This is a genomic window from Cupriavidus sp. DF5525, assembly GCF_040149425.2.
In the GTDB taxonomy this organism is placed as follows: domain Bacteria; phylum Pseudomonadota; class Gammaproteobacteria; order Burkholderiales; family Burkholderiaceae; genus Cupriavidus; species Cupriavidus pickettii_A.
On the sequence record NZ_CP168267.1, the window covers coordinates 797,499 to 912,333 of the forward strand.

The window sequence follows — 114,835 nt, forward strand, 5'->3', positions numbered from 1 at the left end:
GATCCCGGGCCGCAAGGCGCCGGTGCTGCTGCAGAAAGCGACCGTGCAGCAGATGAAGCCGGGCTCGGTGGTGGTCGACCTGGCCGCCGCGCAGGGCGGCAACTGCCCGCTGACGGTGGCCGACGAAGTGGTCGAGCGCCACGGCGTCATCCTCATCGGCCATACCAACCTGGCCAGCATGGTGGCGGCCGACGCCTCGGCGCTCTATGCCCGCAACGTGCTGGATTTCCTCAAGCTGGTCATCGACAAGGAAGGTCGGTTCACGCTCAACCTCGAAGACGACATTGTCGCCGCCTGCCTGGTGGCGGGACGCAAGGAAGCGGCGCTGGCCGGCTGATTCAAGGAGAAATCAATGGAAATGGTTAGCAACACGGTGATCAACCTGATCATCTTTGTCCTGGCGATCTACGTGGGCTACCACGTGGTCTGGACTGTCACGCCCGCGCTGCATACGCCGCTGATGGCGGTGACCAATGCGATCTCGGCCATCATCATCGTCGGCGCGATGCTGGCCGCCGGCCTGACCGAAGGCAATGTCGGCCGGGCCATGGGCACGCTGGCGGTGGCGCTGGCGGCGGTCAATGTGTTCGGCGGCTTCCTGGTCACGCAGCGCATGCTGGAGATGTTCCGCAAGAAGGCACCCAAGGCACAGCCGCGGGGCAGCGCGCAGGTGGGCGGAGAGCTGGCGGAGGTGGCGCGATGAACGGCCTGTTGATGAATCTGGTGACCCTGTCCTACCTGGGCGCGTCGGTGTGCTTTATCCAGGCGTTGAAGGGGCTGTCGCACCCGACCACGGCACGGCGCGGCAATGCCTTCGGCATGGCCGGCATGCTGGTGGCCGCGCTGACCACGGTGGCGCTGATCCTGAAGCTGAAGAACGAGTTGCTGTCTGGCGCGGGTGCGGGCGAGGCCAGCAATAACGGCAGCGGCCTGGCATTGATCCTGGCGGCGCTGGTGGTCGGCGGCGGCATCGGCGCCTATGTGGCCAGGAAGGTGCAGATGACCAGGATGCCCGAGCTGGTCGCGGCGATGCACTCGCTGATCGGTCTTGCGGCGGTGTTCATCGCCGTGGCCGCGGTGGCCGAGCCGGCCGCGTTCGGCATCGCGCCGGCGGGCTCGCACCTGATCCCGCTGGGCAACCGCATCGAGCTCTTCATCGGCTGCTTTGTCGGCGCCATCACCTTCTCGGGCTCGGTGATCGCCTTCGGCAAGCTGGCCGGACGCTACAAGTTCCGCCTGTTCCAGGGCGCGCCGGTGGTGTTTGCCGGCCAGCACTGGCTGAACCTGCTGCTGGCGGTGGCGATGGTCGGCTTCGGCATCATCTTCTTCATGTCGCAGGCGTGGCTGCCGTTCCTGATCATGCTGGCGATCGCCTTCGTGCTGGGCGTGACCATCATCATCCCGATCGGCGGCGCCGACATGCCGGTGGTGGTGTCGATGCTGAACTCGTACTCGGGCTGGGCGGCGGCGGGCATCGGCTTCTCGCTGAACAACCCGATGCTGATCATCGCCGGCTCGCTGGTGGGATCGTCCGGTGCCATCCTCTCGTACATCATGTGCAAGGCGATGAACCGCTCGTTCTTCAACGTGCTGCTGGGCGGCTTCGGCGGCGCCACTGGCGCGACGGCGGCGGTGGACCAGGGCCAGCGCAACGTGAAGTCCGGCTCGGCCGACGACGCCGCGTTCCTGATGGGCAATGCCGAGACGGTCATCATCGTGCCCGGCTACGGCCTGGCCGTGGCGCGCGCCCAACACGCGCTGAAGGAACTGACCGAGAAGCTGGCCGAGAAGGGCGTGACCGTGAAATACGCGATCCATCCGGTGGCGGGCCGCATGCCGGGCCACATGAACGTGCTGCTGGCCGAGGCCGAGGTGCCGTACGACCAGGTCTTCGAGATGGAAGACATCAACAGCGAGTTCGGCCAGGCCGACGTCGTGCTGGTGCTGGGCGCCAACGACGTGGTCAACCCGGCGGCCAAGACCGATCCCAAGTCGCCGATCGCGGGCATGCCGATCCTGGAGGCGTACAAGGCCAAAACCATCATCGTCAACAAGCGCTCGATGGCCGCCGGCTATGCGGGGCTCGACAACGAGCTGTTCTACATAGACAAGACCATGATGGTGTTCGGCGACGCCAAGAAGGTGGTCGAGGATATGTTCAAGGCGCTTGCGTAGTACCCTGACCGCTCTTGCGCTCGACGTATGCACACTGCAGAAAACCGGACGCCGGCCTTGCGCCGGCACACCGAGACGCCCTTTCACGGCGCCCCAATCACTAGCCCACGATGACGCCAGCCAAAAATTCTTCAACGTCCATGGAAGTCGACGCCTTCTTCGACCCCGATACCGGGACCCTGAGCTACATTTTGCTCGATAGCTCGACCCGGCAATGCGCCCTTATCGACAGCGTGCTCGACTACGACCCGAAGTCCGGCCGCACGCGCACCACCAGCGCTGACCGGCTGGTAGCGCGCGTGCAGGAACTGGACGCCACCGTGCAATGGATTCTGGAAACGCACGTCCATGCCGACCATCTCTCGGCCGCGCCATATCTTAAGCGGCGACTCGGCGGACAGACCGCCATCGGGAACCAAATCACCACAGTACAGAAGGTCTTCGGCAAGCTGTTCAATGCCGGGCCGGAATTCTCGCGCGAGGGGCGCCAGTTCGATCGGCTGCTGACCGATGGCGATACCTTTGCCATCGGTAGCCTGCAGGCGCGGGCGATGCACACGCCCGGCCACACACCGGCCTGCATGACCTATGTGATCAGCGACAGCGACGGCCACGAGATGGCAGCCTTCGTCGGCGACACGCTATTCATGCCCGACTATGGTACCGCCCGCTGCGACTTTCCAGGCGGCGATGCAGGCACTCTTTACCGTTCCATCGGCAAGTTGCTGAGCCTCCCGCCGGAGACTTGCCTTTACATGTGCCACGACTACAAGCCTGGCGGCCGGGAACTACGCTACGTGACCACGGTAGCGGACGAGCGCGCGAACAACATCCATGTGCGCGATGGCATCCCGGAGGAGGAATTTGTCGCGATGCGCGAGGCGCGGGATGCCACGTTACCGATGCCCGCGCTGATCCTCCCCTCAGTGCAGGTCAACATGCGCGCCGGCGAATTGCCAACGCCAGAATCCAACGGCGTGCGCTACTTAAAAATTCCGCTCGACGCGCCTTGATGGTAGGAATGCCTTCGCTAGCGCCGTAGAAACTGGAAAAAAGATACGGACTAACTTCGCCCTCACCGCTGACCTTTGGGCCAACCGAGGAAGGGACATCCGGGCTTTGATAAGGCAACGTTATCGTGCCTTATCGACGTGTCATGGCAGAGCTAACGCTTCACGTTCATCCCGGCCTCGCGCGCTGCTGCTGCTGAGCAGTGCTTGCCAAAGATGGCGGAAGCGCAACGGCGATAGCCGGCCAGTTTGATATAGCGCGGGAAGACCTGATCTTAGCTCTGATCTTAGCTCCCGCTCTTGCGCGCTCTCAATGCTTACTGCAAAAGATCTGCGAGCGGCAATCAAGTGCCGCCTGGATCCCCGGCAGGGGCAAGTGCTGCGCTGGCGGGTCACATCTAAGCCATTGTTAGCAAGCTGGGCGCTGCACGGCACTTGCTCATAAGATCGTGCCCGGCCGGTTCAGCCCGGACGCCTTTTCTGCCATAGCAAACCGTCGCGCCCGCACCGCCGTCCGGCGTCTGCCTGTGCGGGCGGATGCCTGGGCAGTTCCCCTTCATCTTCGTCAACTTACCTGCAGACCGATGCCTGGGAAATCCTTGCTTGCGAATTCCTCCATTCAACCGCGCGCGGCGCGCCCTGCTTACATCTATCCGGCGCTCCACCTGATCGCCGCCTGCGCCGCTGTAGTGCTGTCCGGCTGCGGTGGCGACGGCGACGGAGGTGATAGTGCCACCAAGGCAGTCGCCTCAGGTAGCAACTCCGCGACTCAGCCATACACCAGCAGACGAGGCGGCTCCGGGAGCCCGACGACGCCGACAACGCCCGCCACTGGGGGGGCGTGCTACACCGTCAGCGGCAGCGTACCGGCACCGGCCAACACCACGGTGGTCAGCCTGCTGCCCGCCCGCGGCGCCGGCGTTAGCAACTACACCGTGCTCGGCGAGCCGCGCAGTGCAGGCCTTTGCTATGTCAATTTCCGGCGCGAACAGATCGGACTGCCGCCGTTGGTGGCACGCGATGCGCTCGGCACGGCGGCGCAGAACCACACCAGTTATATGCTGGCCAACAACATGCTGACCCACTCCGAACAGTCGGGCAAGCCTGGCTATACCGGTGCCACGCCAGACGCGCGTATCCAGGCGCTCTACCCGACCAAGGCCACCGCTGAAGTGGTGGCCGGCGCCAATAGGTGGACCTCAGTCGCCAATGCGCAACTGTCGCTTTCGCCCAAGGATGCCCTGGTGGTGGATCTGCTCAATGCTCCCTTCCACCGCGCTGCGCTGCTGGGCAGCTACCAGTCAGCTGGCAGCGGCTATGCCGAGAGCGTCGGCCCCAACGGCAGCGGCACCGCCGCGAGGTACTTCCAGACTATCGACCTGGCCGACGCGAGCAAGCCTGGTACCGACAACCAGATGGTGGCCTATCCCTTCGATGGCCAGACCGACGTGCCGCCGAGCTGGGTCAACAATGAAAGCCCCAACCCGGCTCCCGGTTACGAGGGCAAGACGGTAGGCTATCCAGTCTTGCTGCAAGCCATCAATACCAGCCTGCAGTTCGCCACCGACACCTTCACACTTGCCGACGCCCAGGGCCGCAACGTCTCCTGCCTCAAGGTCGATAGCCGTTCCACCGGAATGTCTAGCTACGCACGCGGGCTGGCCATCTGTACGCCGCAGACGCCGCTGGCCAGCAAGCAGCGCTACTCTGTGACCGTAGCCGGCAAGCTGGGAACCCAGCCGGTCAACCTGAGCTGGTCCTTCACAACCCGCTAAGCCATCAAGCCAGACGGGCGACCGCCGGGATCGCGAGGGCGTCACCGGAGCATCGCAGGCCTGGCGCAAAATCAGGGCCCTTCAGGAGGGTCCGCTTTGAGATCTCTGGCGGCGAAGACGGTGCGATCGCTGGGACGCTGTTCATCATGATCGTCGATGGCTCCCCCCGGCGTCAGAATAGTTGTCGTGTTACCTGATTTCGATTGACCCAGTCTGGGGGCGGTAGAGTCAGAGTGAATGAGAGCCTATTCAGCAGAGAGAAAGGAAGCGCTGTTGCGCCGCATGATGCCCCCCGAGAACGCGTTGGTGTCGGCGCTGGCAAGGGAGACTGGAATCACTGAGCAGACGCTGTATGCTTGGCGTCGACAGATGAAAGCGCAAGGAGTCCCGGTGCCGGGAGATGGAAAGAACCCCGAGGCCTGGTCCTCGGAAGACAAGTTTGCGGTGGTGCTGGAAACCGCGCCGCTCAATGAAGCGGAATTGGCCGAGTATTGCCGCCGCAAGGGTCTTTATGCGGAGCAGATCGCTGCCTGGCGAGAGGCCTGTCGATCGGCCAATGCCAACGCCGGTGAGCAGGCGCGAGAGCAACGGCTTCAGTCGAAAGGTGACAAGAAGCGCATCCAGCAGCTTGAGAAGGAATTACAGCGAAAGGAGAAGGCGCTGGCGGAAGCGGCCGCACTGCTCATCCTGAGAAAAAAAGCCCAGGCGATTTGGGGAAAAAAAGAGGACGACTGATCAGCGTCCCAGATCGCCGGTTGTGTATATCGTTGATTCGAGAGGCAGAACACTCTGGCTGCCGACTGACGCAGGCTTGCGACGAGTTGGGTCTGAGCCTGCGCACCTTCCAGCGCTGGGTTCGGGATGGCGACGAGGTGGTCGCAGATGCTCGCACCACCACTGAGCGGCCAGCGCCAGCCAACAAGCTAAGCGAGCCGGAACGCCAGCAGATTCTTGAGGTGGCCAACAGCGTGGAGTTTGCCAGTTTGCCGCCCAGCCAGATCGTACCGACGCTGGCGGACCGCGGCCAGTACGTGGCCTCGGAGTCGAGCTTTTATCGTGTCTTGCGTAGCGCGTCGCAGCAGCATCACCGCGGTCGTGCGCGCAAGCCCTCGGCCCGGGTGGTGACCAGCCATTGCGCCACCGGACCCAATCAGGTGTGGAGCTGGGACATTACCTGGAGTACGCCCAGCCAGCGTAGCCCGCCCGTTTGGGGGTGAAGCTGCTTGAGCATGTTTGGAATGCAGGACCCGGTGGAAGTGACATTGCAGTACCGGGGTATGCCCTTCCTCTGCTGCGAGGGGAAGTGAGCCGAAGCGGCGGTGACCTGCTGACACTGGCAGGGTGACGTAGTCCGTGGGAAACGGGGCTTGCGGCGAAGCGGTTACGCCAAGATGAGTCTCTAGGCTGAGCATGGGACGGTTGAGGAACACGAACCTGTTGAAACGCATCTGAGGGTTGAAATGTCACCCCTGCCCACACCGCTTTATGGGCAGGACGCGGGCTGTTTCCGGGCACATCCATGGTCCGGGGGCACGAGTACTGACTGGACAAGTATGCTGGTCAGCATGGAACCACGGGGAGCGCGCAGCTAGATCGTGGTGCCCGCGACGACTTGCGGCAAGCAAGGATAAAGACTGCGACAGGCAACCTCGCTCATGCGGTGAGTCCAGCATGTGAACTGGGGAAGGTTTGCACAGATGCCAAGGGAGTGTGCCCCCGATGATGTGCAAACTGGCGGAGCCTCCGTAGTAGTCCGAGGTCGGGAAAGCCGGCCACATGGCGAAGGGAGGCAGTTGAAGTGGTTTGTTTGGTTGACTAGCTGACCCTAGTGAGGTGAAGACCTTTGATAATCAGTGAAATGCAAAGCAAACTGGCGACATGGTCGACGGAGAACAAAGAACGCAAGTTCGATCGACTCCTGAGGCTGATTGCCAATCGGGATTGGCTGAGCGAAGCGGCTCGCATTACACTGGCCTCCAGTGGAGCCGGCACGCCGGGCGTGGACGGGGTCAACAAGTGCATGATGGAAGCGAATCTCCAGCATGAACTGGCGACGATACGCGACGAGTTGCTGACGGGTTCATATAGTCCGTTGCCTGCGCGACGCGTGTACATACCGAAAGCGAACGGCAAGCTCAGGCCGCTCGGCATACCGACGGTGATCTCATAATGCACCTCTCACAGTTGAGTGTGGGAATGTTGCCCCCGAAGATGCCCTGAAGTGCGCACCCAGTCCCGCAGTTGCTGTTCCTTGACGGGATCCAGCGTGATCCACCATGGGCCCCGCCCGTCGAGCTTACGAGCGTGGACCACCTGGCGCTCAATCCAGTAATACACGACGTGTGGACTGATGCCTAGTCGGTGAGCGAGTTGCTGGACCGTGAGTTCGTCGGGCCGCATGAAGTTGGTCGCCGCAATCCCGTACCGGTAGCGGATCCATTTGACCATGGAGAGCGTGAACGATTTGCCAGTTGGGCTGCGCAGGCCTTCCTGATTAAGGTGCGCAACGATTTGTGGCTCGGACAAATGTTGCGACAGTTTGCGCACGTGCTCGACGGTTGCAGTGGGATAGCGCACCGCGTCGGCGACCGGCTTGGGCAAAGTCACGGTGGTGTCGGTACAGGTGCCTCCCTGCCAACGCACGTGTAGGACCACCTGTCTGGTTGCGGGCAGTTTCTCGACCGTAATGTCCCGGATGAGCAGTCGCAGCATGCGCTTGCGATCCTTCGCCGGGGTCGCCGGAGCACGCCAGAGGCGCGGCAGATTGTGCGCCAGTGCGAGGATCTGGGCCTTCTGTTCGGGTGTGGCAACGCGCGCCTTCTGGCTCTGGAACTGGGCGGCTTCCGTCTTGATCGCTTCGAGGCGAAGCATCGCGTCATTCCAGCGCCGCTCGAGGGTGCCCGTGACCAGACGGTTGGCGGGATCGCATTCCTGATAGCGACGCTCGGCAAGAGCGACTTCATACTCGGCGCGTTCGATGCGCATATGCCACTGACGCATGATGGCGTGATCCCGCTGCTCGAGTTCGTTCAGGGCGGTCACGGCGAGTTCGAATTCGGCTGGCCGCAGGGCCGCGAGCATTGCTTCGCCGATCGCGTTGTCGAGCAGGTCGCTGCGCACGCTCATGCAATCTCTGGTCGCTAAACCCTGGCGGCGCTGCGCATTGCACAAGTACATTGGGTAGATGCCACCGTTACCCTGGTAGCGCACGGTCAGCGCCCGACCGCAGCAGCCACATAGCAGCAGCCCCTGAAGCAGCGCCAATCCTTCACGCGCCGCACCGCTGAGCACGGTACCTTCGCCGTTGGTTCGGTTGCGCGCCAGGCGTGCCTGGTTGCGCTCGAATTGCTCCGGGGTGATATACCCTTCGTGATGGTCGGGCAGATGGACACGCCAGTCCGCCTTGGGTACCGGCTGCACGCGCTTTTGGACCTCTCCCTGTGGCGTGATGCGTTGCCGGTACTGGTACCGTCCAAAGACATAAATGCCCGCATACGAAGGATTCTTGATCAGGCCGATCACGCGCTCATGGCTCAGGCGCCCCCAGATGAGCCGGCCCGCCCAAGCGCCGCCATAGGCGCGCTTGGGAAAGCGCAAGCCACCTTCGGCAAAGCGCTTGACGACCGCGTATGCGCTGCCGGTCTCTCGAAAGAGATGAAACACCAACTGCACGGCGCCGCGTACCTCGTCATCGGGGTCCAGGACGATGCGGCCGTCGTCGTCATAGCACAAGCCGACTGGCAGTGGAAAGCGCAACTCACCCTTCTGCGCCTTGTTGAGCTTGCCGCCTTGGAGGCGCCCGCGCAAAAAGTGCAATTCGGCCTGTGCCATCGTGCCTTTGAGGCCCAGCAGCAGGCCGTCGTTGAAGTCGCCCGGGTCGTAGCACCCATCGGCGTCGACGACCAAGGTACCGGTGAGCGCGCACAACTCGAGCAGGCGATGCCAGTCCAGATTCGAGCGCGCCAGGCGCGAGACCTCCAGCGCAAACACGGCGCCCACGTGCCCCATCGAGACATCCGCCACCAGCGTCTTGAAATCCTCGCGGCCCGTCATCTGCGCGCCTGACTGACCGAGGTCCCGATCCAGGATCCGGATCGACGTTTGTGGCCAGCCCAATGCCAGCGCCTTGTCGCGCAACGCATACTGGCGCTCCGTGCTCTCCTGATGGTGTCGCACTTGGGCCAGCGTCGATTGGCGGATATAGATGTACGCCGGCTTGCTCTGATGTTGGGGGGTGATCTTGGTGTTCATCGACGGCCTCCTCGGTCAACTCCAGCGCGGGCTCTGCGGTGAGCCAGGCTTCGAGCATGTTGGCGATGAGTACGCCGGCCGATTGCAGGTCGATGGAGTCGGTGAGCGACAGCGGCGACTGGCTCACCGACGCCCCTTATAGCGCCTCGCGGCGGCGTAATAGTTCGCGATTGATCTCGCAGATCTCCTCGATGATCTCGCGGACACGGTGATAGCTCGCCAGGCGTTCGGTGACGTCGGCGAAATCGGCTTGTGGCACGTAGTCCATTTGTGGTCGGCGCCCGGGAAAACTCACCGACAAGTAGTACTTGGGGCCATGACCTGGGCCATCGGCGCACTTGCAGCCAGGCTTGCCACAGCGCTTGTAGCGTTCGATGAGCGAGCCCCGCAAGAGCGTGTCCAACGCCGGCATTTGCTTGAGCAATTGCGCGCGACGCCTGCGTAATGTTGACGACGGAATATCTTCCATTGGCGGACCACGTTAAAAACTGGTCTGATAGTAGGGCAATGAAATGCATTGATCAAGCTCCTTTGGTTGATGACTTCTTGGAGGACGAAGCGGCAAGCTGATCCCATCGCCTACTCATGAAGGGGATTCGCAAGCGAATCGCCGATCAGCGCTTTCTTGACCTGCTCTGGAAGTTCATCAAAGCGGGCTGTGTTGATCGCGAACTGTTTCGTGCAGCAAGCGAAGGCGTTCCTCAGGGTGGTGTCATCTCGCCCCTCTTATCCAACATCATGTTGCACGAATTCGATGCGTGGATGGAGCGGAACTACCTGAGCAAGAAAGTGCGGAAGGATCGGTGGGCGTGGAACTTCGCAATTCTTAAACAGCGGCCTATTGCTGTTCGAGAAGATCGGCAGTGGAAACCAGCGGTATCCTATTGTCGGTACGCGGATGACTTTGTGATCGTGGTCAAGGGGACGCGTGAACATGCTGAGACAGTACGTGAAGCATGCCGTGGGTTCCTCGAAGGCGAGCTGAAGCTAACGCTGAATATGGAGAAGACCCATATCACGCATGTGAACGACGGCTTTGTCTTCCTCGGTCACCGGATCATTCGCAAGCGTGGGCCACGCGGCCGCATGCGGCCTGTGACGACCATACCGTGGGAGAAGTATCGAGGCTTTGCCGGGAGGCTTTGCCGGGAGGCTCGTCAAGCAACTTTCGGGCAACTACGGCATGAACCGGATGGACCTGATGGAAAGCCTGAATCGGCAGATCGCTGGCTGGGCTGCCTTCTATCAATACACCGACTACACGGCTACCATGTTCACTAAGCTAGACCGAACAGTCTTCTGGAAACTCGGACACTGGCTCGCGCGCAAGTATCGGCGTGGGTTCAGGTCGCTGATGCGCGACTATATCCGAGCGCCGGAGCCGGGACAGGCTACAACATGGGTGTTACAAGGCCAGAACAGTCGAGGGTGGTATGGGGTGGTGGCGCTTCGGCGCCTGGTTACCAGCCGCAAAGGTCGTTTTACCTGGCGTACCCCGACGGAAAATCCGTACATCCTGCGCGATGAGACACGCCGTACCATCGAGTCGCGCTACCCCGTTGTCGCCTTTGCTATGAGCAACACTTGAACGGAGAGCCGGATGCGCTGAGAGGTGCAAGTCCGGTTCGGGGAGGAGAGACAGGGAAATAGTCCGACTACGCCCTGTCTCTTACTCCACTGCCAGCGGAAATCAAGGGCCAGTATTACTACTGGTACATGATGCTGGACGTGTTCAGCCGCAAGATCGTCGGTCATGAAGTGCATCGGGCGGAATCGGCGGAGTTGGCGGCGTTGCTCATGCGGCGAGCCAGTTTGGCCGAAGGTCTGGCTGGACGTCCTCTGGTTCTGCACTCGGATAACGGCAGTCCAATGAAGGGCGCGACGATGCTGGCCACCCTGGAAAACCTGGGGGTGGTCGCTTCGTTCAGCCGGCCGCGCGTGAGCAATGACAACCCCTACGCGGAGTCGCTGTTCCGGACCTGCAAATATCGGCCAGACTACCCGCGCCAGGCGTTCGACAGCGTGGACGAGGCACGCGCATGGACGCAGCGATTCGTGCGTTGGTACAACCACGAGCACAAGCATAGTGGACTGAAATTCGTGACACCGGTGCAGCGCCACGGTGGCGTAGCCGCCGCGGTCCTGGCGCACCGTGAAGCGGTCTATGCTGAGGCTAAGGCCAGAACGCCCGAGCGTTGGTCCGGGCCGACGCGGAACTGGAGATTGGACGACGAAGTCTGGCTCAATCCGGAGCGGATTGAGCCAGCAGAACTAAAGCAGGTTGCGTGAGGTGACGCGACAACTACGTTGACAACCGCCGGCTCCGAGACAGCTATCTCCAAAGCGGGGCCGGAATTCAAGTCCATGGGCAGGAACTCATTCACGTTGGCCCGACAGGTGCCGGCCAAGTGCCAAGTGGCCAAGTGGCCTAGCCGGGTTGCTAGTATACTGCGTCAATTAAATGGCACCGGGCGAATTCGCCGAGTTGGGTCGTTGTACTTCCACTTGATGGGTGCCGGATTCTCGTTGTGCTGACGGATTTAGCGCATCAGCTTCCGGTCTAGGTCCTTCACGGAAGTAAAGATACCGCGACTGATTACGTCACGCTGGATACGGGAGAACCAATTCTCCACCTGGTTCAGCCACGACGAATATGTGGGCGTGAAGTGCATGTGCACGTGCCGATGGGCCCGCAGGAATTCCTGGACGCGCGACGTCTTGTGGCTGCTCACGTTGTCACAGATCACGTGGATTTCCTGACCATCTGGCTGATGGGCCACGATATCGGTCAGAAACACCACGAACTGCTCGCTGGTGTGGCGCGCCGCGGTCTTGCCTAGCACTTCTCCGGTGGCCGTGTTCAACGCGGCAAACAGGCTCAAGGTGCCGTTGCGCTTGTACTCGAATCTATGGCTTTCGGCACGCCCGGGCGACAGCGGCAACATGCGGTCTTTGCGGTCCAATGCCTGGATCGCGGTCTTCTCATCCACGCAGAACACCACCGCATGCGCCGGCGGGTTCAGGTACAAGCCAATGACGTCGGCAGCCTTGGTCTCGAAGTCCGGATCGTTGGAGATCATGTGCTGTGCCAGTCGATGGGGACGCAGACCATGTTTGCGCCAGCGAGTAATGCCAAGGGGCGGCAAAAGACATCCCGGTTGCGCCGCGCATGGATGACCACCCTGGATTGCTCTCCGGACCTCCACTAAGCCGGGTTCGGATGACGGGATCTAGGCCATCTCGTTCATCGACGATCGGAAGCCGACTGACTCAAACGGGTCGGTCTCGGTCGTCGTCCACCGCGGAGCGAGAGCCATCGTAGGATGGCTGTGGCGAATGCCGGAGTACGCCGCGGTGCTGGCGCGCTATGCCCACGGGCAGGAGAAGCTGGCCGGCTGCAAGCGGCTGGCGATGTACGCGCGGCGGTTGTGCGGCATCACAGCCGGCACGCTACTGCTGGACCTGACCGCCCGACACTACCTCCGAAGCAGCAGCGCCAGGACCTGACCAACATAGCCGCCATCGCTGCGACACTGGAAGCTGCGTGCGATCGAACGGCATGGTGGCGCCCAGATCCTCGAGCGAGCCTTCACCGGCTTCACCGCCCTACCGTCGCCCGGCGCAGCGCGCACGTGGCGCGAGGTGATCGGCGTGCCGACTGGCGAACGCGACCTGGATGCCGTCCGGGCGGCGTTCCGGCGGCGCGCTCAGGCGGCGCATCCCGACCGCGGGGGCTCACACGATGATATGGCTGCCCTCACCGTGGCGATGCGGCAAGCGGAGCAGGAGCTGTCTTGACCGGGTTCATCATCAAACCAAAGTGTCCGACCGGCACGGGTTGGATCATGCTACCTGCCACGTTCGGCAGCTTCGCCGAGCGACACATCGACTACCCGTTTCGCGCGAGAAAGCGAGCGACCTACCACAGCTTCGACGGTGCCCGCTTCCTTTCCCGTCCAAGACGAGACGGGCAGATGCCCTTCTGCCGCACAAGCAATCTGGACGCTCAGCGAGCAATTCCCGCCCTTTTCAGTTACCGCAATTTGAATCGCATGGCCGCGATACTGGTACGTACTGACTTCGCTCATGGTGGCGCCCTCTCCGTTGCAAGGATCGTAGCATGAAGCACATGACAACCCAGACCCTCGACGGCGAGGCCGGCTGCGTCCACTCCGACTGCGAGCAATACCGCTATCGCCTCTGGCGCTACTGGGATGCCAGCCGGCCGACGCTGGGCTTCATCATGCTCAACCCATCGACGGCCGACCACCAAGTCAACGACCCGACGATCACGCGGTGCCTGCAGGGGTGGCTTTGATTTTGATCTCGCCAAACATGTGTTCGTGCGACCTGCAAGTCGCGTGAGTTTCTGTTTCACTGGAGCATTTATGACCTGATGAAACCGGTTGTTCCATCAACCGTTCCCTACCCAGACACGCGGAGCCGGTAACAGCTCGGCGTGAAGCTCTGGGGACAACGTAGCCGCCGGATACCCGGTACGCCCAGCCGCAAGGTGAAGCGGAATCTGCCAGCACGAGGGCGGAGAGGAGCAAGGGACGAGTGGGTACGACCAACATATGTGAACTTCGGTTAAACGTCGTGAGTTTGAACAAGCCAAACGTGCTGATAGGCTTGAACCAAAATGGTATGCGGTGAGGAATGGTCTCTGAATACTGGGCCATCATGGACAGCACACCGCCGGCGAAGACGAAGGGTCCGCCCCACTCGGAGACTCATGTGGAACAGGGCAAGCCCATAGCGCCGCCGGCGACGGCAGGCGAACCGCAAGGAACGCTGTTGGCACTGTGGGTAAAGGAATGCGGAAAAAGCGAACGCCCGGCTGTAATGGACGGGATACGGGACTAACCGCTTGTCGCCGCCGGCCTGGTGCTCGTCCGCATCGTGATGCCTGGACGCAACCGGCCACTGAGCATGACCGGTTCCCAGGACAGCGGCTTGCACGCATCGCCGGCGTCGTGCGGCCTCACTCAGCTGACGTTCACCCCTTTGCACACAGGGGACCTACGATGGACCAGTGCAATGTTCATCGCCATGGGAGCAAGCACGCGGCGCGGCGAACCACTCCGTTTTACCCACTGCGAACTACGGCGCAGCCTTCTGCGACGCCTGTTCGTCGGAAGGCTGGCTGGCACTGGCGACAGCGTCGGCGGATGCCTTAAGGCTACTCTCAGCAGCTTGCGTCATTTGCTTCGCGGCATTCCGCATACCTTCGAACAGCAAGTCGGTCGCCCTGATTGCGGCTTGCAATACAGCGTCTGCAGTTCCGGAGTCCCATGGCTCGGCAGCGCTTTTGACCAAGTTAGTCATCTCGTGCTTGTTCGCCTCGTATTGAGCTTCGGCCACCTTGTCGAGCGCTGCCTGTGTATCGGCCGCGATTTTGTACAGATGGCGCTGATACGATAGCGCCTTGTCAGACATCGGACGAAGCAAGTCGGTTTCAACTGCAATCAACTCCTGTGTGTCCTTAACTGACAGCGCTTTTTGTGCCCCCTCCTGTGTTTCGACGAGCGCCGTCTTCACAGTCTGCATATTCAGATCGAGCAATTTCTCGAATCCCTCGAAGGCGTTGTTGGCCAGCCCCACTAAGGCGTCAAGGTTCGCCGTCTGCACATCAGCGATTTGCTTGGAGGACGATTGATTCATTTGCAACTCCTTACTTGTCGAGCGCCCAACTCTGCCATTGACGGCACATCCGAGGAGGGCCTGGTGAACCGACTGGTGCGGCATGACCGGTGGCGGAACTTCCCAATGTGCTCGGGGTTGAACATGCGGCCCCACCGTGCGTGGGGCCCCGCCATCGCACTAGGAGCCTGACAAACAGGTTCTCCTGCGGTCGGAAGACTATGAGATAAATCTAAGCTCGGACTGTGACAGAAAGGCGACGGCAGGCCTGTTCTTGCGCTACGTGACGGTTGACTTCTAAGCCTCACCCCTTTCAAGGTGACGAAAATTGGGGCACCCTCCGTGTTCTCGAACAGAAACCGGAGTCAATGGCGTGGTACTGGACGCAGTGGTGGAACGCTTTATCGAACACAGCCCGATCAGCGTGATGGCGCGCCTGGGGTTGCAACGTGCCCTTGATCCGGCCTGGATCGACGAGTTGTTCGAGCAAGAGCGTGAAACGCAGTACACGCGGGAGTTATTGTTCTCGACGACGGTGGAAATGATGTCGCTGGTCGCCGTGGGGCTGCGCCCGTCGGTGCATGCGGCAGCCAAGGCCAGTCCGGCGCTGCCGGTTTCCATCACCGCGCTGTACGACAAGCTCAGCCGGACCGAGCCGGGGCTGGTTCGTGCCCTGGTGCAAGGCAGTGCGCAGCGATTGGGGCCGGTCGTGCAACCGATGTTGCGCAAGCAGCCGCCATCGGTGAATGGCTATCGCCTGCGCATCGTGGATGGCAGCCATTTGCCGGCGAGCGAAAAGCGCCTGAAACCATTGCGGGGGTTTCGGGGTGCGGCCTTGCCAGGGCAGTCATTGGTGGTCTATGACCCGGACACGGCGATGATCGTCGATCTGGTGCCCTGTGAAGATGCGCATGCCCAGGAGCGGGCCATCATGGAAACCCTGCTCGCATCGGCCCAGCCGGCCGAACTGTGGATCGCCGATCGCAACTTCAGCACCCGGGCGATTCTTGCCGGGTGGCAGCGTCGCGGCAGCGCCTTCATCGTGCGGGAGCACGGCCGCAATCCGAGCCCCAGCGAGCTGGAGCCGTTACGCGAAATGGGCCGGGTCGAAACCGGCATCGTGTACGAGCAAGCGGTCAGCATCCCAGATGAATCGAACGCGCCGCTGGTGCTGCGGCGCATCGAGCTGCATCTGGATGGCGCCACCGAGGATGGTGACACCGTCATCCGCCTGCTGACCAATGTCCCGGCCGCCCATCTGACGGCCGAGGCAGTCGCCCGGCTATACCGGCGACGCTGGAGCATAGGTGTGTCCAGATAAGGACACGTTATCCAGTCGGTGTAAGTCCGACCGAGGCAAAAGACTCAAGCCTCGTAGCTTGGGAGGCGTTATGGCGCGAAAGCAAGATGACGGAGCCCTCCGACAGTATGCTCAGAAAGGAGTGTATGCAACGCACCAGGTTGCAACGTGCAGTGAACGCAGATGTAGCCTCGTCACACGAAAACCCGGTGGCTGAGACGGTCTATAACGCGCGAAAGCAGCAAGAGTTGTCCGAAACGAGTCCGATGCGGCAGCTCTCACCGGCGGGGTATCAGCGGCGACATGGTGTGAAGGATAGCGTGGAAACTGGAGAAGCCCTCGGCACCCGGCGGAGAAAGCCCGTCGAGGAGATGCTCGTTATAACCGCGAGTGGGAAATGCGGGCATAGGTGCCAGGGTGACGGATCGGGTCGTAGTACTGACGATGGGCGTGCAGCAAAACGCGCCCGGAGGGAAGGGCCCGGACCGGTGAGTACTCCGTCCAACAATGTGAGGCAGGGATGAAATGACAAAGGCATCCGGCAGTCTGCAGGAACTGAGAAGGCGGATCTATCGCAAGGCGAAGTCTGACAAGACCCATCGCTTCTGGGGGCTCTTCGTGCATATTGCGAAGAGTGAAACCCTAGACGAGGCCTACCGTATCGCCAAGAGGAACGGCGGTGCACCGGGAATCGATGGTCTGAGCTTTAATGACATCGAGGCATCGGGACGCATTGTATTCCTTGCGGAGATTCAGGCAGACCTCAAAACAGGCAGGTATGAACCCAAGCCGAACCGCAGGGTTGAGATCCCGAAGAGCAACGGCAAGGTCCGCGTTCTCCAGGTTCCTTGCATCCGCGACCGCGTGGTGCAGGGGGCGCTGAAACTGATCCTCGAAGCGGTATTCGAGGCGGACTTCTGCCCGAACTCCTACGGGTTTCGACCGAAGCGGTCCCCACACCGCGCGCTGGCGGAAGTCAGACGCAGTGTGCTGCGGCGCATGTCGACGGTGGTTGATGTGGATCTGTCGCGCTACTTTGACACAATTCAACATTCAACTCTGTTGGGCAAGATCGCGAAGCGCATTCAGGATCCCCAGGTCATGCACTTGGTCAAGCAGGTTATCAAAGCAGCGGGCAAAGTTGGGGTACCGCAAGGTGGCCCATTCAGCCCACTCGCCGCGAACATCTACTTGAATGAGATTGACTGGATGTTCGACGAGATTCGACGCAAGACGGCACAGGGCCCTTACGAGGCAGTGAACTATCACCGGTTTGCTGACGACATTGTCATCACCGTCAGTGGCCACCACACCAAACGCGGCTGGGCTGAACGTGCCCTACAGCGTCTGCGGGAACAACTCGTGCCGCTAGGCGTCGAGTTGAACACGGAGAAAACCATTGTGGTGGATACATTGAAGGAGGACGCCTTTGGGTTCCTGGGGTTCGACCTGCGTCGCGTGCGCAAACGAGCGGGGAACGGGTACTTCGTCCGGATGACCCCCAAGAAGAAGGCTCGCCAAGCCATCAAGGCGAGGATCCGCGACATCATCCGGCATGGAGGCTCGACCCCAGCCGTGAAGCTGATCGCGAAACTCAATGCTGCGGTGGCGGGATGGGTCAACTACTTTCGGGTCGGCAACGCCAGTCGCGCCTTCAGTGAGGTACGCGACTATCTGGAAATGAAGGTCCGAACTCTGCTAACGCGGCGCAAGCGACGCAAGAAGAGGAGCGTCGGGTGGCGACGGTGGAGTAACGAGTACCTCTACGGAGTCCTGGGCTTGTACTGGGACTGGAAAACGCGCCCGCTGTCTGGCGCGGAGGAGTTCGCGTGAAAGCGGCCGCCATACCGACAGGACACATAACCCTTGCGATGAATCTCACTGGGTGAGCTGCTTGAGGGAAAACCTCACGATCAGTTCTTATGGGGAGGGGCTGGAAACGGGCCGGGTTCGCCGAGCACCGCGCCAGTCCTTTACCCGCCAGAATCTGTTTCAGCGGCTGGAATCGGTGCTCAACAGTGAGATTCGTTCGTTGAGCCAACCGCGCGCGGCGCTGCTGGCCTTCGGCGTGGCGGCGCTCGCGTATAACGTACTGAGCGTGATTGCGACTGCGGTGAGAATCCGGCATGAGCTGGATACCAGCGACATCGAGCTCTCACCGTATTACCTCGCCAGCGAAATCCGGGCAACTTATGCCGGCATGATGATCGCGGTGCCGCCCGAGGTGTGGCAGGCCTATGACCTCCTCACCCCAGCTCAGCTCGGTCGCGAGTTGATCAAGATGGCGACGCACGTTGATCCCCGCGCGATGCGCAAACATACGCGGGGACCGAAAGCGCCGAAGAAGAAAGGCTATGTGGCCGGATGCGTAGCACGGCGGCATGTTTCTACCGCCCGTGTCATCAAGGCTGGACGTGTCGTCTAATCACCTTGAAAGGGGTGCTTCTAAGCCTGCCTCATCTGGAGACCAGATGGCTTCCTCTGCCGGTCGCGAATTCACGGTGCCCCCAAGAGGCCTATGCGAGTCGGTACTTGAGAGTAAGCACTAACCGAAAAGGCCCGCCACTATCCCGCTTTACTCACAAAGCTCCCACATTTGCTCCCGAAGTTGAGTAGAGTGGTTATTCGTCCCGAGCGGCAGTGCACGGTTCAGGAGCCGTCCTCGAAGCAGTGCTAGCGCAGACGTGACGTCGACAACATGCACACGAATAGCCACCAGTGCCGTCACCCGCGCAAGAAGAGAGTGGAAAGGGGGAGCGATGAGAACAGAGGACCAAGACCACGTAGTTGCGAGGATTGCGATGGAGACTGGCTTCCCTCTTGAGGTCGTTCGGGAATTCTACCTCGCAGCATTCCGAGACCTCAGCGCAGATGCCCGTGTTCATGCCTATCTGCCGCTATTCGCCGCAAAGCGGGCAATCGCTCAGCTGCGCAGTGCAGATTCTGAGTCCGGAACTCAAACTCGCTCGCTCGACCCGGATGCTGAGCGGGATGCCCCTCAGGCGGCATTATCGACCGAAGCCCAAGACTTGCGCATACACGCCTCTTGGACACGACAACCTACGGCTATCGCGAGCCCAATCATCGGGTAGCTGCCGGGAACAGGAATTTTTGGTCTCTGCCCCCTGAGTGAGGGTGCCTTCGCCTGCCATCTACTACGAGCCTCTATGAGCCGGGAGGCTCGACGATTATGTCGACCACCAGATGACCCTTCGATGACAGCCACGCCTTGTACCAACGACCAGGCTAGCGTCCCTCTGGATGGCGCCGAGCACACGCTGGTAGTCCTGCTCTAGTGCCCTGCCCTCCCGAGTCCGAGTTGGCAGTGCCCGGCATCCACGGGTTGAATCCGCAGGCCATTGTCAGGCTCTCCTATCCGGGCGCGGATTAAAGCTCAATTCCCGCGCCATGGCTTCATAAAGCTCCCGCGCTTTGGTGGTGTTTGCCGGCGGCAACACCACCTGGATGTCCAGCAGCAGATCGCCCGGTGGATTAGCGGGAATGCCCTTGCCGCGCACACGTAGCTCGCTGCCGCTCTGGGCGCCAGGGGGAATGCGCACCTTCAGTTCGCCCCCAGGTAAATCGACGGGCACCACCGCCCCCAGCGCCGCCTCCCATGGCGCCACCTGCAGGGTGAGGTGTAGATTTCGCCCCTTCACTTTCAGTTGGTCGTGCGGTGTAGTGGTCTAATTTCCTCGGACAGGTCGATAGGAGGACAATCCGGAATCGACGAGGAAAGAGCTAGATGACAAGAAGGCGCCGACAATTTGACGCCAGCTTCAAGCTGGAAGTGGTACGGATGGTACGAGACCAGGGATTATCGGTCAGCGAAGTCTGCCGGTCGATGGAACTTGGTGAGACGGCCGTTCGCCGCTGGGTGGCGCAATACGACGCCGAGCGCGCCGGCGGCCCGGGCGAGGGCAAACCGCTGACGGCCGAACAGCAGCGCATTCGGCAGCTCGAAGCGGAGAACCGACAACTGCGCGAGGACAATGCGCTGTTAAAAAAAGCGTCGGCCTTCTTTGCACGAGAACTGAAGTGAGTTATCGCGTGGTAACTCACTTGCAACAGGAGGCCGTATCGGTCAGTAATGCCTGCCGGGTTTTGCAGGTGAGCCGCTCTGGCTACTATGCGCACCGGCGTGCCAAGCCGAGCGCAAAGAGCCTGCAGGAACAGACCCACGTCAAGGCAGCGTTTGCTGCCAGTGGTGCGAACTACGGCAGCCGGCGCGTGATGCATGCGCTGAGGGCACAAGGACTACGTATTGGCCGCTATCGGGTCCGCACGCTGATGCGCGAAACGGGATTGCGCGCGAGATGGAAGCGCAAGTTCGTCTCGACGACCGACAGCAGGCATACGCTACCTGTGGCAGAGAACGTGCTCGACCGGCAGTTTGACGTGGCCGAGCCCAATCGCGCGTGGGTTTCGGACATCACGTATATCCGCACGGCGCAGGGCTGGTTGTATCTGGCGGTCGTGCTGGACCTGTACTCGCGTCGTGTGGTTGGCTGGTCGATGGCTCCCACCATGCCGGCCGGACTGGTCATGTCGGCACTGACCATGGCGTTGCAGCAGCGCCGGCCAGAGCCGGGACTGGTCCTGCATTCCGACCGGGGCAGCCAGTACGCGAGCGATGAATACCAGGCGTTGCTCAAGCAGCACACGTGGTTTGCAGCATGAGCCGCAAGGGAAATTGCTGGGACAATTCGGTGATGGAACGGTTCTTCCTGAACCTCAAGATGGAACGCGTGTGGCAGCGGCAGTACGCCAACCACGATGAGGCACGGCGCGACATCAACCAGTACATCATCGCTTTCTACAATCCGGTGCGCTTGCACTCCACTTTGGGCTATCTGTCGCCCGCCGCCTACGAGACGGAAACGACAGTGAAAGAACCTATCTGCCTGTCCGAAATAACTTGACCACTACATCCTGCCCCCATCAGCTCCAACATGCGAAGTTCGGCCGTTGCAGCCGTTCCCAAGCTAGGAGGATGGTCCGAAGAAGGGTCGAGGATATCAGGCATTATCCGTTTGTTAGAAATGCGACACGACCGTCCTCCCGCACATACAAGTCTGAGAACGACAGCACAACGTTCAGTTCATCCCTGCACCAATGAAATCCGTCGGGATCACGAGTGGCTTGGTTGATTAACATAATTAAATGATTACCGACCCGAAAGCGATTCTGTGCACTCGCCAGTGCCTTGAATAAACGCTTCCATTTGGTCATGGTATGGCACGGATCAGGAAGTCCGATTTCCTGAAGGAGCCTCCCTATTTGCGGTCCTGTAAGGCCGCGTTCTGCATCTCCGAGGACACGGCATGCCGCTTCGAGGTGCTGCACATTGAAGGGGACGAGGTGCGTCACGAAAATATCTCCTTGCAGTGCTATCAGCCAATCCTGGCTTCCCGCCGCAGATTTGGCCTTCCCGAAGACACCCTGGAGGATAGCTCCGCGTAATCGTGTTGAGGCGACGACTGCCGGTCAGTACGAGCAGGACGGCGCGGCCTCACCAGTTCGGGCCTGCAGGCGGCCTGGTGACCTACATAGTCTCCGCAGCAGCCATGGCGAACTATCGAACCTCGGCCACGCCCAGTCGGCGGACCCCACCGGTGGCCATTATTTTCCAGCGTACCTTCACCCGGAGAGTCCTTTGGTGACTAGTAGGCGAGCTTATCGAGCTCGCGATGCAACGGTCTTGTGATGACTCTGACTATCGGTGTGTCGACACACCTCACCGCCGATTTCCATTCATGCTCTCGCCTTCCATCGCGGCACGCCATTCCTCGTGCGCCTCGATTGGCTCCAATTCCTGGTTGACGAACGAGGTAGCGCGTTCTGCGGCAGAGGAGGCATTGAAGGGGAAGTCACCCTGGCTGTCTTCCAGTACTTGCTCCGCCGGACCGACAACGTCAGCATACGCGCTAAATCTCTGACAAAGGAAATATTTTTCTTGAAACACCGGTAACGACGAATTCCGAAAAAACTCAAGCTTTTCCTCGCAAATAATCCAACCACATAAAAGAAGGCTGTGCGAGGCCCGCCAAGTCGCCACCAGAGGTGCAAATACAGAACCCATGTTGAGGATAAAGAGCGCATACTTGGGTTGGCAATACCTACCCATGTGCACGCTTCGGTGCGCCCGGCGCATCTCAGCGCAGGATGTGGCAGCGCTATGTCAGGCCGCGTTGGTCGCCTTGGAATGCACTCCTTCGCGGATTCTGCTGATATTACTTGCCCGATATGGAGGGCTACGACGTCGCACGTTCTCTGCGAAGCAGCCCTGGAACGGCAGAGAGACTCTGAACGAGGTGCTGATTGCTGACATCGATGGATTTACGGGAAGCGCAGTAGTTCACCTCATCTGCAATAGCCTGAAGCAGCCAATGAAGCGGCGATCTTGAGCGTACGCCACCCCAACTTCGTCGGGGCTGAATCTGGCGCGTCACCTGGAACGCTTCCCGCTGGGAACCTCCCGATCGCCGGCCGGCTTATGCGGTCCGATGGCGGTCCGATGCTTCCTCGCCCAACGCCCGAACCGCTCGTCCCCGACGGCCCCTTCCCGGCCGGCCATGAGCGGCCCTTCCACTTGACTACTACGCGCACGTTTGAAGGTTGGCTCCACGCTGACAACGGACGGTTGACTTTCCACGTTGCAAGAACTGACGTCGACGATATAGTCACACAGTCTCTTTTCCTTCTACGAGAGGACCGCGTGCCCATGTTCAGTCGCCCGACGCGGCAGTGTGGACTTACGGGGGGCAAGTGCCGCTACCTCTGCGAGGAAATAAACAGGCATAGTTCCTTCGATGAGCGTAGCGATCTGGAGTGTTTCGCAAGACCTGGGATACCAGCTTGGAGCCGGTGTTCGCCTTTCAGTACCCCTGCCCCGCTTCGAATATTGTTTCCACAAGACTACGACCTGCTGTTTAGCGACGATCCTTGGGGCGAACGAGAAGGTGCAAGCGTCCAAAGCCAGAGAGGCATTGCATGTGCGTCAATGCCACAATCAAGGGCCTTATAGCGCGGACCAAAGTGAAGTGGCGAGCTAGGGTGGTCATACTTACGTCATTTTTTCAACCGCTGTTCCGGGAACAGCCTTTACAAAAGTTCCCGGATAGCCATCTAGTTACGCACCGTCGGTGTACCCGTCGCGGTTGGTGATTCGCGCCCCATCGGAAAATACATTTCGCCTGTCCGTGACCGCAGCGCCATCGGTGTAGACGTCAAACTTTGTAGCTTTCCCTCCATCGGTATAGGGGTCACGTGGCCCCACCGGTCCGGCATACGCCCCCGCGGCGCCAAGTGCGGTACCCAAGACAGCGGACAGTTGTAGTGGTCAAGTTATTTCGGACAGGCAGATAGGTTCTTTCACTGTCGTTTCCGTCTCGTAGGCGGCGGGCGACAGATAGCCCAAAGTGGAGTGCAAGCGCACCGGATTGTAGAAAGCGATGATGTACTGGTTGATGTCGCGCCGTGCCTCATCGTGGTTGGCGTACTGCCGCTGCCACACGCGTTCCATCTTGAGGTTCAGGAAGAACCGTTCCATCACCGAATTGTCCCAGCAATTTCCCTTGCGGCTCATGCTGCAAACCACGTGATGCTGCTTGAGCAACGCCTGGTATTCATCGCTCGCGTACTGGCTGCCCCGGTCGGAATGCAGGACCAGTCCCGGCTCTGGCCGGCGCTGCTGCAACGCCATGGTCAGTGCCGACATGACCAGTCCGGCCGGCATGGTGGGAGCCATCGACCAGCCAACCACACGACGCGAGTACAGGTCCAGCACGACCGCCAGATACAACCAGCCCTGCGCCGTGCGGATATACGTGATGTCCGAAACCCACGCGCGATTGGGCTCGGCCACGTCAAACTGCCGGTCGAGCACGTTCTCTGCCACAGGTAGCGTATGCCTGCTGTCGGTCGTCGAGACGAACTTGCGCTTCCATCTCGCGCGCAATCCCGTTTCGCGCATCAGCGTGCGGACCCGATAGCGGCCAATACGTAGTCCTTGTGCCCTCAGCGCATGCATCACGCGCCGGCTGCCATAGTTCGCACCACTGGCAGCAAACGCTGCCTTGACGTGGGTCTGTTCCTGCAGGCTCTTTGCGCTCGGCTTGGCACGCCGGTGCGCATAGTAGCCAGAGCGGCTCACCTGCAAAACCCGGCAGGCATTACTGACCGATACGGCCTCCTGTTGCAAGTGAGTTACCACGCGATAACTCACTTCAGTTCTCGTGCAAAGAAGGCCGACGCTTTTTTTAACAGCGCATTGTCCTCGCGCAGTTGTCGGTTCTCCGCTTCGAGCTGCCGAATGCGCTGCTGTTCGGCCGTCAGCGGTTTGCCCTCGCCCGGGCCGCCGGCGCGCTCGGCGTCGTATTGCGCCACCCAGCGGCGAACGGCCGTCTCACCAAGTTCCATCGACCGGCAGACTTCGCTGACCGATAATCCCTGGTCTCGTACCATCCGTACCACTTCCAGCTTGAAGCTGGCGTCAAATTGTCGGCGCCTTCTTGTCATCTAGCTCTTTCCTCGTCGATTCCGGATTGTCCTCCTATCGACCTGTCCGAGGAAATTAGACCACTACAAGTACGAGTTTCTTAAGCATGATTCCACCTCCTATTAGGTGGTTACATTTTTTCCCCCAGCAAGTTCAAGTTCCAGTATAGGTGCGCTTTGACGAATTTTTTGCATTGCACAAATTTATACTTGGCACGCCCCGCCCGTTTGCGAACGATGAGCGGCCCGGCACGGACAGCCAGGCGAATTTCTTCCGCTATGCACCACGGGGTCTGAAATGCTGGAAAGAAAACGTTCTTACAAGGGATTCCACGTTGGAGACCGCGCTAAAGCGGGGGCAGACTAAGCAACAAGGCGGTGGCCCTTCTCCCGGGCGATGGAGGGATACCATCGTTCAACGTGAGATCGGAACTGGTCATTGAGCACGGCAGTCCGGATTTGTAGAAGTTCGTGCGGGTGCCGCGGCCGCCCATGTCGGCAATGGCCTCGGGCATGGCCGCCCGGCCGCCGCCAAGGAAGGCCAGACCGGACAAGTCGCGCGTATCGATGCCGGAGAAGAAAACCATCGCCTTGCCGCTTAGTCAGCCCCCGGTTTGGCGCGGTCTCACAGGGACTTCCCGACGATCACTTCAAACCAGCCATTCTGGCGGCGCCGGTGGCCCGCTAGCCGAAGGTAGCCGCCGTCAATGCCGACCGCGCGGATCGGACTGGGCTCCGGGATCTCGGACGAACCGACGCTCGCGGCCACCTCCGCCTGCTGCCGGGCGTCGGTGGCCTGTTCCGCTTCCAGCCGGCGACCGAGCGTGGTGACCTGGCGCCGGATTGAGCTGGCTGCCAGCACATGATCGAGCGGCAATACCTCTTGCAGGACGTTGACGGTCAGACCATACGACATCAACGCTGCAAACTTGACCTCGAGATACTGGAGTTCGGGACTGACCCGCTCAGGCAAGCAGTTGGCGACCGGACTGAAGGTGGGGGCGTTGCCCTGGCATTGCCGACAGGGATACAGCCTGGGACTGTCAATCGACAGTCGCCCGAACGCGCTCCGGAAGACCAAGTGATGGTGGCCCTTGCAAGCCAGCTGCGCCCCGCACGTGGGACAAACGCTGGTCCGGGCAACTGCCTCGGCCCAGGATCGGAAGCCATGCGCGCATTTTAGGTGCCTCATTGGCCTCTCAGCAGTAGTCCCATCGTTTGCCCCCGATTTGGCGCGCTCTCTACGCGCGAGGATGGATTGCCGGAGGGACGCCTATTCAGCGATGCGTTCATCACTGCGGCCAGTGGCGCGAAGTACCTGTCTAGAGACTTGTCAGCGGGAGCGTCCACTGGCCATTCCGATTCTTCCGCAATGACTGCAAGCCTACCTTCGTAGACCTTCATGCCGCTCTTGCCCTACCCATACACATACGCATGTGTATGCGTATGGAGTGAGCTAACTTAGGTCAAGGCCGGTTATCGGCCAGAGTATTAGGGTTTACGCGCAACGTAGCCGACCCCACCTCCAGGTATCGTCACATTGACCGCCTCTTCTCGGGCGCGCGTTTGACGCTCAGCTCGTAAGGGCCGCCTTTGTGCGTCATGATGGAGGCACGTCTGGGGCATCAGACCGCGATACATGCGACGGTCCATCGCAGCGCCCTTGTCATTCGCCCACTGTAATTCGATGTAGCCTTCCAGGGCCGCGACTGTCTTCGGGTGGCTCAAATAGATGCAGCGCTGGCGGCACCCGTTGTGATGGCGCCCAGCAGGCTCACTTCTTCGCGGATTTGGCCTGAGGGTTGAAGCACGTCAGCCACCTTTTTCCGTTATCTAGTGCGCGAGCACCGCGCCGAGATTGAGTTCATCGGCAACTTTCTTCAATCGCTTGTCGCGCGTCCAGATGGTGATGCCTGGTTGTAGGCGCGCGGACGCCAACAGTGACGTGTCGACATATCCTATTCCACGATTGAACAAACCTTCGCGCTCGATCAAATAAAACGTCTCCTCCGGCGTTGCAACTGGCGCGCGCGGCAGATCGAGCAACGCGCCAAGCACGACGTCACGGTCACGCAGACTACCGAGCGAAATCTCGCCTATCACATATGGATGAGCCAGCACGCACTCCTCGGCAAGCAGGCTAATCAGCATAGGATCAGAAGCGTTGATGTGGTCAATCCAGACCGACGTGTCGACAAGAATCATTCGATGTCCTGCCGGCGACGCGGCGCCCCCTTGATGCCCGGTTGGCTACCGCCAAGATTCGCGAGTCGTTTCGCGGCTTCACGCTGGATCAAGGCCTTTAGCGCTTCGCGCACGAGTGCCGTTTTCTCCTCCAGGCCCGTATAGGCTTGAGCCTTGGCGATCAAGTCGTCATCAAGCGCAATAGTCGTACGCATGGGAATCTCCGTAAGTATGCACTAATGATAGCATCGTTTGATGATAAAAATAGTGCATTGCGAAGTCTCGTAATGAGCGCTTTTTGCCGCGACATTCCGATGCAGTTGCACGCGAGAACGGCGAAAACCGCCCGCGAACACAGACGAGATATCGCATCCTCGGAAAAATCCAAAGGCGGTCAGCAGAAATTCCGGCTTATAGAAGACGACCGCCCCAAGCTAATCCGCGGTCGAAGCTATCCGATCCGGAAAAACTCCACGCTCTGCCCCGCATTGACCGCCCGCCGCAGCCAATCGGGCATCTCGCCCTGCCCGTCCCAGCGCATTCCCTGGGCGTTGCGGTAGCAGACCGCGGCCGGCGGCGGGGGCTGCGGCGGCGGTTCAAAGCACCCCGCCGCCTCCAGTTCCTCCATGGTCAGCCCATAGGAGACCGCGCCAAACCGGGGGCTGACTAAGCGGCAAGGCGGTGGTCTTCTTCTCCGGCGATGGAGGGATACCAGCGTTCAACGTAAGAACGTAGCTGGTTATTGAGCACCGCGGTCCGGATTTGCAGTAGGTTGTGCGCGTACCGAGGCCGCCAAGCCATCTGCTGCCGTTTGACGAACCGCTTGCTGACCACCTGGTTGACGGCTGACTCGACAAAACCTGAGGCAATGGGCTCGCCATGCCGATAGCGGTCACCGTAGTTCACGATGAAGTACCGGTTGTTGTCCAAGTAGACAATGAACTCCTCGAGCTTGCCAAGGAGTTTGGCCTCCTCGGGGCTGGCCTCAGCGTCCAGATCCCAGCCCAGGCTTTCCAGTCGGCGCAACGCCGGATAGGGGCAGCCGTGCCACAGGTGCCACTTGGAGCTATGCAGCGCCTTGATCAATTCCGCGTTGCTGGGGCCGCCGTGGGCCGGCCGGCCCTTGATCATCTGTTCGAGGTTCTGTACCCGCATGGCGATGTGGAACCAATCGAGAACGTACTCACCGCGGTCACCAAAGCCGAGTTGGGCAAACCGTACGGTATCCCCGCCGTCCGACAGGAAGGTGACCGGCTGACTTGGTTGCACACCTTCTCGTAGCAGGAAGTTCCACATACGATCGGCCGGTCGACGCTCCAGCTTGTGCACGTAGGCAAAACTATGCCCGCCATCCTGATCCCGCAGGGACTTTCCGACGATCACTTCAAACCAGCCATCCTGGCGGCGCCGGTGGCCGGCCCAGCGAAGGTAGCCGCCGTCAATGCCGACCGCGCGGACCGGACTGGGCTCCGGGACCTCGGACGAACCGACGCTCGCGGCCACCTCCGTCTGCTGCCGGGCGTCAGTGGCCTGCTCCGCTTCCAGCCGGCGACCGAGCGTGGTGACCTGGCGCCGGATCGAGCTGGCTGCCAGTACATGATCGAGCGGCAATAATTCCTGCAGGACGTTGACGGTCAGACCATACGACATCAACGCTGCAAACTTCACCTCGAGATACTGCAGTTCTGGACTGACCCGCTCAGGCAAGCAGTTAGCGACCGGACTGAAGCTAGGTGCGTCGCCCTGGCACTGCCGGCAGGGGTACAGCCTCGGACTGTCAATCGACAGCCGTCCGAACGCGCTACGGAAAACCAAGTGATGGTGGCCCTTGCAAGCCAGCTGCGCCCCGCACGTGGGACAAACGCTGGTCCGGGCAACTGCCTCGGCAACCTGTGCCGTGACCATCGTGCGCTGCAGCCGGCCCAGCAATGATTTCGCCTCCTCCAGATGCAGCCCCAGCGAGCCCACATCAAGGCCATCTCTCTCGAACTGGGCTATCTCGGTGACGGTGGCTGGCACGCCTCCATCGTCCTGCACTACGAGTTGTAAGCTGACACGCATGGCCGCCCTCCTCCCTTGGAAGCTGCGGCGACCAGTCTACCCCTCGAGCTCTCGCAACCGATCATTGACGATCCGACGATCAAAGCGACGATCCAACCAAATCAGCCACCTATCGACCTCGTCGCGCAGGTCTTCCAGCACGATTGGCCCTTCGCGCAGCGACTCGATCCAATCGAGGAATTCATACTCACTGTGTTCGTCCCTGGCCTCCAGATACCTCTCGATTCCGCCAATGTCCTCGGACGGGCATGGCCCGCAACCCGGCACGCAACGGGGCAACTGGCCAGGCCGTTGCCGCAGCATACGCCGCTCCATGCGTATCTCGTGGCGCCACCACGCGTTGAAGTCATACACATAGACGAAGCCTTCGTGTTCTCGGAGATGAAACGCGGTCAGCGGCAGTTCGCTGGCGACTGTGCAGAACTGCAAGACGCCCTCATGAGCTTCGCCGTAACGCCTGCCACGAATACTGAACGTGTGCAGATGTTCGTCGGCCCAGCCCATGACGACCTGGATGACATGGTGCAATCGCCCGAGCGTCAAGTGCTCGGGAACGAGGACGCGTCGCCAAACCGGCGGGCTCAGGCCGCGCAGAGCAATTCGAAGTTGAAGGACGGAGATCGCCGGCCCAGGATCGGAAGCCATGCGCGCATTGTAGGTGCCTCATTGGCCTCTCAGTAGCGGTCCGGCCGTCAGCCCCCGTTTTGGCGCGCTCTCCTACACGGGCTGGTGTCAGCAGCTGCGCGTCGTGCATCTCCATACATTCGGTCGATAAGGCCTGCGTCTGAGTCTGTGGCAAAAAATTCGACATGACACACCAGCCATTGACGGCGAGCGCACTTGTCGCGATGTCGAATTCGCTGGATCGGGAATTCGTCGAGCCATCGATTGCCTGGTCCGGAGCGGCGTCGCCGATCAGGCAATCAACCAGCCGTTCGATTTCCGCTTCAGTCAGGGGGTGTTCCAGAAACGCATTCCTTCTTATTTGCTCTTCCGCTCGCGGCGAGATCGAGTACTCGCTCGAGTCTGCTACAAGCTGGTCAAAACCATCAAGCGTTGTTGGGGTCGCGTCGAACGCGGGCATTGACACGCCCCGGACCCAGGAGGAAGAGCCGGGTCGAGATAGTCGATCTGTCGGGACAACGGCGCAGTCTACACGAGTGGGACAAACCGACCGTTGATCCTCGGCTCGAGCGATGGCCTGGGCCGACGCCTATTACGTGACAACGGCCATTGGGGCAACGTCGGACCTAACGGCGGCATCGGGTCGCAAGCGGAAGTCGGCGTTGCCGGATCTCGGCCAAAGCGGCCAGTCAGCTTCCCCGAAAACAGCCGACCGCGGGTGTCCGGTTTCAGATTTCACGAAGGGGCCTCCGACACCCGCGAATCGAAACTGGATGGCGTATAGCACCTTGAGCAACGCCATCTACAGGCGGCGGCACTGCCGTTCCCCAAGGGCGGCCTCTTCTATGGTGCGCGCCAAGGCGCCTGACGGACCCCTTTGGCCGCCTTGCGCAATGAATCGAGAGGTCGCGTCGACGACTGTTTCGTCGCTGTTTTCATCGAATACGTCAAAGACTGGTGCAACGACCGACTCTACAAGGGCAAATTGCTGCTTTTCAAATCTGCCTGGGTCGATGCGGCCTTCGGCATCGAAACTGAGAATGGAAAACGTTATTCGAACGACGCCCACCGGGTCTCTGGCCACGCATTCAACGACCACGTCGGCCATTCGTAATCGTTGTCCCGCAAAAACGGGCACACAGTGACTTGCCGGATCTCGCAGCATCCGGTCGAACTTGGTGCTCGACAGCCGCCAGAGGGTATCGTCCCGAGCAATGAGAAACCTTCGGCAGGAAAAGCCCATGGCTGTGCCGCCCGTGCATCAACTATGAAGCTCACCACGCTCGGTGAGCTTCCATAATGGGCCTTGCCAGTGGAAGCTTCTCCCCAGCACCCCACTCCGCGAGCATGACCAGAAGATTGTGTCCTCGTGGTCGATGGCCGGCCCCACTGCGCCTTTCTTGCACGTGAAGTGCGTCGCAGCCATCACGCGGGTGTCGTCGAAGTCAGTGGCGTGGCCGATCACGTCGCATGAGACTCCGCCACGGGCTTGCCCGAGCCCCGCTGAGGACCAAGGGCGGCGCCTCTCATCCAGAAGGTGTCCTGCATTGGTGATGTACATGCTGAATTGGATTCAAAGAATGACGTAGGCCTGTCCGTATCTCGTCGCGCGTTCCACTTCTACTGTCGGAATCAGACATGGAAGGCCTCGGCGAGACGCAAGGGCTGGCTTTGACGCCTCACTTGATGATCTCGCCGCTCCATCGATCACGGTTGGCCCAGAACGAACACCGCGGGCATTTTTCGCCTTCCGGATAGTCAACGCCTTCCTCATGCGGGCACCCGATGATGCGATCGACGGCCACCACCGATTTGGCACCATGCTGGTCAATGAATCGAATGATTGCTTCGGTAACTGCTGGATCCGTTCTCACATCAGTGGTTTCGCAGAACCACCGCTCAAGGGGGTCGGCGTCATCACCTTCGTGCGCGATGATGCCAACGGAGACTTTCGTCGCTCTCGTGTCGTCGGGCCCGTAGAAGGCAACCGTTGCCACCGGGTAGCCGCGGAAGCCCTTGTTGCGTTTTTTCGCGAACTTGTCTCGGTACCACTGAGCCTTGAATGTCATGACCACTCCTCGCATGCACTGCTAGTGACGTAAGCGGCGCCACCCCTTAATGAAGCTTACCTACTTTTCGCGCTCTTGACCGGAGCCAGTTCCGGCATTTGCCACGCCACAGCGAAGCTGCTCGCCGCCAAAGGGGCCAAGGGCAGCGCCATATCGATAAGAGCGGTTATCGATATAGGGCACGAAATATGAGCCTGCGCCACATGGTTTCCATCCACCACTCATCGGCTAGAATGCGCACAGCCTTCGCTTTCCACCGCTTTTGCGCGCAAATCCCCCACATGGCCAGGAACAACCACCAGTCTGTCAGCATCGCGCCCGACCACAACCGACCCATCCTGTCGAAAGGGCAGAAAACGTTCAACTCGCTGATCAAGCAGATCGAGAAGCGGCGCATGCGCCTGCGTGCTTGGGAAACCGTCACGCCCTCCTTCCAGCAGCGGTACGTCAACGACCTCCTGCCCCTTGAACAAACCTTGACCGATCTGCAGATCCGGATGGTGCATCGCCTTGACCGGGCCTACGAGCAAAAGGAACTGACCAAAGCAGAACGTCGCAAGCTCGCTGCAGTGATCACTGATTTGGCGGGCCCGCTGGCAGGTGAAGACGACGGCTTGAAAGCCATTTACAACAAGTACAGCGCGACCGACTACGACAGTGAAACCGCTGCTGAAATCGACGGCATGAAATCCATGCTTGAGGCCGTGCTTGGTGTCGAATTGGGCGACGACCTGGACATAAGCTCACCAGAGGAGTTGCTCCAGCACGCCCAGGCACACATCCAGCAAAGGCAAGCGGAAGAGGCCACAGAAGCCGTCGCGCGGGAAGCGCGTCGCGCCAAGCGGAAAAAATCGCCCAGACAGCTTGCGGCAGAGGCGCGCGCCCAGGAAGAGCAGGCTCAGATTAGCCTCTCCATCCGCGAGGTCTATCGCAAGCTGGCCAGCGCCCTGCATCCTGATCGCGAGGCCGATCCGCAGGAGCGCGACCGGAAGACCAAACTGATGCAGCGCGTCAATGAGGCCTACAACAAGAACAACCTGCTGCAGTTGTTGGAGCTACAACTGGAGTTGGAACACATCGACCAGCATTCGATCAACCACATCAGTGAAGATCGGCTGAAACACTACAACAAGATCCTGAAGGAGCAAATTTGCGAACTGGATCAGGAGATCCTGCATGTCGAAACCGCGTTTCGGTATAGCTATGGAATCGAGCCTTTCGAGGCTCTATCGCCCGACACCGTCCTGCGCAACCTTGCCGCTGATATCAAAGATCTCCGGCTCAACATTCGAGCCCTTGAGCATGACCTTGCGGCGTTCGAAGACATTAAGAATCTGAAGGGCTGGCTCAAGACCTTCAAGCGTAAGCGCCTCACGAAGACCGTTCTTGCCCCTGTCCCATAGATCACGAGATGCTGTCTGCTTTGAGGATGTTCCGTTACCCAGTAACGCACAGCGAGGTCGTTACTGGGTAACGGTCGCAAAGGAGAAGCGAGATGGCACAAACGACGGCACAGCGGCAAGCCGCCTACCGAGCAAGGCGCGTGACGACAGGCAACGATGGTAACGGAGAGCGTCGGTTGAGCATGTGGGTGACCACGGAGGCGGACTTTGCCCTTGCTCGCCTGGCGCGCCGTTACTCGGTAACGAAGCGAGAGATGCTGGAGCGGTTGATCGTGCGGGCTGACGACGCGATTGTCCGCAGACTCGATCCGGACTCGCCTGATTGGGACACGTACTTCTTCGCTCGCCGGGCGCCCAGCCACGTTACCGGGTAACGGAGTGTTTTGTGCAGGCGAGTGGGGGCGCTTCCACGCCGTGAGCCGTGAAGCGGGGTCATTCAGACGGCAGCAGTTGGTCAGGCGCCTGGCGGCGCGGTGGGCAGGTTCCGCAGGTGTGCGTGGGCACGCCAGGGCAGCAATTCTTCAACGCGGTTGATCGGGTGATCGGCAATGCCGGTCAGCACATGGCACAGGTAGGCGCGCGGGTCGATGCCATTGAGCTTGCACGAGGCGACCAGCGAATACATGGCCGCCGCCCGTTCGCCGCCGCTGTCGGAACCGGCAAACAAGAAGTTCTTGCGGCCCAGGGCGACACAGCGCAGCGCGTTCTCGGCGATGTTGTTGTCAATCTCGGCGGTCCCGTCGTCGCAGTACAACGTCAGCGCATCCCACTGGTTGAGCGTGTATTGGATCGCCTTGGCCGTCTCGGATTTTGCCGACAACGTCTGCAGTTTCGCCCTGAGCCAGGCGCCGTAGCGCTCAAGCAGAGGGCGGGCTTTCTCCTGGCGCACCCGCAGCCGCTCAGCCGGCGGTTTGCCGCGGATGCCGGCCTCGATGGCGTAAAGCTCACCGATACAACGCAGTGCCTCGGCAGTCGTTTCGGACGGCGTGCGCACGTGAATGTCGTAGAACTTGCGTCGCGCATGCGCATGGCATGCCGCTTCGCGAACCGAGCCGTCTGCAAACAACTCGTTGAAGCCGGCGTATGCGTCCGCCTGCAGAATGCCGCCAAATCCGCTCAGATGGCGCTGAGGATGCTCCCCCCTGCGGTTGGGCGAATATGCGAACCATACCGCAGGCGGTTCTGCCGAGCCTGCCCGGGTATCGTCGCGCACATAGACCCACAGCCGGCCAGTTCGCGTCTTCTTGTTGCCAGGCGCAAGCACGGGAATCGGCGTGTCGTCGGCGTGCAGCTTGGTACCGGCTATCACGTAGCGGCGCAAGGCCTGCACCAGCGGATCGAGCAATGCCTCGCACATGCCGACCCATCGGCCCATGCTGGCCGGGTCCAGCGTGACGTTCTCGCGTGCGGCGATGGCCGACTGTCGGTACAGCGGTTGATGGTCGGCATATTTGGCCACGAGGATGTCGGCGAGCAAGCTCGGGTGGGCAATGCCGCGCTCGATCGGCAAGCTCGGTGCCGCCGGCTGCGCGATGTGCCGGCAGCAGGCGCAGATCTTCTTGCGCCGGACGGTGCGAATGACCTTGAACGCCGCCGCGATACGGCCAAGCTGTTCGGACACGTCCTCGCCCAGCGGTTGCATCTGGCCGCCGCACTCGGGGCAACTCGCCTCGGGCTCAAGCACCTGTTCCTCGTGCGGCAGGTGGTCCGGCAGGGCTTCGCGCGAAGCGCGCTGATGGCTGGGCGCCTTGCTCTCGCCGCTTGCCGGCGCTTCGCGAACCTCTGCCGCACCGCGGCTGCCAGTCAGGTCCTCCAGCCGGGTCTCCAGGCGTGCAATCTCCCGGTCCAGTTGCTCAGATCTGCGACCGAACTGCATGCGCTTGAGCTTCTCGATCTGCGCCTTGAGTTGTTCGATTTCCAGATCGCGCTCGACCAGATCCTGCCGCATTCGCGACAGCGACGCCTGGGCCTCGAGCAACATGGCTTTGAGGGCATCGATGTCGTCAGGAAGGTCGTTGGCATCCGGCATGCCGCGCAGTTTACGCAGGTGCCGCGCCGTTTACAACAGCGTTTACAACATCGACAGCGGCTCGGCCGTGCGGCGCGGTTGCCGCCAGTCGATCCCCTCGAGCAGCATCGACAGTTGCGCGTGTGTCAGGTGGATCTTGCCGCTGTCGGCCTGAGGCCAGACGAAACGGCCGCGCTCGAGCCGCTTGGCGAGCAGCCAAAGTCCGTCACTGGTGGCCCAGAGAATCTTGACCAGGTCCCCTCGGCGGCCCCGGAAGATAAACACGTGGCCACCCAGCGGGTTTTCCTGCAGCGCGGTCTGCACCTTCGCGGCCAGGCCATGGAAGCCGCAGCGCATGTCGGTCGCTCCCGCTGCCATCCAGATGCGCGTGCCCGCCGGCAAGCCAATCATCGGGACAGCTCGCGAATCAGCAGGCGCAGCATATCCGGCGCCACCTCGCCGCGAATCCGCAAGCGCGCACGGTCGAATTCAATCTCGCAGACATTCTCGGACGGCTGTGCTGCACTGAGCGGCGCCGCCGGCGTATGCGCGGCCGCCTCGGCGACGATGCTCACCGGCAACAGTGCCGGCACCGTTGTCTCCTGTTTCGTCGCTACGCCCTCAGCCGACGTCGGCAACCCGTAAGCTCCGTCCAGATAATGCCGCCGCCACTTGAACAGCAGGTTCGCGTTGATATCGTTGCTGCGCGCGACCAGCGCCACCGACGCGCCTGGCTCAAATGATTGTTCGACCAGCCGCCGTTTGAACTCGGCCGGGAAGTTCGGCCGCTTGTACACGCCGCCAGCACGGCGCCCACTCAACGTCTTGTCCACTTTGGTGTCCGCAATAATTTGGTGGGCACCAAATTACCCAAGACCTCAATCAGTGCGCCAGAACGGTCTTCGTGAGGCGCTTACCTTCAAGCTCGCACCGCCTGCGTCCGCTTTCGATGAGATGATGCCTTTCTAGCGCCGGCGCTGCCACTGCTCGAGCTCTCGCTGTTGGCGGCAACGATTGCTTCGCAGGCCTGGCTTCGCGCTCACCGCGCCCGTTCCCGCGCATCACGAACGGCTGATTTTCTATCAAAATCAGTTGGTTAGCGGAGATGTGGCGGATTTTTCACGAATTGCGACCAACCCTCACTAGCCGACCCGGAAAAATTCCACACTCTGCCCCGCATTGACCGCCCGCCGCAGCCAATCGGGCATCTCGCCCTGCCCGTCCCAGCTCATTCCCTGGGCGTTGCGGTAGCAGACCGGCGGCGGAGGGGGCGGGGGTGGCGGCGGATCAAAGCACCCCGCCGCCTCCAGTTCTTCCATGGTCAGTCCGTAGTCGGCCATCTGCGCCTGGATCCAGCGGATCGCGTCCGCCCGCTCATTTTCACTTGCCTTCGTTGCCATCAATCGGGTTGAGGGAGGGCGTCGGCGCACCCTGATCTTTGCCCTGATCTTTGCCCTGCTCTTCGCTCTGTGCTTGCTTCTCGGTCGGCGCCGGGCCCCCGGCCTTGCGCCGCCGCCCACCACCACCCTCCCGCTCGGGCGGCGCCACCCGCAATTCTGCCAGCAGCTGGCGCGCCAGCGCCGCTTCGGCTTCGGCGCGCTCGGCCCGGCGCTGCGCCGCGGCCAGCTCCGCCTGCGCCGTGTCCAGGTCGCTGGCCGACCTGCGCTGCGCCTCTCCGGCGACCGCGAGCCGATCAGTGAGCGCCGCGGCCTGGGCTTCGAGCCGGGCGCGGGCTTCGGCCTGGGCCACGGCCACATCCCGGGACTCGCTGCGCGCCGCCGCCAGTTCCGATCGCAACTCTTCGGCGGCGCGCTCGCTCTTCTGGCACGCGGTGCGCTCCGCGTCCAGTTCGCGCAACGCGCGTCGCTCGCTGGCCTCGGCGCGCTCTTGTGCGATGGCCACCTGCTCGCGGGCGCGCTCCAGCTCCGTCGAGAATTGGGTACGCAGCTCCGGCAGTTGCCGGCCGGCGGCGTCCAGCTCGGCCCGCCCCGCCTCGAGCCGCGCCTGCGTCGCGGCGTGGGTCTGACGCTCGGCGGCCAAGTCTGCCTAGCTTTCCTCTAATACTTTCCCTGCCTCGGCGAGTTGGGCCGAGAGCGCCGCCACCTCGTCCCTCGCTGCCGCGGTCTCGGCCTGCGCGGCGTCGCGCTCGGCGTCGGCGGCACTGGCCGCGTGACGGGCCTCAGCGCGCAGCGTGGCCAGCTCGCTGGTGGCCGCTTCGTTGGCGGCCTGCCAGATCGTCCGCCGCACCGCCTCGGCGGCCACCTGCTTGAGCGCTTCCGGCAGGTCCGGATGCTCGATGGTGACGCGCGTGCGTCCGCGCAGCTCCTGCCAGAACGCCTGCAGCACCTCGGCCGGCGTGCCCATGCTGCCCTTGCGCACCAGGCTGTAGAGCTTGTTGGAAGCACCCCGTAATCGAACCTTATCGCCGCACCCGGCCAACGCCGGCGTCACTAGCATCCTGACCACGCGCGCAGCGCCCCTTGTTTGCGAGTTCGGCGGAACGCAACGGCAGTAGCCGGCCACTTTGGGCCGTTCAAGAACTCCGCACCTGATGACTGCGTCGGCCGATGAAGAGTCGCTCACCGACCCCGCCTTGGATGACTGCTCATAGGCGCCCACCGGACCTCCGCAGGCAGAGCCTGGATGCCGCTTCGTCGGCCAATACCGAATTTGTGGTCCGGAGCGCAGTTTCCGAGTCCGTTTCACCGCCGATACGGCGTTTGTCAACGTACATGTCGCGTCACCTCACGCAACCTGCTTTAGTTCTGCTGGCTCAATCCGTTCCGGATTGAGCCAGACTTCGTCCGCCAAACTCCAGTTCCGTGTCGGCCCGGACCACCGCTCGGGCGTTCTGGCCTTAGCCTCAGCATAGACTGCTTCACGGCGCGCCAGCACCGCTGCGGCTATGCCACCGTGGCGCTGCGCCGGTGTCACGAATTTCAGCCCACTATGCTTGTGCTCGTGGTTGTACCAGCGCACGAATCGCTGCGTCCATGCGCGCGCCTCGTCCACGCTGTCGAACGCCTGGCGCGGGTAGTCCGGCCGATATTTGCAGGTCCGGAACAGCGACTCGGCGTAGGGGTTGTCATTGCTCACGCGCGGCCGGCTGAACGAAGCGACCACCCCCAGGTTTTCCAGGGTGGCCAGCATCGTCGCGCCCTTCATTGGCCCGCCGTTATCCGAGTGCAGAACCAGGGGACGTCCAGCCAGACCTTCGGCCAAACTGGCTCGCCGCATGAGCAACGCCGCCAACTCCGCCGATTCCGCCCGATGCACCTCGTGACCGACGATCTTGCGGCTGAACACAGTCAGTCCACAATCCTCCAACCGTGATGCAATGTCCCGCATCACTTCTTCGGCCTGCGCCTGGCTACGGCAGTGAACCACCGCATCATCGGCATAGCGCGCCCAGGGGCATTGTGAATGGGTCCGCCTCATCCAGCTATCGAACGCATAATGCATGAACAGATTCATCAAGATCGGACTGACCACCCCGCCCTGGGGTGTCCCCCGAGTCCGAGGCAGGGCCCCATCTTCGGTCTCGAACGGCGCAGTCAGCCACCGCTCGATGTACAACAGGATCCAGTCTTCCTTGATGTGGCGTCGCACTGCCTTGAGCAACAAAGCATGATCGATTTGATCGAACGCCGCCTTGATATCAAACTCAACAACCCAGTCATTCTGCCAGCAACGCTTGCGCGTCACGGCAATCGCCTGTTTCGCCGACTTGCCGGGCCGGTAGCCATAGGAATCTTCATGGAATACCGGATCGAGTATCGGCTCGATCATGAGCTTTACGACGGTCTGCGCGGTCCGATCCGACACAGTAGGCACGCCCAGCTTTCTCGTGCCGCCCTTGGCCTTCGGAATTTCAACCTGCTTCACCGGCGGCGGGAAGTACGATCCCGATGACATCCGGTTCCACAGCTTGTACAGATTTCCCGAGAGGTTCTGCTCGAACATGGCGATGGTTTCATCATCCACGCCGGCAGCGCCGCGGTTGGCCTTCACCAGCTGGTACGCCTCCCACACTGTGCGCTTCGCAATGCGATAAGGTTTTGTTGATGTCATGTCACTCATCCCCACAGTGTGGGTTGATGACCTTCGTCAACGGGATAACGCTGCCCCTTCGCTCCACCCTCATTACAAAGGTTTCAACACTACTACGGGCAGCTCCGCCCCTTGCTCCGGCCTCGGTATTCTTCCTCATGGTGTCTGCCACTTGTTCATTTCCCTTAACATCCGAAGCAAGGTTCTCACGTTCCGTACTGAAGCCTGTATTGAGATCATGCCGCCTATACACCGGCTGCCGTCGGGTCCATAGACAGGTGTCGCCCCGACTGGTCCCGAAGCTGGGGAGCAGCCTCGGTTTTGACAGCGCCTTATCGATTTGACGATGCGTCATCGGACGGTTTGCTTGCGCTCATCTTCTCAACACGTACCTGACACCTTGACGATGCCTTTTCCACAGTCGCTCACCACCACACCTTTTGGGCGCAGCAGCACTGGGCGGTTTGAAACCTGCTCCTGCAAGCCGATTTCGGGAGGCCTACTCCCATCTTCAGTACAGCATCGCAGACTCACGCCTGCGTTCGTGACACACCTCCCCAAATCGCCTGGGCTTTTTTTCTCAGAATCAGCAACGCGGCCGCTTCCGCCAGCGCCTTCTCCTTTCGCTGTAATTCCTTCTCAAGCTGCTGGATGCGCTTCTTGTCACCCTTGGACTGAAGCCGTTGTTCTCGCGCCTGTTCACCGGCGTTGGCATTGGCCGATCGACAGGCCTCTCGCCAGGCAGCGATCTGCTCCGCGTAAAGACCCTTGCGGCGGCAATACTCCGCCAATTCCGCTTCATTGAGCGGCGCGGTTTCCAGCACCACCGCAAACTTGTCTGCCGAGGACCAGGCCTCGGGGTTCTTTCCATCTCCCGGCACCGGGACTCCTTGCGCTTTCATCTGTCGACGCCAAGCATACAGCGTTTGCTCAGTGATCCCCGTCTGCTTTGCCAGCGCCGACACCAACGCATTCTCGGGCGGCATCATGCGGCGCAACAGCGCTTCCTTTCTCTCTGCTGAATAGGCTCTCATTCACTCTGACTCTACCGCCCCCAGACTGGGTCAATCGAAATCAGGTAACACGACAACTATGCTGACACCGGGGGGATAGGAAGGCCGCCGGGAGCCCGGGCCAAAGCAAAACAGGGAAGGCGTCGATGAGCAGGACGGGCGATACAAGGGCGGGTACGTTTCCACCTTGAGCATTTAAGGTCATAGGACGTGCCCTAAAGCTCAATGCTTGTGGAATCATCGGACGCGATTCTCTCACATGCTGGAGATCCGGATATCCACTTTAGAACCCATTTCAAAAGCCGGGCCTGAGCGCTTAATGGGGCAGCCATTCAATGCTTGCAGACTTGCCCATGAGGAAATCGGCGTTTGCTTCGGCAACTCGTCGGAGGTAGTCCCATAACGCCTTGATTCGGGCGAGCTCTCTTCGTTCCTGCGGTGCGACGAGCCAAAAGGTTCTAGTGATGTCAATTTCGGCGGGAAGGATGGGAACGAGACCTTCGGTAACGGACCCTAGGAAACACGGCAAGACGGCCATACCGAGCCCGGAGCGGACGGCCTGGAGTTGAGCGATAACGCTAGTGCTACGCATGAATGGCTTTGCCGCGGGCAGCCACTTGTGCAGACTGAACTGCTGTTTTGCGAAGACCAGATCGTCCACGTAGTCGATCCATCGGTGACCGGGAAGGTCTGCCAGACCACCGATCGGCGGGTGGCGGCGTAAATAGTCGTGAGTCGCATACGGAAGCAGGCGGTACTGTGCAAGCTTGCTGGTGACAAAGGTGTCAGTGGTAGGCCGATCGACGGTAACGGAAGCATCGGCTTCGCGCTTGGACAAATTGACGTTCCTCGGCATCGGCAGCAAGTCGACAGTGATCCCAGGATGGCGTGTGCAGAAGTGCGCCAGATGCGGCGCGAGAAAGTAGCTGCCGAACCCCTCCGTGGCGCCCAACCGTATCTCGCCGCTCAGCGCCCGGGTATCGCCAAAGACTTCGGATTCGACGGTCGCGAGCGTGCTCTCCAGCTTCTCGACATGCTCCAGCAGGCGGTGACCCGCGCTCGTGAGACGATGGCCTTGCGAGCTCCGGTCAAACAGTTTCGATCCAATGTCCTCTTCGAGTCGCGCCAGCCGACGTGAAATGGTGGACTGATTCATGTCGAGCGCATGTGCCGCCTCCAACGCGGATTGCGCCCGCGCCACGCCGAGAAATACCCGCAAGTTGTCCCAGTTGAACTGATTCAAGGCGCCTCCAAATAGGCAAAAACGCATAGCTAACTTGCATATTTTGCCACACAAAATGCATAAATAGCGATGTAGCATCGGCCCTACGGTGTCACTGCCAAGCCGCTATCGCGCGGCAACGGGGCGCGTTCGCAGAGGTGCAAGCGTCTACATGTGCAGTGAACGAGACAAACCAATCAAGTGCGGGCTTATTGCTCACGGAGGCACACAAATCATGGCAGAACACATCGGACACTTTATTTCGGGAAAGCACGAGGCCGGCAGTGGCGCTCGTACTGGCCCGGTCTTCAACCCCTCGACGGGGGAGGAAATCGCGCGCTGCGCCTATGCGGACCGAGCCACGCTCGATCGTGCGGTCGCGGCCGCCACCGAGGCAGGCAAGCGCTGGGGCCGGGCCTCGCATGCAACGCGCCAGTCCGTCATCTTCAAGCTTCGCGAACTGATGATCGCCAATATCGACCTGCTCGCCGAGATCATCGGTCGCGAGCACGGCAAGACCACTGCCGACGCAAAGGGAGAGATCGGCCGCGCGATCGAGGCCATCGAGTTCGCGACCAATGCACCACACGTGACAAAAGGAGAGTACGCCACCAATGTCGGCGGCGACATCGACGTGTTCTCGATGCGCGTGCCAATCGGCGTGGTTGGTTGCATTACGCCATTCAACTTCCCCATCATGGTGCCTGCCGTGATGACCGCGATGGCCGTGGCGGTTGGCAATGGGGTGGTCTGGAAACCGTCGGAGAAGGTGCCTAGCGCTGCGCTAGAGTTTGCGCGCCTGTGGCAAGAAGCGGGGTTGCCCGATGGCGTTTTCAATGTGGTACAGGGCGACAAGGAGGTGGTCGATGGGATGCTCGAACATCCCGGGATCGCAGGCGTCAGCTTTGTGGGTTCTACGACCGTCGGCGAGTACATCTATCAGAAGGGTACCTCGCATAACAAGCGTGTGGCCGCATTTGCCGGCGGCAAGAATCACATGGTGGTGATGCCCGACGCTGATCTTGAGGCCGCAGCCAATGCGTTCGTCTCCGCCGGCTATGGCTCGGCGAGCCAGCGCTGCATGGCTGTGTCGTTGCTGCTACCCGTCGGCACAGGAACAGCGGAGCGTCTGCGCGAACTCGTCGTGCCAAAGATCCAGGCGCTCAAGGTGGGCGCCTTTGACGATCCCGCCGCCGATTTTGGGGCCGTGATCTCAGCGCAGTCCAAGCTGGCCGTGGAGCGGGCCATTGGCGATTGCGTGGACGCGGGAGGAGAGCTCGTCATCGACGGGCGCGAACTGAGCGTACCGGGCCATGCACGTGGCTACTACCTCGGCCCTACTCTGATCGACCACGTAACGTGGGACATGGATTTCTACAAGGAAGAGGTCTTTGGACCGGCGCGCGGCATCATGCGCGCGGCGACACTCGACGAAGCCATCGCCATCACCAACCGGCACGCCTACGGGAACGGCGCGGTCATCTTCACCCGCGACGGAAAGTCGGCGCATCGCTTCACGAACGAGATCGAGTCCGGCATGGTCGGGGTTAACGTTCCGGTGCCGCTTCCCGTGGGCTACTTCAACTTCGGCGGCCTGCGCCGCTCGAAGTTCGGTGAATCCCATCTCTACGGGCCAGACGCCGCACGTTTCTACACCAAGCTCAAGACTGTATCGCAGCGATGGCCCGAACCAGACCAGAAGGCGTTGCCCATATCACTTGCCTTCAGTGGCAGCGCCTGAGGTTCATTTTATCCCGCCATCCATTGGCGGATGCCGCGCTCCTGCGGTGACCCCCTGCTGAATTGCAGTAGGGCAATTCCAATATCCATGGAGAATTCGCATGCACCTGATTGCCTATCGTCCCTCCAACGCCGGCGTCGAACTCGAGGCCGACATCGGTGTCCTGGCCGATGGCCTCATCACCCCCTTGACGTCCTTGGGCAGCTTCTACAAGGATACGGATGGCTGGCTGGCGCAGGCACGGACACTGCGCAAGGGCTCTCTGCCGCTGGCCGACGTTACCCTGGCGGTACCCGTTCCACCCAGTGCGAAGATCATCTGTGTAGCAATCAACTATGTTGAGCATGGCAAGGAGGGCGGGCTGCCGACGCCGCCTTTCCCCAATCTGTTTGCACGCTGGGCTTCGACGCTGGTGACGTCGGGCACCGCTGTACCAGTGCCATCGACGGAGCCGGACGGCGTCGATTGGGAGGTAGAGCTGGCGGCGATCATTGGGAAGCCGCTGCTTGAAGCGGATGAGGGCGAAGCGCTGGACGGGGTACTGGGTTACACGGTTTTTAATGATCTGAGTGGACGAGCTTCCCAGCTTCAGAGCATGACGCTCAGCACGGGCCAGTGGGGCCTTGGCAAGAATCTCGACAGCAGCGGCCCTGTCGGATCGATTATCGCTACCGCAGACTCGGTGGATCTCGCTAACACGCGGTTGACGACCAGAGTGGACGGCGAAGTCATGCAGGACGGCACCACGGCCGACATGGTGTTTTCTGTCTCCCAGATCATCGAATTCATCACGCGGACGATCAGCTTGCAGCCCGGAGATCTGATCGCTACCGGTACACCGGCGGGTGTCGGCTTTGGCCGGAATCCGCGCATCTACGCCAAGCCCGGATCGGTCGTCGAGGTTGCTATGCAGGGCATAGTAGCAGTGACAACGCCCATCGTTGCAAGGAACTAGAGACCCCAGGCCAAGCCAGCAGGCTGCCATCAGGGAACAACATCACCGCGGCGAGCTTGCCAGAGGCATCTGCCATCTGCATATAGCTGTTCCCTGGCTTGTTGACTGACGGGGGAAAGCCCGAGAATGCTCGAACGAGATTGTCCTGATTCCCAGCCCGCCGTGGCCAAAGAATAATATTCGTAAGGAGACCGTTGTGATTAAGATTCGTGGTGGAAAATATGTGGTCTATGGGGTTAGCGACCTCGCCAAGACCCGGAGTTTCATGGCTGACTTTGGCCTTGTTCCCGTAGATTGGTCTGGGCGCGCCTCCTATTTCAGGGGGGCTCTATCCAGTCCCTATCTTTATGTGGCGGAACAGTCCGCCGAACCGTCGCTCAAGGCGATTGGCCTCGAAGTGGACAGTGTGGAAGATCTGACACATGCGATGCGTTTCGAGGGGGCGTCGCGAATTCGTGAACTTGACCGTCCCGGCGGTGGCCTGTGTGTTGACGTCGAGTTGCCAGGCGGGGTAAGGCTCGAATTGGTTCACGGTATTGAGGACGTCGCGGAGTTGCCGGTGCATCCGCCGTCTGTGCTTAATGATGGCATCCGGAAGGCACGCTTCAACGTACCACAACGGCCCCGTCGCGGACCGTGCCAGGTGCTTCGCTTGGGGCATATCGCCCTGGGCGTACCTGATCCCGTGGCTGCAAGGGACTGGGCTGTTCGCAACCTGGGCATGATTGTTTCAGACTCCATGCTGCAACCTGGAGCCGCAGACGAATACCTCGGATTCTTCATGCGTTGTGATCAGGGCGCGACGCCTACCGATCACCACACGCTTCTGATCGCAAAGGCCGAAGCTACGAACGTCCATCATGTTTCCTTCGAAGTTCAGGATTTCGACGCGGTTCATATGGGTCATGAGTGGTTGAAGGCGAAGAGCTACAAGGCCCACTGGGGCGTCGGCCGCCATGTCCTTGGCAGCCAGGTATTCGATTACTGGTGGGATCCGGATGGGTTCCGCGTCGAGCATTACGCCGATGGCGACCTCTACGACAACACAGTTCCGGCAACGACAGTCGCGGGAACGGATGATCAGTTGTGGATATGGGGCCCGGAAGTGCCTCTCGCGTTCTTCCAGCAGACCCGGGAGGCCTAGGCCGCAGCCGCGTCACCAAGGCCGGCACTTCTTGGTCAGCGGTCAGTCACGGCGCAGGCCGCGTAGCGAGATGCATTTTCGCTGTGGGTCGACGAGGTAATGCGGATGCAATTGGGAGTGCCAGCCCAGGTCAATGGAGGAGCCGGCCGCGCGGGCTGCGTGCGCACTCACCCGTGCCAGCTTAGGGGCGTCGTCGCTACATGGCGGTCCCCAAGTATCGGACCCTCGCCACAGGCGGGCGGCAGTTGCTAAGCCTCTTGCGAGGCTGTGCTTGTCACCTGAAGATACTCGGCGCCGATAGAGCGTGAATGCTCGAGAGACTTAGGACCGCCATCGGCCACAACCAGGTTGACAAGGTCGCAACCGCGCAGTTTGCTGTCCAGGGCAAAGTTGAAGATCGCCACAGTTCACGAATGTTCATTGGGAGCTGTAGACGTATTCGGGTTGCCCAGACATCTTAAGCCGCAGCGGTAGCCTTCGAGTTCGGGACGTCCGGTGAATGCCCAGGAGCGATCATTCAAGCCTGGGTAGGCGATCGTCTCTTCATCGGCAATGGACTAAACCGTTCGCGCGGTAACCCTCCGGCCATCGCGCAAAGTGACTGAACCGCCTGTGCTGTTCCCTATGTTGAGGACCGAGGCAATTGGCCTCGATTCTCGACAGGAGCACAGCCATGTCAGTCGCGACGCCTACCATCAGCCCGCTGCGCCAGCGCATGATTGAGGACATGCGGATGCGCAAGCTCGCGGACAAGACTCAGACCCACTACATCCGCGCCGTGTGCCAGTTCGCAGCCTTTCTCGGCCGCTCGCCGGACACGGCCAGCACCGAGGATCTGCGACGCTATCAACTCCATCTGGTCGATCACGGCATCTCACCGACCTCGCTCAACGCCGCGATCAGCGGACTGAAGTTCTTCTTCGAGGTGACTCTCTGCGACGTCGACCGGATGGCCAGGATGCGCCCGGTGAGCGTGCCGCGCGTCCTGCCTGTCGTGCTCAGCCCCGACGAAGTCGGCAGGTTACTGGCTGCCGCCAGCAACCTGAAGCACCAGACCGCGCTCGCGGTCGCCTATGGCGCAGGCCTGCGCGCCAGCGAAGTGGTAGCGCTGAGGGTCAGTGACATCGACAGCGAGCGCATGACCCTGCGGATCGAACAAGGCAAGGGTCGCAGGGACCGTTACGCCATGCTCTCGCCAGTCCTGCTCGAACGCCTGCGCGTCTGGTGGCGCGTGGCTCATGCTCAGGGCAAGATGCTCGATGGTGGCTGGCTGTTTCCGGGCCTCAATCCCATCGAGTCACTCAGCACCCGGCAACTCAACCGTGCCTGCCACGCAGCCGCGCAGGCCGCAGAGATCGACAAGCGCGTATCCATGCATACGCTACGCCATAGCTTTGCGACGCACCTGCTGGAGCAGAAGGTCGATATCCGCGTGATTCAGGTGCTGCTTGGACATAAGAAGCTCGAGACGACAGCGCTCTACACCCAGGTCGCCACCGATCTGCTGCGCGAGGTGATCAGCCCGCTCGAACACCTGCGTTCCGACTAGGGATCCTGCCACCGAGCTCATTGTGCTCGAGGTCGCGGATATCTTCCGCCTCCACGGGCCGGCCTGGCGACAGACTGCACACCTGAGCCTGAGTCAGTTGCAAGTCATGTCGGCCATTGAACGGTGTCGCACCGCGGCACTGGGTGGGCATGTGCTGCGCTGCTCCGGCTGCGCCAAGCTTGAGGTTGCCTACAATTCCTGCCGCAACCGCCATTGCCCCAAGTGTCAGGCCAATGCTGCCCGGCGCTGGCTCGACGCACGCAGCGACGACCTCCTCCCCATTGAGTACTACCACGTCGTATTCACGCTTCCCGCAAACATCGGCGCCATCGCCTGGTACAACAAGGCGGTGATCTACGGACTGTTGTTCGATGTCGCCGCCGACACCCTCCGGACCATCGCCGCCGACCCGAAGCACCTCGGAGCGCAGATCGGCGCCACCCTGGTGCTGCACACCTGGGGATCGGCACTCACGCATCATCCACATGTACACGGCATCGTCCCCGGCGGCGGCCTCTCACCGGATGGCGAACGCTGGGTGGCCTGCCGCCCGGGCTTCTTCCTGCCAGTCCGCGTGCTCTCCCGCCTGTTCCGGCGGCGCTTCCTTGAGGCACTCCAGACAGCACACGCGATGGGGCAACTGCAGTTCTTTGGCGAGTTCAGTTCGCTCACCGACCCGGACGCGTTCGCGCAGTGGTTGGCGCCACTACGCGTCACCGAATGGGTCGTCTACGCCAAGCGACCATTCGCTGGACCGGAAGCGGTACTGGCCTACCTGTCACGCTACACCCACCGTGTGGCGATCTCCAACACACGCCTGGTCTCGCTCGATGAACGTGGCGTGACCTTCCGCTGGAAGGACTACCGCGCCAAGGGACGCACGCGCTATAAGACCATGACGCTGGATGTCGGAGAGTTCATGCGGCGCTTCCTGCTGCACGTGCTACCGGGCGGCTTCCATCGCATCCGCCACTACGGTCTGCTTGCCAACCCCGTGCGCCGCGCGAATCTGATCAAGGCACGCGAGCTATTGAACGCCGTGCCGACGGTGACCGCTCCGCCTGACGACACCGATGTCGCTACACGTCCGTCCTTCCTTTGCCGGCACTGTGGCGCACCGATGCTCATCATCGAGGTCATCCCGCGCAGTCCCTGTATCCGCGGACCGCCACCGCAGCGAGCCCTCGCATGAGCCCGCACGTCCCACATCTCCCACTCAACCGACGGCGCTCCGGAATCCGGCGCCGCAAGCGGACAGTTGCGCTCGCCGACTTGCTCGACCATGTTGCATGCTCAGCCTATCCACACAATCCTGACCTACCCCGACCGTCGCGCCATGACAGGAGCCGACTGATGCCCTGCCTCGCCCTTCCAGCCACAGCGCTACGGATCGGCCGAACCCATCAATCGCCATAGCCCGCATCACCGGCATCGCCGGACTCCGCGGTTTCCTCCCTTGAGGTTTGTTCAACGCCTGCCCTCATGCGCCTGGAGTTCTGCAGCCAAGGGCAGGCATCAAACAAACCTAAACAATATAAACAATAAGCGTCGATGGACAGCAAATTTTGGACGACCGCTATCTCGCTGATCGCAGCCATTCGCGACCGAGTTCCCCTGGCGAGCCTCAAATACCATAAACCCCATCCCTCGGATGGCGGTTCGTCGCGCGCGCGATAGCGGTACGGGTAGGGGCATCCATCCCATCAATGCCACCATGAGGAACTCTTCTGGGCGACTACTCACCTCCCGCGTTTTGCCTTCCATTCGCCGTTCGCTTGCTTGCAGAACCAGCCCACCCAGCCTTCCTTCTGGCTGCCACGCTTTACTTCGGTTCGCATCTGGCGACAGCGTTCCCCGTTCTCCACCTTGGTACGTTGCAGCGTGAGACTGCCTTCAATGGCAGCACGCCTTCCGTCTGCTGGGATCTGGAGTGAGACCTTGCCGCCGTCAGGCGTGTCCGATAGCACTTCCTTAAAGGTTCGTATAAAGGTATCTGCCTGGCTTCTGCTCAACGTGCCAAGAATCGTTCCATGTAAGAAATGATCCACGTACGCCGATGCATTGCCCATTGCAAGCATAAAAGCGAAAGCTGTCGTCACCGCAATTGAGCACCGGATAGATAGATTGACGCGCGCCGCGATTGGTTATCCTCATGGAACTACTGACAAGAACAGGTAGGCCGCAAATATCACGAGATGAACCACGCCTTGCAGGATGGTAGAACGGCCCATGCCGAGGGTCAGCGTCAGCACGATCAGCGTCAGGAACAGCAACACAATATCCTTGCCACCGAGCCCCAGTGCAAGCGGCTGGCCGGTCCAGATGAAGACAGCGGCGACCGTCGGAATCGTCAGGCCGATGCTGGCCAGCGCTGAGCCCAGTGCCAGGTTCAGGCTTGTCTGGAGGCGGTCGCTGCGCGCCGCACGCAATGCCGCCAGGCATTCTGGCAGCAGCACGAGCGCGGCAATCACGATACCCACGACAGCCGGCGGAGCGCCTGCTGACAGAATGGCGTTCTCCACCGACGGTGACAGCAACTTGGCGAGTCCCACAACCGCCACCAGGCAGACAATCAGCAGCAAGCCACTTGCCATCGCCACGCGCGCAGGCGGCGGCGGGAGGTGCTCGTTTTCATCCGAGCCGCCTTCCACCAGGAAATAGTCGCGATGGCGCACGGTCTGCACGAAGACGAAGCATCCGTACAGCACCAGCGACATCACGCCTGAAAAGCCCAGTTGTGCGGGCGTCAGCATCGGCCCTGGCGTGGAACTCGTGTAGCTCGGCAACACCATTGTCAGCACCAGCAGCGCGGCCAGCACCGCCATGGCCGCATTGGCTCCCGGCGCCTGGAAGGCCTGTTCGCGATGATGCAGGCCGCCTACAAACAGGCACAGCCCGACGATGCCGTTGCAGATGATCATTACTGCCGCAAACACGGTGTCGCGGGCAAGGCCCGCATTCTCCGGGCCGGAAGAGAGCATGACCGAGACGATCAGTGCCACTTCGATGACCGTGATGGCAAGGGCCAACACCAAGGTACCGAACGGCTCGCCGACCTTGTGGGCGACAACTTCGGCGTGGTGAACGCTCGCAAAGACGGCGCCGGCTAGGGTGATACCCATCAGGGCGATCAGCCAGCCTTGACCGGAGAGCAGTGCGCCGGCAACCAGCGTAGCCAAGGCGATGCACGGCACAACGATTGTCCATGCAGGCAATTTGTTGGGGTTAATTGTCATCGCTGCACGCTCTCCGTTTTTGCTTTTGATGCGAGCGTCCGCCCGGGGCGGACGGAGACGATCTGCGGCTGCAGTGGAGCCCACGGCCGAAGCCTTGCAAGGCGATACAAGAATAGGATCATTGCGTTTCGGTGTGCAACCGCGTCGGCGTATGTCTCAGTGCCCTTTCGATCACAGCCTCCTGCTGGCAGCACGACCGCGCGCGCCAACATTCCGATACCCCTAGCACCACTTTTTGCCCCATTCAGGATCGGTGAATCTTGCGGTCGTGTCTCGCCCTCTTGACCTTGGGTGCCACCGGTGGCGGCGGCAGGTCCAGCGACGCTGCAAGGAGTTCGGCTTGCGCCGGCAGGCGCTCGGAACTGGCGCCAGACTGCGCACGGTCAGGCTGCACGACCTGGTGCTTCAAGCTCTCGAGCTGCTCCCACAGTACGCGCGCCAGCCGGTTCTGCTCCAACGCGATGGCGCGTACGGCGTCGGGATCGGCAGGTAGATCGGAGGGGGCCAGGACGGCAGGCACACCGCCATAGTGTTCGGCTGCCGCAGCGTTTCCAATGTCATATGACGCATTTGTGCCTGAATCCTGGGGTGCCGCCGCATTACCCCTTCTGCTCCGCCACCTCGAAACGCTACATCCGAAGCGGCGGCCAAACCAGCGGGAAAATGCGCTCAATGATGAAAAGCCCACCAGCGTCGCGACTTCAGACAGCGGCCGATCGTCGCTGTCGATATACCGCTTTACCAGGTCCTCCCGCACACCGTCGACAATAGCCAGGTAGCTTTCGCCGTGCTGCGCGAGGCGGCTGGATACGGTCCTGCGACCGACGCCCAGATGCTGCGCCACGCGATCCACTGAACAGGTGCCCGACGGAAGTAGCGTGATGACGAGCTTCCTTACCTTGTCGGGCATCGTCGCGTTGGACTGAGCCAGCATCGCATCCAGGTAGTGGCGCACCTGCTGCGCCATGACCGGATCGTAGGCGGGGATCGCGACTTCAAGATCGGCCGCCTGGCACACAAGACCATCAAAATCCTGCCTGAACAGAACCGGGACCCCAAACACCCGCGCGTACATGGCGAGGCTGGCGGGAGCAGCATGCGTGAAGCAGATGGTACGAGGCCTCCACGTGCCGCCAAGCAGCGTGCTTAGCGTCCTGTGCACGACGCCCAGCACCAATTGCATCGCCTGCCGCATGGCGCCGGCGTAGCCGCCAAGCAGGTCCTCCCGGATGATGACGATGCCCTCCGTTTCCTCGATGCGCATGTGGAGCGCTTCGTTCTGCAGCCGCAGGTAGTGCGACACCGAGTCGAGCGCCTTGCGTAGTGTGGGCTGCTCCTGCATCACAAAACCGAGCGGCCCAAGGTTGGAGAGCTGGCGGGTTTCCGCCATACGCAGGCCAAGATCCTCGATGCCCGCGGCCTCGGCCGACGCCTCCAGCAGGCGGCCCACCGCCTCGGCTGGAATCATGGTGTCCGGGGTCAATAACGCAGACCGGTCAATTCCCGCATGACTCAAGTGCCGATAGGGATCAATCCCAACGGATCGCGCCACCTTGACGTAGTCGGTCAGGGCGGCACTGCGAACTAGGTAGGCCATAAGGTTTTCCCTTGCTACCCAATATGTAAATTCAAACTCCCAGAATGTCAAATTGACAATCGGCCCGTCTCCGATACTTGCCTCCAGACAAGCGAGGCGCGCAACGCGGCGCACCTTTGAGACAGTCAAGGAGACGAGTAATGAGCGACACGACGAGCGGCACTGCTACCCCGGTCAGCGATCACCTGCGCGCCACCGGTAACTGGAATCCGGCCTGGGATCCCATTGCGGAACTGGATCCCGTCTGGGCAGAGAAATTCATGGCAATGGGCGCGCACACGATGATGTCGGGTGTGCTGGCGCCGAAGGTGCTCGAATTCATCGCCATCGCGGTGGACGCGTCCTGCACCCATATGTATGCACCGGGCACGCGCCGTCACATCCGCAAGGCGCTCGAACTGGGCGCCACCAGGGCAGAGATTGCTGCCGTGCTGCAGGCGGTGAGCGTGCTTGGCATCCATACCAGCAGCCTGGGGGCACCAATTCTTCTGGAGGAACTGGCGACCATCGAGCAGGCCAGGACGACCAGCACCCAGGCTGCCGCCTGAGTAGCCAATTCGCAACCCCCTATTCCCACCAAATCCCATAACCCACGAACATTCTCGAGGACGATCAAGCCATGCATTTCCTAGACGACTCCCTGCTGCCCGAAAACCAGGAAAAACTCGTGATCCAGGTCGCTCCATACGGCCCGCAATGGATCCCCAGCGACTCGGACGATATCCCGGTCACGATGGACGAGCAGATCCAGAAGGCGGTCGACTGCTACAACGCCGGCGCCACCGTGCTGCACGTGCATGTGCGCGAGGCTGACGGAAAGGGCAGCAAGCGCCTGTCCATGTTCAATGAGATGCTGGCCCGCCTGCGCGAAGCCGTGCCCAAGATGGTATTGCAAGTGGGCGGTTCCATCTCGTTCGCTCCGGAAGATGAAGGAAAGGCCGCCAAGTGGCCCAGTGACGACACCCGCCATATGATTGCGGAACTCAATCCCCGGCCGGACCAGGTCACCGTTGCCATCAACACCGGCCAGATGAACATCATGGAGTTGATGACCGAGGCCGACATCGCCGGCACGTCGTTCACCAATCCCGCAGTGCAGGCGGCGTACCGGGACATGGTCTCCCCGTCCAACCCGTCGTGGCATGAGGAGCACATCAGGCGGCTCGTGGCTAATGGTATCCAGCCTCAATTCATGCTTGGCAACCTGGCGCAACTGGAGACGCTCGAGCGCCTGATCCGTAGGGGTCTGTACCAAGGTCCGCTGAACCTGAATTACGTAGCCATCGGCGGCGGTGCTTCAGGCCTACACCCGGCCGACATGCTCGAGTTCGCCCGACGCACGCCAGATGGTGCTGTGCTCACGCTGGAAACCCTGAATCGCAACGTGGTGCCAATGAACACCATGGCCATCGCGTTGGGCCTGCATGTGCGCGTCGGCATCGAGGACACGCTGTTCGGCCCCGACGGAGAACGCGCGACCTCAGTGCAGCAGGTCGAGAAGATGGTGCGCATTGCGCGCGAGCTCAACCGCGACATCGCCACCGGCGACGATGCCCGCCGCATCTACCAGATCGGCGCCCAGTGGAATTCCACCGATGAGACGCTGAAGGCCTTGGGCATGGTGCCCAACCGTGCGCCAGCGCAGCGCGGTGTTCCTGTGCGCAAGGTAGCGTAAGCCGGTGAGTCCCGGGCGGACTGCGGCAGCGTACCGTACTCCGTCCGGCCCGCGAGAAATGATCCTGCGGTCTGGAGACATCTGATGTTCTGGAAAAAAAGCCCCTCTGCCGTTCTGGCAACGTTGTTGACGATCCACCTGCTTGCTCACATCGACCGCAACATGCTGCTGGGATTTTCGCCGCAAATCATCAAGGATCTGGCGATCAACAATGCGCAATATGGATTCCTGGTCGGCGCGGTCTGGGTGCTGAGCTTCGGCGTCATGGCGATGTTCATGGGCACGCTCGCGGATCGCTTCAGCCGAACGCGGATCATCGCGGCCGGCGTGCTGATCTGGAGCGCCTGCACCTGGGCTTCTGGCCATGCACAGACTTTCGAGCAAATGGCAGTCGCGCGCTTCTTTGTCGCCAGCGGCGAAGCGGCCCTGGTGCCAGCCGCGGTGGGCTTGCTGGCCGAGCTGTTCTCCGAGAAGCGGCGCGGCACGGTGATGGGCTTGTTCTTCATGGGCATCCCCCTGGGCATCGGCTGCAGCTTCCTGCTGGCCGGCACCTTTGGTGCCGCGCACGGCTGGCGCACGACCTTCTATGCCTTGGGCGTGATCGGCGTCGCCATCGCCATGCCGCTGGCATTGCTGAAGGATGATCGCGGCCAGCTTGCGCCCCAGGATCGGGGCGCGCCCGCCCTGCAACAAGTGCTCACAGTACTTCGGCTGATCAGGGGGCATCGCGCGCTTCGCTTCACCATTGTTGGCTTCGTGCTGACGCACATCGCCTTCGCCAGCCTCTCTTTTACGCAACTGTGGATGGTGAATGAGCGCGGCATGGATGCCGCCGGCATCGCCACCCGCATCGGCGCGCTGCAACTCCTGTTCGGCACGCTCGGCTCGGTGGTGGGTGGCGTCCTCAGCGACCGCATGGCGCGCAAACTACCCGGCGGACATGCCACGTTCATGACGCTGCTCGTCGTCATCTGCGCACCATTGGTTATCGCCTTTCGTTTTGCCCCTGCCGGCTCCGCTGTGTTCTACATCGGCATGTGCGTGGGCTTCTTCCTGCCGCTGGCACTTTATGGCCCAGCCAATGCGGCGCTCACGGGCATGACGCCGCAGAAGATGCGCTCGACGATCTCTGGCTTCACGATGCTGTGCATCAATGTCTTCGCGATCGCCATTGGCACCGTGGCCGTGGGCGCTGCGACGGACTATCTGATCGCAAATGGCACCACTGCGCCTCTGACACGCGTACTGCTAACCACGGATGTGCTGGCTATCGCTTCGGCACTGTTCTTCGCACTGGCCGCGCGCGCGTCGTGCAAGCAGCCGGCCATCGACATGCAATCCCTGCAAACGACGAGGTAAGGAATCATGACGCAAAGTCAAAGGAAGAATCTGGAAGGGCGAGTCGCCCTGGTCACTGGCGCCGGTCGCGGCATGGGTGGCGCTATCGCGATCGACCTCGCCAGGGCGGGTGCGCGCGTCGTGATCTGTGACATCGACATGCCCGCACTCGAGCAAACGCGCGCGGCAGTGGAAGCGGCCGGCGCACAGTGCCTCGCGCTGCGCTGCGATGTGTCCTCGAGCATTGAAGTCGACAACATGTTCGCCGCTACCGTCGAACGCTTCGGCACGTTGCACATCCTGGTCAATAACGCTGCGCTCGTGCCGAACCGGCCAATCGACACCGAGCGCCGCAACAAGCACTACGCCTATATCACCTCCCCGGTGCAGCGCCAGTCGCTGGGATTTACCAGCAATATGAGCGACGAAGACTGGCATCGTTACTGGGACGTCAACGTGCATGGCCTGTTCTATTGCACACGCGAAGCGCTCAAGCTGATGGAACTCCAGCGCGACGGCAAGATCATCAACATCGCATCGATTGCCGGCTTCTCGGCGATGAGCGCGCACAGTCCGCATTACTGCGCGACCAAAGGCGCGGTAATTGCCTTCACCAAATCGGTAGCTGCTGAAGTAGCCGGCGCCAACATTTTTGTCAATGCGATGGCTCCAGGCGGTGTGGCAACTCCAGAATTTACGGAATATTTCGAGGGCGCGGGTGAGGAGAAGCGCAACCAGTTCTGGCAGGTCGTCCCGGCCGGACGCCTGGGCACCATGCCGGAATATGCTTCGACCGTGACCTACCTGGCCGGCGATCATTACCTGATAGGCCAGGTGATCAGCCCCAATGGCGGGGCCGTGATCTGACCTCGCGCATCGCATGCCGCAGCACGACCTTCCCGCGAAGCCCTGCCCGGGGGAATGAGAACGCTACCCGGGATAGGCGTTGGGACCAGATGACCACGCAGGAGCGGATCGAGTTCGCAGCACTGCCCGAACACCGCCGCAGGCAAAGGCCGGCCACGCGGCGTAACTCCGGGATCCTACGCAAGACTACAGAAGGTGAATTGACCCATGAACGGTTTGATGATGCAAAAGCAGTTATTGATCCCCTCACTAATCGTGCATGCGGATCGACACCACGGCGATACGGAGATCGTATCGCGCCGGGTTGAGGGCGACCTCCATCGCTATACCTTCCGCGACTGCCACCGCCGCGCCCGCCAAATGGCCAATGCGCTGACCAGCCTGGGCGTGAGCGCTTCCGACCGCATCGGCACGCTGGCATGGAACGGCTATCGTCATATGGAGCTGTACTACGGCATCTCCGGCATGGGCGCGGTGATGCACACTATCAATCCTCGCCTGCATGAGGACCAGGTCGTCTATATCGCCAATCATGCGGAAGACCAGTACATCTTCTTCGACCTGACCTTCCTGCCGCTGGTCCAGGCCATTGCGGGCCGCTGCAAGGCCGTCAAGGCCTTTATCGCGATGACCGATCGCACGCATATGCCGCGGGATTCCATCATCGCGAACCTGCTGTGCTACGAAGACCTGATCGAGCAAAGTTCTACGGCCTATACGTGGCCGATCTTCGACGAGGATACCGCCAGTACGCTGTGCTATACGTCCGGCACCACCGGCAATCCGAAGGGCGTCCTGTACACCCATCGCTCCACACTGTTGCATACCTATGCGGCGGCGCTGCCGGATGCGCTGAACTGCTCGGCACGCGACGTGATCCTGCCGGTGGTGCCAATGTTCCATGTTAATGCCTGGGGCATTCCGTACGTCGCTTGCATGACTGGCGCCAAGCTCGTATTCCCTGGCCCGGGACTGGACGGAAAATCACTCTATGACTTGTTTGAAGCCGAGAAGGTCACGCTCTCCGCCGGCGTGCCAACGGTCTGGCAGGGCCTGTTGGGCTATCTCGAACAGAACGGCCTCGAGTTTTCGACCATGAAGCGCACCATCATTGGCGGCGCGGCCTGCCCGCCTTCCATGCTGCGAAAATTCCAGGAAGACTACGGCGTAGCGGTATTGCATGCATGGGGAATGACCGAGCTGAGTCCGCTCGGTACGGTCGGCGCAATGAAATCCAGGCATATGGAAATGCTCCCGGAAGACTGCTATGCAGTGCAGTCCAAGCAAGGTCGCGCAGTATTTGGCGTCGATGTGAAGATCGTCAGTGCGGACGGTCAAGAACTGCCTTGGGACGGCGTGACCTCCGGCGACCTGCTGGTGCGTGGGCCATGGGTGGTGCGCAACTACTTCAGGAATGAAGGCGGCAGCCCGCTTCAGATCGATGGCGAAGCGCACGGCTGGTTCCCGACCGGAGACGTTGCTACCATCGATGCCGATGGCTTCATGCAGATTACTGACCGCAGCAAGGACGTGATCAAGTCGGGAGGCGAATGGATAGGGTCGATTGATCTGGAGAACATTGCGATGGCTCATCCGGCGGTGTCACAGGCGGCCTGCATCGCAGCGAAGCATGCCAAATGGGATGAGCGCCCCTTGCTGATCGTCGCCAGGAAGCCGGGAGCAGAACTCACGGGTGAGCAGTTGCTCGCCTTCTATGAAGGAAAAGTCGCAAGATGGTGGACCCCGGATGACGTGATCTTCGTCGATGCAATTCCCTTGGGTGCGACCGGCAAGATCCTGAAAAACCGCTTGCGGGAACAGTTCGGTGATCACCTGCTGGGCGAACCTCTGAGTTGATCGATATCGCGGACAGTTCCCCTTGGTAGCAGGCGGAATGCCGTGAACTTAGGGTTGAAGGCAACGACAGCTTGCTCCCGGCCACGAAGAGCTCTTGCCGACCTTCTCGGACGTCCAAGGCTCGGCTGGAATGACCGCTGCTCTGGCCATTTCGGCCGTTCGACTCTGAACTGCCGAATGACGGAGAAGGGTCGGTCAGAGACGATCGCAACTACGCGGCGGGCATCCGTCCGAGACTAGGCCTGCCGCCGTCTTCGAGCATGTGAGGCTGGCCGCCGATGGTCGAGGCCAGCGAGGTCGGCGGCCAACCTGGAGTTCGTCTTGTGAACGATGAGATTGACGGCGTAGGGCGCGTCGTTTGGACCTAGTACAACATCCCGTAAATAGGAGACCGCGCCAAACCGGGGGCTGACTAAGCGGCAAGGCGGTGGGGTTCTCCTCCGCCGACGGAGGGATACCATCGCTCAACGTGCGATCGGAACTGGTCATTGAGCACGACCGTCCGGATTCGCAGCGCGTTGTGCACGTGCCGAGGTCGCCAGCCCATATGCTGCCGTTTGAGGGGGCATCGTACCTTTTGTGCAAAAAGTGGCGGTAATCAGCCGGAGAGCCGCCTGCAGCATGGCTTTGCTCCTTCCCGCCTTTCGCACGAGCAGCGATATTGCAACCCCTTGATTCGTAATGACTTTTGGGGCCAAACCGCCAGATTTCACATGAAAGGTACGATCACCCTTGTAGCGCTCGGACTGCATCAGCGCTCAACGTCAGCTCGAGACTGGCCTCCTACCACCCGAAGCACGTTACCCTCTGGCGTAACCTGCCGCGGAATGTCGTTGTATGTCAGCCTGCCCGGCCTTGCCGTTGTGGCCGGCCGTAATGGTGATATTTTCGCTGCTCGACGCGTCCGGCCGCTTGTTGCAGGAGGACCCACACGACTATTTTTCCGTTTGTGCGCCGATGGCAAGTATTTCGTGGCCGAACTGCGCGCCTCCGGCGGGTTCCATACCTCTATGTAGCGCTCGCCGGCAAACGCCGATGTTGCAAGTACCATCGTTACCAGACCGTACAGCAGATTCTTGGCCAATATCGTCTCCGCGTTGTGTTTTGGCAACCGCAGCAAGTCAGCTTCTGGTCGCGGCGTATTCTCGCACGCCGGGCCGTGAGCCAACTCGGGTTTTAGCCGAACGCGACAGCCTGTTCGTGCACGACCGGAGACAGTCAGATTGACCCGAGGCTGAGCCCCGGCGCGCGCGGTTGGTAGCTGGCGCTACGTTCGCGGAGGAAGGCGCGCAGGCCGACCGCGCGTCAGGCTGGCGGGATGGCCGCTCCGGCAGGTCTCCCTTTGTTTTCGCTGCAGCTTACCGGGGTAGCCAATGCACACCGCTGTAGCTCACACCAGCTTCGCAACTAGGAGCTGATGCGCGCCTCCGGCGAACTGGGAGGGGATTCTGACCCAGCCCCATCGCATAGTTGCGACGCCACTACCAGACCCGGAAAAACTCCACACTCTGCCCCGCATTGACCGCACGTCGCAGCCAGTCGGGCATGTCGCCCTGCCCTCCCGACTCTGCCCCGCGGCGTTGCGGTAGCACACGGGCGGCGGCGGATCCAGGCACCCGCCGCTGTCAGCTCCTACATGGTGAGCCCATAGTCGGCAATCTCCGCCTGAATCCAGCGGATTGCCCGGCCCGCTCAGTCTTCACTGTCATCGTTGCCGTCGCTGCCGTCATCCGGGTTCAGGGCGGCTGGCCGCAGACGGGATGCTTCCCGCCTCAGCGCCAAAGGTGGCGCGCGAAGAACGTCAGCGTGCGGTCCCAGGCGACCTGCGCCCAAGCGGCGTCGTACTGGGTACCGGCGATGCGGCCGTCGCCGATGGCGTCCTCGTTGGCAAAGGCATGGTGCGCAAGGTAACGGTGGAACGTCGCGTCGACGCCGCCGGCGCGCAGCTTCTCCTCGAGCTTGTCGAAGTCCTCGGCCGCAAAGAACGCGTCCTGCGTGGCCGAGTGAACGAGCACCGGCACCTTGATATTGGCAGGGTCGATGGCTTCCAGCGGCGGCATGCCGTAGAACGGCACACCTGCCTTCAACTCGGGGATGGCGTTCAGCGACAGCAGCGTCAGCGCGCCACCCATGCAGAAGCCGGTGATACCGATGCGGCTGCTCAGGGTGCCAAGGTACTGCACGGCGCCGCGGATGTCCTGCGCCACGGCGTCGCCGAAGTTCAGCTTGGACATCAGGTGGTGGGCCTCTTCCTGCTCGACCGTGCTGGCGCCGCGGTAGAGGTCCGGCACCAGCGCGTAGTAGCCGGCACGCCCAAGGCGGTCGGCCACGCCGCGAATCTGGTTGTTCAGGCCCCACCACTCCTGGACAACGATGATGGCCGGGGCGCCGTCGGTGCGATCCGGCTTCGCAAGGTAGCCGTTGACCGACTGGCCGTCGGGACGGATGAACGAGACGGTCTGACCGATGTGTCGCATGATTGGCTGCTCCTGTCGTTTGATGTGGACCAGATGGGCCGGATGATAGCGCAAGGGAGGTGTCGGCAGCGGCAAACGGCGAACCCGGCGACTATGCGACCCGGAAAAACTCCACCGACTGCCCCACATTGACCGCCCGCCGCAGCGAGCCGGGCATGTCGCCCTGCCCCTCCCGACTCTGCCCCTCGGCGTTGCGGTAGCAGACCACTGGCGGTGACGCTGGGGCCGGCGGCGTTGGCCGCCTGCCAGATGGTCTGGACCGCCCCGGCGGCGATATCCTTCAACGCATCCGCCAAGTCGGGATGGTCGATGGTGACGCGCGTGCGCCCGCGCAGTTCCTGCCAGAACGCCTGCAACACCTCGGCGGGCATGCCCACGCTGCCCTTGCGCGCCAGGCTGCGTGGTCCGCTATGATGAAATCACGAACCACAGAGGGAAGGCGAAATGGCTTCAAAACTGATCCACTACATCATGAGTCAACGCTTTCAAGACGTTGTCGGACGCGGTATCGAGCAAGCCGTGGCCGTGACGCGTGCGTCAGGTTTGACTCCGGCAGGCGATCCGAACATAAAGCCGAGCGCTGGTCCTACGACGACTGTCATCGTTGAAGGTGTCCCTTCCGCAAAGCCCGTACGCAAGATCTGAGCGACACCGCGTCAAGGGCATTCATCAGACGATCCTAACGCTGTATCAGGCGCTGCGTTCGCCCTTGGCCAATGGCTGTGCGCGACAATGCGCCGCTTGGGCCCTTCCTTTTTCTTACGTATCGTTGCAACGCTATCGGAAATTGACATAACTGGGGCTGTACTAAACCGCTGACGCGGTAGTGGTGGTAGGCACATGTCTATGGCTGACGTTTCATGAAGAGGGTTGGCTGGCGCTGAACTCCAGCGAGGTGGTGAGCTGTCTCGCTAGGAGCAGTATGTGAACGCCCAGTTGGGCATTTCATCTACTGCTTCCAGGAGGCTCGCCATGACGCCACTGCGCCAACGCATGCTGCATGACATGCAGATCCGCAACTTTGCAGAGAATACCCAGAAGTCCTATCTGGTTCAGGTGTCGAGTTTCGCCCGGCACTTTCGCAGATCGCCCGAACTGCTGGGTCCCGAGGAGATCCGGACCTGGCTCGTCTACCTCCGCGAAGAGCGCAAGTTGGCACCCGCCAGTCTCGCCGCAAGCATCGGCGCACTGCGCTTTCTCTACCGCGTGACGCTTAAGCGACACTGGAGCGACGACGACCTTCCCTTGCCCAAGAAGCCGGTCCGATTGCCAGTCATCCTGAGCCTGGAGGAGATCACGACCTTCTTTGAGTCGATCGCCAGTTTCAAGCAACGCACCATCCTGATGACCGCGTACGCTGCCGGATTGCGGGTGTCAGAAGTCGTGCATCTGAAGGTCACCGATATTGACAGCAAGCGCATGGTCATCCGTGTGAACCAAGGCAAGAACAGTAGGGATCGCTACGTAATGCTGTCGCCGAGGCTGCTTGAGATCCTGAGACTCTACTGGCAGGATGCTCACCCGCGAGAGTGGCTGTTTCCGGGCAACATCCCCGGACGACCCATCTGCCGCGCTGCCGTGGCCCAGGCATGCCTGATTGCACGTAAGCGCAGCGGCATCACAAAGCCAATCACACCGCATTCGCTGCGGCACGCCTTCGCCACGCATTTACTGGAGGCTGGCACCGACGTGCGTCGGATCCAGTTGCTACTGGGACATCGTGCCCTTTCGACGACGGCCCGCTACCTCAAAGTGGCTACCACCACTGTGTGCGCGACTCCGAGCCCCTTTGACTTACTGCCGCATCCCCTCCCCATTCCGCCTGAGCCCACACCGCCCGCGTCCTTCTGAAGCCGGCGATGCGACCGACGCTCGAGGTGGCGGATGTCTTCCGCTGCTGCGGCCCACAGTACCGGCAGACCCATGCCGACGCCCTCAGTCGTGCCCAACGGCGCACGATGAGCGCCATCGAGTTGTGTCGCACCGCCTCGCTCGGCGGACATGTTGAGCAGTGCGATACCTGCGGTCATCAGCGCATTTCCTACGACTCGTGCCGCCATCGCTGCTGTCCGAAGTGCCAGTCGCTCGCCCGCGCGCAATGGCTCGAACGCCGTCGCGCCGAACTGCTTCCCGAGGTCGAGTATTTTCATGTCGTCTTCACTCTGCCCGAGCCCATCGCGGCCCTCGCCTACCAGAACAAGAGGGTGCTCTATGACATCCTGTTCCGCACCAGCGCCGAAACGCTTCGCACCATCTCCGCCGACCCGAAGTACCTAGGCGCGGAGATCGGCTTTCTCTCGGTCCTGCACACGTGGGGCCAGAATCTGCTGCACCATCCGCACGTGCACTGCGTGATACCAGGCGGCGGCATTGGCCCGGACGGCGAGCACTGGATCGCTTGCCGACCCGGCTTCTTCCTGCCCGTGCGGATCCTCTCGCGGCTCTTCCGGCGACTCTATCTCGACCGGCTGCGTCGCGCGTTCGACGACGGTGCGCTGCGCTTCTATGGCCAGCTCGATCCGTTGCGCGATCCGCGAGCCTTCGCCGCCTGGATCGGGCCCGCAGCTCGTGCGGAGTGGGTTGTCTACGCCAAGCCACCGTTTGGGGGAGCCGCACAGGTGCTCGATTACCTGGGCCGCTACACACATCGCGTCGCCATCTCGAACAACCGGTTGCTGCGCTTTGATGGCGAATCGGTACTCTTCCGGTGGAAGGACTACCGCCACGAAGCCCGCCACAGGACCATGACGCTCACGGCCGACGAGTTCATCCGCCGCTTCCTGTTGCACGTGCTGCCCGTCGGCTTCAAGCACATCCGCAGCTACGGGTGGCTCGCCAACTGCCACCGGGTAGCGCGCCTTGCCATCTGCCGACGGCTGCTCGGTGTCGAGCCCCCCGCCGATGCGTCACCCACCATTCGGGAAGACTACCGTGACCGATACCAGCGGCTCACCGGCAGGTCACTGCGTGATTGCCCCGTCTGCGGCAAGGGCCACATGGTTCGCGTCGAAGGCGGAGCGCCTGGCATCTTGCCGCGGGCTCCACCTGATCCCAGCCATGGACACTGACCGGCATCAGCACCAGCCCCTAAGCGCGTTGGTCTTCCCCATGCGGCCAACGCGAATCGACTCGTGTTTTGCCGTCTTCGCACCATCACAAGGTCGCGAAACTCCGCACTATCTGCCCGCTGACCCTCGCATTCTCACTGTCTTCGCGCGACCGGCTTTGTCAGACCGTCCGCTTCCGGCTTGCGATGGCCACTCGCCGGGTATCGCAAATGATCACGCCGTTCATTCAATGCCCATAGACGCAAGCGCCTGCGGAGCGGTTTAGCACAACCGATTTTTTGTTTACCGCTCGCGGACCGATCCCGTTAGTCCGACTCATACATTTGTGGCCGCGACCGCCAAACAAAAAAACCTCTGCTCTATGTCAAAAACAGGAGAAAAACAGCAGCGATTTCGACCTAGCCAACGAGCACCGCCTGACGTCGCTGTCGTCGGCGCTGCTGGCCGGCACCGCCAAGGGCGCGTTCTATGTTTGGCCCGGACGCGTGGTGACATGCTTCGGCACCTTGCTGCAAAGGATGCCGGCCGAATTGGAAGGGGTCTTGCTGTACAGCGTGCGCGGCGACGGGATGCGCGGATGCCGCAGGCCCAGCGTGCCTTCGTCGCGATGCATGGCCTCGATTACGGCGACCGCGTCGGCGACCGACTCGTCCAGCGAGATGGTGTCGTCGGCAATGCGGTTCACGAACGAGGTATTGGCGCCGTTCTCCAGCCGGCGGCGCACCAGGTACGCCAGCAGCGTCTCATGTGTGCCGACCAGCGCGTAGATGCGGCACGGGCGGTTGAACTTGCCGTCGACCGTGTCCGACCACCCGTTGTGCGTCGCGGCCTGTGTAGACCGCGGTAGCCCTCCAGCCCTTCCACCTGGGCGCGCTTGATCTCGCTGTCCCAGTAGGCGCGTCCTTCACCGGGCGGTGGCGGCTGCCGCGGGCCAAGTCGATCAGGTAGTCGATCGCGAACGGGCAGCGCTTCTGGTAGCCCTGCACCACGAAGCCGATGCCGTTCCAGCCAGCCGGTTTTTGGGCTTTATCCCGGCTCGCCCTCAACAGCAGCAAGGACCGTCATAACGCTCTGGATAAAGCGGCGGCGCCGCAAGTGTCTGACATCAGGATCGACTTTTTGAAGGCTGACAAGACTGAATCAGAGCTCTGCAAGGCCTACTCTGAACAGAGTCCCAGTGCGATTAGACGGAAACCGAGGGCGCTGCCTTGCTGCGTCGGGTTATGCAAAGCCTTCTGGGCGAGGAGCCTCCTCAGAAGGTGTGCTTCACACCGACCATTGCGCCGAATTGATTTCCGCCGGGTCCCGGATTTGTGCCAGCCTGGCCGCCGTTGACGGACAATGCCAAGTTTCCACGGTTGTCAATAAAGCCTGCCGTCCCGTAAGCAGAAGTACGCTTCGAAAAGGCATAGGTTCCGCGCCCGGCGAACATCCATGCTTTATTGGGGCTATCGTGGAAGCGGAGATGGTAGGCCTCGGCGTCCACACTGAATGCTGCTGTGATCGGATACGAAACGCCTGCGTAGTACATGTCGCTGCGTGGGGTTGTGCTTGCGCGATTATCGCGGCGAAGCCATCCTCCACCAATCTTGGCATCGCCAAGCATGAAGTAGCCGTTCACGGATAGCCGGTCGTCGGTCAGTGAACTGTTCGTGAGGCCACCGAACGCACCGGGCCCGCCTCGCAGAGAATCGTAGGCCACTCCTACACTCCAACGCTGAGCGTCATACTTGAACAGCGCCGACCACTCCCGGCATGCACGACTGTCCGCCGTGTTTTCGCCGGCGCAATTCGTACCGGCTGGGCTTGGGCCGGCATTGACGACATCACGCCCAAAGCTGTAAGTGGCCCCAACCGTCACTCCGCCAAAAGTACCCTTGTAGGAAATGGCATTGTCTGCTCGCGTGTTCGGGATATAGCTGTCGAGAGAACCTGATCCGAAGATGTTGGGCCCAAGCATGTCAGGCTCCGCCATTGCCCAGAACAGCATCGTGTACTGACGTCCAAATGCCACCTGGCCCCACGCGCCGGATAGGCCTACAAGCGCTTGGCGACCGAACAACCGCCCGCCCTGATTTGCCGCGCCGCTATCTGGCGAAAAGCCAGACTCCAGCCAGAAGAGTGCCTTGTTTCCCCCTCCCAGGTCCTCGCTACCACGTAGCCCCCAGCGCGACGGTACGGTAGCGGTCAAGTTCGGCATGAACGCCTCGGTATCCCGTGCCGCGCCTACGCCATTGACAAATGCGACACCTGTGTCGACCACGCCATATAGTGTCACGTTCTGCGCACCGGCCAAGCCTGGGGTTGCAGTCAAGAGCGCCGTCGCAATCGTGCGAATCTTCATATTATCTCCTCCATGTTTTGGTTTTATATATTTTTATCACGCATTAGCCACCCGTTTGTCGCGGCCCCTTCGCGGTAGCGCACGACCGGGCCTGAGGTGGTGCAAGCCAGCATGCGAACTTTTGACAATGCGATCATCTGGTCATTGCCGCCAGCCGAACTATGCGGGAACGCCCGCCCCTATCGGATATCTTCATGCGAAGGATGTCCGTGTACATCGCCCGCTGACTTTCAGTTCCGTAACGGTGAGACCAACCGCTTGTGTGAGCGAATCATCTTGGCCCTTCACCGGATAGGAGAGAACGGCGCTGGTAGAAGAATCTCACTCTTTTGCGCAATAACGAATGAACCAGCCTTGGCCAGGAACGCGCGCCATGACTCTTTGCCAGAGAGGGTTGCCCGACGGTGTACTCTCTCTTCAAACGAATCAAAACCCCACAGCTGTACAACTCGATTCAGCTCCCCCGTCTCCGTGGTGAAGTACCCCAGGAGGTTACCCAGTGCCTCCGCTTGGATGCCCAGACCCTCGGCTTCGTAAAGGGACAGGAACTCTCGTACCTTGCCCGGCTTCAATGAGTAGGTGCGTTGCTCAATAATCATGACAATGGCTTCTTTTGAGTGCGATGGACGATTTTGGCGGTGACGCCCTTAGTAGACTATTGACGGCTGGGATGTCGTCTTCAGTCATGCGAGATAACAAGGCGCGCATTAAATGAGGGTGCGGTACTCAGCGACGGGGTCGCGCTACTACTCCTGACCATATTCTTGTCGGCCCGGCCTCCTAAATCCAGATGTCACAGGTAAAACCATTGTATAAATCCAACTTATGCTTCATTTTTAATATCCTGGTCGAGTTCCCATGGCGGCAAGGGACTAAAAGGCCAAGTACCGCAAGCCGAATGGCTTCGCGCAGGCATCGCATAGCTCTCGGAAACCGTGGCAATCATCGAACTATGCGGGCGTCTATCCGGCGCATGCGATCCTTACAGATCCAGCACCAGCACGCTGATCTTCGCCCTTGAACAACACGGTATGAATTGATCGTTCTTCGCGCGCTCATCGTCCGTGAAGTACACATCCCTGTTCCGGCGCGCCATCCAGCAGGTGCGTGATGCAGGTCCCGCATACCCCTTGCTCGCAGGAGAGCGGAACATCGATACCGTTTTCCTCGAGCACGGGCACGACGGTTTTATTGGCCGGCACAGTAAGGCATCTGCAACTGCTGCCGACCTTCACCTCGAACTCGCTATCCGCCGACGTGTCCCGCCAAAGTATTCCAGATGCACATTGCCGCTGGCCCAGCCACTCTGCTTCGCGGTTGAGGTCACATACTCGATGAAGCCGGCGGGTCCGCACACGTACAGATGCGTCCCTGGGTCGGGCCGCGCGGCGTCTCGTCGTTTTCCCGCTGGCCGATGCTGCTGGAATGCACATAGGTCTCATGCGTCAGGTCAATCAGGTTGTCGATCATCAGGCAGTAGTCGCAACCGATGTGATACAGGCCTCCGCCATAGCCCCGATCCGGGCTCTCCGCCCATTCCAGCGGATGGATCAACGCGGGATCGGCTTGCGCCGCATCGCCCGGCCAGACCCAAACGAAGCCATGGCGCTCCACCACGGGAGAACTGCGGATGCATGGAAGCGCCGACGTGCTGCAGCGGCATGGAGATGGTCGTGCCTTCGCATTCGATTTCGAGGCCGTGCTAACCGCAGATCAGCTTACCGTCGCGCAAAAAGCCCAGTGACAGCGGCGCGCCGCGGTGAGGGCAGAAATCTTCCAGTGCGACGACCTTGCCTTTGGCTTTTCAGGAACATGGGCTTTACTCCTCGAGTATCAAGGGGGGCTGACCGGTGTATGCGCGTTCCAGCAGGCCTCGCAACGCATCCACCTCCAATGGCCGCGGATTGGGGTAGGCGGCCGTGGCCGCCAATTCCACCGCGCGGGCTATGTCTTCCTGCTTCATGCCGATGTCGCGCAGCGCGACTGGGGCACCTAGGCTTTTTGCCAGCTGCCACAGCCCGGTGGCAGCGTCTTCCTCGTCGATGGCAAGTGCGATGCGGCACATGACCGCGGGAACGGCGGGTGCGTTATAGGCCAGCGCGTGCGGCAGGATAATGGTATGGGTTTCGGCATGCGGCAGATTGAAGGCGCCCTCCAGCGTGTGGCAAAGCTTATGATGCAGAGCCATGCCGACGTTGCCCAGCACCGTGCCGCACAGCCATGCACCGTACAAGCACTCGCCACGGCCTCCGATGTCGCCCGGGTTGTCCTTCAGCTTGGGCAATCCCTGCGCTAGCGCGCGGATACCCTCTATCGCCAGCAGTTCCATGATCGGGTTGCAATCCTGCGCATACAGCACCTCGGCGGCATGCGCGATCGTTGATGCCACTGGTCACCGACAGCGAGAATGGCAACGTCGTGGTCAGTTCCGGATCGTAGAGCACGGTTTGCGGCAGCACGCACGGGTCCCGGCCGGTTTTTTTGATGTCGGCTTCGGTGACGCCGTAAATCGGTGTGACTTCCGAGCCGGAATAGGTGGTCGGTATCGCCAGGATGGGCAGCCCTGATTCGAGAGCGATGGCTTTTCCCAGGCCGATGGTGGAACCGCTCCCGATGGCGATGGCGCAGTCCGCGCCGATGCGGCGCGCCTCGTCGCGCGCTGCCCGCGCCGATTCGATCGGCACATGCATCACCGCCTTGGCAAAGATGCCGGCGCAGCGCTGGCCCAACTCTCCCGCCACCATCTCGGCCTGCCGCAACTGGTCAGGCGTCGACAGCACCAGGGCCTTGGTGGTCGAGCAGTTCCACTTCCCTCCGCAGATGCCGCAGCGCACCTGGTTCGAACACTATGCGCGGGATGCGGCTTTCATAGGTGAACTCCAACATCTGACTCTCCTTCATCTATCCTTCTTTGCCGGATTGAGCACGAAGTCGTACTCGAGCGTGTAAAAGGGGACTTCCATGATCGAACCGTCGGGCGCACGACCAGGTTCATGGCGCAGCCAGTCGGCGATCAGCGTGGAGCGGACGCCAAACACTGCGTCCGAATCGAGATAGGTACCGCCCTTGCGGAAAATATGGGTGATCAGGGTCTGGTAGCCCGTCTGCTTGATCAAGAAATGCAGGTGAGCCGGCCGCCACGGATGCCGTTCTGTCGCGCGCAGCATGTCTCCGACCGGACCGTCGTGTGGAATCGGATAAGGCTCGGCCACAATGGAACGGAAGTAGTAACGTCCATCCTGGTCGGCGCACAGGACGCCGCGCCCCTGGAACTTGCCCAGGCCGGCATATTGAACGTCATAGTAGCCGTCCTCGTCCGCTTGCCATACTTCGATGCGCGCATGCGGCACCGGCTCGCCGTCCACGCCGCGTATCACCCCGGACACGAAACACGGCTCGCCCTTGGCGCCGTTGGCAACGTCGGCCCCGAGCGGGAAAACCGGCGCGTTCTCGACATGGAAAGGACCGAACACGGTCGACTCCGTGCATGCCGGCGGCTTGCGGTTATTCATGGCCATCACCAGCGTCGACAAGCCGAGCGTATCCGACAGCAGGATGAATTCCTGGCGCTTGTCACTGCACATCTGCCCGGACCGCGTCAGGAACTGGATCGCTGTCATCAATTCGTCTTCGGACAGTTCCACTTCGCGCGCGAAGTTATGCAGATGCTGGACAAGGCTAGTCAGGATCCGCTTGAGGCGCGGGTTCGGCGTGTGGGCGATTTGCTCGATGACTGCGTGTGTAATCGTGTCTTCGTTCAAATTTTGCATGGTGGCTCGCCTAAGATTTGATGGAAAATTTCTTTCGCCCGGGCGCAGGAATTGCCGCGCCAGGCGACAATCTGGTCCGGCCGTATCAACGCAAAGTCCGCTTCGTACAACGCCCGCGCTTCGGCAACCTGCAGGGTGGCCACCTTAAGGTCGATCTTTCTGCGCTCGGCTTCCTCAACCATGGCGTTGCCGCCTCCCTCATCGGCCCCCAGGACCAACAAGGTCCATTCAAAGCCAAACGCGTCAAACAGCGAACTGCCATCCGCCAACCACAAGTGGGGCGGACGGCCGCCGGGGCAGGCGCTCGGGATATATTCGTTTGCCTTGTCGGGTGGCGGCACTGTGCCGTCCGAGACGATGGCGGCGGAACCGTCATAGCGGCCGCCGAAGGTGACGCCTGGAATATTGAATTCGGCGCGGCCATGTGCCCGGAAATAATGCCCGGCCTGTTCCCGGGCGCGCGCGCCCGCAGGACTATCTTCTTCAATCTCCGAAACTGGCTTGAAGAGCCCCAGCGAATCGGCAAAAGTTTTGGCGTAACTCGTATTGCGTTTGGCAATCGGCTGGCGTTCCGCCTCATAGCTGTCTAGCAGCGTGGCCGCGGCCTTGTCCTTGATGACGGCGGCGAGTTTCCAGGCGAGGTTGACCGCGTCCTCGATCGCCGTGTTATAACCCAGCCCGCCAGCTGGCGTGAACAGGTGCACTGCATCGCCGCCCAGGAACACGCGTCCTGAGCGGAAACGATTGCTGACCAGCGAGTGGCCGGCGGTCCACGACCCGCGCGAAAGAATCTCCACCTCGACCGGGGCGCCGGCGGCGGCCTGGAACATGCGGCGGGCGTCGTCTTCAGTCAGCTCGGTCTCGACTTCATGCGGCTGGAGCTGCGTATGGAAGGCGAATTCGCCCTTGCCATCCACGGCCGCCATAAAGGCCCGGCGTTCGGTGTTGAAGCACACATTCATCCACGCCCGGGGGTGGGGGCTGACGCGGTACAGTTCCGGGCAGCGGGCATAAATGGCGTACATGCGGCCGCCCATGAAGTCCCGGATCACCCCGGTCTCTCCGGTATAGAACAGGCCCAGTGCCTCGCGTGTCCTGCTGCGCGGGCCGTCGGCGCCCACCATGTAGCTGGCGGTCAACGTCTGCCGTAGTCCGTCCTCGACGCGCTCGACGTCGACTTCGACATGGGTATCGAGCTGCCGGAAGGCGTTCATGCGCCAGCCATAGTTGACCGACACGCCAGGGAGGCACTCTGCCTGCTTGCGTAACACCGCCTCGACGTATTTCTGCGACACGCGGTGTGGCAATTCAGCCGTGCTCCAGGAGCCCGCCAGGCCGTTGACCTTCTCCCTGGCTTGTCTCGCCGACGGCAGTTCGAACCTGCCGATCTCGTGCTTGCAGAAGCGCGTGAAGTACGCGATATCCGTCGGATAGTCGGCAGGCAAGCCCAGGCTTCTTACTTCATCGGCAAAACCCAGGCGCCGGAAATGCTCCATCGTCCGCGCCTGCGTGGCGTTGGCCTGCGGGTTGAATGCGGTGCCGGGCTTTTCGTCCACCAGCACCGCTGCTATCCCGCGTCGCCCTAATTCGTTCGCGAGCATCAGCCCGCAGGGGCCTCCTCCAATGATCACAACTGAGCTTTTGACTGGCAGCATATAGACCTCGTTTCACTATCTGATGTAGAGAGTCGCAGGGAAACTAGTAAGGTTTCCTTACTTAAATGCGATAGTAAGGTAGTCTGACTACATGGTCAAGGGCGGAAGCGGGTACGATTGTCAATTGGCGCCGGTTCACGGCAGGTATTTAATGCAAACATGACGGCAAAAAGAAAGAACACGAAAAAGACGGAGTCCCCGGCCACCAGCACGGCTGCCTACGAATGGCGCAAAAGCAACATAGGCCGGCTGTTGAATATGGCGACCCAGCGCTTTGAAAAGCGTGTGTTGGAATTGATGGCCGAAGCTGGCTATGGCGAGTTCACCTTGAGCCAGATGTCGATAACCCGCAATCTGGATGTGGGTGGCACGCGCGCGACGGAGATTGCGAAGCGGGCCGACATCACCAAACAATCCGTGGGCGAGCTAATCGGCCAGCTTGAGGAAATCGGCCTGATAGAACGCATTCCGGACCCGGATGACAAGCGTGCCCGCATCGTGCATTTCACTAATGCTGGGCTGGCCTGGCTTGAATCCTTTGAAATCGCCATCAAGCAAGCCGAGCATGAAATGCAGGACGAATTGGGTGCGACAAGCTTCAAGCTGCTCAAGCAAGGCCTGGCCCAGTTTGGGGCGGACGAGGATACCTTGCGCGACTAGACTCCCAGATACTGATGAATGATGGCCGGTTCGTTACGCAAGGCGTCCGAGCTGCCGCTCCACACGACCTTTCCCTTTTCCATCACGAAGTGTCGGTCGGCGAATCTCAGTAGCGCGCCGACATTCTTGTCGATCACGATTTGCGACAAGCCGTCGCATTTCAGTTCGCTCAGGGCGTTCCAGATTTCCGCGCGGATGATGGGCGCCAGTCCCTCGGTGGCCTCGTCCAGAACCAGCAAGCGCGGATTGGTCATCAGCGCGCGCCCGATCGCCAGCATCTGCTGCTCGCCGCCGGACAACTGCCACCCCAGGTTGCCGCGGCGCTCCTTCAGGCGTGGGAATAAGCCGTACACCCGCTCCAGCGTCCACTTCTTGCGGGACGACTCCAGGTCCCGGCTGGCCCGCGCCGTTGCCACCAGGTTTTCTTCCACCGTCAGGTTGGGAAACACCTGGCGGCCTTCCGGCACCAGGCCCAGTCCCAGCCGCGCAATCTGGTGCGACGCCAGCGTATTGACCGAGTGGCCGGCGAACCGGATCGCGCCCGATTTGACGGGCAACAGGCCGAACAGGCATTTGATCGTGGTGGAACGCCCCATGCCGTTGCGCCCGAGTAGCGTAACGACTTCACCCGCCTTGACATTGAACGAGACGCCAAAGAGTGCCTGCGCATGCCCATAGGAGGCCTGCACATTCTGCACGTTGAGCAAGCTAGTCATGAGTGCACTCCTTAATATCTTCTTCACCGAGATAGATGGTCTTGACTGCCGGGTTCTCCCTGACTTGGTCCGGAGTGCCGGTAAACATCACTCTCCCGTAGACCAACACTGTGATGCGGTCTGCCAGCGCAAATACCGCTTCCATGTCGTGCTCGATCAGCAAGATCGAATAGCGGCCTTTCAGACTTTTCAGTAATTCGACCACCGCGCCCGATTCCTGTGGGCTCATACCCGCCATCGGCTCATCGAGCAGCAGGCACTTCGGTTGCGCAGCGAGCGCCATGGCCAGCTCCAGCTGGCGCCGCTCCCCATAGCCGAGATCGGCAGCGGGGATATCGGCCCGCCCCGCCATGCCGGTGGCCTGCAGCGCGGCTTCGGCCGCCTCGACCAGCGGCGTGCGGCCGAGCATCGGTTGCCAGAAGCGGAACGCATGTTCCTGCGCACCCAGCGCGGACAACACGGCGTTTTCGCGCACGGTGAACTCCTCGAAGATGGACGTGATCTGGTAGGAACGCAGCAAGCCCATCTGCGCACGCCGGTGTGTCGGCAGCGCGCTCATGTCCGTGCCGGAGAACAGCACCCTGCCCTCACTGGAAGACAGTTCGCCCGACAGCTGGTTGATAAGCGTGGTCTTGCCGGCGCCGTTGGGGCCGATGATGGCATGTAGTTCGCCGGCTTGGATATCCAGCGACACGTGGTCGGTGACCAGCAAGCCGCCGTAACGCTTGACCAGCGCTTCTGTTCGCAACAGGTTGGCGCTCATGATTGTCCCTCCGACTTGGCTTGCACCACGGCGGCTCTGCCTCGCGGCCGGCCGTGCATTTGTGCCAAGCGTGCTTCGATTCCTTCCAGGAGGCCAACCAGGCCGGCCTTGCCGAGCAGCGCCATCAGCACGATGAGCGGGCCGAACACCACCATCCAGTGTTCGGTGAACAGCTTGATCACCTCTTCAAGCCCAAGCAAGGCAAAGGCGCCTAGCAGCGCGCCGTACACCGTGCCGATACCGCCCAGTACTACCATCACGATCAGATCGCCCGACACCATCCATGACAGGGTACTGGGCGACGCAAACGCGTTCAGGTTGGCCAGCAGCATGCCGGCGATGCCGCACAGGATGGCCGAGAGCACATAGGCAGACAGCTGGTATTGCCGTGCCGGCAGCCCGATCGCATTGATGCGCCGGGCGTTGCGCTTTGCGCCGCGCAGCACCATGCCGAAGGGGGCCACGCGCAATCGCGCCATCCACCAGATCAGGAGCGCAAGCACAGCCAGCGAGAACGCGTAGACGGTATCCGGCTGGCCCAGGTCAAGTCCGAAGAACTTCGAGGTGGCCAGGATCGTGGTGCCGTCGTCGCCGCCGTAGTGCTTCAGGCTGACGAAGACGAAATAGCCCATCTGTGCGAACGCCAGCGTGATCATGATAAAGGCGATGCCTGTGGTGCGCAGGTTGATCGCGCCGGTGACCAGACCAACCAGGCCGCAGGTGACGACGCAGACCGCCAGATGGACCCATCCGCTGTCGATGCCGTAGAACGCCGGGATCGCGACGCTGTAAGCGCCCAGCCCGAAAAACAGCGCATGGCCCAGGCTGACCAGGCCGCCGTAGCCCAGCGCGAGATTGAGCGCGGTGGCAGCGATCGCATAGACGATGATGCGCGCGACGAAAGTGACATAAAACGGCTGCTCCAGCGCATGCGCGACAAAGGGAAGCAGGACCAGTACCGCGAACAGCAGCAGCGGCACCGCCACGGAAATCCGGAACGCGGATGGTTTGGCTTGCATTATTTTCTCCTGGCGGGGAACAGGCCCTCGGGGCGGAATGCGAGCACCAGCGCCATCAGGACATAAATCATCATCGAAGCCAGCGCCGGCCCCGCCGCATTGGCGAGGTCGCGGCTCATCAGCTCGCGCAGCAAGGTCGGCAGGAAGGCGCGCCCCAGGGTGTCGACCACCCCGACGATTAGCGCGGCATAGAAGGCGCCGCTGACGGAGCCGATGCCGCCGATCACGATCACCACCAGCGTGGTGACCAGCACCGGCTCGCCCATGCCGGTCTGCACTGACAGGACGGGCGCGGCCATGACGCCGGCAAGCCCCGCCATCGCGGCACCCAGCGCGAACAGCAGCGCATTGAGCAGCTGGATGTTCACGCCCAGCGCACCGACCATGGCCGGATTGACGGCGCCGGCGCGTATCAGCATGCCGAGCCGGGTGCGGTGCATCAGGTAGTGCGCGCCAACCGCCACCGCCAGGCCGACCGCGATAATGGCGAAGCGGTAGGCCGGATAGCTCGCGCCGAACAGATCGATCGTGCCTTCGAGGGCGGCCGGCACCGGCAGGAAGTGCGGTTGCGGGCCCCAGATCATGCGGGCCGCCTCGTTAAAGAACAGCACCATGCCGAAGGTCGCCAGCACATGATCGAGGTGGTCGCGGCTGTACAGGCGCGAGACGGCGATGCGCTCCAGCACCACGCCCAGCGCAGCGCAGCCGCCCACAGCCGCCAGCACGGCAACCGTGAACGACTCGGTCTGCTGGAACGCCGCCGCCGCAAAATACGCGCCGAGCATGTACAACGAACCGTGCGCTAGGTTCACGAAACTCATGATGCCGAACACCAGCGTCAGGCCGGCCGCCAGCAGGAACAGGAGTATCCCGAACTGCAGCCCGTTCAGTAATTGTGGAAGGATCAAGCCGATATTCATGACAGTTCCTATTGCGCGGCGTACTGGATCCGGGCGGCGTCTGCATGGGCAGGCAGAGACGCCAGCCGCTTCACTACCGCTGCGACATTGGCGCCGAATACCTCGGCCGTTTTAAGGTCGCCGGGTATCATCTCCTCGACCGAGGCGTCGCCCGGCGTGGTCACCAGCAAGCCAAGGTAGCCACCCAGATGGTTGATGTCGTCGCGGGTCGACGCTTTCTCGGCGGACGGGTGCATGTCGGTTCCAGCCCAGAGCATCTTATGGTGGGCGGCAAAGGTCGCCAGGTAGGAAATGGTCGATCCCTTGTCACCATTCAGGCTGGCCGAGTTGGTGAAGCCAGCTGCAACCTTGCCCTTCCATTCTTTCCTGAACCAGGTCTTGCTGGATGCGTCAGCAAACTTCTTGAATTGCCAGGACACATTGCCCATGTAGGTGGGGGAGCCGAAGATCATGCCGTCCGCATTCTTCAACGTTTCCCACGCGGCCTCGGGAATGTTGCCTTCTCTATCGATGGCGATGAGTTCGACTGTCGCATTGGCCGATGCGGCGCCGGCCCGTACATGTTCGGCAACCCGCTTGGTGTGCCCATAGCCGGAGTGGAAGACAATAGCGATGGTGGTCATGAATAGCGTTCCTTTCTTTCAATCTATAGATGGGTCAAGGTGTATGCGCCGGCTGCGCCGTGATCGTTTACGGTCGGCGCCCATTCTCCGGTTTGGCGGCGGTCAGTGTCGATGTATAGGTCGACACCGCCTTAATATCCTCTAGCGTGAGGTTCGTGAGAATGGCTTTCATCACATATGCTTCGTGGATGACAAAGCGCTTGGTTTTGAGAACGCCCAGCACGAATTCGAGATAGTCCGGCGACTGACCGCCTATCCTTGGAAAGATTGGCGCGATCGCACTGCCAGTCACGCCATGACAATGGATGCATGCCGGGATACCACGCTGTGAATCCCCCTCGCGGTGCAGTTTTTCGCCGGGCGCCAGCAGTTCCGCATTGTTGGACGCATAGGGCTTGCCGGGCGCCTGCGACGAATAATAGGCTGCGGCGTCCAGCATGTCGCTGGCGCTCAGGTTCTGGGCGACAGGTTGCATGATCGGACTTCTGCGCTCGCCTGTTTTGAACAGCATCAATTGCGCCACAAGGTAGCTGGACAATTGCGCGGAAAGATTCGGAAACGTACTGCTTACGGCATTTCCCTGAGTGCCGTGGCACTGGGCGCAGGCCTGCATGACGATGCGCTGGCCCTTGGCAACATCACCCTGCCGGTCGCCAAAGCTGGCCTGGTTGTAGGCCGCGATGGTCCTGGTTTCGATCGCCATGCCATCCGGTCCTGCCATGGCTGGGCTCGCGGCTGCCGATTCAGCGAGAATCAGCACCCATGGCAGCGCTCTCACCTCGCCTCCATAACGTCGAACTGTGCAATGCGGCGGGTCCGTCCAATGTAAAACCTGCCGGGCCCGAACGCTGCCAGATACGCCAGTCCGCCCAGCATTGCCAGCCCTTGCATGAAGTGGTTCAGTTCATCCGGAAATGCCTTCATGCCGGCACTCCACGGCCAGTGGATACCAACCACCACCGGAACGCTGACCACGAGAAGCACCGAAGCGGCAGGTCGGAACTGCCAGCCGAGAATGACGCAGATACCGCCGACAAGCCATACCGCAATCGTGAGGCAAAGGGCCAGCATGGGTAGCGGTATGCCCCTACCGGTCATCATCGCGGTGACGCCGTGGAACGATCCCACGAGCCCGATGCCACTCGCGATATAGACGGTACCGATAAGGAGCCGCCCCATTAATGCGCCGCAGTTACTGATCAAATCACGTTCTTTCATGTCTTACTCCTTCACGTTTCAGCCTGTCCTCTGGCTGGCCTAGACCACCATGCAGTTGCAGCTCAGCGTCCATACCCCTCCATCGCCCTGGATCCAGCCGTGGTTATGACTGACGCCGCCGCAGAAATCGCCATTGCCGTGCACGTGGCCGCAGCCATGGTTACTGCTCTTCAGAGCCGTCTCCAGATAACTGCCCTCGTCCGCGCGCGCCACCGCCGCCGGTGACCATGCGGGGTCATACGGCAAGTCCGGCGGCGCCAGCGGCCTGAATGGCCCTTTGGCATACACCACCTGCCCGTTCATGACAGTCAGCACCGACTCGATCTTCTTGATACGTTCTTCCGGCACCGCAAAGTAATCTTCCGACAGCACCACGAGGTCGGCGAACTTGCCCGGCTCCAGCGTCCCTTTTACTTTTTCCTCGCCGGAGAACCAGGCGCTGCCAACCGTGTAGCGGCGCAGCGCTTCGAGTCGGTCGAGACGGTTGGCTGCGCCGACCAGCTGGGTGCCGCCTGCGGTCTTGCCGCTGACGAACCAGTACAGTGAAATCCACGGGTTATAGCTGGCGATGCGGGTCGCATCGGTACCCGCGCCCACCGGTATGCCGGCCTTGAGCATGTCCATCACCGGCGAGGCGCGCCTGGCCGCCCCTTCGCCGTAACGCCGGATGAAGCTCTCGCCCTGGAAGTACAGGCGATCCTGCACCGCGATCCCGCCGCCCAATGCCTTTACGCGGTCGATATTACGCTTGCTGATAGTCTCGGCGTGATCCAGGATCCAGCGCACTTTCCCCAACGGCGCATCGCGGTGCACGTTCTCCAGCACGCCCAACAGCCGGCTGATCGATTCGTCATACGTCGCGTGGAAGCGGAACGGCCAGCCCTTCTCCACGAACAAGCGGATCACCTTTTCGAAATCCTTTTCTGCCGTAGGCTGCAAGTCGGGCCGGGGCAGAATGAAGTTTGCGGAATCGAAGGCAGAGAAGGTCAAGATCTCGCCCATGCCATAGATCTTGTAAAACGGATCGTCGCTCAGCTTGACCTGTTTGATCCAGGATTCGAAGTCTGCATATTCCTTACCGGGCGAGAAGCTGAACATGCTGCAGGCCAGCCGCACGGTCATGTGCCGGCCCTGCGCCAGTTCCTTCATCAGGACATAGTCGGCCAAGTTATTGTCGGCACCACCATCGCTCACGCTGGTGATGCCCAACCGATTCAGTTCACGCATGAACTGGCGCATCGAGTTCAGGCGCGCTTGCGGTCCCAATTGCGGCGCGCGGCGCATGGTGGAATAGACAGCAAACATACTGGGCTTGGCCAGGATCACACCCGTCGGCTCGCCTTGTGCATCCTTCACGATTTCGCCGCCCGGGGGCTGGGGCGTATCCCTACCATAGCCGAGCGCCTGCACCGCAGCCTTGTTCAGCAATGCGGTATCGTAGAAATGCAGCACCATGACCGGCACGTCCGGTGAGACTGCATTCAGTTCCGCGATCGTCGGCATGCGCTGCTCGGCAAACTGGAATTCCGACCAGCCGCCGAGCACACGTACCCACTGTCCCGGCGGCGTGCGCTGCGCCTGCTCGCGCAGAATTCGCAATGCATCTACCAGCGAGGGCACATCGTCCCAGCGGACTTCCAGGTTGTATTGCAGTCCTCCGTTGATCAGGTGCATGTGCGAGTCGTTCAGGCCTGGTATCACGACGCGACCGGCGAGGTCAACGACGCGGGTTCCTGGTCCTTGCAAGCGCGCGGTCTCGACATCCCTCCCTGCCGCGAGCACTTTGCCGCCCTTCAAGGCAATCGACGATACGATGCTGTTGCGGCCGTCGAGCGTATAGATCCTGCCGTCGCGCAGGATCATGTCGGCTTCATTGGCGCTTTGCAAGCTGACGCAACCGGACAAAGAAATACTGGCGGCGGCTGAAGCCTTGACCAGAAATTCCCTGCGATCCATGTTGTCTCCTTCAAACCTCGGTTGAAATTGGCAAGTGCTGTCAGATCGCTTCGCCGCTCAGCCAGGTCTGGCCGCGCTGGTACAGCGCCTCGACCTCGGGGCCGGTGAGTTGCGGCATGTCGCGCTTGACGTTGTAGCCGATGCGGGTCTGGATATAGGCCAGATGCCGATAGCCCGCGGGGTACTGCGCCAGCTGCACGGAGTCCAGTTCGAGTCCGGCCCCAGGCTGCAGCGGATCGATGCGGTCTTTCTCGTAGATCGGCTGTCGCAGCACGACACCCCAGCGTCCGTCGCGTTTCTCGACGAAGTCATAGAAGCGGCCCGTGCACACCACATCGCACGGCACGCCATCGACGTCCGCGCGCTGCGAGATGGTCATCTTGGTCTGCACAATGGCGCGCTGGCCGGCCAGTTCGATCGCAGTCCCACCGAGAAAATGCAGGATGCTCACATCCTTGGCCCAGCCCTCCTGGGTCACGCGAATAAATTCCTTTGCCGGACCCTGGAACCAGGTCGCCATCATCACGCCATCGTCATGCCAGGTAGTGGCAAAGCGTTCCCAGTCGCCCGCGTCGCGCCACAGTGCCCAGTTCTCCACCAAATCGCGAATCGCCAGACGGTCCAATAGTTCATCAGTCATTGCAACTATCCTTGTTAAAGCCTGATTGATAGAAGTCAGTGGCCGGTAGCCCGGTCGTAATAGCTGCGGTCGTAGTACTTCGATGGACTGCCCATTTCCTTGCTGGGCACGCCCCACTTGCTACGCAGTTTCAGCACCTGCTCCAGACCGGCCGGGTCGAGGGCAGCCCGGCGCTGGAACCCGCTTTTCTCATTCACCAATACCTTGAACGCCGCCTCCGCCATCGCCGGATTGCTGTTTGGCATGCGCTCCAGGAACAGCCGCAGCGCTTCCGCCTTGTTCGCCGGGTCATACAGCCACTCGACCCCTTTCACATAAGCGCGGATGAAGCTTTCCAACCGCGCCTGGTTTTGCTGGGCCCAACCCAGACGTACGCCGGCGACCGCCCCTTGGTAGGCGCCCAAGCGGTCCGACACCGATTCAAGCACTTTGAATCCGCGCGCCTGTGCCTGTAATTCGAACGGCGAGACCAACAATGTGGCCGACTGCTTGCCTTCCATCAGTGCTTGAAACCGCTGCAGGACGCCGCCGACGCGTTCGACCTTGTAATCGGCCTCGCCCAAGCCGGCCCGCGCCAGCAGTTCGAACAGGACCGCTGCGTATCCTGAGCTTTTGGCATCCACCGATACCGTCTTACCGCGCAGGCCGGCAATGGATTCCACACCAGGTGCTGCAACCAACTTGAGAAAACCGCGGTCCCCGCCCATTACAGCGACCAGGTCCGCGCCGACCTTGCCGGACACTTCGCCCTGCCCTTCGCGATAGGCGATCAGGTTGTCCACGGCGGTCATGGCGATATCGAATTTTCCGTCGATCAGATTTGTCATCTGGAACACCGAACTGGGGGTGGGCGTCACGTTCACGGCTACGCCTTCCACCGAGAAGAAGCCTTTGTCCTGGGCCACCCACAGCGGCCAGTTGGAACCGCCAGGGAATATGATGAGTTCAATCGGCCTTTCGGCCGCCGCGGATATGCCGGCGATACACGCCAGCACCAACGTCAACGCGATTCTCTTGATGCAATTCATGAAATTGCCTCCTCGGCAAGCAGCGGAATTAGAGGAAGTGGCGCAAGTCAATCATCAGGCCGATTTGCGATCCGGCCGCCACCGTGTTGCTGGCCACGTCGCTGACAATGACCGAGAGCTTGAGCGCACCGCCGTTCGCGATATGCCTTTTATTTGAGAACTCAGGCAAAGCGTCCCCGATGGAGGGGACCTCGAGGCTGCCTCCTGACAACGGTGTGCTCCGGTTTCAGACCTTCCTATTTGGGCTTGCACTGCCCCGCGTAGGCGTCCGTATGCTCTTTCAATACATCGGCCGCCAGCAGCTTGAACTCGGGCCGGCCGGCCGCGCCCTTGGCTACCTGGTAGATGTGGTAGTTCTGTACTGGGAAGTTGTTCTTGCCGAATTTGAAGTCGCCCCGTACCGACTTGAATTGCGCATTCTTGATTGCTGCCGTCAGCGCCTTGTGGTCGGCGGCATTGCCCTTGAGGGTGCGGATGGCCGCATCGAGCAGCATCGCTGCGTCGTAGCTAAACGCCGCGTAAGGCGACGGCGTGCGTCCGTAGCGCTTCTCGAAAGCCGCGACAAACTGCTTCGATTGCGGATTGGGCGCGCCGGGTGCCCAGGTATCGCCGACGATGGCGCCAACTGCCGCCGCGCTCATCGCGTCCGCGGCGGCGCCTTCGATGGTATTGGACGTATGCAGAGGAATCTTGGTCTGCAGCCCGGCCTGCTGGAACTGCCGGACAAACGTAACGCCCATCCCGCCCGGATAGAAAGCATAGACCGCTTGCGGCTTCGATGCCGACAATTGGGTCAGCTCGGCGGAAAAATCGAGCTGATTGAGCGGGGTGTAGATCTCATCGACGATCTCCCCCTTGTAGTAGCGCTTCAGGCCCTGGATCTTGTCCTTGCCGCCGACGAAGTTCGGCGTCAACGTGCTGACGCGCTTGATGCCCTTGTCCTCGAGATACTTGCCGACTGCCTCGGCCGGCGCGTCGCTCTGCCAGGACATCACAAACTGGTTGGGCTTGCACTGGCTGCCAGCCACAGGGGACGGACCGGCGACGGTGCCGATGAACGGCAGATCGGTTGAGGCAATGCGGTTCTGCATCGCCATCATAATGTTGGCGAAAGTCATTCCGACGATCAAGTCGACCTTGTCCCTGTCGATCAGCCTGGCAAGCGCATTCATCGCCACCTCGGGCTTTTGCTGGTCATCCTCCTTGGTGACCGAGGCGGCGACGCCGCCCAGCTTGCCGGATAACTGATCGAGCGCCAGGCTAAAGCCGTCGACCTGGTCGCGCCCGACATCGGCGCTCGGTCCCGACAGGGTCGCCAGGAAGCCGACTTTGACGTCCGCCATAGCCGCCGGGGCGATACCGGCAACCATCATTGCTACCAGTGCCCAGTTGAGTTTAGTTTTCATATCTGTCTCCACTCTTATTCTCAAGGAAGGCCATCAAGCGACGGTGGTCTCCAGTTCACCGAGCCCTGCGATCCATACCCTCATCACATCGCCGCGCTTCAGGAAGGTCCCGCTCTCCGCGCCCACGCCCGCCGGGGTGCCGGTCAGGATGATGTCGCCGGGATGCAGGTCGACGCGGTGACTCAGATAAGAAATCTGGTCCGCCACGCCATACAGGTGGTTGCGCGTGTTGGAATCCTGTTTTAGTTCGCCGTTCAGCCATAACTTGATGTCGAGGTCTTCGGGAGACTCGACAAAGGCCGCCGGTGTCAGGAAAGGGCCGATGGGGCAGGAACCGTTGAAGCATTTGTGTCCGATCCAGTCGAAGCGGAATGGCGAGCTGACATCGATCTTCTCCCGCTTCAGGTGGTCGCGAGCTGACAAGTCATTCGAGCAGGAATAGCCGGCGACGAACTGCAAAGCGTCATCCACGCTGACCTTGGAGGCGCGGCGGCCAATCACGACGGCCAGTTCCGCTTCCCAATCGAGCATGTTGCTGTGGGCGGGGAACGACACGACCTCACGATGCCCGGCCAGGCTGCCCTTCCCAGCCTTCAGAAAATGCCAGGGCGGAATGCCTTCCGCCTTCGGATCCACCACCAGCTTGTGGTTCAGCGCGCGGCTCATGGCTTCCACGTGGTCGCGATAATTGGCGCCGGCGCAATAGATCACGCCGGGGTGCGGGACCGGCGGCAGGAAAGTGACGGCGTCCGCGGACAGCCTATGGTCGACGTATGTGTCCGGGGATGCGGGCAAGGCATCGGCGATGGCGAGCAGTTGGGCATGCGCGCTGTCCCAATTGTCCAGCAGCTCCATCACCGATTTCCCGGCCAACGAGCTACCCGTGGCAGCGCGAGCCAAATCGAACAATTGCTGGTTGACGGCGATACCCGTCCCTGCGGCCCCGTTCTTGTCCGCATACGTAAAAAGCTGATATTTCATTGTGTTCCTATCGGAGTTGGTATGACTGGTCCGAGAAGCGCAGCGTCACCGTGATGCCGCCTTCCATGAGCAGCCATTTCCTGATTGATGGCGTATATACCCGCTCCCGGACAAAGGGATCCCGGGACAGTATTTGTTGCGCTTCTTCCATTGATGCCGCACGCACGATCGACATTCCCCCCAGGGCACCCGGCACACCGCCTTCTTCCACGAACGGACCGGATGCGAACAACTCCCCGCGCTGCTCGGCGGCGATTGCCCACTGCAGGTGCGCTTCCAGCAGCGCGCTGAAGCGCGACAGGTCGTTCGGTGTCCGCAGCGCGACATACAAAGGCTTTTGCAGCATGCTCGCCAGCAGGGCGCGGGCGCTGTCGTTGATGTCCATGTCAGTCCGGCAGTTCGAAGTTCATGGGGAATTCCGGCGGCGGCGGCTCGCTGGCCCATACCGCGGTCAGCTCTTCCGGCGTGACATTCAAGGGCACCCAGCCGCTGTCGTCTTCCGGAATGATGTCGATGTCCCAGAAGTACTCCACCAGGCTGTTCCACGGATCGCGGATGTAATGGAAGTAGTTCGATCCGCCTACGTGACGGCCGGGGCCGAACGCGCTCTTGTAACCGGCACGCACCAGGGTCTGCGCGCCGATCTCGATCTCATCGAAATCGCCGACTTCGAAACTCAAGTGGTGCAAGCCAGTATGCGTGCTCTTCGCGAACGCCAGGATGTGATGGTCGCCGCCCTGCGCGCCGCGCAGGAAGGCCAGGATGTCTTGCGCGCGGTCAGACATCTTCAGCCCCAGCACCTGCATGTAGAAATTGGCAGAACGGTCGACGTCCGGGGTGAACTTGATCAGGTGCCCAAGGCGGCGCGGCCGCGCCCGCTTTTGCATGGACGCGACATCGCAAGCGCGGGTGCCGATGCGACGGTAGCGCCCGGGCGCGTTGACTTCCGGCGGCGCCACCATCAGGGATGGCACCGCTTCCTCAACTTGCACGTTGAGCCAGTCGCCGTGCGGGTCCTGGAACCAAATACCGCCGAAGGGCACACGGAAAGGCGCATCCACGACCGCCACGCCGGCGCGCTCCAGCTGGCTTTTCAACGTCTGCATCCCAGCCGCGTCGGTGCCCAGCGAGACATAGCTCAAGCGCTTTTTCGGCCCTTGCATCATACGGATCTGATCCTGCGCCCGGTCGGGACAGCGCAACACCAGGTCGTTGCCGCAGGCATGCGCTTCCAGGCCAAATAGCTCATAAAAGGCGCGGCCGATTTCGAGATCGGGTACGGTCATGCCGACGTGAAGCAGCGAGTGGATCATCGCAATGTCTTCCTAATATGTGAGGGGAGAAAACGGCAGCTGCGTCAGCGGCTCGCTATCCTTGTGGATGACAATGTGCCCCGCCTTACAGAGAAAGACGCGCCCTTCGGGCTTGACCGACAAGGCGGGGCGGCGTTGCACGCGATCGTCAAAGCGAGCGTCTCAATGATCACGTTACGCTCGTTGTTGTGTCTTCTGTTACGACTCCGATTCCAGCAGCTTGATGACCGCCGCGGCATCCTCGTCGCAAATGTCGCTGTCGATGGCGCGGTAAAAATACGGGGCGGCCGCCGAAAAGAGAGGCGTGGCGACACCCAGTTCATCGGCCAATGCACCGCCCAGGTCGAGGTACTTTTTCAGTGTGACAAACGGCCCGATCGCCGGCGTGAAGGCGCGCGCCGCCATCATCGGTGCGCGAATCGCGAACATGGTCGAACTGCCCGCACCATGCTTGATCACATCGGCAACCATGTGCGGATCGAAGCCGGCCTTGGCACCAAGGTTCATCGCCTCCGCCGCGGCGAGAATATGAATCGATAGCAAATAATTGGCGATCAGTTTCATGGCCACCGCCGCGCCATATTCGCCGATGTGAAAATGATCGGTCGTGATGGCGTCGAGCACCGGCTTGCATTCTTCGATAAGTTCCCTGGAGCCGCCCAAGTACAGCGAGGCCTTGCGCTGCGTCACCATCGGCGGCGAGCCGCTGACCTCGGACTCGAGCACCCGACCGCCGCGTTCCCGGATACGTTCGGCCTGCTCGATCTTGAATGCCTTGCTATAGGTGCTGAGTTCGATGACGATCTGTCCGGGCTTGAGCGCCTCCAGGACGCCATTGGGGCCCTGCAAGACATCCAGCTCCGCTTGTTCACTTGGCAGGCAAAGCAGCAGGATATCGGCTTGGCGGGTGACTTCGGCCGGGCTGTCGAGCGCCTGGCCACCGCGGGCGACGAACTCTTCCCTGCCGGTGCGGCGGAAGCCCGCCACCCGGTGGCCGGCCTCGATCAGATTAGTGGCGATCGGCAGCCCAAGCTGGCCGAGGCCGATCACGCCGACAATTGCTGGGGTGTCCATGTCTCTGTCTCCGCTTCATTTCTGTATGTTTAGGGGTATTCTAGTGACGCATTTTTCATTAAACTATATCGATTCTTAGAATCCATAGTATTAACAGGGTTTATAGTTGCTGCACGGACGGCGGCGGCGGAGCACCAACTAATGAAAGACCTCAACTTGTTGTATGTCTTCGAAGCCTTGTGGCGTGACCGGTCGGTGACGGGCGCGGCGGAGAACCTAGGGCTGACGCAGGCGGCGGTGAGCAGTGCGTTGAAGCGGATGCGGACGGAGCACGGCGACAAGATGTTCACGCTGGTCGGCCGGCGCATGGAACCGACGCCCCACACCACGGCCATTGCCCAGCAATTGCTGGATGCGCTGGCAATGATCCGCAATACCCTAGTAGAAGAGGCGAGCTTCGACCCGCTCACTTCCCGCCGGCTCTTTACTGTACGCACGCGCGACATCGGCGAAGTAGTACACCTCCCTGCATTGATGCAGAGACTGGAGGTAGCAGCACCCCATATCAAGGTACGGACGGTATTCAAGCCGATCGATGAAACGCTGAGCGGGTTGGCCAACGGCAGGATCGATTTCGCGCTCGGCTTCCTGCCGGCGCTGGAAACCGGCATTCATCGCCGACAGCTATTCAGGCAGCATTATGTCTGCGTCATGCGCAAGGGGCATCCCTTGGCGAAACGCGAACTGAGCACCGAACTCTTCTGCGAGCAACAGCATTTGCTCGTGGAGTATTCCGGCAGCGGGCACCAAGTCCTGGAAAAGGCATTAATCGACGCTGGTGCCCGCCACCAGATCAAATTGCGCCTGCCGCAATACCTGTCCGCCCCGCACTTCATCATTGCCTCGGACCTCTTATGGTGCGCGCCCGAGATTCTGGTTCAGAGACTGATGCCGCACTTTGAGCTAATCACCAAACCGGTCCCCCTGCAGCTGCCGGACTTTGATATCGGCATTTACTGGCACGACCGGTATCACCGCGACCCCGGAAACAAGTGGCTGCGCGACTTTATCGTCACAGTGATGAGCGATGATTTCCAGGGGCAGGCGTGACGACCGTCGCTTCTACCCTTAAGGAACTCGACCGTCTTCCCCGAAAAATCGGTGAGGGCCATGACTCGCCTAGAGCGCTGCACGACATGCTGATCTCTATGAACGGGGAGAGTGCCCCGGGAAGTTGCTGACACCCCGCAGTCCGCTATCTCCCTAACGCAGCACAGGCCATTTCGTGGGTTTACTGCATTTCTAAGTTGTTCGTCCCATTAGTCTGTGATCGCTTGGCACTCTCGCATGAGAGCTCTCGAAGAAAGCCCTCATGCGACAGCCCGTGTGATCTGGAAAAGGTACCTACACTGCGACGTCACCGCGCTCGCCAGGCCAGCTTGCTGCCTGCAATAGCCACGGATGATCTTGACAGACAGCCTGTTCAGCATAGACGGCGACATGGTGCCGCTCGCCGATTGGCTGGCACAGGCCGACCATGACGCTTCGATCGTGGACGATGCCCACTGCATTCGCGTGCTGGAGGCTAGGACGGGCGCACTGGCGCACCTGGGGCTGATCTCCGAGCGCCTCATCTCCGACACGCTAGGCAAGGCATGCGGGGTTCCGTTACCCTGAGTTCAGGGAGAGCCCCCGCACCGCCCTTCCCTGCATGCGTGCATGCTGTCGACAGCCAGTTTGACAACGTGGACCGCTCCTGCATTATTTATCCAAATCGCTTTAATCTGCCGGCACTCGCCTGGCAGCTCGCACAATGCCCGTAAAGAGTCAGCGTGTGGTTGCGCAGGACGAACCCCTTTTCCTTGGCAATTTCGATCCGTCGAATCTCTATTTTTTGGTCGCAAAACTCGCCAACTGTCCCGCACTGTACGCATATCAAATGATCATGATCATCTCCTTCGTTCAACTCAAAAATGGTTGGACTGTTTTCGAATTTTTGACAAGTCAGTAGCTTTGCTTGCACTAATAGGTGAAGAACTCGATAGACAGTTGACAAACCTATATTTCTATTTTCATTTAGAAATCTACGAAAAACGTCTTCTGCGGTCAAGTGCAGATGTGCCTTCTCTTGGAACATCGAAAGGATAAGCATACGAGGCACAGTACGCCGCAGACCTGTAGCACCCAGCTCGCTCCAAGAGCTAAATTCTTCCTGAACTTTCTCCAAAGATATCATGCCAAAATGCCGATGGCATTGAGACTCGCTCATTATGCAAAAAAAATGACCCCACCACTACGCTTAATGATGGTGGATTCGTGAAACATTGCGCAGCCCAAGCGCAACGGCTGACTGGCACTCTCGCCAGCGAGCTGTAGTGAAGCCTCGACCAGACCAGAGACTTTTCACCCGACGCGCAGCGGCGCCGCGCGACGGATACAACTCTAAGGTCGTGAGGAAGACACTGCCCTGGCTCCCCCCACAGATCGCTGATACTATGGTTCGTTAAAATAGCGCGCGATTTGGGCTAAATCGGACTGATTCGCCAGTGCGAGCATCAAAAGAATGCGTGCCTTCTGCGGGTTCAGGATACCGGCACCGAGACTCTCAGGCTTTGTTGTCGTAAAGCCGCTTCCCGTCCGGCTTGAGCGAATCACCGGATAACCCGCCTTTTTAAGTTCCGCCAGACGTTCCCTTACGGTCGTCGGGACGGCACCATTTCCACTACCCGCGATGATCAACCCTTTCGCTCCCGCCTGAATTGCGGAATCAATCTGTTCATTACTCTGATCTTCATGCATGTAGATAATCGACACTTTAGGCAGCGAAGAGATCGTCGACACATCGAAGTAAGGCTTCGCAGTCGGGGTGGCCGCTGTATAGAAGAAGCGCGGTTGGGCGCCAATGAACATTCCAAGATACCCTTGTTCACTTGCGCGGAATGTATCGAGCGCTGTGGTATTCGTCTTCACTGTGTAGAAAGCAGACCCTATGCGATCATTCAATGATACAAGCACGCCGCGGTTCGAGGCCTCTGGGCTTGCGGCAAGACTGACGGCTTGCAGCAGATTCATGGGGCCGTCAGCACTAATAGCGGTAGCCGGCCGCATTGACCCAACAACGACTACCGGTTTAGGGCTGCGTATGGTCAGGTCAAGGAAGAAGGCTGTCTCTTCCAAAGTGTCGGTGCCGTGAGTGACTACAATTCCGTGAATATTTGGATCTTTTAGTTTTTCCTGTGCTTCCTTAGCCAACGTAAGAAGTGTATTCTGATATATGTCCGCACTACGTACGTTAGAAATTTGTTTACTGGAAATATTTGCGATGCTTTTGAGTTCAGGAACGGCCTCGAGCAGGTCCTGCACGCCCATCGAACCAGCCTTATAGGTTGTCGTGTTTAGTCCACTCTTTGCAGCGCCAGCGATTGTGCCGCCAGTTGCATAAACCATCACGCCTGGAAAATCTGCTGCTACCAGATCGGACTGCCAAACCGTAAGAAGTGCGGCAAACATGAATGACATCCAGCTGTATCGTTTCGTTTTCGAGACCATGATTTTAAATATAGAAAGTTGCTAAGTTCGATGGACGACAAAGGAGCCTACATACTTCTCTATGCGAGATATCGGATAGAGAAGTATCAGGAATATCCGACAGCAGACACCGGCGACCACAAGCCATTGCGAGGTATCGGGTTACCACAGCGGATTTCTTCGATTCCTCCACCTGCACCGCTCTCAGCGGATTGGGCATCGGCACGCTATTTCCCTTGCTCGCCTGTTGGCTGCGCGATCTGGACGCAGCATTTCGCCAGGACATCTGTCGGGTCGACAAGAGCAACGGTTGCACCCGACCCCAGATCGAAAGCATCCGATTGAGCGAAAATCAGTGGCAGTTCCGTGCAGCCGAGAATCTGCACTGCCGCGCCGCTACTTTGTAGATGAGCGATTGCCGCATGCAGATGCGCCGCACAACGCCCTTCCGTATAGCCAGCCTTCACTCCGTCTGCACCATAAATTGCGTCCATAACCCGCTGTTGGAACTCGGATGAAGGCACAATTAGTTCTAACTGCCCATCGGCTGCAGCGTGATAAACACCACTCTCCAACGTGCCTGACGTTGCCAGTAACCCGACTCTCGTTCCTTTTCCGTATTTGCGTACAATATGCTGAACAGTCTCGCTCAGCATATCGACAATAGGCACAGAAAGGTGAGGTTGAATGCACTCAATGTACGCGTGCGCCGTATTGCAAGGAATGGCGATCGCACTTGCGCCTTCTGCCTCAAGCCGCTTGCAGGTGGCATAGAGCGCGATAGTTGGGTCTGCTTCGTCGCGCAGCAGATGTGCCGTCCGATCCGGGATCTGCGGATTCTGCTCAACGACCATCTTAATATGGTCCTGATCCTTTGACGCGGGCGTATTCTTTACAATCTTACCCATGAAGTCGACAGTGGCTGCGGGTCCGACCCCGCCAACGATTCCGAGTTTGTAGCCCCGATTGACATGTCGATTGACCGAGGTCGCCGCATAATCCGCATAGACCTGATTAACATCGCTAATCGGAACTCCCCTTCGTCGCAAGGCAGAGATTACGAGAGAGAGTTCTGTCATGCCCGGGACAATTAGGTCCGCACCACCGTCAACGAGTTCCTGGCACGCACCGTAAACCTGTTCGAGGCACAGACCGTCCGTATAGCCAGCCTTTATGCCGCTCGGCCCATAAACCGCAGCCATTAGACTTGACTGCATTGCTTCGGTCGGATAAATAATCTTGAATCGCTCACCAAAGCGGTCATCGAAGAGCCGCGCGTGACGAACAAAATCCGACGCCAGCACGCCAATCGTTTCACCTTCATGCAAAGTGTCGTTGAACGCTGACTGCAATGCATCTAGGATATTGACGATGGGCATGGCCAACTCCGCCTGAAGCTCATCGCGAAAGGTGTGGGACGCAAAGCAGGGCATTAGAACCGCATCGACATTCCTGCCCTCAAAGAACTGACAGGTCTTGAAGACATGTAGCTTGCGCCCCGTCATGCTTGCGTCGCAAACGAGCGGCATTGCCACATCCCGGAACGGATACTGCTCAAAGAGAAAATGGTACCGGCCCTGATCCGCCATTACCGCGCGGCTCTTGACAAGTTTGAGGAACAGGTCGGCACCAGCAAGCATACCTAGGCCGCCTATAATTCCGAAGGTGATGTTTTGCATGGTTTTGGGACCTCAGTTTTTCCTTGCAGAGGGAGGCTTCCTTCCGAACGCTATTTCGTGAAAGTAATTGGTGCGCGCGGCGCAGTCAGTACTTCGGGTCGCAGAATCTCCGCCAGCGCTTCCGGCGAAAGAAGACGCCGCTCCAAAACGATGTCGGCGATCTTTCGTCCCGTTTCCAAGGCCTCTCGGGCGACCTCGGTTGAGTTGGCGTAGCCTATGTAGGGATTTAGTGCGGTCGCAAGGACGATGGAATGGTCGAGCATTTCACGCATATGCTCCCAATTCGCGGTAATTCCGCGTACGCATTTCGCTTCGAGCGTTGCACACGCTTGCGTTAAATGTCCTATGCTGCGGAACATCGAATAAGCAATGACTGGCTCGAAGGCGTTGAGCTGCAACTGGCCTGCCTCGGCCGCCATGGTAATTGTCAGATCGTTGCCAATGACCTCGAACGCCACTTGGTTCACAACCTCCGGGATTACGGGATTCACCTTTCCCGGCATAATGCTTGACCCAGCTTGCACCGGCGGCAAGTTGATTTCGCCCAGTCCCGCCCGGGGACCGCTAGAGAGGAGACGCAGGTCGTTACAAACCTTTGAAAGCTTTACGGCGATACGCTTAAGGACACCCGACAGTTGCACGAACGCACCGCAGTCTTGCGTCGCTTCTATCAGATACGGGGCGGTGTGCAGAGGCAAACCACTAACGGTACAAAGGTGGTCACGCACCAAGACAGCATAGTTTGGGTGCGCATTGATGCCGGTGCCAATGGCGGTCGCTCCGAGGTTTATCTCGCAAATGAGGGGTAACGCCTCGCCCAATCGTTGGCGGTCTTCGCTAAGCATAACCGCGTACGTGGCAAATTCTTGACCAAGCGTCATAGGCACAGCATCCTGGAGCTGCGTCCGACCCACTTTCAGCATAGTACGAAACTCTGCCGCCTTGCGCTCGAACGATGATTCAAGGATTGACATCTGCTCCAGTAGGCGAAGCGCACTGCGATATGTCGCAATCTTCAAGGCCGTCGGGTACACGTCGTTGGTTGATTGACTCATGTTGACGTGCTCATTCGGGTGCAGTATGTGGTACTCACCTCGCCGATGCCCCAAGAGTTCTAGGGCTTTGTTGCACACCACCTCGTTTGCATTCATGTTGGTCGACGTACCGGCACCTCCTTGAATTAGGTCAACCGCAAACTGCTCAGTATGCTGGCCTACGCGGATAGCTTTGCATGCCTCGACGATTGCGTGACAGCGGGTTTCGTCAAGCAGGCCTAGCTCTAGGTTTGCGAGCGCAGCCGCCTGCTTGATATCGACCAGGGCAACAATCAGTTCCGGATATTTGGCGACTGGATCTCCAGAGATCGGAAAGTTCTCCAGCGCCCTCAAAGTATGAATACCGAAGTATGCATCCGCGGGTACCTCTCGGTAGCCTAGCAAATCATGCTCGCGGCGCATCTCCTTAACAATCTCTATATTGGTCATCCCGCCCCTGATATCTCGCGTCATTCATAGATCCCATTTTTCCAGTCTGGTCGCAGCTGAGGCCGTAAAGCCTTCTTTTTAACAATGTGGTGGCGTGCATTACGGAATCGATATGGGTTGGTGAGATGCCACTCGAGGGGTGGCCTCCATCGTAAGTCAGTCCAGTGGGCCGCAGGAACGCATCTCATTAGTACTGGTGAAAAAAAATCGCCTTTTCCGTTGGCGGCATCCCTAAGTTTCTTGCCAGCTTTGAACTTCACGGTATTCCCAGCCAAAGCCTACAAACATAGGCAAACCAGCGCTGCCCGGCAACTACCAACAGGTGTCCGTGAAAATAGACGGGCTTAGCTCAGACCCCAACGCCATTGACCATAAAAAATTTAGGTCGAATGCCGACCACCGTACCAAATTGATTTGCGACGGGTTGCACGGCCTCTTCCACGATGAGCGACTACCTCTATCCGATACAATGCAACGATAGGTATAGAGAAAGCTGGCATACTGCCAGCTTTCTACGCAGCAGAACTTGCGTTGCGACTTAATTAAATGCCGCGCTATCAATCCATTTGAATCTTCGCGTGTTGCACTACTTCAGACCAGCGGCGAGTGTCTTGATTGATCAGCTTAGCCATCTCCGCGCCCGAACCGTAGAATGGCTGCGCACCCTGAGCAGTGAGCTGCTTGATCATCGCAGGATCTTTGGTAATCGACATAACCGTATCCTGCAGCTTCTTTACCACCTGTGGGCTCGTTCCCGCTGGTGCCATTAGAGCCGACCAGGATTCCGTTTCTGCATCTTTAATGCCTAGTTCTTCAAAAGTCGGGACGTCAGGAATCACGGGGCTCCTTCGCTTGCTTGCAATGCCGAGCAGGCGAATCTTCCCCGACTTGACGTAGGGCTGGACGGTTGGGAGATTTGCAAACAAGACCTCCACTTGACCGGCCATCAGATCAGTCACTGCGGGCCCAGCCCCCTTGTAGGGAACATGAGTGAATTTCACTCCCGTCCGGAGCATGAAGAGCTCACCTAACATGTGGTTCACCGACCCTTGACCTGCAGAAGCCATATTGAGCTTTCCCGGATTTGCTTTGGCGTACTGCAACAGTTCTGCCATGTTCTTGGCCGGGATGTTGGCCGAGATTGCCAGTACGTTTGGTACCGTAGCGAACAAGGCAATCGGCACAAAGTCTTTCGACGCCGAGTATTGCAGCTTCTTGTACAAGAGCGGTTGGATCACTTGGTTACCCATCGTAGCGTACAAAAGCGTGTACCCATCTGCGGGCGCCCTAGCGGCAAACGTCGCACCAATTGTTCCCCCAGCTCCCGCCTTGTTGTCTACGATAACGGACTGGCCCAAGAGCTCCGACATATGAGTCGCAAGTATCCTGGCAGTGAGGTTTACCGTTCCTCCTGGCGCAAAGGGAACAATAAGATCGATTGGCTTGTTCGGGTATGTTTGGGCATTGGCTCCCGTACAAACCGCCAATGCCACAGCAAGCCCCGCAATGAATTTAAACATGGTTCACCCTCGCTGAAAAATCACTTTGCACTCGTGATCCTGCCGTTATCTGGCAAGATCAAAGCTTGTGTACGCTGCTCCAGGGACTTCGCCGCATCGCGAATGCGCCTATTGGCCGCGTCAACGGTCTCGGCTTTCTTCTTCAACGAGGCTTTTTGTTCGTCAATCCGCGCAAGGACGCCTTGCGGTGCGGGGGCACCATATGACTGGCGAGCACTCACGTTGCGGACAGGATCCAAGCATTGGGCAACGTCATCGCGTGACAGCGCCGCTTCACGGCCCACCTGGTCTACTGCAGCCGCGTCAATCATTTCCGCAGTAATTCCTGTAGCCGGGATCCCTTGATCCAGCGCACGTCGTACAACGGCGCCAATGATGTGATGCGCATCACGGAATGACAAATCGGCCTTCCGCACGAGCAAGTCGGCGAGGTCGGTAACAGCGGAAAAATCTTCGGCTGCGCGCGACGCCATACGGGCACGATTCGGTTGAACGTCCGATACGAGCAGCTTCATAAGCTCTAGGCTTTTCAGCGCCTCTTCGCAGCTTTCCCAGCAGCTTCGCGTACTTTCTCGGCTGCTATCGCCCGAATGCGTGAAGTGTGTCGATTTCACCGTCGTAAGGGCGGCCGAGGTAAGTCCGACCAGATGGCCGGTCTTGCCACGGAGATATTCCAGTACGATCGGATTTTTCTTTTGGGGCATGATGCTCGACGTCCCCGCAATACTGTCTGGAAAAGTAAGGAACCCAAATTCGGGTGTCGACCAGATGTAGAAATCTTGCACCATCCGGCTGCACGTGATCATCATGATCGACAGCGTTGCGCTCAACTCCAGAGCAAAGTCACGCGAAGCGACGCTATCCAATGCGTTCGCAAGAGGACGAGTAAAGCCAAGCAAGCTACTTGTCAGGGCACGATCAATCGGGAAAGACGTGCCGGCAAGTGCACAGGCCCCCATCGGGCAACCATCGATCGTTTCAAGCACGTGCAGCAACCGATTGATATCTCGCGCCCACGCTTCGACCAATGCCGAAAAATAGTATCCATACGTAATCGGCTGGGCCGCTTGCATATGAGTATAACCAGGCATGACGAAATCCGCGTATCGTTCTGCCTGGTTCAACGCGGCTTGCGACATTTCAAGAAGTACCGTACAGATTCGGATCACAAATCCACGGGCCCGAATTCGATCATTTGTCGCCCCTATGTCGTTGCGGCTGCGTGCTGTATGCAAGCGACCACCGATATCTTGGCCCACCATCTTGATAAGGTGCGCCTCGTAGTTAAAGTAGGCCTCTTCCCTTGCCGCGTCGAGCTCTACGGCATCAGGCCCGTCCTTCTGCATTTTCAGAAGGGCAATGGCCAGGCTCGAAATGGTTGTTTTATCCAGAATACACTGCTGATCTAGCATTACCAAATGAGCAAGATTAATCTGTGTCAGCACGTCGAAGTTTTTACTGAAGAATTCTCTCGTTGTCCGTGGCTGAAAAATATATTGAATAACTTCCTTAGCGGGAGGTTGCTTGAGGCGGCGGCTGACTTTAGATTCCATATACAAAAATCTCAGATGAAGAAATCAAGTTCGAGTTTGGTAGTGCGGCGGCCATACGTCAAATCAGCGGTCAACAGCTTCTTATACAATTTTGATATGATTCGATAAGTGAGTGCCGTACGACGGAGCCTCGTGGCAGAATGCCCTGCTGAGGAGCCTTATGATGAACTTCAAGCAAATCGAAGCGTTTCGCACCGTGATGGCGTCGCGCTCAATGACCACGGCTGCTGGCCTGCTTCATACATCTCAACCAAACGTAAGCCGTTGGATCTCGATGCTCGAGCGCAGTGTCGGATTTCAATTGTTCCAGCGACACGGCACCAAGCTTGTGCCTACCGCAGAAGCGGAAGCATTCTATGCCGATGTCGAGAGGGCATTTGTTGGCTTGGAGTCACTTGATGAAAGCGCAGATTCGATCAGGCGCAGAGGGACTGGATTGCTTCGTGTTGGCGCGGTTGGATCGATTACCGAATGCGTTTTGCCGGAAGCCATCCGCCTTTTTAGAAAGACGTTTCCTGATATCCCTATCCTAGTCAACATGGGCCGATCGGACGTCGTCGCTAAATGGACAGCAACAGGCTTTTGCGATATTGGATTTTGCTCGGTACAAACAGAACTACCCAGCCTGCATTTCGAGCAAATCAATTCTGCACGAGGAGTTTGTATAGTTCCCAGCTCACATCGATTGGCAACATACGCTTCAATTCAGCCGGCAGATTTTGAAGGTGAATATTTCATCTCACTACCCAGCGGGAGTCCCAATAGGGGCGAAATCGATAAGAATTTTCGATCAAATTCTAGAGTACATTCGATCGAGACACCGTATGCAACGGCGATTTGTGCCATGGTGGACAAAGGGCTTGGTGTGTCGATCGTTAGTCCCGTGGTGACCCGTGCACTACGTCTCCCAAATTTACGAGAAATCCCATTTACTGAGAATATTCAATTTCGGAGCTTCTCGGTGACCTCGGACCATTTCCCGCTTAACTTTTTAGCTAGCAGCATGTCGGATTGCGTACGTGCTACGTTTGAATTGCTAAATTGTTGAGATCTATACTGAGTAATCCGACGATCAAGGATGCTCGGGGTGTCAATAGCTGCGCCGCATTTAGTCTTCTCGCCCGGCACAGAGCGCATGCTCGGCCGCGTCACCGCGCGGATGGCCGCCGCGTCGGCTGCGTCATTCTTGCCGCGTTTGCCGGACATCCGGTAAGGCGCCACCAGTCTCGGTGACCTCAGCTTGACCGTGTGTCCGTGCTGGCGAAACAGCCGCGCCCAATAATCGACGCCATGAGCAAACACGCTCTTGGCGAGATCAATTCCAACGGTAACGATAGCCATGGACTTCCTCTTCGTTGGTTGTGATGCAGTTTTGACACGCCCTTCATGGCACGTCGGTGCCAAGTGGCGGCTTCCGCCGCAACCTCGGGACGGGCAAGTCCCTTCCATTCGATGACCCCTTTTGCATCCGCCCTCGCTTGACCTGCCCGTAGTTCCGCGCCGTTGGAGAGTTGGGGCGCGACGAACCATACAAAAGCGCGCCAGCAGCTGAGGCTGATCTTGCAGCGGGTCATATTCCACCGATGGTCAGCAATGGAGCGGCCTCCTACAACGCCGGACACACCGCCGCAAGCTCTATCAGGGCGACTGCTCTGGAGAGGGAGTCGTACCGCCGTTGGAACTGAATGAGGCTCTGTAGCAAGCCCGCGAGCTTCAGCGCCTGCTTGGCAACAAGACAATGGAAGAACGAGATTCCGCGAGAGGCCGGGAGGTGTTGAAGTCGCGAAAGGGGATTGCGCGCCTGCCCAGCGACCTCGAGGATGCGGTCGAGCTCATAAGAAGCGATTTCAGTAACCCGTTGGACTTCGCGTGATCACAAAAATCCTTGGGAAGAATCAATTGAAATTTTCGTGACCATTCCCGCACTGCTGCCGCAGCCCTATGCGTGCCCGCTCGGTTCAACGCAAGCGAGCGCTGAATGTTCCCTCCTCGACTTAAAGCGCCAATCTGGTAGTCAGGACAAATCCTCCAGTAGTTGTCTTGTCTGACACAAATCCACGGATTCGGATCCCTCGGTGTAAGTGTTAAGCGCTACTGTAACGATTTGCCGCGCAGCCTCATCTCTGCCTAAAAGGTGCCAAAGCCGTCCGAGACTCAGCACGCCTTTCAACTCGACGGACATAGCCCCCTGCTGCCGTGCAATGGCAATTGCCTTCTGAAAGCACGCTTGCGCTTCGTCGGCTTTGGCGAAGATGCAGCCATCCTCGCCTGGTAACCGCAGCAATAGCTCACCCTGGAGGCGATACAGCGTTCCTTCATCAAAGCTCTCGCCGGTGTTACGCACCAGAGTCAACGCGTCGGCCAGCACGCGCAGCGCTGCTTCAGGGTCCCCGGCCATGCCATAAGCGTCAGCAAGCAGTCCCAGCAGAGAGGGCCGACCCAGTGAGGCACCGGTGGCTTCGTGGGCGCGCAGACCCCCGTGTATCAGTGCTATGCCCTCTTCATGGTTTCCTTGGGTGGCGAGCGCCCAGCCGCGTAGGATTGTCGCGCGGGCTGTATAGAGTGGGAACCCCTGCTCTCTCGACAGCTCCAGTGCGGCATTTGCATACTCGAGCGACAGTTCCAACTCACCCATGCGCTGATGCAACTCCGCCGCGAAAACTAGGCTGAAGGCAAGGCCGAAGAGATCAGGGGCGTGCCTTACAATTGCCAGCGCCTCTTTAGAGCGTGCCCGGGATTGGTCGGGCAAGCCGAGATACCAAAGGATCCAGCTCAGCGTGCAGCGTATGTGGACGGCGGGGTTGCGCGCATACCGTAGAAGGTGCCCATATGACTGCCGCTCAGGCCGGTGCAGCGCCAGCGCCTGCTCCATGTGGATACGGGCAAGTCTGATCTCGCCCAGCCTGAATACGGTCGATCCGAGTATGCGGTGTGCCTCCGCGAGTTGCTCAGGGTCCCGTGCGTCGTGCGCGAGGCTGAGCAGCCGTTCGCCTAGCGACTGCGCGGTCTTGAGCTGCGAGCGCAGAAAATAGAAGGACCACAGGCCGATCTGAGCTGCAAATAACTGCGGGGTTTCGCCGCCATGTTCGCTCAGGGCGAGCGCCCGCGTGTATGTGGCCTCCACCTCCGGTGCGCCGGAGCCGCGCGCGGCAATCCAGGCCGGACCGAGGGTCAGCAGCAGCAGCAGTTCTTCGCGCAGGCGTTCCGGGCTGGCTGGCAACGTCTTTAGCAGATTGAGGGCCGCACTGAGGTGTCCGATTGCCTCGAGATGCGCGGAGCGCTGTAAGGCCTGCTTGCCGGCCAGCTGCAAGTACTCGACCGCCTTCGGCACATTGCCGCTCTGGCTATAGTGGTGCGCCAGCTCGTTGCAGTATTCCCTCAGCCTGTCAGGAAACAACGCCTCGATGGCCTGGGCCGTGCGTTCATGCAGAACGCTGCGCTGCCTCGAGAGCAGTGAGTTGGCGGCCACCTCCTGGGTCAGCGCATGCTTGAACGCGTACTCGACCTCAGGGTGGGCGGGCCGCTCATAGATGAAGTCCCCGGCCTGGAGGTCGACCAGCAGGGGATGGAGCGATTCGTCGGGCTGCCCCGTGACATGCCGGACCAGGCTCGAAGGAAACTCCGTGCCGATGACCGCCAGCATCTGCAGCAATTCCTTCTGCGGCACCGGCAGCCGGTCGATACGGGCCGCCAGCACCCCTTGCACAGTGGTGGGGATATGTAGTACCGGGGGGGCCTTGTCGATCCGGTAGTTGCCAGGCTGGCCGAGCAGCGCGCCTTCCTCTGCCAGCGTCTGGACGACCTCCTCCATGAAGAACGGATTGCCCTCCGTCTTGGAGCGGATCAGCTGTTTCAGCGGCACCAGCGAGGGATCGTTCCCAAGCAGCGCCGTCAGCAGTCCCTGCGCCTCCGCCTGGCCAAGCGGTTCGAGGTGCAACTGCGTGTAGCAGGCGTTGTCGCCCCAGTCGTGAGTGTACTCGGGGCGGTAGTTGACCAGCAGCAGGATCCTCGCGCCCGGCACTTTCGCGATCAGCACATTGAGGAAGGCTTCGGTCTCACTATCCAGCCATTGCAGGTCTTCGAACACGACCATGAGCGTCTGGTTCTGGCTCTCGCGCACCAGTAATTTTGCGATGGCCTCGAAGGTGCGCCGGCGCCGGATGCCGGGGTCCATCGTCGGCAAGGCCGAGGCCGGTTCGATGATGCCCAGCAGGTAAAGCAGGTAAGGTAGATATTCTTCCAGCGCGCGATCCAGGATCAGCAGGCGACCGGTGGCCTTCTCGCGATAGCGGCGTTCGTCGTCCTGCGCCGTGATCTGGAAGTAATTGCGCAACAGGTCGATCAGCGGCAGGTAGGGAAACGCTTTGCCATGCGATACCGAGAAGGTCTCCAGCACCAGGCAGCCTTGTGGCGCGCGTGCCTTGAACTCATGGAAGAGGCGCGACTTGCCAATGCCCGCTTCCCCCACGACTCCGATGATCTGCGCCTGCCCTGCCCTGGCCAGCTCCAGTGCCTTCCCCAGGCGCTCCAGTTCGCCCTCGCGACCAACGAAGCGGGCGAGGCCGCGGTGCGCGCCCACCTGCAGCCGCGTGCGCAAAGCCCCCAGCCCGAGCACCTCATACACCGCCATCGGCTCGCGCAGCCCCTTGATCTGGGTGCGCCCGAGCGCCTTGAACTCGAAATATCCTTCCGTCAGCCGGTGGGTCGATTCGCTGACGAGAATGGATGACGGTGTCGCGACCCCTTCCATGCGGGCGGCGATATGGATCGTATGGCCCACCGGGTCATAGTCGGTGCGCAGGTCGTCCTGGCGGATCGAGCGGACCACTACTTCGCCGGTATGGACGCCGACGCGGATCTGCAGCGGGATGCCCTGTTCCAGCCGGATCCTGTCGCTATGGCGGCGCATGGCCTGCTGTTGCATGCGCAGCCCGGCAAACAGCGCCCGCAACGCATGGTCCTCGTGGGCGATCGGCGCGCCGAACAGCGCCAGGATGCCGTCCCCGAGTGATTTGGCCACGTATCCCTCATAGTGATGCACGGCTTCCATCATCAGCGCCACTACCGGGTCGATCAGGCTGCGGGCTTCCTCAGGGTCGAGGTCCTGGATCAACGCGGTCGAGCCCGCCATGTCCGCAAACAGCGCCGTGATGGTCTTGCGCTCGCCGGCGGCGTCTGCACCCTTGGCTTCCATGGCGGCCCGCTCCGCGCGGATGCGCTCGGCCAGATGGTGTGGAGTGTAGAGTACCGGGGCCGGCATGGGCGGAGGGACAGTTGGCCCGGGGACATAGGGCGACTCTGGGACCGTGTCGGTCAGCTGCGCCCCGCAGGTTTCGCAGAATCTCGCGCTGGGGCTGCAAGCGTGGCCGCATTGCGGGCAGGCCTGCGCCAGCGATTGTCCGCACTTCTTGCAAATCCGGGCGCCGGCCAGATTCTCGCACCGGCACTGTGTGCAACGCATCTCGCCCCCAAACTGCCGTTCGCCGTTATGCCCCATTACAGGTGTAATCCCCGTCTTTGGCAAGACTACCGCGATGCAACGGGGGATTTCGGCAGGAAGCCTGTGAACTAACCGAGGCGGCCGCTGGCTACGATGGCGCGCAAGCCTTACCGGCCGCAGGCCCAGATCAGGTGGTCATAGAGCGTTTTGTACCGGCGATATAGAGTCCGAAGCGATGCGATCGTCGGCGTCGGTAGGCCGAGCCGCTGGCCGATATAGTGAGGCAACTGGCGCGGCAGCGTACTGACCTGGCCGAGGCTATGCCCACTTGCGCGCAGAAATACCAGTTGAATGGCGGCCCCAGCGCGCCGATCGGGCCGAAAGCGCTCATTGAGCACTGCGACGTCGCTGTCGGTCAATGCAAAGTACCGCTCGACATCAAATTCCGACGGCCGCATCGGCAGCCGGTCACTTCCCACATAGCGAAATCCCAAGCCCGGCATCTCTTGCCCCTATCGAGATCGCGCGATCCGAATCGCACCACAGCTCGCGTGAGCTCCTACCTACCTGCCACTTGATACTGTATATTTATACAGTCAATCCCTTCCAACGCAACCGAAGAACTAAGTGCTCTTACGGGCTCACGAGAATAATTTAGGAATATTTTTACGTCATTTTTGTAGTTCGTGATATGCTTGGCGCACGCCACTTCCTGGGTGTTGCCATGCCGACTATCGACGAACAAGAAGCACGAGCCCTTGTAGCACCACATCTGGTCAAGTTCGACAGCATCTACCGTCGAGCCTGGGAGTCCTGGCTGAAGAATCCGGTCGCCGCTCGCATGCAAGACAAGCGGGTGCGCGCGAACATCATCTGGAATGACGCCGTTGCCGAGGCGAAGGTCATGTTCGATGGCGATGGTGAAGCGCGGTTCGATGAAATGGGCCAGTGGAAAGGCCTTTTGGTTGGAAATCGATTGTTTGTGCGTCTCAAGAAAGGAACATCAGCACTCCTGTCGCGCAACGTCAGAACGAAGGCTAACGAAGCCTTCCATGACCAAAATCGTGACCTCTTCGGAGGAATCGCGCGGTGCGAGCTGCTGTACGTGCTGTCAGAAGATGAAACGGAGCTGGAACGGGTGGTAGTTGTCCAGCGACACAAGAAGGCGGTTGTATGGTCCATCGATGCCCTGGGAGGCTTCGACGATGGACAGATGATTATTCCGTTTGCACCGGTTCCCCCGGGCAGCGGTGGTGGCGGGTCTGTCGCGGACCGCGTAGTTAAGCCAAAGAAAAATGGGGAAGACGAAAATGGAACACGTCGGGACGCAGCCGCTGGCGGAGGCCTTTCGACCTGACTTAGTCAATCTCCGGCGACGTATGCTGGACTTGAGTCAGGCAGAACTGGCAGAACGGGCAGGCATAGCTCAAGGAACCCTGTCAAAAATTGAACAAGGCCTGCGGCCTGTAACTGAGGATGTGCTTCAGCGTTTGGCTGAGGCGCTCAATTGCCTACCTTCCTTCTTTTCCCGGAAGGACCGGCTCTACGGCGCTCCGCTAAGTGCGCATCCGCTGTTCAGAAAGAAGGCATCGGTAGGTCGCGGCCCGATTGAAAAGCTCGTAGCGGACCTGAACGTTCGGATGGGGCACATTCGAACTCTGTTGAACAGCGTCGACCTGGACGCCGAACTCCCTTTCCCGGAGTACGACGTTGAAGAGGTCGGCAGCGCTCAGGATGTAGCCAAAAGGGTTCGGCGCGCCTGGTATATGCCATCTGGACCGGTACCGGACCTCACGGAATATGCTGAGCGCGCCGGCGTCATTGTTGTCTACTGCACGATGCCGGATGCCGGCATTGACGGGGTGAGCTATAGAGTCGCTGGACTACCACCGCTTGTCTTCCTCAACGAAGCCCGACCCGCGGACCGCCTGCGCTTTTCCCTTGCGCATGAAATTGGCCATCTGGTTATGCATCGTTATCCGACCGGAAACATGGAAGACGAGGCGGACGCATTCGCGTCTGAATTGTTGATGCCGGCCGAAGACATCGGCCCCCACCTCACAGGGCTGACCCTCGACCGTGCGATGTACATGAAGCCGACTTGGAGGGTCTCAATGGCGGCCCTCATCGTTCGCGCAACGACGCTCGGCAGAATTGATGCAGGTAAAGCCCAGTGGCTTTGGCGACAGATGTCTGCGAGAGGATTCCGCACACAAGAGCCGTCTGCGGTCGATTTCCCTGTCGAGCGCTCGTCTGTCATGGGTGCGCTTCTAAGGAACCTTACGGACAATCTTGGGTACACCGATGATGACCTTGAGCAAACCCTGGATTTGCATCTCGACGAACTTGCTCAGATGTACGGCCTGAAACCCAAGCAGGGGCTGAGGCTCATCGCGGCACGGCCGTAGCTTGTGTTGAGAGCGCCCCCCAGACCTGCGATTGCCGGTAACTTAGAACAGAAAGCTTTTTTCCGAGGGCGCTCCACCACGAGGAGCGCGCTTGAGCAGTAATTTCAGTAAGCAAAGTCCGCCTCCATGGCGGATTTTGTCTCTCTGGCCTTGGAAATCTAGGCGAGCCCCCGTTTCCTCCTGTAGGGGTGATCGTACCTTTCGTGGCGAAATCTGGCGGTCTGGCCCCCAAAGTCATTATGAATCAAGAGGTTGCAATATCGCTGGTTGTGCGAAAGCCGGGAAGGAGCAAAGCCATGCTGCAGGCGGCTCTCCGGCTGCTCACCGCCATTTTTTGCACGAAAGGTACGATGACCCCGACTAACAGCCCTCAACAGGGCTGCTATACCGGAATGCCGAAGGTGATAGCGCTTTCTTAGGGCTAGTGTGAAATCTGCCCGCTGCTGCACCGCCCGCCTATTTCACGTCATTACCCTGCTGCAATCAAATATCGCCCCGGCTTTTTCCCGAGCCAAGCCGGAGCTCTGCCGCGGCCAGACCACGTCTTGCCGGTCTTTGGGTCGCGGTATCTCGCCGGCAATGCAGCTTTAGATTGTTGCACGCCCGTACCGACAGAGCGGCCACGGCGAGGCTTGACCGCAATGTCGTCGATGCTTAGGTCGTACTCCCGCATCAACCGCTGAATCTTCTCGACCACACTTGGCAATTCCGCTCGCAACTTCTCAAGTTGTGCGTTGACAGTTGCCAGTTCAGCGAGCAATTCTCGAGGAGTTGCCGCCCTGAGAGCGCGTGGCTTTTCCGTAGGCATTTCGGGTGCTACGGCTGTCTTGAGCGCTTTGGGTGTCACAGCCCTCATGCGCCTTTCCGGTGCCACGGCCTGCTTGCGCGCTTTCGGCGCCACTAGCTCCTTGTGCGCTTCCGCTACTTCAATCTGTACTTCCGGCGCCGCGGCTTGCGTCGGCACTTCCGGTGCTGCGGCGACAGTTGGCGACTTCCGACGCTGCGGCTTCTGCCGGCGAAGTTCCGGCGTCGCGGCTTCTGTCGGTACCTCCGGTGCGGCGGCTTGGGTAGGCACTTCCAGTGCCGTCGCTTCAGTCGGCGATTTCCGACGCCGCTGCTTCTGTCGGCGGACTTCCGGTCCCGCGGCTTCTGTCAGTACTTCCGGTGCTGAGGCTTGGGTAGGCACTTCCTGTGCTGTCGCTTCAGTCGGCGATTTCCGATGCCGCTGCTTCTGTCGGCGAACTTCTGGTGCCGCGACTTCTCGAGGCAAGTCCGGTCCTCTGACTTCAATCGGCGCTGCCGGTGCCGCGGGCTCTGTCGGCCCGCCCGGGGACACGGTTTCAGTCGGCGCTTCCAGTGCCGCGGGTTGAGTTGGAACTTCCAGTGCCGCGACCTCCGCTGGCACTTCCGGTGCAACGGCTTCAGTCAACACTTCCGGTGCCGCCACCACAGTCGGCACTTCCCGTGCCACAGGGAGCCGCCGCCTACGCCGGTATGACACCGTCGCCGCCGGGCCGCTATCCCGGGTCAGTGACCAGAAGTCCCCGCTGCCCACCGGGCGCCGGGGACCTACGGCATCGGCATCAACTTTGCCAACACTTCCGTCGCCGTCATTCGCTTGAGCGTTGACGCGATGAACGCCGGGCTTCACGTTACGGGCTGGACCTCCTGCCTGCGTAAATCCCTGCGGCGCCTCAGGCGTGACAAGGACATCAACTCGCTGCGGATTGGGGACGAGATCGGCTTCCTTTGTCGGACTCACAGCATCGGCGAATGGCGCCTCATCCGTTGGAACATGAGCCTTCGCCTCCTGCTTGACGCCAGCTTCCCCCCTGCTCCAAGCCTTCTTCAAGAATTCGCGAGCCCACTCCACACTGAACGACTCCGAATCAACCTGCTCTTGCAGGTATTCGGACAAACGCTCCGCCGCATCGTCCAGTTCATCGTCCTCGGGCTCAGGATAAAAAATGGGTTGAAACGCTTCGTCGGCTTCTCTCCTTGTCGACACGGTGTTGAAATGCGACCAGTGTTTGAACCCGATAGCTCTTGATATTGCGTCTTGCGCGCGTGTAAGGCGAACCTCGCGGTCGGTCATGTTCCGTAGCAGCTTTGCGACTCTTTGTACATCACGACGAGTAACGAAATACAAGTCTCGGGACATCGAATTTAACCCTCTTGAATTATGAATTCGGTGGCAAGCGGCAGCTGCTGGCCTTGGCGTCAGCTCTTACGCCCACGGCGCTTTCCACCTCATGTTTTCCGGCTTGACGTCGAGTAATCTCCAACGACTCTTGCGCCGCGCGAACTTCTGCTGCCACCGCGGTGGCTTGCACGGCATTCGCTCGATGAGCCTGCTCATCCGCCAGCGCCTCTCGGAGCATTGTCAACCCGTCTTCCGCCTTCGCCAAGTTTGCCTTCAGTACCGTTATGAGGAGTTGGCCGGGATGGAACAGTGACCGCTGACAACACCGGCGCCTCCAAGCCTGCAGTGAACGCCCCTGACCAAGATACGCCCCTATGCTCTGCAGTGCATAAGGGCGTATCTTGGTGGTAGGCCTGGTGCGGCCGGCTGGAAGCCGCCCCACTCACTTCAGCGTCTTCAACCGGTTGCTCGCCGCACGCGCGCCTTCGGTACTGGGATACTTGGCCACCACCTGTTCCAGCGTTTTGCGCGCGGCAGCCTTCTGGCCTGACTCGAGCTGATTATTGGCAACCGCAATCATTGCGTCCGGCACCTTGGGATGCGTCGGGTTGGCATTGATCATTTTCTGCAGAGTCCAGGTGGACCCCTTATAGTCGCGCTGCGCGTATAGCGAGTTGCCGAGCCAGTACTGCGCCAGCGGCAGGTACGAGCTCTGCGGATACTTCTTGATAAAAGACGAGAACGAATTCCCCGCGCTTTTGAAATCGCCCGCCTGGAAATGCTTGAGCGCGGCGTCGTATTCGGGCTTCTCGCCCAGCTGCGACGTGCCTTGGCGGTCTTCGACCGAAGCCTGCTGCGGCTCGAGCTTCTTCAGGCGCGCATCCAGGTCGGCGTAGTAGTCCTTCTGCTGCTTCTGCAGCGTTCCCACCGTGTTCTGCAGCACTTCGTTCTGGCCGCGTAGCCGCGCCAGTTCCTGGCGTAGGCCTTCGAGCTGGTTCTGCATGTCGAGCGTGGTGCGGCTGTTCTGCTCAATGCGCTGGGTCGCAGTCGCCTGGAAACTGTTGAACTGGTCGCGCAGGTTGATGACCGTTCTGCGCGCCTGGTCATCGTCGAACACTCCGGCATGCGCCTGCGTGGGTGGCAGCATGCCGCCGCTAGCAATGGCGGCGAGCCACAACAGGGTGAAAACGCGTACTTTCATGGATGGGTCTCGTTGGTTGTGTCGGTTAGCCCTCGTCGCATTGCGGTTGGGCAGAGGGCCGAATTTATCTGCGGGCCTATCCAACCCGGTAAAACTCCACGCTCTGCCCCGCATTGACCGCCCGCCGCAGCCAGTCGGGCATCTCGCCCTGCCCGTCCCAACTCTGCCCCGCGGCGTTGCGGTAGCAGACCACTAGCGCTGGCGCTGGTGCGGGTGGTGGCGGTGGCGGTGGCGGATCAAAGCACCCCGCCGCCTCCAGCTCCTCCATGGTCAACCCGTAGTCGGCCATCTCCGCCTGGATCCAGCGGATCGCCGCCGCCCGCTCAGTTTTTGCTGTCATTGCTGTCGTCACTGCTGTCGCTGCCGTCATCCGGGTTGGAGGCGGCCGTCGGCGCGCCCCGCTTGTCGTCTTGCTGTTCGTCCAGCTGTTGGTCCTGTTTTGCGCCTGGCGCCGCCTGCCCGGTCGGCGCCGGGCCGCCGGCCTTGCGCCGCCGCCCGCCACCACTCTCCCCCCGCCGCTCGGGCGGTCCCATCCGCAATTCTGCCAGCAGCTGGCGCGCCAGCGCCGCCTCGGCTTCGGCGCGCTCGGCCCGGCGCTGTGCTGCGGCCAGCTCCGCCTGCACCGCGTCCAGGTCGTGCGCCGCTTTGCGCTGCGCCTGCTCGGCGGCCGCGAGCCGATCGGCGAGCGCCGCGGCCTGGGCTTCGAGCCGGGCGCGGACTTCGGCCTGCGCCACGGCCGCGTCGCGGGCCTCGCTGCGCGCCGCCACCAGTTCGCTGCGCAACGCTTCGGCGGTGCGCTCGCTCTGCTGGCGCGCGGTGCGTTCCGCGTCCAGTTCGCGTAAGGCGCGGCGCTCGCTGGCCTCCGCGCGTTCCTGCGCGAGGGTCACGTGCTCGCGCGCGCGCTCGAGCTCGGTCGAGAATTGGGTACGCAGCTCCGCCAGCTGCCGCCCGGCGGCGTCCAGTTCCGCCCGCCCCGCTTCCAGCCGGGCCTGGGTCGCCGCGTGCGCCTGCCGCTCCGCGACCAGGTCTCCCTTTGTTTTCGCTGCAGTTTACCGGGGTAGCCGCCCCTCGTAGCCACGCGCGTTTCCCGGCGGCCATCTAAAAAACTTCCGATAAATCAATAGGTTGCTGTCTGCCCCGTTCCAGTTTTTGAAGTGCTGTAAGCGACATATTATCGTGCTGAACGTTGCGACCATCTTTCATTGCCGCTACCCTCCGCAGTCCGTCTCACGCGTGGGAGAAGCGCGATGGATCACTGGCGGTTGGCCTACCTCGGGATGCGGCAGATCCCACAGGAACTCAGCGAGTTCGAGCTTGCCACGTTCTTCACCTACTCCCCCAAGGAACGGGCACTGATTGATGCTCGGCGCAGCCCTTTGTATCGCTTGGCCGTCGCCGTACACATCGGCTTTATCCGCATGACGGGACGCACGCTTGATGCCTGCAAGCAAGTGCCCAGATTTCTCTGGGCGCATGTCGGTGCCCAGGTTGGTGTGACGCCGCCGGACATGGGCACGCTCAACGCACTCTACGATGGGCGCACCGATACACTGTCAACTCACCAGATGCTGGCCTACCAAGCCCTCGGCTTCAGTCCGATGGCTGAGCACCAGCGCCGCTATGTCACGCGCTGGCTCAAGGAGCGTTTGACGGGACAGCCGAGCCGCACCGCGCTGTTTCATGAGTTGAAGCGCTGGCTGTATGAACATCGGATACTGATACCCCATGATCGCGCACTAAAAAGACTGATCAGCCAGGCCGTCGCCACGGCCGAGGCGGCGCTTGCCGTCGCTCTGGTGCGCGCCTACGGGGCCTCCTTGGACACATGGGGCATATCACTTGCGCGCCCGCATGGCGACCGCACGAACCTGCAGCAATGGCTTTGGGCCGTCCCGTTGCGAACCTCGACCCACCAGATCGGGGAATTGTTCGACAAGGTCGAACTCCTTTATAAGCTGGGCGTTCACCGAAACTGGCCAGCGGCATGCAATGAAGTGCTGATACGCTACTATGCCCGGCGCTGCGCCAATCGTCCGCCTTCAGTGAGCAAACGAGTCGCGCAGCAACCCCGCCGATTGGAAGCTGCTTGCTTTCTGCGTTACGCTTTATGTGCCGCCACGGATCATCTGGCGACCATGTTGCGACACTGGATTCAGAAGTCCGTCAATGACGTTCGGCGCCTGATTGAGGCAGGCCGACCGGACCCTGCCACCCAGATGCGAGAGTTCGCGACCGCGGTCAAAGCGCTGGCCGCGGATGAGATGCTAACCCGGGAAGCACTCTGCCAGCAGTTGTCGGCGCTGGCCAACGCGGCGCTCAACCGGCGTGCGCCCAGCCGTGCCAGCCTGATTCGCATGCAACTCCTGTCGCGACACCGCCAGGCTCGAGCGTTGCTTGGCAGGTTGGTTCTGCTGCCATTCTCCGCCCTGTCAACTCACCCGGTGATTGAAGCGTTGGCAGTACTCCAGGAAATCTACACGCGGAGGTCCGATCATCTTCCCGACCCAATCACGATTCGACTTGGCCGCGCCTGGCAACCCGCCCTGGACGGAGAGGACCGACAGCGGGCCCTGGCCGCATTCGAGTGGGGCACGCTTTTCGCCCTGCGGGTGGGATTGCGGAATGGCTCAGTCTTCCTTGAGCACAGCTTTGCCTTCCGAAGCCAAGCGACCCTCTTGATCAGCGCCAGCGATTGGAAGGCCAAACGCAACCACTTCTATGGCCATCTTAAGCTGCCACAGGATGCTCAGGCATTTCTGAAGCCTGTGGTCACACATCTGGATGAAAGCCTCGCCAGGCTCCGGGATGCTGTCGTGTGTGGGAAGCTCAAAATTGACGATGCAATCCACATCGACCCCTTGGTGGCAAGCGCTACGCCCGCGAATGTGGAGACATTGCGAGGCGCACTGTTCGAGCGGCACCCAGGCGGTCAGCTGCCTGAGATCCTGCTCGAGATCGACAGCGCCACGCACTTCAGTTGGCTTTTGCTGGGAAGAGAGCCGCATTCCCGCAGCGAATTGCTATTGGTCTACGCAGCGATACTCGCGCACGGCACATCGATGTCGGCTGCGGATCTCGCCCGAATGGTGCCGGAGTTGTCGCCTCCCGCGATCCGGCAGATGATGCATCGGGTTGCGGATGAACGGAAGCTGCGCCACGCGGCTGAAGCCGTGCTGACCTTCATGCATCAGCACCCGATTGCCCAGCATTGGGGGCGCTCCGATCTGGCCTCGTCAGACATGATGTCGTTGGAAACGACACGCTCTGTCTGGAAAGCGCGGGCCGACCCACGCCGGCGGACTGCTTCGATCGGGATGTACACTCACGTTCGCGATCGGTGGGGCATCTTCTATGACCAGCCAATTTTGCTCAACGAGCGCCAGGCCGGCGCAGCGATCGAGGGGGTGATCCGACAAGGCGGTTCGGAAGACGTCGCGCAACTTGCAGTGGATACGCACGGCTTTACAGATTTCGCGATGAGTCAGTCACGGCTGTTGGGCTTCGATCTCTGTCCGCGACTGTCCCACCTGCGCGACAGACGTCTGCATGTTCCCAGGCATCATAATGTGCCTGGCGAACTGGCTGCCGTCACCGATGCAGATGTTCGACTGAGCCTCATTGAGTCCGCCTGGGACGAGCTGGTGCGGATTGCGGCGTCCGTGCAAAGCGGGCAATGCACCGCAGTCCAGGCACTCTCGCGCTTTGGGGTGGCGGCGCGCGGACAGCCAGTCTATGAGGCCAGCATGCATCTCGGACGGTTGTTTCGTACGATCTTCCTGATCGACTATTTCACGAATACCGCATTTCGCCATGAGATGCAGCACGTGTTGAACCGCGGTGAAGCGGTGCACATTCTCCAGCGAGCGATCCATTCCGGCAAGATACCGATCGAGCTGGCGCGCCATGACGCGTCGCTGGCGGCAGTGTCATCGGCCTTGACCTTGCTATCCAATTCAGTAATGGCTTGGAATACGATGCACATGCAACGCAACTGGGACGTCCTCGAGAGAATCAGCAGCGAGGCGACTCGATCTGAGGACCTTCGGCATATCGGTCCGACCCATCTCGAGGGAATCAATCTGCGGGGCACTTTTGAGTTTCCCATTGCGCGCTATGCGCATCGGCTCATGCCCACTGCGGCGTTCCAGTCCGACTCATCTTCGCAGTGGCGTACGGCGTAACCGTTTTTGCTTTGAAAGCGGCTCAGAGGACGGTACCAAAGAACTGATACCTCTGGGTGCGCAATAGTCACACCGGCGACATGCATCCCCTGACCGCCGAGCGCTTGCCGTCATCCGCTCGTCGGCTCCGACTCGGCTTTCGGAGACTGACCGCCCTTCCCTACCGCCACGCCCATGCTACAGATCGGTATCCGTGGATGCGGAAGATGAACCAGTCAGCAAGTGATTGATTTTATGGGGATATCTTCCGGGCATCGGCCGGAAACCCGCATGAATGCTTGGGGTAGCTAACCCGGTAAATTGCATCGAAAACAAAGGGATACCTATTCGGCACGCACGGCCAGCATGCGCGCAGCGCGTTCGGCGTGCCGCAGTTGCCGCTGGGCGCCTGCCTGGAAATCGAACTGATCGTCGAGGTCGCCTGAGCCCGCGCCGCGCGGCCTGGCATGCCAGCCTGGACGTCGCGCAAGGGAAGTTGCCAGGGCAATGCGCCGACCGTAAAGCCGTGGCTTCAGGGAGCCACGGCGGCGTCAGAAGCTCTGGGGGGTGTTGACCCACAGAACCCGGGCCTCGGTGCCGCCGACGTTCCGATAGCCGTGGGGCAGGTGCGAGAAGAAAAAGAACGAGTCGCCCTGGCCCACCCTGGTGGTCTGATCGCCGACGGTAAGCTCCAGCTCACCCTGGAGCACATAGCCCATTTCTTCGCCGTGGTGCTCGAGAAAGCCCTGGGACGAGGTTCCGGCCGGGATGTGGTGGATATTCGCTTCCAGCAGCGCGCAGAGGTGGTTGGGAACCAAGGTCTCCAGGGACACGCCATCTCCAGCCCGCAGATGTTCCGTCCGCAATATCTGCCTTTGCCCATCCCGCATGACCGTCACGGGTCCTTGCGCGGGATCCTCTTCGGAAAAGAGCTTGGCCACGCTGATTCCCAGCGTCACCGCGATTTTATGCAGCATGGGAATGGAGGGCCGGACTTTGCTGTTCTCGACTTTGGACAGGAAACTCTCGGTGCATCCCACCTTCTCCGACAACTGGCGCAAGCTCAGTTTGCGATTCAGCCTCGCATGTTTAAGCCTTGCTCCAATGACGATTTCCTGACTCATTTCCTTCCTTTCCATATAAGCAACGCTAACGATCCCTGCGAAATAGCGGCGCAGCGACACCATGGAACCAGCGCGATGCGCGAAGCCACATGTCGGTGGACGGCATGTTTCCGACGGATGACAACTATAGCCCAAGCGGCATGGCGAACCGGCCGGGCCGAACGCACCGGGCAATCCGCGCCGGCTTCCCGCTCCGCTTGCGCAGCGCCGCCACGGTGCTTCGCTTCCCTTACGGTGCGCGTCGATGTCCGAGTAATGACAGGACGATTCCTTGTAGTCAAGTGACTTGACTTGACGGCATCGGCCTGCCAGACTCCCTGTCACGTACAACGACACCCCGGCATCACCGTGAAATCCGACACTTCCACAGCTACCACCATCACGCCCTTCATCAACGGCTCGCGGCTGATGGACCGCCATCGCGCGATGGCTGAAATCGGCGCTACCGCCAATGGCGGGGTCAACCGCCAGGCCCTGACTTCCGAGGACACGAGGGGGCGGCAACTGCTTCTGGATTGGGCCGCAAAACGGAGCTACGCGGTTTCCATCGATCCGATTGGCAATCTGTTTATCCGCCGGCCGGGGCTGCGCCCGGACCTGAGCCCGGTCATGACCGGCTCGCATCTCGATTCCCAACCCACCGGCGGCAGGTTCGATGGCGTATTCGGCGTGCTGGCCGGGTTTGAAGTCCTCGAAACGCTCGACGATCACGGCGTGACGACCGAGCGTCCGATGGAACTCGTGGTCTGGATGAACGAGGAAGGCTCCAGGTTTCCGCCGCCGACGATGGGGGCGGCGGTCGCATCGGGCGCGATTCCGCTGGAAAGGGCATTGGCCACGCTGGATCGGAACGGCGTCAATGTCGGCGACGCGCTGGCGGCGCAAATCGGGGAACTGCCCCGATTGGAGACCAGGCCGCTGGGCGCGAAGGGCTTTGCCTATATCGAGGCACACATCGAGCAGGGCCCGGTTCTTGAGGAGGCGAACTGCGCCATCGGCATCGTCAGCGCCATCCAGGGCCTTCATGCCTATCAGGTCGAGGTCAGGGGCGTGGAAGCCCATGCGGGCACCACGCCCTTGCGGCACCGGAAGGATGCCTTGGTCGCCGCGACCACGCTGATCACGCGCATTCGCAGCGAGATCGCGGATCCGCTCGATGTGCTGCGCTTTACCGTCGGGCGTTTCGAGGTGGCGCCCGGCGCGTCCAGCACCGTGCCCGGGAAGGTGACATTCATCATCGACCTCAGGCACCCGGACCCCCGCCACCTTGTGCAAACCGGTGAACGGATTCTCCAGCTCTGTTCGGGTGAAGTCGAGAATTGCTCCGTCTCCGCCAAGGTATTGCTGCGGTCGGCGCCGGTGAAATTCGACGAGCAGGTGGTTGCGGCCGTTCGCGAGGCAACCGAACGCCGGAAATACGAATCCAGAACCATGATTTCCGGCGCCACCCACGACGCCAAATACATGGCCGAGCACACGCCCACGGCGATGATTTTCGTGCCCTGCGAAAAAGGCGTCAGTCACAACGAGGCGGAAAACGCGCGGGACGAAGACCTGGCGGCAGGCGCGCAGATCCTTTGCGATGCCATGCTGGCCGTCATGTCGGGAAAACAATAATAGAAAGCACCAACCACTCGGGACCGGTCGCGCAGATGACGGACCAACCGGGTCCAACCAGAGGAGACCAAGTTGTCAGCAATCAATCAGGTATCAGAGGGCGATGCGTCGGTAGCTTCCGTCTATCGGAAGATCAACTGGCGCCTGCTGCCGTTCCTGTTCATTGGCTTCATGTTCGCGTATCTCGACAGGGTCAATGTCGGGTTCGCGAAACTGCAGATGCAGAATGACCTGGCCCTCTCCGATGCGGCATACGGAGTCGGCGCGGGTATCTTCTTCGTGGGTTACGTCCTGTTCGAGCTCCCGAGCAACCTGTTGCTGCCGAAAGTAGGAGCCCGTGTCACCTTCAGCCGGATCATGGTGCTGTGGGGAATCACGTCGATGTGCATGCTGTTCGTGAACAGCGTGCCGGTGTTCTACGCCTTGCGTTTCCTGCTGGGTGTTTTTGAAGCGGGTTTCGCGCCGGGCGTGCTGTTCTATTTGTCGCGCTGGTACGGGCCGAAGCGGATTGCGGGCGCGATCTCGCTGGTCTGGCTCGCGGGCCCGGTCAGCGGGATTCTGGGCAGTCCCCTTTCCACCTGGATCATGACGACGTTCGCCGGGGTCGGCGGCCTGGCCGGCTGGCAATGGATGTTCCTGCTGGAAGCCGCCCCGTGCGTCGTGCTCGGCGTCGTCGCCTTCTTCGTCCTGTCGGATGGCCCGGCCACCGCCAAATGGCTCGATCAGGAGGAAAAGCGTCTGCTCGGCGCCGAACTGGGCACGGCTGCCGGACAGCACGGTTCCTTTCGCGCCGTCGCGAGGGACCCCAAGGTCTATATCCTTGCCGTGGCCTATCTCTGCATCATTTCGCCGATCTATGCCTTCGGCTTCTGGCTTCCGACCATCCTCAAGCTGGAGGGCGTCACCAGTACACAGCAACTCGGCTGGTATGCCGCCATTCCCTCAGTCGCCGCCGCGCTGGCCATCTTCTTCGGCGGCCGCAGTTCCGACAGGCGGGGCGAAAGGCGTTATCACATCGCGTTGCCCGTGTTCGTGGCTTTTCTATCCGTCATGGCGTGGGTCTGCGTTGGCGGTGGCCTGCTTTGGACGATCCTGCTGCTCACGCTCGCGACCGGGATGATGTGGATGGCGAATATCGTGTTCTGGGCTGTCCCGTCGGAATACATCAAGGGCGATGCGCGGGCGGGGGCGATTGCGCTGATCAATACGATCGGTCTTTCCGGCGGGTTCTGGGGGCCGAGCATCATCGGATGGTCGAAGACGCTGACGGGCAGCGTGCACCTTGGCTTTCTCATCATGGCGTCGATGCTCCTGGTATGCGGAACCATCATCCTGTCCCTGCGCCTGACGCCGAAAGCTGCCGCCGGGCTTGCGTCGGGTCCGATTCCGGCGGGAACGCGAGGAGCGGGCTGACGGCGTTCGCCGGCATGCGGCCCGGGTGCTCGGGCCGTCGTTGCCGAATTCAGTCCTTATCGTTGGTCATCACCATTGCCTCACTATGAAACTGGCCGAATACGCGTCCTTTGATGGCGTGGGTTTGCACAATCTCATCTCGCGCGGGGAGGTCAGCGCCGCGGAGGTCGCGTCCGCCGCGCTGAACGCGCTCGAGGCGGTCAATCCGGAGATCAACGCCGTCATCGAGCACTGGCCCGCCGAGGAGGACCCGACCGGGTGCGCGGGAAACGGGCCGCTGTCCGGCGTGCCCTTTCTCATCAAGGACCTGGGCGTGGCCATGAAGGGCCGCAGATGCGAGCTGGGCAGCCGCATGGCACAAGGGCTGGTCGCACGGGAAGACTCGAATCTGATGGGCCGTTTCCGCCAGGCCGGCCTCGTTACACTCGGTCGGACGACGATGCCCGAGCTGGCGGTGAGCACCACCACCGAAGCCCGCGCATGCGGGCCGACCCGGAATCCATGGAACCTGGAGCGCGGCGCCGGCGGCTCCAGCGGCGGCGCCGCCGCGGCCGTCGCGGCCGGCATCGTTCCGCTCGCGCACGCGACCGATGGCGGCGGCTCGATCCGCGTACCGGCCGCCTGCAACGGCCTGTTCGGCCTGAAGCCGACCAGGGGGCGCGTATCCAACGGTCCGGCCGTGGACGAGGTGTGGAACGGGCTCGGCGTGCATTTCGCCGTGAGCCGCTCGGTGCGCGACAGTGCCGTC

95 protein-coding genes and 20 pseudogenes (2 of these 115 only partly in view) are annotated in these 114,835 nt (G+C 60.6%); 43 read left to right on the plus strand and 72 right to left on the minus strand.

What is annotated here, in order from left to right; genetic code table 11:
- From ABNX08_RS38165 to ABNX08_RS38195, 7 genes and pseudogenes are all read left to right on the plus strand, one after another.
- On the plus strand, positions 1–337 hold the final stretch of the coding sequence (locus tag ABNX08_RS38165) for a Re/Si-specific NAD(P)(+) transhydrogenase subunit alpha (protein ID WP_022540284.1). It extends 782 nt beyond the left edge of the window; only the last 337 of its 1,119 coding nucleotides appear in the window; its start codon lies off the left edge, out of view; the stop codon is at positions 335–337.
- Between the two features lie 15 nt (positions 338–352).
- Positions 353–703, plus strand: a complete 351-nt coding sequence (locus tag ABNX08_RS38170; protein ID WP_022540283.1) for an NAD(P) transhydrogenase subunit alpha — start codon at positions 353–355, stop codon at positions 701–703.
- On the plus strand, positions 700–2,175 hold the full coding sequence (locus tag ABNX08_RS38175; RefSeq protein ID WP_374063808.1) for an NAD(P)(+) transhydrogenase (Re/Si-specific) subunit beta: 1,476 nt from the start codon (positions 700–702) through the stop codon (positions 2,173–2,175). Before ABNX08_RS38170 ends, ABNX08_RS38175 begins: the two co-directional genes overlap by 4 nt.
- Before the next feature lie 140 nt (positions 2,176–2,315).
- Positions 2,316–3,188 (plus strand): MBL fold metallo-hydrolase, encoded by an 873-nt coding sequence (locus tag ABNX08_RS38180; RefSeq protein ID WP_349607131.1) that lies wholly within the window; start codon positions 2,316–2,318, stop codon positions 3,186–3,188.
- A 596-nt stretch (positions 3,189–3,784) separates the two neighbouring features.
- Complete coding sequence (locus tag ABNX08_RS38185) at positions 3,785–4,960, plus strand: CAP domain-containing protein (RefSeq protein WP_349607132.1); 1,176 nt, start codon at positions 3,785–3,787, stop codon at positions 4,958–4,960.
- 237 nt (positions 4,961–5,197) lie between these two features.
- Positions 5,198–6,138: pseudogene (locus tag ABNX08_RS38190) on the plus strand (transposase); the annotation flags it as partial.
- A gap of 665 nt (positions 6,139–6,803) precedes the next feature.
- Positions 6,804–7,121, plus strand: a pseudogene (locus ABNX08_RS38195) (group II intron reverse transcriptase/maturase); the annotation flags it as partial.
- 17 nt (positions 7,122–7,138) lie between these two features.
- Here the strand turns inward: ABNX08_RS38195 and ABNX08_RS38200 are convergent.
- Together ABNX08_RS38200 and ABNX08_RS38205 are read right to left on the minus strand one after the other, a co-directional pair.
- On the minus strand, positions 7,139–9,211 hold the full coding sequence (locus ABNX08_RS38200) for a recombinase family protein (protein WP_374063770.1): 2,073 nt from the start codon (positions 9,209–9,211) through the stop codon (positions 7,139–7,141).
- A 136-nt stretch (positions 9,212–9,347) separates the two neighbouring features.
- Entirely contained in the window at positions 9,348–9,680 is a 333-nt protein-coding gene (locus ABNX08_RS38205; protein ID WP_349609875.1) for a DUF6788 family protein, read from the minus strand.
- Positions 9,681–9,796: 116 nt separating this feature from the next.
- On the opposite strand from ABNX08_RS38205, the gene ABNX08_RS38210 reads away from it, so the two are divergent.
- The 3 genes and pseudogenes from ABNX08_RS38210 to ABNX08_RS38220 form a co-directional block, all read left to right on the plus strand.
- Positions 9,797–10,492 (plus strand): reverse transcriptase/maturase family protein, encoded by a 696-nt coding sequence (locus ABNX08_RS38210; RefSeq protein ID WP_374063809.1) that lies wholly within the window; start codon positions 9,797–9,799, stop codon positions 10,490–10,492.
- Positions 10,413–10,799, plus strand: a complete 387-nt coding sequence (locus ABNX08_RS38215) for a group II intron maturase-specific domain-containing protein (protein WP_374063810.1) — start codon at positions 10,413–10,415, stop codon at positions 10,797–10,799. The genes ABNX08_RS38210 and ABNX08_RS38215 overlap by 80 nt, the downstream gene beginning before the upstream one ends.
- Before the next feature lie 83 nt (positions 10,800–10,882).
- Positions 10,883–11,500: pseudogene (locus tag ABNX08_RS38220) on the plus strand (transposase); the annotation flags it as partial.
- A gap of 164 nt (positions 11,501–11,664) precedes the next feature.
- On the opposite strand, the pseudogene ABNX08_RS38225 reads toward ABNX08_RS38220, so the two are convergent.
- Positions 11,665–12,333, minus strand: a pseudogene (locus tag ABNX08_RS38225) (IS630 family transposase); the annotation flags it as partial.
- A gap of 214 nt (positions 12,334–12,547) precedes the next feature.
- Between ABNX08_RS38225 and ABNX08_RS38230 the strand changes: the two are divergent.
- Positions 12,548–12,718, plus strand: a complete 171-nt coding sequence (locus ABNX08_RS38230) for a hypothetical protein (RefSeq protein ID WP_022540274.1) — start codon at positions 12,548–12,550, stop codon at positions 12,716–12,718.
- A gap of 341 nt (positions 12,719–13,059) precedes the next feature.
- Here the strand turns inward: ABNX08_RS38230 and ABNX08_RS38235 are convergent, their stop codons facing one another.
- On the minus strand, positions 13,060–13,299 hold the full coding sequence (locus tag ABNX08_RS38235) for a hypothetical protein (RefSeq protein WP_349605987.1): 240 nt from the start codon (positions 13,297–13,299) through the stop codon (positions 13,060–13,062).
- 32 nt (positions 13,300–13,331) lie between these two features.
- On the opposite strand from ABNX08_RS38235, the gene ABNX08_RS38240 reads away from it, so the two are divergent.
- Entirely contained in the window at positions 13,332–13,529 is a 198-nt protein-coding gene (locus tag ABNX08_RS38240; RefSeq protein ID WP_022540272.1) for a DUF1643 domain-containing protein, read from the plus strand.
- A gap of 785 nt (positions 13,530–14,314) precedes the next feature.
- Here ABNX08_RS38240 and ABNX08_RS38245 read toward each other — a convergent pair.
- Positions 14,315–14,875, minus strand: coding sequence for a phasin family protein (locus ABNX08_RS38245; RefSeq protein ID WP_349605986.1), 561 nt, complete (start codon positions 14,873–14,875; stop codon positions 14,315–14,317).
- 370 nt (positions 14,876–15,245) lie between these two features.
- On the opposite strand from ABNX08_RS38245, the gene ABNX08_RS38250 reads away from it, so the two are divergent.
- The 4 genes from ABNX08_RS38250 (at position 15,246) to ABNX08_RS38265 (ending at position 19,246) form a co-directional block, all read left to right on the plus strand.
- Positions 15,246–16,175: an IS4 family transposase gene (locus ABNX08_RS38250; protein ID WP_374063811.1), complete on the plus strand. Its 930-nt coding sequence runs from the start codon at positions 15,246–15,248 to the stop codon at positions 16,173–16,175.
- A 504-nt stretch (positions 16,176–16,679) separates the two neighbouring features.
- Positions 16,680–17,987, plus strand: a complete 1,308-nt coding sequence (gene ltrA / locus ABNX08_RS38255; RefSeq protein ID WP_374063775.1) for a group II intron reverse transcriptase/maturase — start codon at positions 16,680–16,682, stop codon at positions 17,985–17,987.
- 61 nt (positions 17,988–18,048) lie between these two features.
- Positions 18,049–18,579 (plus strand): hypothetical protein, encoded by a 531-nt coding sequence (locus ABNX08_RS38260; RefSeq protein WP_374063812.1) that lies wholly within the window; start codon positions 18,049–18,051, stop codon positions 18,577–18,579.
- Between the two features lie 334 nt (positions 18,580–18,913).
- Entirely contained in the window at positions 18,914–19,246 is a 333-nt protein-coding gene (locus ABNX08_RS38265) for a DUF3562 domain-containing protein (protein ID WP_022540270.1), read from the plus strand.
- A gap of 270 nt (positions 19,247–19,516) precedes the next feature.
- On the opposite strand, the pseudogene ABNX08_RS38270 reads toward ABNX08_RS38265, so the two are convergent.
- Positions 19,517–19,822, minus strand: a pseudogene (locus ABNX08_RS38270) (DnaJ C-terminal domain-containing protein); the annotation flags it as partial.
- A gap of 77 nt (positions 19,823–19,899) precedes the next feature.
- On the opposite strand from ABNX08_RS38270, the pseudogene ABNX08_RS38275 reads away from it, so the two are divergent.
- Positions 19,900–21,076: pseudogene (locus ABNX08_RS38275) on the plus strand (IS3 family transposase).
- 103 nt (positions 21,077–21,179) lie between these two features.
- On the opposite strand, the gene ABNX08_RS38280 reads toward ABNX08_RS38275, so the two are convergent.
- The 12 genes and pseudogenes from ABNX08_RS38280 to ABNX08_RS38335 form a co-directional block, all read right to left on the minus strand.
- Positions 21,180–21,524, minus strand: coding sequence for a hypothetical protein (locus ABNX08_RS38280; RefSeq protein ID WP_349608176.1), 345 nt, complete (start codon positions 21,522–21,524; stop codon positions 21,180–21,182).
- 367 nt (positions 21,525–21,891) lie between these two features.
- Positions 21,892–22,281 carry a hypothetical protein gene (locus ABNX08_RS38285; RefSeq protein WP_349608178.1) on the minus strand — a complete coding sequence of 130 codons (390 nt, stop codon included), beginning with the start codon at positions 22,279–22,281 and terminating at the stop codon, positions 21,892–21,894.
- A gap of 1,215 nt (positions 22,282–23,496) precedes the next feature.
- Positions 23,497–24,674 (minus strand): IS3 family transposase gene (locus tag ABNX08_RS38290; protein WP_374063754.1). Its coding sequence is split into 2 segments (ribosomal slippage): positions 23,497–24,407 and positions 24,407–24,674, totalling 1,179 coding nucleotides; the frame shifts between segments, so codons are not numbered across the junction.
- A gap of 326 nt (positions 24,675–25,000) precedes the next feature.
- Positions 25,001–25,240 (minus strand): hypothetical protein, encoded by a 240-nt coding sequence (locus ABNX08_RS38295; RefSeq protein ID WP_022540308.1) that lies wholly within the window; start codon positions 25,238–25,240, stop codon positions 25,001–25,003.
- Positions 25,241–25,281: 41 nt separating this feature from the next.
- A pseudogene (locus ABNX08_RS38300) lies at positions 25,282–25,806 on the minus strand (ISKra4 family transposase); the annotation flags it as partial.
- 680 nt (positions 25,807–26,486) lie between these two features.
- On the minus strand, positions 26,487–26,858 hold the full coding sequence (locus ABNX08_RS38305) for a type II toxin-antitoxin system VapC family toxin (protein ID WP_022540310.1): 372 nt from the start codon (positions 26,856–26,858) through the stop codon (positions 26,487–26,489).
- Positions 26,855–27,052 (minus strand): type II toxin-antitoxin system VapB family antitoxin, encoded by a 198-nt coding sequence (locus tag ABNX08_RS38310; protein ID WP_022540311.1) that lies wholly within the window; start codon positions 27,050–27,052, stop codon positions 26,855–26,857. The genes ABNX08_RS38305 and ABNX08_RS38310 overlap by 4 nt, the downstream gene beginning before the upstream one ends.
- A gap of 236 nt (positions 27,053–27,288) precedes the next feature.
- Positions 27,289–27,477 (minus strand): annotated as a pseudogene (locus ABNX08_RS38315) (H-NS family nucleoid-associated regulatory protein); the annotation flags it as partial.
- Positions 27,478–27,503: 26 nt separating this feature from the next.
- Positions 27,504–28,898 (minus strand): ISKra4 family transposase, encoded by a 1,395-nt coding sequence (locus tag ABNX08_RS38320; protein ID WP_374063813.1) that lies wholly within the window; start codon positions 28,896–28,898, stop codon positions 27,504–27,506.
- Positions 28,899–28,934: 36 nt separating this feature from the next.
- Positions 28,935–29,543, minus strand: a complete 609-nt coding sequence (locus ABNX08_RS38325) for a plasmid pRiA4b ORF-3 family protein (RefSeq protein WP_349608094.1) — start codon at positions 29,541–29,543, stop codon at positions 28,935–28,937.
- Positions 29,544–30,324: 781 nt separating this feature from the next.
- A complete protein-coding gene (locus ABNX08_RS38330) occupies positions 30,325–30,630 on the minus strand; it encodes a hypothetical protein (protein ID WP_349608092.1) in 306 nt (101 codons plus the stop codon).
- A gap of 571 nt (positions 30,631–31,201) precedes the next feature.
- Positions 31,202–31,591 carry a hypothetical protein gene (locus tag ABNX08_RS38335; protein ID WP_349608090.1) on the minus strand — a complete coding sequence of 130 codons (390 nt, stop codon included), beginning with the start codon at positions 31,589–31,591 and terminating at the stop codon, positions 31,202–31,204.
- 281 nt (positions 31,592–31,872) lie between these two features.
- On the opposite strand from ABNX08_RS38335, the gene ABNX08_RS38340 reads away from it, so the two are divergent.
- On the plus strand, positions 31,873–32,994 hold the full coding sequence (locus ABNX08_RS38340; protein ID WP_349608088.1) for a J domain-containing protein: 1,122 nt from the start codon (positions 31,873–31,875) through the stop codon (positions 32,992–32,994).
- Positions 32,995–33,086: 92 nt separating this feature from the next.
- On the plus strand, positions 33,087–33,368 hold the full coding sequence (locus ABNX08_RS38345) for a hypothetical protein (protein WP_022536745.1): 282 nt from the start codon (positions 33,087–33,089) through the stop codon (positions 33,366–33,368).
- Positions 33,369–33,448: 80 nt separating this feature from the next.
- Here the strand turns inward: ABNX08_RS38345 and ABNX08_RS38350 are convergent, their stop codons facing one another.
- From ABNX08_RS38350 to ABNX08_RS38385, 8 genes and pseudogenes are all read right to left on the minus strand, one after another.
- A complete protein-coding gene (locus tag ABNX08_RS38350) occupies positions 33,449–35,023 on the minus strand; it encodes an IS66 family transposase (RefSeq protein ID WP_022536744.1) in 1,575 nt (524 codons plus the stop codon).
- A gap of 42 nt (positions 35,024–35,065) precedes the next feature.
- Complete coding sequence (gene tnpB, locus ABNX08_RS38355) at positions 35,066–35,413, minus strand: IS66 family insertion sequence element accessory protein TnpB (RefSeq protein WP_022536743.1); 348 nt, start codon at positions 35,411–35,413, stop codon at positions 35,066–35,068.
- 250 nt (positions 35,414–35,663) lie between these two features.
- Positions 35,664–35,757, minus strand: a pseudogene (locus ABNX08_RS38360) (transposase); the annotation flags it as partial.
- Positions 35,758–36,144: 387 nt separating this feature from the next.
- The gene (locus ABNX08_RS38365; protein WP_349608902.1) at positions 36,145–36,402 is read right to left on the minus strand and encodes an H-NS family nucleoid-associated regulatory protein; all 258 of its coding nucleotides are present in this window, start codon (positions 36,400–36,402) and stop codon (positions 36,145–36,147) included.
- A pseudogene (locus tag ABNX08_RS38370) lies at positions 36,383–37,402 on the minus strand (DNA-binding protein); the annotation flags it as partial. The gene ABNX08_RS38365 and the pseudogene ABNX08_RS38370, both read right to left, overlap by 20 nt.
- Before the next feature lie 345 nt (positions 37,403–37,747).
- Positions 37,748–39,073, minus strand: a complete 1,326-nt coding sequence (gene ltrA, locus ABNX08_RS38375) for a group II intron reverse transcriptase/maturase (RefSeq protein WP_374063814.1) — start codon at positions 39,071–39,073, stop codon at positions 37,748–37,750.
- Positions 39,074–39,604: 531 nt separating this feature from the next.
- Positions 39,605–40,086, minus strand: a pseudogene (locus ABNX08_RS38380) (transposase); the annotation flags it as partial.
- A 295-nt stretch (positions 40,087–40,381) separates the two neighbouring features.
- On the minus strand, positions 40,382–41,308 hold the full coding sequence (locus ABNX08_RS38385) for a LysR family transcriptional regulator (RefSeq protein ID WP_349608898.1): 927 nt from the start codon (positions 41,306–41,308) through the stop codon (positions 40,382–40,384).
- Positions 41,309–41,522: 214 nt separating this feature from the next.
- Here ABNX08_RS38385 and ABNX08_RS38390 point away from each other — a divergent pair, with 214 nt between their 5' ends.
- From ABNX08_RS38390 to ABNX08_RS38400, 3 genes are all read left to right on the plus strand, one after another.
- A complete protein-coding gene (locus tag ABNX08_RS38390) occupies positions 41,523–43,028 on the plus strand; it encodes a CoA-acylating methylmalonate-semialdehyde dehydrogenase (protein ID WP_349608896.1) in 1,506 nt (501 codons plus the stop codon).
- Positions 43,029–43,128: 100 nt separating this feature from the next.
- Positions 43,129–43,983 (plus strand): fumarylacetoacetate hydrolase family protein, encoded by an 855-nt coding sequence (locus ABNX08_RS38395; RefSeq protein ID WP_349608894.1) that lies wholly within the window; start codon positions 43,129–43,131, stop codon positions 43,981–43,983.
- Positions 43,984–44,179: 196 nt separating this feature from the next.
- Entirely contained in the window at positions 44,180–45,127 is a 948-nt protein-coding gene (locus tag ABNX08_RS38400) for a VOC family protein (protein ID WP_349608892.1), read from the plus strand.
- 332 nt (positions 45,128–45,459) lie between these two features.
- Here ABNX08_RS38400 and ABNX08_RS38405 read toward each other — a convergent pair.
- Positions 45,460–45,584: pseudogene (locus ABNX08_RS38405) on the minus strand (integrase); the annotation flags it as partial.
- Positions 45,585–45,800: 216 nt separating this feature from the next.
- Between ABNX08_RS38405 and ABNX08_RS38410 the strand changes: the two are divergent.
- Positions 45,801–46,676 carry a site-specific integrase gene (locus ABNX08_RS38410; protein ID WP_022540237.1) on the plus strand — a complete coding sequence of 292 codons (876 nt, stop codon included), beginning with the start codon at positions 45,801–45,803 and terminating at the stop codon, positions 46,674–46,676.
- A 22-nt stretch (positions 46,677–46,698) separates the two neighbouring features.
- On the plus strand, positions 46,699–47,868 hold the full coding sequence (locus tag ABNX08_RS38415; protein ID WP_022540238.1) for an IS91 family transposase: 1,170 nt from the start codon (positions 46,699–46,701) through the stop codon (positions 47,866–47,868).
- Positions 47,869–48,079: 211 nt separating this feature from the next.
- Here the strand turns inward: ABNX08_RS38415 and ABNX08_RS38420 are convergent, their stop codons facing one another.
- The 4 genes from ABNX08_RS38420 to ABNX08_RS38435 form a co-directional block, all read right to left on the minus strand.
- Entirely contained in the window at positions 48,080–48,274 is a 195-nt protein-coding gene (locus ABNX08_RS38420; protein WP_349608330.1) for a hypothetical protein, read from the minus strand.
- Positions 48,275–48,415: 141 nt separating this feature from the next.
- A complete protein-coding gene (locus tag ABNX08_RS38425) occupies positions 48,416–48,775 on the minus strand; it encodes a hypothetical protein (RefSeq protein ID WP_349608328.1) in 360 nt (119 codons plus the stop codon).
- 51 nt (positions 48,776–48,826) lie between these two features.
- A complete protein-coding gene (locus ABNX08_RS38430; protein WP_349608332.1) occupies positions 48,827–49,912 on the minus strand; it encodes an ionic transporter y4hA in 1,086 nt (361 codons plus the stop codon).
- A 244-nt stretch (positions 49,913–50,156) separates the two neighbouring features.
- The gene (locus ABNX08_RS38435) at positions 50,157–51,509 is read right to left on the minus strand and encodes an AraC family transcriptional regulator (protein ID WP_349608326.1); all 1,353 of its coding nucleotides are present in this window, start codon (positions 51,507–51,509) and stop codon (positions 50,157–50,159) included.
- Positions 51,510–51,649: 140 nt separating this feature from the next.
- On the opposite strand from ABNX08_RS38435, the gene ABNX08_RS38440 reads away from it, so the two are divergent.
- The 5 genes from ABNX08_RS38440 (at position 51,650) to ABNX08_RS38460 (ending at position 57,246) form a co-directional block, all read left to right on the plus strand.
- Positions 51,650–52,057: a carboxymuconolactone decarboxylase family protein gene (locus tag ABNX08_RS38440; RefSeq protein WP_349608324.1), complete on the plus strand. Its 408-nt coding sequence runs from the start codon at positions 51,650–51,652 to the stop codon at positions 52,055–52,057.
- Positions 52,058–52,128: 71 nt separating this feature from the next.
- Positions 52,129–53,184: a 3-keto-5-aminohexanoate cleavage protein gene (locus ABNX08_RS38445; protein WP_349608322.1), complete on the plus strand. Its 1,056-nt coding sequence runs from the start codon at positions 52,129–52,131 to the stop codon at positions 53,182–53,184.
- An 84-nt stretch (positions 53,185–53,268) separates the two neighbouring features.
- Positions 53,269–54,543 (plus strand): MFS transporter, encoded by a 1,275-nt coding sequence (locus ABNX08_RS38450; RefSeq protein WP_349608320.1) that lies wholly within the window; start codon positions 53,269–53,271, stop codon positions 54,541–54,543.
- A 6-nt stretch (positions 54,544–54,549) separates the two neighbouring features.
- Positions 54,550–55,389: an SDR family NAD(P)-dependent oxidoreductase gene (locus ABNX08_RS38455; protein WP_349608318.1), complete on the plus strand. Its 840-nt coding sequence runs from the start codon at positions 54,550–54,552 to the stop codon at positions 55,387–55,389.
- A gap of 207 nt (positions 55,390–55,596) precedes the next feature.
- Positions 55,597–57,246 carry a 3-(methylthio)propionyl-CoA ligase gene (locus tag ABNX08_RS38460; protein ID WP_349608316.1) on the plus strand — a complete coding sequence of 550 codons (1,650 nt, stop codon included), beginning with the start codon at positions 55,597–55,599 and terminating at the stop codon, positions 57,244–57,246.
- Between the two features lie 1,481 nt (positions 57,247–58,727).
- Here the strand turns inward: ABNX08_RS38460 and ABNX08_RS38465 are convergent.
- The 3 genes and pseudogenes from ABNX08_RS38465 to ABNX08_RS38475 all read right to left on the minus strand — a co-directional run.
- A pseudogene (locus ABNX08_RS38465) lies at positions 58,728–58,955 on the minus strand (H-NS histone family protein).
- A 63-nt stretch (positions 58,956–59,018) separates the two neighbouring features.
- Positions 59,019–59,723 carry a dienelactone hydrolase family protein gene (locus tag ABNX08_RS38470; protein WP_349608314.1) on the minus strand — a complete coding sequence of 235 codons (705 nt, stop codon included), beginning with the start codon at positions 59,721–59,723 and terminating at the stop codon, positions 59,019–59,021.
- Positions 59,724–59,949: 226 nt separating this feature from the next.
- Positions 59,950–60,121, minus strand: a pseudogene (locus tag ABNX08_RS38475) (KfrA protein); the annotation flags it as partial.
- Between the two features lie 46 nt (positions 60,122–60,167).
- On the opposite strand from ABNX08_RS38475, the gene ABNX08_RS38480 reads away from it, so the two are divergent.
- The 3 genes from ABNX08_RS38480 to ABNX08_RS38490 all read left to right on the plus strand — a co-directional run bounded on the left by ABNX08_RS38480 (position 60,168) and on the right by ABNX08_RS38490 (position 62,791).
- Positions 60,168–60,368: a hypothetical protein gene (locus ABNX08_RS38480; protein WP_349608312.1), complete on the plus strand. Its 201-nt coding sequence runs from the start codon at positions 60,168–60,170 to the stop codon at positions 60,366–60,368.
- A gap of 327 nt (positions 60,369–60,695) precedes the next feature.
- On the plus strand, positions 60,696–61,574 hold the full coding sequence (locus ABNX08_RS38485; protein WP_349609956.1) for a site-specific integrase: 879 nt from the start codon (positions 60,696–60,698) through the stop codon (positions 61,572–61,574).
- An 8-nt stretch (positions 61,575–61,582) separates the two neighbouring features.
- A complete protein-coding gene (locus ABNX08_RS38490) occupies positions 61,583–62,791 on the plus strand; it encodes an IS91 family transposase (protein ID WP_374063815.1) in 1,209 nt (402 codons plus the stop codon).
- Between the two features lie 517 nt (positions 62,792–63,308).
- On the opposite strand, the pseudogene ABNX08_RS38495 reads toward ABNX08_RS38490, so the two are convergent.
- The 8 genes and pseudogenes from ABNX08_RS38495 to ABNX08_RS38530 form a co-directional block, all read right to left on the minus strand.
- A pseudogene (locus tag ABNX08_RS38495) lies at positions 63,309–63,804 on the minus strand (proline dehydrogenase family protein); the annotation flags it as partial.
- Positions 63,805–64,043: 239 nt separating this feature from the next.
- Complete coding sequence (locus tag ABNX08_RS38500; protein WP_349606451.1) at positions 64,044–65,135, minus strand: porin; 1,092 nt, start codon at positions 65,133–65,135, stop codon at positions 64,044–64,046.
- A gap of 284 nt (positions 65,136–65,419) precedes the next feature.
- The gene (locus ABNX08_RS38505) at positions 65,420–65,734 is read right to left on the minus strand and encodes an NIPSNAP family protein (RefSeq protein ID WP_349606449.1); all 315 of its coding nucleotides are present in this window, start codon (positions 65,732–65,734) and stop codon (positions 65,420–65,422) included.
- A gap of 456 nt (positions 65,735–66,190) precedes the next feature.
- On the minus strand, positions 66,191–66,577 hold the full coding sequence (locus tag ABNX08_RS38510; protein ID WP_374063816.1) for a 2Fe-2S iron-sulfur cluster-binding protein: 387 nt from the start codon (positions 66,575–66,577) through the stop codon (positions 66,191–66,193).
- Positions 66,522–66,936: pseudogene (locus tag ABNX08_RS38515) on the minus strand (Rieske 2Fe-2S domain-containing protein); the annotation flags it as partial. The gene ABNX08_RS38510 and the pseudogene ABNX08_RS38515, both read right to left, overlap by 56 nt.
- Before the next feature lie 18 nt (positions 66,937–66,954).
- Positions 66,955–68,021, minus strand: a pseudogene (locus ABNX08_RS38520) (maleylacetate reductase).
- Positions 68,022–68,032: 11 nt separating this feature from the next.
- The gene (locus ABNX08_RS38525; protein WP_349606445.1) at positions 68,033–68,905 is read right to left on the minus strand and encodes an intradiol ring-cleavage dioxygenase; all 873 of its coding nucleotides are present in this window, start codon (positions 68,903–68,905) and stop codon (positions 68,033–68,035) included.
- Positions 68,893–70,506, minus strand: a complete 1,614-nt coding sequence (locus ABNX08_RS38530) for an FAD-dependent oxidoreductase (RefSeq protein WP_374063737.1) — start codon at positions 70,504–70,506, stop codon at positions 68,893–68,895. Before ABNX08_RS38530 ends, ABNX08_RS38525 begins: the two co-directional genes overlap by 13 nt.
- Positions 70,507–70,677: 171 nt before the next feature.
- Between ABNX08_RS38530 and ABNX08_RS38535 the strand changes: the two genes are divergently transcribed.
- A complete protein-coding gene (locus ABNX08_RS38535; RefSeq protein WP_349606441.1) occupies positions 70,678–71,220 on the plus strand; it encodes a MarR family transcriptional regulator in 543 nt (180 codons plus the stop codon).
- Here the strand turns inward: ABNX08_RS38535 and ABNX08_RS38540 are convergent.
- The 16 genes from ABNX08_RS38540 to ABNX08_RS38615 form a co-directional block, all read right to left on the minus strand.
- On the minus strand, positions 71,217–71,936 hold the full coding sequence (locus ABNX08_RS38540; RefSeq protein WP_349606439.1) for an ABC transporter ATP-binding protein: 720 nt from the start codon (positions 71,934–71,936) through the stop codon (positions 71,217–71,219). The two genes, ABNX08_RS38535 and ABNX08_RS38540, sit on opposite strands and share 4 nt — an antisense overlap.
- On the minus strand, positions 71,929–72,699 hold the full coding sequence (locus ABNX08_RS38545; protein ID WP_349606437.1) for an ABC transporter ATP-binding protein: 771 nt from the start codon (positions 72,697–72,699) through the stop codon (positions 71,929–71,931). The genes ABNX08_RS38540 and ABNX08_RS38545 overlap by 8 nt, the downstream gene beginning before the upstream one ends.
- On the minus strand, positions 72,696–73,718 hold the full coding sequence (locus ABNX08_RS38550; protein ID WP_349606435.1) for a branched-chain amino acid ABC transporter permease: 1,023 nt from the start codon (positions 73,716–73,718) through the stop codon (positions 72,696–72,698). Before ABNX08_RS38550 ends, ABNX08_RS38545 begins: the two co-directional genes overlap by 4 nt.
- A complete protein-coding gene (locus tag ABNX08_RS38555; RefSeq protein ID WP_349606433.1) occupies positions 73,718–74,638 on the minus strand; it encodes a branched-chain amino acid ABC transporter permease in 921 nt (306 codons plus the stop codon). Before ABNX08_RS38555 ends, ABNX08_RS38550 begins: the two co-directional genes overlap by 1 nt.
- Positions 74,639–74,646: 8 nt before the next feature.
- Positions 74,647–75,261 carry a flavodoxin family protein gene (locus ABNX08_RS38560; RefSeq protein ID WP_349606430.1) on the minus strand — a complete coding sequence of 205 codons (615 nt, stop codon included), beginning with the start codon at positions 75,259–75,261 and terminating at the stop codon, positions 74,647–74,649.
- 67 nt (positions 75,262–75,328) lie between these two features.
- Positions 75,329–75,964, minus strand: a complete 636-nt coding sequence (locus ABNX08_RS38565; protein ID WP_349606428.1) for a c-type cytochrome — start codon at positions 75,962–75,964, stop codon at positions 75,329–75,331.
- Between the two features lie 71 nt (positions 75,965–76,035).
- Positions 76,036–76,479: a DoxX family protein gene (locus ABNX08_RS38570; RefSeq protein ID WP_349606426.1), complete on the minus strand. Its 444-nt coding sequence runs from the start codon at positions 76,477–76,479 to the stop codon at positions 76,036–76,038.
- Positions 76,480–76,518: 39 nt separating this feature from the next.
- Positions 76,519–78,342 carry an amidohydrolase gene (locus ABNX08_RS38575; RefSeq protein WP_374063822.1) on the minus strand — a complete coding sequence of 608 codons (1,824 nt, stop codon included), beginning with the start codon at positions 78,340–78,342 and terminating at the stop codon, positions 76,519–76,521.
- A 133-nt stretch (positions 78,343–78,475) separates the two neighbouring features.
- On the minus strand, positions 78,476–79,075 hold the full coding sequence (locus ABNX08_RS38580; RefSeq protein WP_349606422.1) for a nuclear transport factor 2 family protein: 600 nt from the start codon (positions 79,073–79,075) through the stop codon (positions 78,476–78,478).
- Positions 79,076–79,110: 35 nt separating this feature from the next.
- Positions 79,111–80,103 carry an ABC transporter substrate-binding protein gene (locus ABNX08_RS38585; protein ID WP_349606420.1) on the minus strand — a complete coding sequence of 331 codons (993 nt, stop codon included), beginning with the start codon at positions 80,101–80,103 and terminating at the stop codon, positions 79,111–79,113.
- 28 nt (positions 80,104–80,131) lie between these two features.
- Complete coding sequence (locus ABNX08_RS38590) at positions 80,132–80,272, minus strand: hypothetical protein (RefSeq protein ID WP_349606418.1); 141 nt, start codon at positions 80,270–80,272, stop codon at positions 80,132–80,134.
- Positions 80,273–80,339: 67 nt separating this feature from the next.
- On the minus strand, positions 80,340–81,521 hold the full coding sequence (locus ABNX08_RS38595) for an ABC transporter substrate-binding protein (RefSeq protein WP_349606416.1): 1,182 nt from the start codon (positions 81,519–81,521) through the stop codon (positions 80,340–80,342).
- Positions 81,522–81,542: 21 nt separating this feature from the next.
- Entirely contained in the window at positions 81,543–82,490 is a 948-nt protein-coding gene (locus ABNX08_RS38600) for a fumarylacetoacetate hydrolase family protein (RefSeq protein ID WP_349606414.1), read from the minus strand.
- A gap of 7 nt (positions 82,491–82,497) precedes the next feature.
- Positions 82,498–82,875: a YciI family protein gene (locus tag ABNX08_RS38605; RefSeq protein WP_349606412.1), complete on the minus strand. Its 378-nt coding sequence runs from the start codon at positions 82,873–82,875 to the stop codon at positions 82,498–82,500.
- A 1-nt stretch (position 82,876) separates the two neighbouring features.
- On the minus strand, positions 82,877–83,803 hold the full coding sequence (locus ABNX08_RS38610) for a VOC family protein (RefSeq protein WP_349606410.1): 927 nt from the start codon (positions 83,801–83,803) through the stop codon (positions 82,877–82,879).
- Positions 83,804–84,001: 198 nt separating this feature from the next.
- Entirely contained in the window at positions 84,002–84,877 is an 876-nt protein-coding gene (locus tag ABNX08_RS38615) for an NAD(P)-dependent oxidoreductase (protein ID WP_349606408.1), read from the minus strand.
- 141 nt (positions 84,878–85,018) lie between these two features.
- Between ABNX08_RS38615 and ABNX08_RS38620 the strand changes: the two genes are divergently transcribed.
- On the plus strand, positions 85,019–85,927 hold the full coding sequence (locus ABNX08_RS38620) for a LysR family transcriptional regulator (RefSeq protein ID WP_349606406.1): 909 nt from the start codon (positions 85,019–85,021) through the stop codon (positions 85,925–85,927).
- Between the two features lie 351 nt (positions 85,928–86,278).
- Positions 86,279–86,494, plus strand: a complete 216-nt coding sequence (locus ABNX08_RS38625) for a hypothetical protein (protein ID WP_349606404.1) — start codon at positions 86,279–86,281, stop codon at positions 86,492–86,494.
- Positions 86,495–86,582: 88 nt separating this feature from the next.
- Here the strand turns inward: ABNX08_RS38625 and ABNX08_RS38630 are convergent, their stop codons facing one another.
- The 6 genes from ABNX08_RS38630 to argH form a co-directional block, all read right to left on the minus strand.
- Positions 86,583–87,086: a Fur family transcriptional regulator gene (locus ABNX08_RS38630; protein WP_374063738.1), complete on the minus strand. Its 504-nt coding sequence runs from the start codon at positions 87,084–87,086 to the stop codon at positions 86,583–86,585.
- 224 nt (positions 87,087–87,310) lie between these two features.
- Entirely contained in the window at positions 87,311–88,327 is a 1,017-nt protein-coding gene (locus ABNX08_RS38635) for a type II asparaginase (RefSeq protein ID WP_349606403.1), read from the minus strand.
- A gap of 245 nt (positions 88,328–88,572) precedes the next feature.
- A complete protein-coding gene (locus ABNX08_RS38640; RefSeq protein ID WP_349606401.1) occupies positions 88,573–90,024 on the minus strand; it encodes an amino acid racemase in 1,452 nt (483 codons plus the stop codon).
- A gap of 50 nt (positions 90,025–90,074) precedes the next feature.
- Entirely contained in the window at positions 90,075–91,532 is a 1,458-nt protein-coding gene (gene aspA, locus ABNX08_RS38645) for an aspartate ammonia-lyase (protein WP_349606399.1), read from the minus strand.
- A gap of 533 nt (positions 91,533–92,065) precedes the next feature.
- Positions 92,066–93,028, minus strand: coding sequence for a tripartite tricarboxylate transporter substrate binding protein (locus ABNX08_RS38650; protein ID WP_349606397.1), 963 nt, complete (start codon positions 93,026–93,028; stop codon positions 92,066–92,068).
- Positions 93,029–93,048: 20 nt separating this feature from the next.
- On the minus strand, positions 93,049–94,581 hold the full coding sequence (gene argH, locus ABNX08_RS38655; protein ID WP_349606395.1) for an argininosuccinate lyase: 1,533 nt from the start codon (positions 94,579–94,581) through the stop codon (positions 93,049–93,051).
- 163 nt (positions 94,582–94,744) lie between these two features.
- Here argH and ABNX08_RS38660 point away from each other — a divergent pair, with 163 nt between their 5' ends.
- Positions 94,745–95,629 (plus strand): LysR substrate-binding domain-containing protein, encoded by an 885-nt coding sequence (locus tag ABNX08_RS38660; RefSeq protein ID WP_349606393.1) that lies wholly within the window; start codon positions 94,745–94,747, stop codon positions 95,627–95,629.
- Positions 95,630–95,703: 74 nt separating this feature from the next.
- Here ABNX08_RS38660 and ABNX08_RS38665 read toward each other — a convergent pair.
- The 3 genes and pseudogenes from ABNX08_RS38665 to ABNX08_RS38675 all read right to left on the minus strand — a co-directional run.
- Positions 95,704–95,922, minus strand: a pseudogene (locus ABNX08_RS38665) (IS110 family transposase); the annotation flags it as partial.
- A 673-nt stretch (positions 95,923–96,595) separates the two neighbouring features.
- Complete coding sequence (locus ABNX08_RS38670; RefSeq protein ID WP_349606457.1) at positions 96,596–100,042, minus strand: adenylate/guanylate cyclase domain-containing protein; 3,447 nt, start codon at positions 100,040–100,042, stop codon at positions 96,596–96,598.
- 146 nt (positions 100,043–100,188) lie between these two features.
- Positions 100,189–100,515, minus strand: coding sequence for a DUF4158 domain-containing protein (locus tag ABNX08_RS38675; RefSeq protein ID WP_349606391.1), 327 nt, complete (start codon positions 100,513–100,515; stop codon positions 100,189–100,191).
- A 230-nt stretch (positions 100,516–100,745) separates the two neighbouring features.
- On the opposite strand from ABNX08_RS38675, the gene ABNX08_RS38680 reads away from it, so the two are divergent.
- Positions 100,746–101,378 carry a hypothetical protein gene (locus tag ABNX08_RS38680; protein ID WP_349606389.1) on the plus strand — a complete coding sequence of 211 codons (633 nt, stop codon included), beginning with the start codon at positions 100,746–100,748 and terminating at the stop codon, positions 101,376–101,378.
- On the plus strand, positions 101,332–102,429 hold the full coding sequence (locus ABNX08_RS38685; RefSeq protein WP_349606387.1) for an XRE family transcriptional regulator: 1,098 nt from the start codon (positions 101,332–101,334) through the stop codon (positions 102,427–102,429). Before ABNX08_RS38680 ends, ABNX08_RS38685 begins: the two co-directional genes overlap by 47 nt.
- Before the next feature lie 469 nt (positions 102,430–102,898).
- Here ABNX08_RS38685 and ABNX08_RS38690 read toward each other — a convergent pair whose 3' ends face one another.
- The 4 genes and pseudogenes from ABNX08_RS38690 to ABNX08_RS38705 form a co-directional block, all read right to left on the minus strand.
- A complete protein-coding gene (locus ABNX08_RS38690; protein WP_349606385.1) occupies positions 102,899–104,524 on the minus strand; it encodes an H-NS family nucleoid-associated regulatory protein in 1,626 nt (541 codons plus the stop codon).
- A 490-nt stretch (positions 104,525–105,014) separates the two neighbouring features.
- Positions 105,015–105,773: a tol-pal system protein YbgF gene (gene ybgF, locus ABNX08_RS38695; protein ID WP_349606383.1), complete on the minus strand. Its 759-nt coding sequence runs from the start codon at positions 105,771–105,773 to the stop codon at positions 105,015–105,017.
- A 76-nt stretch (positions 105,774–105,849) separates the two neighbouring features.
- A complete protein-coding gene (locus tag ABNX08_RS38700) occupies positions 105,850–106,113 on the minus strand; it encodes an H-NS histone family protein (RefSeq protein WP_349606382.1) in 264 nt (87 codons plus the stop codon).
- Positions 106,097–106,807: pseudogene (locus tag ABNX08_RS38705) on the minus strand (KfrA protein); the annotation flags it as partial. The pseudogene ABNX08_RS38705 and the gene ABNX08_RS38700, both read right to left, overlap by 17 nt.
- Positions 106,808–107,020: 213 nt before the next feature.
- On the opposite strand from ABNX08_RS38705, the gene ABNX08_RS38710 reads away from it, so the two are divergent.
- Positions 107,021–109,954, plus strand: a complete 2,934-nt coding sequence (locus ABNX08_RS38710; protein ID WP_349606380.1) for a Tn3 family transposase — start codon at positions 107,021–107,023, stop codon at positions 109,952–109,954.
- 302 nt (positions 109,955–110,256) lie between these two features.
- A pseudogene (locus tag ABNX08_RS38715) lies at positions 110,257–110,379 on the plus strand (RidA family protein); the annotation flags it as partial.
- A gap of 105 nt (positions 110,380–110,484) precedes the next feature.
- Here the strand turns inward: ABNX08_RS38715 and ABNX08_RS38720 are convergent.
- Complete coding sequence (locus tag ABNX08_RS38720; RefSeq protein ID WP_349606378.1) at positions 110,485–111,120, minus strand: cupin domain-containing protein; 636 nt, start codon at positions 111,118–111,120, stop codon at positions 110,485–110,487.
- A 285-nt stretch (positions 111,121–111,405) separates the two neighbouring features.
- Between ABNX08_RS38720 and ABNX08_RS38725 the strand changes: the two genes are divergently transcribed.
- The 3 genes from ABNX08_RS38725 to ABNX08_RS38735 form a co-directional block, all read left to right on the plus strand.
- Entirely contained in the window at positions 111,406–112,674 is a 1,269-nt protein-coding gene (locus tag ABNX08_RS38725; protein ID WP_349606376.1) for a M20 family metallo-hydrolase, read from the plus strand.
- Between the two features lie 72 nt (positions 112,675–112,746).
- A complete protein-coding gene (locus ABNX08_RS38730) occupies positions 112,747–114,087 on the plus strand; it encodes an MFS transporter (protein ID WP_349606374.1) in 1,341 nt (446 codons plus the stop codon).
- A gap of 85 nt (positions 114,088–114,172) precedes the next feature.
- Positions 114,173–114,835, plus strand: the beginning of a protein-coding gene (locus ABNX08_RS38735) for an amidase (protein ID WP_349606372.1). 795 nt of this gene lie beyond the right edge of the window; only the first 663 of its 1,458 coding nucleotides appear in the window; it begins with the start codon at positions 114,173–114,175; its stop codon lies off the right edge, out of view.

What these genes read in the sequence shown, in the direction of transcription:
- ABNX08_RS38170 (WP_022540283.1), top strand. Translation starts at nt 353, where the DNA reads ATGGAAATGGTTAGCAACACGGTGATCAACCTGATCATCTTTGTCCTG.
- ABNX08_RS38175 (WP_374063808.1), top strand. Translation starts at nt 700, where the DNA reads ATGAACGGCCTGTTGATGAATCTGGTGACCCTGTCCTACCTGGGCGCG.
- ABNX08_RS38180 (WP_349607131.1), top strand. Translation starts at nt 2,316, where the DNA reads ATGGAAGTCGACGCCTTCTTCGACCCCGATACCGGGACCCTGAGCTAC.
- ABNX08_RS38200 (WP_374063770.1), bottom strand. Translation starts at nt 9,211, where the DNA reads ATGAACACCAAGATCACCCCCCAACATCAGAGCAAGCCGGCGTACATC.
- ABNX08_RS38205 (WP_349609875.1), bottom strand. Translation starts at nt 9,680, where the DNA reads ATGGAAGATATTCCGTCGTCAACATTACGCAGGCGTCGCGCGCAATTG.
- ABNX08_RS38210 (WP_374063809.1), top strand. Translation starts at nt 9,797, where the DNA reads ATGAAGGGGATTCGCAAGCGAATCGCCGATCAGCGCTTTCTTGACCTG.
- ABNX08_RS38215 (WP_374063810.1), top strand. Translation starts at nt 10,413, where the DNA reads ATGGAAAGCCTGAATCGGCAGATCGCTGGCTGGGCTGCCTTCTATCAA.
- ABNX08_RS38230 (WP_022540274.1), top strand. Translation starts at nt 12,548, where the DNA reads ATGCCGGAGTACGCCGCGGTGCTGGCGCGCTATGCCCACGGGCAGGAG.
- ABNX08_RS38235 (WP_349605987.1), bottom strand. Translation starts at nt 13,299, where the DNA reads ATGAGCGAAGTCAGTACGTACCAGTATCGCGGCCATGCGATTCAAATT.
- ABNX08_RS38240 (WP_022540272.1), top strand. Translation starts at nt 13,332, where the DNA reads ATGAAGCACATGACAACCCAGACCCTCGACGGCGAGGCCGGCTGCGTC.
- ABNX08_RS38245 (WP_349605986.1), bottom strand. Translation starts at nt 14,875, where the DNA reads ATGAATCAATCGTCCTCCAAGCAAATCGCTGATGTGCAGACGGCGAAC.
- ltrA (WP_374063775.1), top strand. Translation starts at nt 16,680, where the DNA reads ATGACAAAGGCATCCGGCAGTCTGCAGGAACTGAGAAGGCGGATCTAT.
- ABNX08_RS38265 (WP_022540270.1), top strand. Translation starts at nt 18,914, where the DNA reads ATGAGAACAGAGGACCAAGACCACGTAGTTGCGAGGATTGCGATGGAG.
- ABNX08_RS38285 (WP_349608178.1), bottom strand. Translation starts at nt 22,281, where the DNA reads ATGGGTAGGTATTGCCAACCCAAGTATGCGCTCTTTATCCTCAACATG.
- ABNX08_RS38295 (WP_022540308.1), bottom strand. Translation starts at nt 25,240, where the DNA reads ATGGTTTTCTTCTCCGGCATCGATACGCGCGACTTGTCCGGTCTGGCC.
- ABNX08_RS38305 (WP_022540310.1), bottom strand. Translation starts at nt 26,858, where the DNA reads ATGATTCTTGTCGACACGTCGGTCTGGATTGACCACATCAACGCTTCT.
- ABNX08_RS38310 (WP_022540311.1), bottom strand. Translation starts at nt 27,052, where the DNA reads ATGCGTACGACTATTGCGCTTGATGACGACTTGATCGCCAAGGCTCAA.
- ABNX08_RS38320 (WP_374063813.1), bottom strand. Translation starts at nt 28,898, where the DNA reads ATGCGTGTCAGCTTACAACTCGTAGTGCAGGACGATGGAGGCGTGCCA.
- ABNX08_RS38325 (WP_349608094.1), bottom strand. Translation starts at nt 29,543, where the DNA reads ATGGCTTCCGATCCTGGGCCGGCGATCTCCGTCCTTCAACTTCGAATT.
- ABNX08_RS38330 (WP_349608092.1), bottom strand. Translation starts at nt 30,630, where the DNA reads ATGGCCGACGTGGTCGTTGAATGCGTGGCCAGAGACCCGGTGGGCGTC.
- ABNX08_RS38335 (WP_349608090.1), bottom strand. Translation starts at nt 31,591, where the DNA reads ATGACATTCAAGGCTCAGTGGTACCGAGACAAGTTCGCGAAAAAACGC.
- ABNX08_RS38340 (WP_349608088.1), top strand. Translation starts at nt 31,873, where the DNA reads ATGGCCAGGAACAACCACCAGTCTGTCAGCATCGCGCCCGACCACAAC.
- ABNX08_RS38345 (WP_022536745.1), top strand. Translation starts at nt 33,087, where the DNA reads ATGGCACAAACGACGGCACAGCGGCAAGCCGCCTACCGAGCAAGGCGC.
- ABNX08_RS38350 (WP_022536744.1), bottom strand. Translation starts at nt 35,023, where the DNA reads ATGCCGGATGCCAACGACCTTCCTGACGACATCGATGCCCTCAAAGCC.
- tnpB (WP_022536743.1), bottom strand. Translation starts at nt 35,413, where the DNA reads ATGATTGGCTTGCCGGCGGGCACGCGCATCTGGATGGCAGCGGGAGCG.
- ABNX08_RS38365 (WP_349608902.1), bottom strand. Translation starts at nt 36,402, where the DNA reads ATGGCAACGAAGGCAAGTGAAAATGAGCGGGCGGACGCGATCCGCTGG.
- ltrA (WP_374063814.1), bottom strand. Translation starts at nt 39,073, where the DNA reads ATGACATCAACAAAACCTTATCGCATTGCGAAGCGCACAGTGTGGGAG.
- ABNX08_RS38390 (WP_349608896.1), top strand. Translation starts at nt 41,523, where the DNA reads ATGGCAGAACACATCGGACACTTTATTTCGGGAAAGCACGAGGCCGGC.
- ABNX08_RS38395 (WP_349608894.1), top strand. Translation starts at nt 43,129, where the DNA reads ATGCACCTGATTGCCTATCGTCCCTCCAACGCCGGCGTCGAACTCGAG.
- ABNX08_RS38410 (WP_022540237.1), top strand. Translation starts at nt 45,801, where the DNA reads ATGTCAGTCGCGACGCCTACCATCAGCCCGCTGCGCCAGCGCATGATT.
- ABNX08_RS38420 (WP_349608330.1), bottom strand. Translation starts at nt 48,274, where the DNA reads ATGGCTGCGATCAGCGAGATAGCGGTCGTCCAAAATTTGCTGTCCATC.
- ABNX08_RS38430 (WP_349608332.1), bottom strand. Translation starts at nt 49,912, where the DNA reads ATGACAATTAACCCCAACAAATTGCCTGCATGGACAATCGTTGTGCCG.
- ABNX08_RS38435 (WP_349608326.1), bottom strand. Translation starts at nt 51,509, where the DNA reads ATGGCCTACCTAGTTCGCAGTGCCGCCCTGACCGACTACGTCAAGGTG.
- ABNX08_RS38440 (WP_349608324.1), top strand. Translation starts at nt 51,650, where the DNA reads ATGAGCGACACGACGAGCGGCACTGCTACCCCGGTCAGCGATCACCTG.
- ABNX08_RS38445 (WP_349608322.1), top strand. Translation starts at nt 52,129, where the DNA reads ATGCATTTCCTAGACGACTCCCTGCTGCCCGAAAACCAGGAAAAACTC.
- ABNX08_RS38450 (WP_349608320.1), top strand. Translation starts at nt 53,269, where the DNA reads ATGTTCTGGAAAAAAAGCCCCTCTGCCGTTCTGGCAACGTTGTTGACG.
- ABNX08_RS38455 (WP_349608318.1), top strand. Translation starts at nt 54,550, where the DNA reads ATGACGCAAAGTCAAAGGAAGAATCTGGAAGGGCGAGTCGCCCTGGTC.
- ABNX08_RS38460 (WP_349608316.1), top strand. Translation starts at nt 55,597, where the DNA reads ATGAACGGTTTGATGATGCAAAAGCAGTTATTGATCCCCTCACTAATC.
- ABNX08_RS38470 (WP_349608314.1), bottom strand. Translation starts at nt 59,723, where the DNA reads ATGCGACACATCGGTCAGACCGTCTCGTTCATCCGTCCCGACGGCCAG.
- ABNX08_RS38480 (WP_349608312.1), top strand. Translation starts at nt 60,168, where the DNA reads ATGGCTTCAAAACTGATCCACTACATCATGAGTCAACGCTTTCAAGAC.
- ABNX08_RS38485 (WP_349609956.1), top strand. Translation starts at nt 60,696, where the DNA reads ATGACGCCACTGCGCCAACGCATGCTGCATGACATGCAGATCCGCAAC.
- ABNX08_RS38490 (WP_374063815.1), top strand. Translation starts at nt 61,583, where the DNA reads ATGCGACCGACGCTCGAGGTGGCGGATGTCTTCCGCTGCTGCGGCCCA.
- ABNX08_RS38500 (WP_349606451.1), bottom strand. Translation starts at nt 65,135, where the DNA reads ATGAAGATTCGCACGATTGCGACGGCGCTCTTGACTGCAACCCCAGGC.
- ABNX08_RS38505 (WP_349606449.1), bottom strand. Translation starts at nt 65,734, where the DNA reads ATGATTATTGAGCAACGCACCTACTCATTGAAGCCGGGCAAGGTACGA.
- ABNX08_RS38510 (WP_374063816.1), bottom strand. Translation starts at nt 66,577, where the DNA reads ATGAGACCTATGTGCATTCCAGCAGCATCGGCCAGCGGGAAAACGACG.
- ABNX08_RS38525 (WP_349606445.1), bottom strand. Translation starts at nt 68,905, where the DNA reads ATGCAAAATTTGAACGAAGACACGATTACACACGCAGTCATCGAGCAA.
- ABNX08_RS38530 (WP_374063737.1), bottom strand. Translation starts at nt 70,506, where the DNA reads ATGCTCGCGAACGAATTAGGGCGACGCGGGATAGCAGCGGTGCTGGTG.
- ABNX08_RS38540 (WP_349606439.1), bottom strand. Translation starts at nt 71,936, where the DNA reads ATGACTAGCTTGCTCAACGTGCAGAATGTGCAGGCCTCCTATGGGCAT.
- ABNX08_RS38545 (WP_349606437.1), bottom strand. Translation starts at nt 72,699, where the DNA reads ATGAGCGCCAACCTGTTGCGAACAGAAGCGCTGGTCAAGCGTTACGGC.
- ABNX08_RS38550 (WP_349606435.1), bottom strand. Translation starts at nt 73,718, where the DNA reads ATGCAAGCCAAACCATCCGCGTTCCGGATTTCCGTGGCGGTGCCGCTG.
- ABNX08_RS38555 (WP_349606433.1), bottom strand. Translation starts at nt 74,638, where the DNA reads ATGAATATCGGCTTGATCCTTCCACAATTACTGAACGGGCTGCAGTTC.
- ABNX08_RS38560 (WP_349606430.1), bottom strand. Translation starts at nt 75,261, where the DNA reads ATGACCACCATCGCTATTGTCTTCCACTCCGGCTATGGGCACACCAAG.
- ABNX08_RS38565 (WP_349606428.1), bottom strand. Translation starts at nt 75,964, where the DNA reads ATGGCGATCGAAACCAGGACCATCGCGGCCTACAACCAGGCCAGCTTT.
- ABNX08_RS38570 (WP_349606426.1), bottom strand. Translation starts at nt 76,479, where the DNA reads ATGAAAGAACGTGATTTGATCAGTAACTGCGGCGCATTAATGGGGCGG.
- ABNX08_RS38575 (WP_374063822.1), bottom strand. Translation starts at nt 78,342, where the DNA reads ATGATCCTGCGCGACGGCAGGATCTATACGCTCGACGGCCGCAACAGC.
- ABNX08_RS38580 (WP_349606422.1), bottom strand. Translation starts at nt 79,075, where the DNA reads ATGACTGATGAACTATTGGACCGTCTGGCGATTCGCGATTTGGTGGAG.
- ABNX08_RS38585 (WP_349606420.1), bottom strand. Translation starts at nt 80,103, where the DNA reads ATGAATTGCATCAAGAGAATCGCGTTGACGTTGGTGCTGGCGTGTATC.
- ABNX08_RS38600 (WP_349606414.1), bottom strand. Translation starts at nt 82,490, where the DNA reads ATGAAATATCAGCTTTTTACGTATGCGGACAAGAACGGGGCCGCAGGG.
- ABNX08_RS38605 (WP_349606412.1), bottom strand. Translation starts at nt 82,875, where the DNA reads ATGGACATCAACGACAGCGCCCGCGCCCTGCTGGCGAGCATGCTGCAA.
- ABNX08_RS38610 (WP_349606410.1), bottom strand. Translation starts at nt 83,803, where the DNA reads ATGATCCACTCGCTGCTTCACGTCGGCATGACCGTACCCGATCTCGAA.
- ABNX08_RS38615 (WP_349606408.1), bottom strand. Translation starts at nt 84,877, where the DNA reads ATGGACACCCCAGCAATTGTCGGCGTGATCGGCCTCGGCCAGCTTGGG.
- ABNX08_RS38620 (WP_349606406.1), top strand. Translation starts at nt 85,019, where the DNA reads ATGAAAGACCTCAACTTGTTGTATGTCTTCGAAGCCTTGTGGCGTGAC.
- ABNX08_RS38625 (WP_349606404.1), top strand. Translation starts at nt 86,279, where the DNA reads ATGATCTTGACAGACAGCCTGTTCAGCATAGACGGCGACATGGTGCCG.
- ABNX08_RS38630 (WP_374063738.1), bottom strand. Translation starts at nt 87,086, where the DNA reads ATGAGCGAGTCTCAATGCCATCGGCATTTTGGCATGATATCTTTGGAG.
- ABNX08_RS38635 (WP_349606403.1), bottom strand. Translation starts at nt 88,327, where the DNA reads ATGTTTGCCGCACTTCTTACGGTTTGGCAGTCCGATCTGGTAGCAGCA.
- ABNX08_RS38640 (WP_349606401.1), bottom strand. Translation starts at nt 90,024, where the DNA reads ATGCAAAACATCACCTTCGGAATTATAGGCGGCCTAGGTATGCTTGCT.
- aspA (WP_349606399.1), bottom strand. Translation starts at nt 91,532, where the DNA reads ATGACGCGAGATATCAGGGGCGGGATGACCAATATAGAGATTGTTAAG.
- ABNX08_RS38650 (WP_349606397.1), bottom strand. Translation starts at nt 93,028, where the DNA reads ATGTTTAAATTCATTGCGGGGCTTGCTGTGGCATTGGCGGTTTGTACG.
- argH (WP_349606395.1), bottom strand. Translation starts at nt 94,581, where the DNA reads ATGGAATCTAAAGTCAGCCGCCGCCTCAAGCAACCTCCCGCTAAGGAA.
- ABNX08_RS38660 (WP_349606393.1), top strand. Translation starts at nt 94,745, where the DNA reads ATGAACTTCAAGCAAATCGAAGCGTTTCGCACCGTGATGGCGTCGCGC.
- ABNX08_RS38670 (WP_349606457.1), bottom strand. Translation starts at nt 100,042, where the DNA reads ATGCGTTGCACACAGTGCCGGTGCGAGAATCTGGCCGGCGCCCGGATT.
- ABNX08_RS38680 (WP_349606389.1), top strand. Translation starts at nt 100,746, where the DNA reads ATGCCGACTATCGACGAACAAGAAGCACGAGCCCTTGTAGCACCACAT.
- ABNX08_RS38685 (WP_349606387.1), top strand. Translation starts at nt 101,332, where the DNA reads ATGGAACACGTCGGGACGCAGCCGCTGGCGGAGGCCTTTCGACCTGAC.
- ABNX08_RS38690 (WP_349606385.1), bottom strand. Translation starts at nt 104,524, where the DNA reads ATGACCGACCGCGAGGTTCGCCTTACACGCGCGCAAGACGCAATATCA.
- ybgF (WP_349606383.1), bottom strand. Translation starts at nt 105,773, where the DNA reads ATGAAAGTACGCGTTTTCACCCTGTTGTGGCTCGCCGCCATTGCTAGC.
- ABNX08_RS38700 (WP_349606382.1), bottom strand. Translation starts at nt 106,113, where the DNA reads ATGACAGCAAAAACTGAGCGGGCGGCGGCGATCCGCTGGATCCAGGCG.
- ABNX08_RS38710 (WP_349606380.1), top strand. Translation starts at nt 107,021, where the DNA reads ATGGATCACTGGCGGTTGGCCTACCTCGGGATGCGGCAGATCCCACAG.
- ABNX08_RS38720 (WP_349606378.1), bottom strand. Translation starts at nt 111,120, where the DNA reads ATGGTGTCGCTGCGCCGCTATTTCGCAGGGATCGTTAGCGTTGCTTAT.